Annotated in this window: 82 protein-coding genes and 1 pseudogene; 35 read left to right on the top strand and 48 right to left on the bottom strand. The window is 68.4% G+C overall.

The window, feature by feature from the left end:
* The first annotated feature begins 118 nt into the window (after nucleotides 1-118).
* On the top strand, nucleotides 119-1,156 hold the full coding sequence (locus tag ACNJ7E_RS23370) for a type IV toxin-antitoxin system AbiEi family antitoxin domain-containing protein (protein ID WP_280783000.1): 1,038 nt from the start codon (nucleotides 119-121) through the stop codon (nucleotides 1,154-1,156).
* A gap of 32 nt (nucleotides 1,157-1,188) precedes the next feature.
* On the opposite strand, the gene ACNJ7E_RS23365 is transcribed toward ACNJ7E_RS23370, so the two are convergent.
* Complete coding sequence (locus ACNJ7E_RS23365; RefSeq protein ID WP_418341081.1) at nucleotides 1,189-2,490, bottom strand: class I SAM-dependent methyltransferase; 1,302 nt, start codon at nucleotides 2,488-2,490, stop codon at nucleotides 1,189-1,191.
* Nucleotides 2,487-3,938 (bottom strand): FAD-binding oxidoreductase, encoded by a 1,452-nt coding sequence (locus tag ACNJ7E_RS23360; protein WP_280783004.1) that lies wholly within the window; start codon nucleotides 3,936-3,938, stop codon nucleotides 2,487-2,489. The genes ACNJ7E_RS23365 and ACNJ7E_RS23360 overlap by 4 nt, the downstream gene beginning before the upstream one ends.
* Before the next feature lie 248 nt (nucleotides 3,939-4,186).
* Between ACNJ7E_RS23360 and ACNJ7E_RS23355 the strand changes: the two genes are divergently transcribed.
* From ACNJ7E_RS23355 to ACNJ7E_RS23335, 5 genes are all read left to right on the top strand, one after another.
* Nucleotides 4,187-4,621, top strand: coding sequence for an SRPBCC family protein (locus tag ACNJ7E_RS23355; RefSeq protein ID WP_005248646.1), 435 nt, complete (start codon nucleotides 4,187-4,189; stop codon nucleotides 4,619-4,621).
* Between the two features lie 117 nt (nucleotides 4,622-4,738).
* Nucleotides 4,739-5,080 carry a YbaB/EbfC family nucleoid-associated protein gene (locus ACNJ7E_RS23350; protein ID WP_009477269.1) on the top strand — a complete coding sequence of 114 codons (342 nt, stop codon included), beginning with the start codon at nucleotides 4,739-4,741 and terminating at the stop codon, nucleotides 5,078-5,080.
* 9 nt (nucleotides 5,081-5,089) lie between these two features.
* Nucleotides 5,090-5,698 (top strand): recombination mediator RecR, encoded by a 609-nt coding sequence (gene recR, locus ACNJ7E_RS23345; protein WP_005248644.1) that lies wholly within the window; start codon nucleotides 5,090-5,092, stop codon nucleotides 5,696-5,698.
* Nucleotides 5,695-6,267, top strand: a complete 573-nt coding sequence (locus ACNJ7E_RS23340) for a TetR/AcrR family transcriptional regulator (protein WP_005248642.1) — start codon at nucleotides 5,695-5,697, stop codon at nucleotides 6,265-6,267. Before recR ends, ACNJ7E_RS23340 begins: the two co-directional genes overlap by 4 nt.
* Before the next feature lie 84 nt (nucleotides 6,268-6,351).
* Complete coding sequence (locus ACNJ7E_RS23335) at nucleotides 6,352-7,809, top strand: MFS transporter (RefSeq protein ID WP_317571840.1); 1,458 nt, start codon at nucleotides 6,352-6,354, stop codon at nucleotides 7,807-7,809.
* A 125-nt stretch (nucleotides 7,810-7,934) separates the two neighbouring features.
* Here the strand turns inward: ACNJ7E_RS23335 and ACNJ7E_RS23330 are convergent, their stop codons facing one another.
* Both ACNJ7E_RS23330 and ACNJ7E_RS23325 read right to left on the bottom strand, forming a co-directional pair.
* On the bottom strand, nucleotides 7,935-8,267 hold the full coding sequence (locus ACNJ7E_RS23330; RefSeq protein WP_005248640.1) for an ArsR/SmtB family transcription factor: 333 nt from the start codon (nucleotides 8,265-8,267) through the stop codon (nucleotides 7,935-7,937).
* Nucleotides 8,264-8,710, bottom strand: coding sequence for an SRPBCC family protein (locus tag ACNJ7E_RS23325; protein ID WP_065488743.1), 447 nt, complete (start codon nucleotides 8,708-8,710; stop codon nucleotides 8,264-8,266). Before ACNJ7E_RS23325 ends, ACNJ7E_RS23330 begins: the two co-directional genes overlap by 4 nt.
* A 207-nt stretch (nucleotides 8,711-8,917) precedes the next feature.
* On the opposite strand from ACNJ7E_RS23325, the gene ACNJ7E_RS23320 reads away from it, so the two are divergent.
* Entirely contained in the window at nucleotides 8,918-9,931 is a 1,014-nt protein-coding gene (locus ACNJ7E_RS23320; RefSeq protein WP_280782997.1) for a type IV toxin-antitoxin system AbiEi family antitoxin domain-containing protein, read from the top strand.
* 84 nt (nucleotides 9,932-10,015) lie between these two features.
* On the opposite strand, the gene ACNJ7E_RS23315 is transcribed toward ACNJ7E_RS23320, so the two are convergent.
* From ACNJ7E_RS23315 to ACNJ7E_RS23305, 3 genes are read right to left on the bottom strand one after another with little or no spacing between them, the layout of a single operon-like run.
* Nucleotides 10,016-10,726 carry a type 1 glutamine amidotransferase gene (locus ACNJ7E_RS23315; protein ID WP_418341080.1) on the bottom strand — a complete coding sequence of 237 codons (711 nt, stop codon included), beginning with the start codon at nucleotides 10,724-10,726 and terminating at the stop codon, nucleotides 10,016-10,018.
* A complete protein-coding gene (locus ACNJ7E_RS23310) occupies nucleotides 10,719-11,972 on the bottom strand; it encodes a Mur ligase family protein (RefSeq protein WP_418341079.1) in 1,254 nt (417 codons plus the stop codon). Before ACNJ7E_RS23310 ends, ACNJ7E_RS23315 begins: the two co-directional genes overlap by 8 nt.
* Nucleotides 11,973-11,997: 25 nt before the next feature.
* The gene (locus tag ACNJ7E_RS23305) at nucleotides 11,998-12,915 is read right to left on the bottom strand and encodes an EamA family transporter (RefSeq protein WP_280782994.1); all 918 of its coding nucleotides are present in this window, start codon (nucleotides 12,913-12,915) and stop codon (nucleotides 11,998-12,000) included.
* Nucleotides 12,916-12,987: 72 nt separating this feature from the next.
* Here ACNJ7E_RS23305 and ACNJ7E_RS23300 point away from each other — a divergent pair, with 72 nt between their 5' ends.
* Complete coding sequence (locus tag ACNJ7E_RS23300) at nucleotides 12,988-13,881, top strand: LysR family transcriptional regulator (RefSeq protein ID WP_280782993.1); 894 nt, start codon at nucleotides 12,988-12,990, stop codon at nucleotides 13,879-13,881.
* Between the two features lie 57 nt (nucleotides 13,882-13,938).
* Here ACNJ7E_RS23300 and ACNJ7E_RS23295 read toward each other — a convergent pair whose 3' ends face one another.
* The 4 genes from ACNJ7E_RS23295 to leuA all read right to left on the bottom strand — a co-directional run bounded on the left by ACNJ7E_RS23295 (nucleotide 13,939) and on the right by leuA (nucleotide 24,099).
* Nucleotides 13,939-14,316, bottom strand: coding sequence for an SHOCT domain-containing protein (locus tag ACNJ7E_RS23295; RefSeq protein ID WP_005253383.1), 378 nt, complete (start codon nucleotides 14,314-14,316; stop codon nucleotides 13,939-13,941).
* Between the two features lie 172 nt (nucleotides 14,317-14,488).
* Nucleotides 14,489-19,975 carry an ATP-binding protein gene (locus ACNJ7E_RS23290; RefSeq protein WP_418341078.1) on the bottom strand — a complete coding sequence of 1,829 codons (5,487 nt, stop codon included), beginning with the start codon at nucleotides 19,973-19,975 and terminating at the stop codon, nucleotides 14,489-14,491.
* 416 nt (nucleotides 19,976-20,391) lie between these two features.
* Nucleotides 20,392-22,131: an aa3-type cytochrome oxidase subunit I gene (ctaD, locus tag ACNJ7E_RS23285; protein ID WP_418341077.1), complete on the bottom strand. Its 1,740-nt coding sequence runs from the start codon at nucleotides 22,129-22,131 to the stop codon at nucleotides 20,392-20,394.
* 159 nt (nucleotides 22,132-22,290) lie between these two features.
* Entirely contained in the window at nucleotides 22,291-24,099 is a 1,809-nt protein-coding gene (gene leuA / locus ACNJ7E_RS23280; RefSeq protein ID WP_005569596.1) for a 2-isopropylmalate synthase, read from the bottom strand.
* A 203-nt stretch (nucleotides 24,100-24,302) separates the two neighbouring features.
* Between leuA and ACNJ7E_RS23275 the strand changes: the two genes are divergently transcribed.
* Together ACNJ7E_RS23275 and ACNJ7E_RS23270 are read left to right on the top strand one after the other, a co-directional pair.
* Nucleotides 24,303-25,331, top strand: coding sequence for a hypothetical protein (locus ACNJ7E_RS23275; protein ID WP_418341076.1), 1,029 nt, complete (start codon nucleotides 24,303-24,305; stop codon nucleotides 25,329-25,331).
* Nucleotide 25,332: 1 nt separating this feature from the next.
* Nucleotides 25,333-25,683, top strand: coding sequence for a DUF8021 domain-containing protein (locus ACNJ7E_RS23270; RefSeq protein WP_009477281.1), 351 nt, complete (start codon nucleotides 25,333-25,335; stop codon nucleotides 25,681-25,683).
* An 87-nt stretch (nucleotides 25,684-25,770) separates the two neighbouring features.
* Here the strand turns inward: ACNJ7E_RS23270 and ACNJ7E_RS23265 are convergent, their stop codons facing one another.
* The 3 genes from ACNJ7E_RS23265 to ACNJ7E_RS23255 all read right to left on the bottom strand — a co-directional run bounded on the left by ACNJ7E_RS23265 (nucleotide 25,771) and on the right by ACNJ7E_RS23255 (nucleotide 37,985).
* The gene (locus ACNJ7E_RS23265; protein ID WP_418341075.1) at nucleotides 25,771-26,736 is read right to left on the bottom strand and encodes a pirin family protein; all 966 of its coding nucleotides are present in this window, start codon (nucleotides 26,734-26,736) and stop codon (nucleotides 25,771-25,773) included.
* A gap of 163 nt (nucleotides 26,737-26,899) precedes the next feature.
* Complete coding sequence (locus ACNJ7E_RS23260) at nucleotides 26,900-27,310, bottom strand: DUF732 domain-containing protein (protein ID WP_280782987.1); 411 nt, start codon at nucleotides 27,308-27,310, stop codon at nucleotides 26,900-26,902.
* Between the two features lie 94 nt (nucleotides 27,311-27,404).
* Nucleotides 27,405-37,985 (bottom strand): SDR family NAD(P)-dependent oxidoreductase, encoded by a 10,581-nt coding sequence (locus ACNJ7E_RS23255; RefSeq protein ID WP_418341074.1) that lies wholly within the window; start codon nucleotides 37,983-37,985, stop codon nucleotides 27,405-27,407.
* Nucleotides 37,986-38,334: 349 nt separating this feature from the next.
* On the opposite strand from ACNJ7E_RS23255, the gene ACNJ7E_RS23250 reads away from it, so the two are divergent.
* The gene (locus ACNJ7E_RS23250) at nucleotides 38,335-39,123 is read left to right on the top strand and encodes a putative protein N(5)-glutamine methyltransferase (protein WP_418341073.1); all 789 of its coding nucleotides are present in this window, start codon (nucleotides 38,335-38,337) and stop codon (nucleotides 39,121-39,123) included.
* A 28-nt stretch (nucleotides 39,124-39,151) separates the two neighbouring features.
* On the opposite strand, the gene ACNJ7E_RS23245 is transcribed toward ACNJ7E_RS23250, so the two are convergent.
* Nucleotides 39,152-39,838 carry a helix-turn-helix transcriptional regulator gene (locus ACNJ7E_RS23245; RefSeq protein ID WP_317570853.1) on the bottom strand — a complete coding sequence of 229 codons (687 nt, stop codon included), beginning with the start codon at nucleotides 39,836-39,838 and terminating at the stop codon, nucleotides 39,152-39,154.
* An 85-nt stretch (nucleotides 39,839-39,923) separates the two neighbouring features.
* Between ACNJ7E_RS23245 and ACNJ7E_RS23240 the strand changes: the two genes are divergently transcribed.
* From ACNJ7E_RS23240 to ggt, 3 genes are all read left to right on the top strand, one after another.
* Complete coding sequence (locus ACNJ7E_RS23240) at nucleotides 39,924-40,361, top strand: hypothetical protein (RefSeq protein ID WP_418341072.1); 438 nt, start codon at nucleotides 39,924-39,926, stop codon at nucleotides 40,359-40,361.
* Between the two features lie 124 nt (nucleotides 40,362-40,485).
* Nucleotides 40,486-42,051 carry an FUSC family protein gene (locus ACNJ7E_RS23235; protein WP_418341071.1) on the top strand — a complete coding sequence of 522 codons (1,566 nt, stop codon included), beginning with the start codon at nucleotides 40,486-40,488 and terminating at the stop codon, nucleotides 42,049-42,051.
* A gap of 37 nt (nucleotides 42,052-42,088) precedes the next feature.
* Nucleotides 42,089-44,059, top strand: coding sequence for a gamma-glutamyltransferase (gene ggt, locus ACNJ7E_RS23230; protein ID WP_418341070.1), 1,971 nt, complete (start codon nucleotides 42,089-42,091; stop codon nucleotides 44,057-44,059).
* A 19-nt stretch (nucleotides 44,060-44,078) separates the two neighbouring features.
* On the opposite strand, the gene ACNJ7E_RS23225 is transcribed toward ggt, so the two are convergent.
* Nucleotides 44,079-45,089: an LLM class flavin-dependent oxidoreductase gene (locus ACNJ7E_RS23225; RefSeq protein ID WP_418341069.1), complete on the bottom strand. Its 1,011-nt coding sequence runs from the start codon at nucleotides 45,087-45,089 to the stop codon at nucleotides 44,079-44,081.
* A 111-nt stretch (nucleotides 45,090-45,200) separates the two neighbouring features.
* On the opposite strand from ACNJ7E_RS23225, the gene ACNJ7E_RS23220 reads away from it, so the two are divergent.
* Nucleotides 45,201-45,392, top strand: a complete 192-nt coding sequence (locus ACNJ7E_RS23220; RefSeq protein ID WP_009477291.1) for a hypothetical protein — start codon at nucleotides 45,201-45,203, stop codon at nucleotides 45,390-45,392.
* 15 nt (nucleotides 45,393-45,407) lie between these two features.
* Entirely contained in the window at nucleotides 45,408-47,792 is a 2,385-nt protein-coding gene (locus ACNJ7E_RS23215) for a glutamate--cysteine ligase (RefSeq protein ID WP_418341068.1), read from the top strand.
* Between the two features lie 8 nt (nucleotides 47,793-47,800).
* Here the strand turns inward: ACNJ7E_RS23215 and ACNJ7E_RS23210 are convergent, their stop codons facing one another.
* A complete protein-coding gene (locus tag ACNJ7E_RS23210; protein WP_317570848.1) occupies nucleotides 47,801-48,817 on the bottom strand; it encodes an iron-siderophore ABC transporter substrate-binding protein in 1,017 nt (338 codons plus the stop codon).
* 458 nt (nucleotides 48,818-49,275) lie between these two features.
* On the opposite strand from ACNJ7E_RS23210, the gene ACNJ7E_RS23205 reads away from it, so the two are divergent.
* Entirely contained in the window at nucleotides 49,276-49,575 is a 300-nt protein-coding gene (locus ACNJ7E_RS23205) for a DUF4193 domain-containing protein (RefSeq protein WP_280782976.1), read from the top strand.
* Nucleotides 49,576-49,584: 9 nt separating this feature from the next.
* Nucleotides 49,585-50,019, top strand: a complete 435-nt coding sequence (locus ACNJ7E_RS23200) for an SRPBCC family protein (RefSeq protein WP_283332765.1) — start codon at nucleotides 49,585-49,587, stop codon at nucleotides 50,017-50,019.
* 65 nt (nucleotides 50,020-50,084) lie between these two features.
* Here ACNJ7E_RS23200 and ACNJ7E_RS23195 read toward each other — a convergent pair whose 3' ends face one another.
* Nucleotides 50,085-51,908: an NAD(P)/FAD-dependent oxidoreductase gene (locus ACNJ7E_RS23195; protein ID WP_105419626.1), complete on the bottom strand. Its 1,824-nt coding sequence runs from the start codon at nucleotides 51,906-51,908 to the stop codon at nucleotides 50,085-50,087.
* A 222-nt stretch (nucleotides 51,909-52,130) separates the two neighbouring features.
* Here ACNJ7E_RS23195 and ACNJ7E_RS23190 point away from each other — a divergent pair, with 222 nt between their 5' ends.
* Genes ACNJ7E_RS23190 through ACNJ7E_RS23175 form a run of 4 tightly spaced genes read left to right on the top strand, consistent with a single transcriptional unit; the run spans nucleotide 52,131 to nucleotide 54,912 of the window.
* Entirely contained in the window at nucleotides 52,131-52,571 is a 441-nt protein-coding gene (locus ACNJ7E_RS23190) for a YciI family protein (protein WP_280782971.1), read from the top strand.
* A gap of 5 nt (nucleotides 52,572-52,576) precedes the next feature.
* Nucleotides 52,577-53,836 carry an RNA polymerase sigma factor gene (locus ACNJ7E_RS23185; RefSeq protein WP_418341067.1) on the top strand — a complete coding sequence of 420 codons (1,260 nt, stop codon included), beginning with the start codon at nucleotides 52,577-52,579 and terminating at the stop codon, nucleotides 53,834-53,836.
* Nucleotides 53,837-53,893: 57 nt separating this feature from the next.
* On the top strand, nucleotides 53,894-54,223 hold the full coding sequence (locus ACNJ7E_RS23180; protein WP_005248604.1) for an ArsR/SmtB family transcription factor: 330 nt from the start codon (nucleotides 53,894-53,896) through the stop codon (nucleotides 54,221-54,223).
* Nucleotides 54,223-54,912 carry a cation diffusion facilitator family transporter gene (locus ACNJ7E_RS23175; protein ID WP_280782969.1) on the top strand — a complete coding sequence of 230 codons (690 nt, stop codon included), beginning with the start codon at nucleotides 54,223-54,225 and terminating at the stop codon, nucleotides 54,910-54,912. Before ACNJ7E_RS23180 ends, ACNJ7E_RS23175 begins: the two co-directional genes overlap by 1 nt.
* Here ACNJ7E_RS23175 and ACNJ7E_RS23170 read toward each other — a convergent pair.
* Genes ACNJ7E_RS23170 through ACNJ7E_RS23160 form a run of 3 tightly spaced genes read right to left on the bottom strand, consistent with a single transcriptional unit; the run spans nucleotide 54,879 to nucleotide 58,152 of the window.
* On the bottom strand, nucleotides 54,879-55,910 hold the full coding sequence (locus ACNJ7E_RS23170; protein ID WP_280782968.1) for a crotonase/enoyl-CoA hydratase family protein: 1,032 nt from the start codon (nucleotides 55,908-55,910) through the stop codon (nucleotides 54,879-54,881). The two genes, ACNJ7E_RS23175 and ACNJ7E_RS23170, sit on opposite strands and share 34 nt — an antisense overlap.
* Nucleotides 55,907-57,544 carry an acyl-CoA dehydrogenase family protein gene (locus ACNJ7E_RS23165; protein ID WP_418341066.1) on the bottom strand — a complete coding sequence of 546 codons (1,638 nt, stop codon included), beginning with the start codon at nucleotides 57,542-57,544 and terminating at the stop codon, nucleotides 55,907-55,909. Before ACNJ7E_RS23165 ends, ACNJ7E_RS23170 begins: the two co-directional genes overlap by 4 nt.
* On the bottom strand, nucleotides 57,541-58,152 hold the full coding sequence (locus tag ACNJ7E_RS23160) for a TetR/AcrR family transcriptional regulator (RefSeq protein WP_009477303.1): 612 nt from the start codon (nucleotides 58,150-58,152) through the stop codon (nucleotides 57,541-57,543). Before ACNJ7E_RS23160 ends, ACNJ7E_RS23165 begins: the two co-directional genes overlap by 4 nt.
* A 79-nt stretch (nucleotides 58,153-58,231) precedes the next feature.
* On the opposite strand from ACNJ7E_RS23160, the gene ACNJ7E_RS23155 reads away from it, so the two are divergent.
* Nucleotides 58,232-59,017 (top strand): crotonase/enoyl-CoA hydratase family protein, encoded by a 786-nt coding sequence (locus ACNJ7E_RS23155; protein ID WP_418341065.1) that lies wholly within the window; start codon nucleotides 58,232-58,234, stop codon nucleotides 59,015-59,017.
* Between the two features lie 52 nt (nucleotides 59,018-59,069).
* On the top strand, nucleotides 59,070-59,969 hold the full coding sequence (locus ACNJ7E_RS23150; RefSeq protein WP_280782964.1) for a phosphatase PAP2 family protein: 900 nt from the start codon (nucleotides 59,070-59,072) through the stop codon (nucleotides 59,967-59,969).
* Here the strand turns inward: ACNJ7E_RS23150 and ACNJ7E_RS23145 are convergent.
* From ACNJ7E_RS23145 to ACNJ7E_RS23130, 4 genes are read right to left on the bottom strand one after another with little or no spacing between them, the layout of a single operon-like run.
* Nucleotides 59,938-61,095, bottom strand: a complete 1,158-nt coding sequence (locus ACNJ7E_RS23145; RefSeq protein WP_418341064.1) for an alpha/beta fold hydrolase — start codon at nucleotides 61,093-61,095, stop codon at nucleotides 59,938-59,940. The two genes, ACNJ7E_RS23150 and ACNJ7E_RS23145, sit on opposite strands and share 32 nt — an antisense overlap.
* A 49-nt stretch (nucleotides 61,096-61,144) precedes the next feature.
* Nucleotides 61,145-62,095: an oxidoreductase gene (locus ACNJ7E_RS23140; protein WP_280782962.1), complete on the bottom strand. Its 951-nt coding sequence runs from the start codon at nucleotides 62,093-62,095 to the stop codon at nucleotides 61,145-61,147.
* Between the two features lie 27 nt (nucleotides 62,096-62,122).
* Nucleotides 62,123-63,193 (bottom strand): PDR/VanB family oxidoreductase, encoded by a 1,071-nt coding sequence (locus tag ACNJ7E_RS23135; protein ID WP_280782961.1) that lies wholly within the window; start codon nucleotides 63,191-63,193, stop codon nucleotides 62,123-62,125.
* Nucleotides 63,193-64,095 carry a metal-dependent hydrolase gene (locus ACNJ7E_RS23130; RefSeq protein WP_283332777.1) on the bottom strand — a complete coding sequence of 301 codons (903 nt, stop codon included), beginning with the start codon at nucleotides 64,093-64,095 and terminating at the stop codon, nucleotides 63,193-63,195. The genes ACNJ7E_RS23135 and ACNJ7E_RS23130 overlap by 1 nt, the downstream gene beginning before the upstream one ends.
* Nucleotides 64,096-64,315: 220 nt before the next feature.
* On the opposite strand from ACNJ7E_RS23130, the gene ACNJ7E_RS23125 reads away from it, so the two are divergent.
* Nucleotides 64,316-65,005, top strand: a complete 690-nt coding sequence (locus ACNJ7E_RS23125) for a TetR/AcrR family transcriptional regulator (protein WP_280782959.1) — start codon at nucleotides 64,316-64,318, stop codon at nucleotides 65,003-65,005.
* A 7-nt stretch (nucleotides 65,006-65,012) separates the two neighbouring features.
* Here the strand turns inward: ACNJ7E_RS23125 and ACNJ7E_RS23120 are convergent, their stop codons facing one another.
* Genes ACNJ7E_RS23120 through ACNJ7E_RS23105 form a run of 4 tightly spaced genes read right to left on the bottom strand, consistent with a single transcriptional unit; the run spans nucleotide 65,013 to nucleotide 68,221 of the window.
* Nucleotides 65,013-65,687: a TIGR04282 family arsenosugar biosynthesis glycosyltransferase gene (locus tag ACNJ7E_RS23120; protein ID WP_280782958.1), complete on the bottom strand. Its 675-nt coding sequence runs from the start codon at nucleotides 65,685-65,687 to the stop codon at nucleotides 65,013-65,015.
* Nucleotides 65,684-66,340 (bottom strand): glycosyltransferase family 2 protein, encoded by a 657-nt coding sequence (locus ACNJ7E_RS23115; protein ID WP_418341095.1) that lies wholly within the window; start codon nucleotides 66,338-66,340, stop codon nucleotides 65,684-65,686. Before ACNJ7E_RS23115 ends, ACNJ7E_RS23120 begins: the two co-directional genes overlap by 4 nt.
* A gap of 10 nt (nucleotides 66,341-66,350) precedes the next feature.
* Nucleotides 66,351-67,418 carry an NAD-dependent epimerase/dehydratase family protein gene (locus ACNJ7E_RS23110; RefSeq protein WP_418341063.1) on the bottom strand — a complete coding sequence of 356 codons (1,068 nt, stop codon included), beginning with the start codon at nucleotides 67,416-67,418 and terminating at the stop codon, nucleotides 66,351-66,353.
* Entirely contained in the window at nucleotides 67,415-68,221 is an 807-nt protein-coding gene (locus ACNJ7E_RS23105) for an S-methyl-5'-thioadenosine phosphorylase (protein WP_418341062.1), read from the bottom strand. Before ACNJ7E_RS23105 ends, ACNJ7E_RS23110 begins: the two co-directional genes overlap by 4 nt.
* A gap of 20 nt (nucleotides 68,222-68,241) precedes the next feature.
* Here ACNJ7E_RS23105 and ACNJ7E_RS23100 point away from each other — a divergent pair, with 20 nt between their 5' ends.
* Complete coding sequence (locus ACNJ7E_RS23100; RefSeq protein ID WP_280782955.1) at nucleotides 68,242-69,654, top strand: hypothetical protein; 1,413 nt, start codon at nucleotides 68,242-68,244, stop codon at nucleotides 69,652-69,654.
* A 38-nt stretch (nucleotides 69,655-69,692) separates the two neighbouring features.
* Here the strand turns inward: ACNJ7E_RS23100 and ACNJ7E_RS23095 are convergent, their stop codons facing one another.
* From ACNJ7E_RS23095 to ACNJ7E_RS23070, 6 genes are all read right to left on the bottom strand, one after another.
* Nucleotides 69,693-70,361: a hypothetical protein gene (locus ACNJ7E_RS23095; RefSeq protein ID WP_283332783.1), complete on the bottom strand. Its 669-nt coding sequence runs from the start codon at nucleotides 70,359-70,361 to the stop codon at nucleotides 69,693-69,695.
* A gap of 86 nt (nucleotides 70,362-70,447) precedes the next feature.
* Nucleotides 70,448-71,107 (bottom strand): methyltransferase domain-containing protein, encoded by a 660-nt coding sequence (locus ACNJ7E_RS23090; protein ID WP_418341061.1) that lies wholly within the window; start codon nucleotides 71,105-71,107, stop codon nucleotides 70,448-70,450.
* Nucleotides 71,104-71,616: a hypothetical protein gene (locus ACNJ7E_RS23085; RefSeq protein WP_418341060.1), complete on the bottom strand. Its 513-nt coding sequence runs from the start codon at nucleotides 71,614-71,616 to the stop codon at nucleotides 71,104-71,106. The genes ACNJ7E_RS23090 and ACNJ7E_RS23085 overlap by 4 nt, the downstream gene beginning before the upstream one ends.
* Nucleotide 71,617: 1 nt before the next feature.
* Nucleotides 71,618-72,868, bottom strand: a complete 1,251-nt coding sequence (locus tag ACNJ7E_RS23080; RefSeq protein ID WP_418341059.1) for a molybdopterin-dependent oxidoreductase — start codon at nucleotides 72,866-72,868, stop codon at nucleotides 71,618-71,620.
* Between the two features lie 116 nt (nucleotides 72,869-72,984).
* Nucleotides 72,985-74,193: a low temperature requirement protein A gene (locus ACNJ7E_RS23075; RefSeq protein WP_280782950.1), complete on the bottom strand. Its 1,209-nt coding sequence runs from the start codon at nucleotides 74,191-74,193 to the stop codon at nucleotides 72,985-72,987.
* A 39-nt stretch (nucleotides 74,194-74,232) separates the two neighbouring features.
* On the bottom strand, nucleotides 74,233-75,879 hold the full coding sequence (locus tag ACNJ7E_RS23070) for an MFS transporter (RefSeq protein ID WP_280782949.1): 1,647 nt from the start codon (nucleotides 75,877-75,879) through the stop codon (nucleotides 74,233-74,235).
* A 264-nt stretch (nucleotides 75,880-76,143) separates the two neighbouring features.
* Here ACNJ7E_RS23070 and ACNJ7E_RS23065 point away from each other — a divergent pair, with 264 nt between their 5' ends.
* Both ACNJ7E_RS23065 and ACNJ7E_RS23060 read left to right on the top strand, forming a co-directional pair.
* Nucleotides 76,144-76,593 (top strand): DUF6325 family protein, encoded by a 450-nt coding sequence (locus tag ACNJ7E_RS23065; protein WP_280782948.1) that lies wholly within the window; start codon nucleotides 76,144-76,146, stop codon nucleotides 76,591-76,593.
* A 16-nt stretch (nucleotides 76,594-76,609) separates the two neighbouring features.
* Nucleotides 76,610-76,939, top strand: coding sequence for an SHOCT domain-containing protein (locus ACNJ7E_RS23060; RefSeq protein ID WP_009477323.1), 330 nt, complete (start codon nucleotides 76,610-76,612; stop codon nucleotides 76,937-76,939).
* An 18-nt stretch (nucleotides 76,940-76,957) separates the two neighbouring features.
* Here ACNJ7E_RS23060 and ACNJ7E_RS23055 read toward each other — a convergent pair whose 3' ends face one another.
* From ACNJ7E_RS23055 to ACNJ7E_RS23045, 3 genes are read right to left on the bottom strand one after another with little or no spacing between them, the layout of a single operon-like run.
* Nucleotides 76,958-77,788 (bottom strand): SDR family NAD(P)-dependent oxidoreductase, encoded by an 831-nt coding sequence (locus ACNJ7E_RS23055; protein ID WP_280782946.1) that lies wholly within the window; start codon nucleotides 77,786-77,788, stop codon nucleotides 76,958-76,960.
* On the bottom strand, nucleotides 77,785-78,714 hold the full coding sequence (locus ACNJ7E_RS23050; protein WP_280782945.1) for an alpha/beta hydrolase: 930 nt from the start codon (nucleotides 78,712-78,714) through the stop codon (nucleotides 77,785-77,787). Before ACNJ7E_RS23050 ends, ACNJ7E_RS23055 begins: the two co-directional genes overlap by 4 nt.
* Nucleotides 78,711-80,171: a flavin-containing monooxygenase gene (locus ACNJ7E_RS23045; protein ID WP_418341058.1), complete on the bottom strand. Its 1,461-nt coding sequence runs from the start codon at nucleotides 80,169-80,171 to the stop codon at nucleotides 78,711-78,713. Before ACNJ7E_RS23045 ends, ACNJ7E_RS23050 begins: the two co-directional genes overlap by 4 nt.
* Before the next feature lie 190 nt (nucleotides 80,172-80,361).
* Here ACNJ7E_RS23045 and ACNJ7E_RS23040 point away from each other — a divergent pair, with 190 nt between their 5' ends.
* Entirely contained in the window at nucleotides 80,362-81,318 is a 957-nt protein-coding gene (locus ACNJ7E_RS23040; protein ID WP_418341094.1) for an AraC family transcriptional regulator, read from the top strand.
* 55 nt (nucleotides 81,319-81,373) lie between these two features.
* On the opposite strand, the gene ACNJ7E_RS23035 is transcribed toward ACNJ7E_RS23040, so the two are convergent.
* The 4 genes from ACNJ7E_RS23035 to ACNJ7E_RS23020 are packed head-to-tail and all read right to left on the bottom strand — an operon-like array spanning nucleotide 81,374 to nucleotide 86,262.
* The gene (locus tag ACNJ7E_RS23035; protein WP_418341057.1) at nucleotides 81,374-82,261 is read right to left on the bottom strand and encodes a carbohydrate ABC transporter permease; all 888 of its coding nucleotides are present in this window, start codon (nucleotides 82,259-82,261) and stop codon (nucleotides 81,374-81,376) included.
* A 3-nt stretch (nucleotides 82,262-82,264) separates the two neighbouring features.
* Complete coding sequence (locus ACNJ7E_RS23030; protein WP_280782943.1) at nucleotides 82,265-83,302, bottom strand: carbohydrate ABC transporter permease; 1,038 nt, start codon at nucleotides 83,300-83,302, stop codon at nucleotides 82,265-82,267.
* Nucleotides 83,303-83,314: 12 nt separating this feature from the next.
* A complete protein-coding gene (locus ACNJ7E_RS23025; RefSeq protein WP_418341056.1) occupies nucleotides 83,315-84,580 on the bottom strand; it encodes an ABC transporter substrate-binding protein in 1,266 nt (421 codons plus the stop codon).
* The gene (locus ACNJ7E_RS23020) at nucleotides 84,577-86,262 is read right to left on the bottom strand and encodes a glycoside hydrolase family 13 protein (protein ID WP_283332799.1); all 1,686 of its coding nucleotides are present in this window, start codon (nucleotides 86,260-86,262) and stop codon (nucleotides 84,577-84,579) included. Before ACNJ7E_RS23020 ends, ACNJ7E_RS23025 begins: the two co-directional genes overlap by 4 nt.
* Before the next feature lie 182 nt (nucleotides 86,263-86,444).
* Here ACNJ7E_RS23020 and ACNJ7E_RS23015 point away from each other — a divergent pair, with 182 nt between their 5' ends.
* Nucleotides 86,445-87,461, top strand: coding sequence for a LacI family DNA-binding transcriptional regulator (locus tag ACNJ7E_RS23015; protein ID WP_283332800.1), 1,017 nt, complete (start codon nucleotides 86,445-86,447; stop codon nucleotides 87,459-87,461).
* 2 nt (nucleotides 87,462-87,463) lie between these two features.
* Here the strand turns inward: ACNJ7E_RS23015 and ACNJ7E_RS23010 are convergent, their stop codons facing one another.
* Nucleotides 87,464-88,546 carry an ABC transporter ATP-binding protein gene (locus ACNJ7E_RS23010; RefSeq protein WP_283332801.1) on the bottom strand — a complete coding sequence of 361 codons (1,083 nt, stop codon included), beginning with the start codon at nucleotides 88,544-88,546 and terminating at the stop codon, nucleotides 87,464-87,466.
* 229 nt (nucleotides 88,547-88,775) lie between these two features.
* On the opposite strand from ACNJ7E_RS23010, the gene ACNJ7E_RS23005 reads away from it, so the two are divergent.
* On the top strand, nucleotides 88,776-89,780 hold the full coding sequence (locus ACNJ7E_RS23005) for an ROK family glucokinase (RefSeq protein ID WP_283353937.1): 1,005 nt from the start codon (nucleotides 88,776-88,778) through the stop codon (nucleotides 89,778-89,780).
* Nucleotides 89,765-90,100, top strand: coding sequence for a WhiB family transcriptional regulator (locus ACNJ7E_RS23000; protein ID WP_005562098.1), 336 nt, complete (start codon nucleotides 89,765-89,767; stop codon nucleotides 90,098-90,100). The genes ACNJ7E_RS23005 and ACNJ7E_RS23000 overlap by 16 nt, the downstream gene beginning before the upstream one ends.
* Before the next feature lie 10 nt (nucleotides 90,101-90,110).
* Here ACNJ7E_RS23000 and ACNJ7E_RS22995 read toward each other — a convergent pair whose 3' ends face one another.
* The 3 genes from ACNJ7E_RS22995 to ACNJ7E_RS22985 form a co-directional block, all read right to left on the bottom strand.
* A complete protein-coding gene (locus ACNJ7E_RS22995; RefSeq protein WP_418341055.1) occupies nucleotides 90,111-91,919 on the bottom strand; it encodes a serine/threonine-protein kinase PknD in 1,809 nt (602 codons plus the stop codon).
* A 52-nt stretch (nucleotides 91,920-91,971) separates the two neighbouring features.
* The gene (locus ACNJ7E_RS22990) at nucleotides 91,972-92,220 is read right to left on the bottom strand and encodes a DUF8691 family protein (protein WP_005253439.1); all 249 of its coding nucleotides are present in this window, start codon (nucleotides 92,218-92,220) and stop codon (nucleotides 91,972-91,974) included.
* Between the two features lie 90 nt (nucleotides 92,221-92,310).
* Nucleotides 92,311-94,863 (bottom strand): winged helix-turn-helix domain-containing protein, encoded by a 2,553-nt coding sequence (locus tag ACNJ7E_RS22985; protein ID WP_418341093.1) that lies wholly within the window; start codon nucleotides 94,861-94,863, stop codon nucleotides 92,311-92,313.
* Between the two features lie 388 nt (nucleotides 94,864-95,251).
* Between ACNJ7E_RS22985 and ACNJ7E_RS22980 the strand changes: the two are divergent.
* A pseudogene (locus ACNJ7E_RS22980) lies at nucleotides 95,252-96,279 on the top strand (acyl-CoA dehydrogenase family protein).
* Between the two features lie 182 nt (nucleotides 96,280-96,461).
* Here the strand turns inward: ACNJ7E_RS22980 and ACNJ7E_RS22975 are convergent.
* Nucleotides 96,462-98,270 (bottom strand): alkyl/aryl-sulfatase, encoded by a 1,809-nt coding sequence (locus ACNJ7E_RS22975; RefSeq protein ID WP_418341054.1) that lies wholly within the window; start codon nucleotides 98,268-98,270, stop codon nucleotides 96,462-96,464.
* Nucleotides 98,267-99,391 carry an AI-2E family transporter gene (locus tag ACNJ7E_RS22970; RefSeq protein WP_283332806.1) on the bottom strand — a complete coding sequence of 375 codons (1,125 nt, stop codon included), beginning with the start codon at nucleotides 99,389-99,391 and terminating at the stop codon, nucleotides 98,267-98,269. Before ACNJ7E_RS22970 ends, ACNJ7E_RS22975 begins: the two co-directional genes overlap by 4 nt.
* A 171-nt stretch (nucleotides 99,392-99,562) precedes the next feature.
* Here ACNJ7E_RS22970 and ACNJ7E_RS22965 point away from each other — a divergent pair, with 171 nt between their 5' ends.
* Both ACNJ7E_RS22965 and ACNJ7E_RS22960 read left to right on the top strand, forming a co-directional pair.
* The gene (locus tag ACNJ7E_RS22965; protein ID WP_283353941.1) at nucleotides 99,563-99,985 is read left to right on the top strand and encodes a DUF7144 family membrane protein; all 423 of its coding nucleotides are present in this window, start codon (nucleotides 99,563-99,565) and stop codon (nucleotides 99,983-99,985) included.
* A 12-nt stretch (nucleotides 99,986-99,997) separates the two neighbouring features.
* Entirely contained in the window at nucleotides 99,998-101,692 is a 1,695-nt protein-coding gene (locus ACNJ7E_RS22960; RefSeq protein WP_283332810.1) for a SulP family inorganic anion transporter, read from the top strand.
* The last annotated feature ends 25 nt before the right edge of the window (nucleotides 101,693-101,717 follow it).

Below are 101,717 nucleotides of genomic sequence, written 5' to 3'. Positions count from 1 at the left end.
AACAACCAAAAAGGCGCACGGGGCGGGTTATCCACAACTTCGCGGTTATCCACAGGCAGCGTGGATAACCGCGTTTTTGTCGGCATCGGAGTCGGACGCGCATCGCACGATGCGCCGTATGACCGACATCGACCTCCACGACTTTCAGCGCCTCGTCGACACCCAGTTCGGGATCGTCACGCAATCCCAACTCGAGCCGTTCGGCTTCTCCAGAGGGAGGGTTCGCCATCTCCTCGACTCGGGGCAGTGGCGCCGTGTCCTCCAAGGCGTCTATGCCGTCACCAACGGCCCGTTGACCCGAAACATGATCCTGTCCGCCGCTCTCCTCTACGGCGGCGGCCATTCGATGCTCAGCCACATCACCGCGGCGGAGGAATGGGGGATGGTCCCTCGCCGCGACGGCGAACCGATCCACATCACCGTGCCGTACGGGAAATCGTCGCGGTGCCAGAGCTCGACGGGCATGCGTCCGTCGCGTAAGCCGGGCAATCCGATCGCTCCGTCCTCGCCGTTGCATCCGGGAGTTGTCGTGCACAGGTCGAGGGCCCACGATTACATCGCCGTCGACACGGATCCGCCTCGTACGGCGCGAGCCGACACTGCACTCGACCTCGCGATTGCCGAGCCCACGGCCCGTGACGCATACACCAGGCTCATCGCCCTCGTGACCAATGCCCGGATCCCCCTGCGCGACATCCGGCGACGCATGGAGGAGCGACGACCACGTCGGTATGGCAAGGCGCTCGTGGATGCGGTACGACTGCTCGCCGACGGCGTCCAGTCGGTGCTCGAGTACCGCTACGCCACCGACGTCGAGGATGCGCACGGGCTTCCACGGGCGCGGCGCCAGTCACCCGTTGTCGTGGACGGGCGGACCCTCTTCGAGGACTGCGACTACTCCGACCACGGTGTGCCGCTCATCGTGCGACTCGACGGTCGCCGCGCGCATGCCATGGCGGAGGTCGCGTTCCGGGACCGCCGACGCGACAATGCCGCGGAACTGCAGGGACGGCCGCGACTCGTCTACGGGTTCGACGAGGTGACGAAGAATCCGTGTGCGGTGGCCCGCGAAGTGGAGACCGTCCTGGTGCGGGAGGGGTGGATCAGGCCCGGCGAGAGGCCCTGCCGGGCCTGTGCGCCTTTCTGGTTGCTCTAGCTACCAAAAAGGCGCACGGGCGGCGGAGCCGCCTACTTCCACCACGGACGCAGCGGGACGTGCGCCTCGCCCTTGGGGCCGAGCTTGACGGCGAGGACCTGGTGCAGCTGAACGACGTTGCGTTCGAAGCCCAGCCGCGACCCGGCCATGTAGAGGCCCCAGACGCGTGCGGTGCCTTCGCCGACTTCGGCGACGCAGGCGTCCCAGTTGTCGACGAGGTTCTGGCACCATCCGGCGAGGGTGAGTGCGTAGTGTTCGCGCAGGTTCTCCTCGTGCCGCACCTCGAGTCCGACGTTCTGGATCTCGGTGATGATGCGTCCGGAGCCGGTGAGTTCGCCGTCGGGGAAGACGTACCTGTCGATGAAGCCGCCTGCGCGCGCCTGACTCTGGTTGTCGGGCCGGGTGATGCAGTGGTTCAGCAGCCGGCCGCCCTCGCGGAGTTTGCTCTGCAGCAGCCCGAAGTAGGCGGGGTAGTTGCCGACACCGATGTGCTCGGTCAGGCCGATCGAGGAGATGGCGTCGAATCCGGTCTCGGGGACGTCGCGGTAGTCGGAGAACCGGACCTCGGCGAGTTCGGACAGTCCTTCTTCGGCGATGGCCTTCTGCGCCCATTCGGCCTGTTCGCGGGACAGGGTGGCGCCGATGACCTTGACGCCGCGGCGTGCGGCGTACCGGACCATCGATCCCCAGCCGCAACCGATGTCGAGCAGTCGGTCGCCGGGCTGAAGGCCGAGCTTCTCGAAGACGAGGCGGTACTTGTTGTCCTGTGCTTCTTCGAGGGTCTGCTCGGTGTTCTCGTAGCAGGCGCAGGTGTAGGTCATGGACGGGCCGAGGACGTACTCGTAGAAGGTGTTCGAGACGTCGTAGTGGTGGTGGATGACCTCGGCGTCGCGGGACTTGGAGTGCCGCAACCCTTCCGCGACTCGACGCCACCGCGGGAGATGCTCCTGCGGGGGAGGGGCGATGGGGCGCAGCAGATCCCAGCCGAGCGAGCGCGTGATCGCGGCGAGCGTGAGCGCGGACGGACGACGGAAGTGCAGTTCGTCGCCCATGACGCGGAGGATCTCGTAGGGGTCACCGGGGTGGACGCCGCGGGCCTCGAGGTCGCCGGACACGTAGGCCCGCGCCATGCCGAGGTCGCCGGGGGCGGTCGCCAGATAGGTGGTGCCCCGGGTCGTCTTGAGGTGGAGACCGTAGGGGGCGTCCTCCGGGCCGGCGGCGCTGCCGTCGTAGGCGGAGAACCGCAGCGGGAGCATGCCGTCGGACAGAGTTTCGAGAATCTCTGCGATGGTCAGCTTGTGATCTTGGGAGCGTGAAGCTTTCAGGGTTGTCATCGACGTTGCACCGCCTTGGAGAAAAGGTCCAGTAATCGTGATTTCGGGTCGTAGCGTTTTTTCAGTTCCGTGTATCGATCGCCGCCGTAGTAGAGGCGTTCGAAGTCTTCTCGTGAGTAGTACGAATCGGAGTAGAGGGACTTGTGTCCGTCGAAGTCGCTGACCTTGTCTTCGATCAGCCGATTCGCCGCCCCCTCGGGTCGGCCCGGAACGATGGGTACCGACGACCAGAATCCGATGTTCACGTATGTGCGTTTCGGTTCGAGGGGGTACAGGGGCCAGGGGCGTTGCGAGGACGCGCCGGCGGGGGCGGGTTCCCGCAACCGCAACGGGCACAGCCACAGCGGTTCGATCGGGATCTCGTCGAGGAACCAGCGGACGAAGTCCGCGGTGCGGTCGATGGGTACTTCGACGTCCTGCACGACGCGTTCGCGCGGCGGGTTGCCCTTGCGCTTCTCGAGGCGGTCGCCGATGTCGTACTTGTGGTCGAGGGCGATGAGCTTCCAGTAGAAGCTGCTGCGCAGGAGGCGCTTCGGCCACAGCCGGCGGATGGTGGGGTTCTGGGCGCCGAAGGCGCGTGAGCACCAGAACCAGTCGGTGTCCCAGCGCCACAGGTAGTCTCGGATGGTGAGTTTGTCCGTTTTGGGGTGGTTCACGGAACTGTGCTGGATGGACCGGTAGAAGATGTTCTGCCCGGTGTAGTCGCTGACGGGGCCGCCCTCGTCGGTCTGGTGGCCCAGCGTCAGGTAACTCTCGGACGCGGTGAACACGACGCCGTCCAGGTAGTCGACGGGGATGCCGTCGTGGACGCGCTCGGTGACGATGCGATCCATCGCCGACTGCAGATCGTCCAGGGAGTCGAAACGCAGATGTCGCAGTGCCACATACCGTTTGACGGGCTCGAGCTGAATGCGCAGTCGTGTGGAGTAGCCGAGGGTTCCGTAGGAGTTGGGGAACCCCCAGAACAGGTCGGAGTTCTCGCCTTCCGGTGTCGCGGTGACGATGTCGCCGCTGCCGGTCAGGACGTCGATCTCGAGGACCGATTCGTGGGGGAGCCCGTTGCGGAACGACGTCGACTCGATGCCGAGGCCGGTGACCGCGCCGCCGAGTGTGATGGTCTTCAGTTGTGGAACCACCAGCGGCGCCAGCCCGTACGGCAGGGTGGCGTCCACCAGGTCTTCGTACGTGCACATTCCGGCGACATCCGCGGTGCGGGTCTGCTCGTCGACCGAGATGACTCCGCCGAGGCCGGAGACGTCGAGGCCGGGGGCGCTGGTCTGGGCCCGCGCCCGGAACAGGTTGGACGTCTTCTTCGCGAGTCGCACGGTGGCGTCCGTGGGGATCGCGCGGTAGGACGCGAGAAGCCGTTCGACGCCGGCGCGGTGAGCGTCGATCCCGGTGACGGGCAGAGTGCGATGCGCACGGAAGGGGCGTCCACCCTCCCGCATGCTTTTCAGTAGTTCAACCGAAGAGGCAGCCACACCTTGACGCTATCCCTCTCCGCGGGTTCAGGCCACGCATATCGGCGCGGTCGAGCGAAGATTCACACAAATGTCTCATCAATGTGCGGGTCGCGACCACGTCGAAGTGAGCTACCTCACAATAGATTGCCACGTCATCGCCCGGACTCGCCGACGGAAGGCAGGATGAGAGGAGGAAGCAGTTTCGTACAAATCGTACAAGAGGAGTCAGAACAGTGGGCCAGGTCAGCGCGAGCAGTTCGATCACCGTCGCAGCCACACCGGAGAAGGCGCTCGCGGCTTTGACGGACTACGAGACAGTGCGTCCGCGCATCCTGTCGGAGCAGTACCTGGACTACCGCGTCCTCGAGGGTGGGCAGGGCGGCGGCACCGTCGCGCAGTGGACGTTGAAGGCCACCGAGAAGCGGTCCCGCGACATCAAGGCCACGGTCACCGTGGCGGGCAACACGATCACCGAGACGGACGCGAACTCGTCGCTCGTCACCACCTGGGTCGTCGCCCCGAGCGGCAGCGGTTCCACGGTCACCACGACCACCGAGTGGAAGGGCGCGGGCGGCATCGGGGGCTTCTTCGAGAAGACGTTCGCCCCGCTGGGTCTGAAGAAGATTCAGGGGCAGGTGCTGGCGAACCTCGAGCGCGAACTCGCCTGACGCGACGCCGGTTCGCTCCGGCGCCGTCGGCGTGAGTCCCACGACGGCGTCGGTGCCGGACCGCACCGACGGTCACGGTCTACTCTGGCAGGGGAAACAGCAGAAAGGACCACGTCAGTGCAACCAGGTGGACAACCCGACATGTCGGCGCTCCTCGCGCAGGCACAGCAGATGCAGCAGCAGCTGATGGCCGCCCAGCAGGAGATGGCCGAGGCCGAGGTCACCGGGCAGGCCGGTGGCGGACTCGTGACCGCGACGGTCAAGGGAACAGGTGAAGTGGTCGGTCTGAAGATCGATCCGAAGGTCGTCGATCCCGACGACGTGGAAACTCTGCAGGACCTCGTGATCGGTGCGATCGAGGACGCGTCGAACAAGGCGCAGGAGATCGCGGCGCAGAAGCTCGGTCCGCTCGCGGGCGGATTCGGTGGGGGAGGCCTGCCCGGTCTCCCCGGTTTCTAGAGGCGCGGCGTGTACGAAGGTCCGGTTCAGGATCTGATCGACGAGCTCGGCAAGCTGCCCGGCGTCGGGCCGAAGAGCGCTCAGCGCATCGCGTTCCACCTGCTCAGCGTCGAGCCGCCGGAGATCGACCGGCTCAAGAATGCGCTGCAGCGGGTGCGCGACGGCGTCCAGTTCTGCGTGGTGTGCGGCACGGTCTCCGACAAGGAGCACTGCCGCATCTGCGCCGATCCGCGCCGTGACCGCACGGTGATCTGTGTGGTCGAGGAGCCGAAGGACGTCCAGGCCGTCGAGCGCACCCGCGAGTTCAAGGGCCGCTATCACGTTTTGGGCGGTGCGCTGGATCCGCTGTCCGGGGTGGGCCCTGATCAGCTCCGTATCCGGGAGTTGCTCGCGCGCATCGGTAATCAGGAGGATGGCGTCGACGTCTCCGAGGTGATCATCGCGACCGACCCCAACACCGAGGGGGAGGCCACCGCGACGTATCTGGTGCGGATGCTGCGGGACTTCCCCGGGCTGACGGTCAGCCGGCTCGCGTCGGGTCTGCCGATGGGCGGCGACCTCGAGTTCGCCGACGAGCTCACGCTGGGCAGGGCGTTGTCGGGGAGACGCACGCTGTGACGTCGGATCCGGGCACTGCTGCGCCGGTGAAGCGGACGGCCGAGCAGTCACGGTCGCTGATCGTCGACGCGGCCGGCCGGGCGTTCGCGACGCGTCCGTACCGGGAGATCACGCTCAAGGACATCGCCGAGGACGCCGGGGTCAGCGCACCGCTGATCATCAAGTACTTCGGGTCGAAGGAGCAGCTGTTCGACGCGCTCGTCGATTTCCGTGCCGCCGCGGAGATCGTGTTCAGCGGTCCGCTGGACGGTCTCGGTGAGCGGATGGTGTCGATGTTCGCGCGGCCGCTCGAACCGTACAAGCCGCTGTCGCTGAACATCCTGTTCATGAGCGGGCCGAGCGAGGAGAGCAGTCGCAAGCTTCGCGCCAACTATTCGGCGCAGATGATCGACGCGCTGGCCGAACGACTGCCCGGGCCGGATGCCCGGCTGCGCGCCGAACTGGTGATGTCGATGCTGACGGGTCTCGCCGTCATGCGTCGCAAGATGATGCAGGAGCACGCGACGGGCACTCCGGAAGAGGTGGTGGCGCACTACGCCCCGCTGGTGCAGGAGTTGCTCGACGGTTGAGGGCGGATTGTCCGGCTTGCGGGGTAAATGGTTGTTCACCTACTGTGGTGAACAACCATTTACCAGCTGTGCAAGGGGTGACGCTTGACGATCTCGTTGCCGCGCCCACTGTCGGCGCTTGCGGATCAGCCGGTCGCACCGCCGGACTCTGCCGGCGGATCGCGTTACCTCTTCCCGATTCTCGCGTTCGCGGGCGTGTTCCAGGCCGTCCTGCAGACCGTCATGGTGCCCCTCCTGCCCAGCATGCCGGCGTTCACCGGCGCGAGTCAGACGTCGGTGTCCTGGCTGATCACCACCACCCTCCTGGTCGGCGCGGTCGTCACCCCCATCTTCGGCAGGCTCGCCGACATGTTCGGCAAGAAGCGGATGCTTCTCGTCGCCTTCGTCTTCATGACGCTCGGAGCGTTGATCTGCGCCGTGACGTCCGACATCGCGTTCCTGATCTTCGCGCGGGGGCTGCAGGGGGCAGGCGCCGCCGTCATCCCGGTCGGAATCTCGATCCTCCGCGACGAATTGCCGCGGGAGAAGGTCAACGGCGCCATCGCCATGATGAGCTCGACCCTCGGGATCGGCACCGCGCTCGGACTGCCGTTCGCGGCGTCCGTCGCCGAGTACTCCAACTGGCACGTCCTCTTCTGGGTCATCGCGGGAATCGGGCTCGCGGTCACCACGGCCGCGGTGCTGTTCATCCGCGAGTCCGAGGTGCGGTCCGGTGGGCGGTTCGACGGCGTCGGCGCCGTCGGTCTCACCGCGGCCCTCGTCTGCCTGCTCGTCCCGATCACCCAGGGCAGCTCGTGGGGCTGGGGTAGCCCCGCGGTGCTGGGCATGTTCGCGTCCGCGGTGTTCCTGTTCGCGCTGTGGGGACATCAGCAGCTGCGAAACCGGAACCCGCTGGTGGACCTGCGGGTGTCGGCGCGACGGTCGGTGCTGCTGCCGCATGTCACGGCGCTGCTCGTCGGGTTCGCGTTCTACGGAAACGCCCTCATCACCACCCAGCTGCTGCAGGCGCCCCGCGGAGACGCCGGCTACGGCCTGACGATTCTCCAGGCCGCGGTGTGCCAGCTGCCGACGAGTCTGTCGATGATCGTCTTCGCGCAGGTCGGCGCCCGGGTGTCCGAACGCTACGGGTCGAAGGTGACGATCCTGTCGGGCGCGATCTGTCTCGTCCTCGGCTACGCGCTGCACACGGTGCCGCACAAGGAGTTGTGGATGGTGATCGCCGCGCTCGGGGTCGCGGCCGTCGGCACCGCGCTGGTGTACAGCACGCTGCCGATGCTGATCGTCCGGGCCGTGCCGTCCACGCAGATGGCCGCGGCCAACGGCGTCAACGTCCTGCTGCGGACGATGGGGACCACCATGTGCAGTGCGGTGGTCGCGACGGTCCTGGCGGCGAGCATGGTGGGCGGTGTCGCCTCGGCCGCCGGTTTCTCGATCGCCTACGGGGTGTGCGCCGTGCTGGCGGTCCTGGTGTTCGCGGTGTCCCTGGCCCTGCCCGGGCACGATCGGGTGAAGAAAAGTCCGGTAGAGCCTCTTGTGACGTAGATCACTCGCGTGTATCGTCAGTGATGCGGATCGAGGAAATGTACCTGTGAGCAGAGAAAACTCGAGAAGCAGAGATCCGGCCGAGAATGCAGAAGCATTCCCGGCCGAACCCCTGTCTGGGGTCTTTACTCCTCCATCGATTCCGCGATCTGCTTGATGGCGGCCAGCCGGCGATCCCACTCGGCGCCGATCCGTTCCAACGTCCGCGCCGTCTTGTTGAGCTCCGCGCCCAGCGCGCGGTAGCGGATCTCGCGGCCCACCTTCACCGACTCCACCAGTCCGCAGGCCTGCAGCGCATTCAAATGCTTCGCGATGGCCTGCCGCGACACCGGAAGCCGGGTGGCGAGCGACGACGCCGACTGGTCGGCCCGCCCGAGTTCGGTGAGGATCTCCCAGCGGGTTTCGTCGGACAGTGCCGCGAACACCGAGGCCAGTTCGGCGTACGTGCCCACTGTCATGCCTTCACGCCGTGCAGGTACGCGACCAGTTCGTCGAGTTCGGCGTGCCAGCCCTGGACGTTGCCCTCACGGGCCCTCTTCTGGTCGGCCACGTCGCGGTCGAGGGTGTCGAATCCGGTCTCGACGACTGTCAGTTCGGTGCCGGACGCGTGCTCGGACAGCGTGAACCGCACGAGGGTGGAGTTGCCGATCACCGGGTCGGCGTCGATGTCGGCGGCCCAGCGGAAGCCGAAGGCGTTCGGTTCGTCGACCTCCGTGACGACGGCGCGGGCGGTGCCGTGCTCGTCCCAGGTGAAGGCGGCCTTGCCGCCGACGCTGAGGTCGAGCGACGTGCGCTGCCCGAACCACTGGCTGATCTTGTCGGGATCCGTGATCGCCGCCCACACCGCCGATCTCGGGGCGTTCACGACGACGGTCCGGGTGATGCTGCTCGATGCGTCCATGGTGGGTCACCTTTTTCGACGACGGTTGATGTGCAACTCCATGGTTGCACTCTTTCCGACGTTCTGCAACCCTTCGGTTGCGCTCCGCACGTGAGTGTCGATGTGTGCCCGGGGGCGCATTCTCACTCACATGGGTTATCCACAGGCTGTGGAAAAAATGGTGGTTAGGGGCGGTTCCTGTCGGGGCGGGCCGACACCGTTCCGAGCATGGAACACGACTCATGGCAGACCATTCTCGACGCCCAGGACGGCGTCGTCACCACGGCACAGCTCCGGGCGCACGGCGTCAGTGCCACCGCACTCCGACATCGTGTGGTGTCCGGCCAGTGGCTGCGGGTGCTGCCGCGCGTCATCGCGGTCACCAACGGTCCGCTCACCCGCCCGATGGCCCTCTCCGCCGCACTCCTGTACGGCGGCCGGGCGATCCTGAGTCACCGGACCGCGGCCGAGGAATGGGGACTGCTCCGCGGCGACGCCCCGCCGGCACCGGTCCACATCACCGTCCCCTACAACTGCTCGGCGGTGAATCAGGGGCCGACGGTCCGCTCACCCGGCGGTCCGCGCCCCACCTCGATCGGCTACGCACTCGTTCATGGTGGCGTCGTGGTCCATCGGTCCCGCGCATTCGAGCACATCTCGGTCCCGTTCCGCCGGCCACGGACGTCGTTGGCCGACACGGTGATCGACCTTGCGGTGTCCGAGGCCACCCCGAGGGAGGCGGCCCTCCGGTTCATCGAGGCCGCCACGAGTGGCAAGGTCCACGTCGAGGTGCTCCGGCGGAAACTCGAGGTCCGGCGTCCGCACCGATATGCGACCGACATCGCCGACGCCGTGATGCTGCTCGGCGACGGCGTTCAATCGGCGCTCGAACATCGTTACGCACTCGACGTCGAACGGGCGCACGGGCTGCCGAGCGGGAAACGTCAGATGCCGCACGTCGTGGACGGCCGGATTCTGTACGAGGACGTCGATTACAGCCCGATGGGTGTGCCGCTGATCGTCCGGCTCGACGGGCAGCAGTATCACAGCGCGCAACAGTCCCGCTTCCGTGACCGTCGGCGCGACAACGCGGCGGAGCTGGCCGACCGTCCACGGTTGGTCTACGGGTGGGAGGAGACGACCCGCGACCCCTGCGGGGTATTCGAGGAAGTGCGCCGGGTGTTGGTCCGCGAAGGATGGGCCGATATGTCGCGCCGCTGTCCGGCCTGCCCGCGTGAGTGAGAAAGAGCGCCCGGCCACTCTTTCTCACTCACCTGCGGAGGTGAGTGAGAAAGAGTACGGGACGACGCTTTGCCACTCACGTGCTCAGACGCGCAGGCGCTCCCGGCGCAACTGCGCGACCTCCGGCAGATCGAGCGGCGCGAGTTCGTCGACGCCCAGCGCCCGTTTCAGGAGCAGGTCGGCGAGTTCGGGGTTGCGGGCGAGCGCGGGTCCGTGCATGTACGTGCCGATCACGGAACCCTGGACGACGCCTTCGAGCCCGTCCCCGACGCCGTTGCCGACGCCGTGCGTGACCCGGGCGAGGCCGCGGGCGCCGGAGCCGAGTGTGGTTCCGCCGCGGTGGTTTTCGAACCCCGTGAGCGGCTGCGTCAACCCGTCCATCCGTGGTGTCGTGATCACTTCACCGATGGAACGGGTCGCCTGCGGGGACGTGGTGACGTCGAGCATCGAGACACCCTCGACGCGTTCGCCGCTCGACGTCTCGTACCAGTTGCCGAGCACCTGGATCGCGGCGCAGATCGCCAGGACGGGGGCGCCGCGTTCGGCGGCCTTCTGCAGTCCGGGGTACTTGGCGAGGTGCCGGGTGGCGAGGCGCTGCGCCGAGTCCTCGGCCCCGCCGAGCGTGTACACGTCGAGGGACTCCGGGACCGGGTCGTTCAGCGTGATCTCGACGATCTCCGCGTCGTATCCGCGCATGCGCAGTCGCTGCCGGAGGATCAGGGCGTTGCCGCCGTCGCCGTAGGTGCCCATCACGTCGGGCAGCACCAGGCCGATGCGTACGGTCGAGTCAGGCATTGCGCGCCTCCTTCGCGATGGCGGTGTTCAGGTCGCGGAAGGCGGTGTAGTTGGCGAGCACCTCGACGCGTCCGGGCGGGCAGGACGCGATGGCCCGCAACGGGTTCGGGTCGAGCGTGTGCTCGACGCCGGCGTACGTGAGACGGACGGCGAGGTCGGTGCCGCGTTCGCCGGCCGCCACCACCTTGACGCCCTCGAAGTGCTCGAACCGCACGTCCCACAGCCAGGACAGGTCCTCGCCGTCGGGAACCTGCCCGTTGACGGCGATCACGAGTCCGTCGACGGTGGGGTCGATCATCGACAGCGCTTCCTGCCAGCCGGCGGGGTTCTTGGCGAGCAGCATGTGCACGGAGTGCGACCCGACCTCGACGGTGCTGTAGCGGCCCGCGACCTCCTGGACGGTGGCCGCCGCGGCGACGGCGTCCTCCGCCTTCGCGCCCATCGCAACGGCCGCAGCGACGGCCTGCGCGGCGTTGCCGCGGTTGGCGCGTCCGGGCAGGGCGAGTGTCATCGGGATCTTCAGACCGTCGGGCCCGTACAGGTTTTCGTCGTCCAGCCACCAGTCGGGGGTCGGGCGCGCGAAGTCGGAACCCGTGCTGCGCCAGTGCGAGCCCTCCCACACGATGGGTTCGCCGGTGCGCGGACAGCTGGCGGCGTCGCTGGCCCATCCGCCGCCCGCGGCGACCCAGACGACGTTCTTCGCGTCGTAGGCCACCGAGGTGACGAGGACGTCGTCGCAGTTGGCGATCACGACGGCCTCCGGGTGCGCGGCGACGCAGGCGCGGAGTTTGCGTTCGATCATGTTGATCTCGCCGACCCGGTCGAGTTGGTCGCGGCTGAGGTTGAGCAGCACCAGGGCCTCGGGGTTGACCGCGTCGGAGACGTGCGGGACGTGGAGTTCGTCGACCTCGAGGGCGGCGAGGGGCGCGTGGACGCGGGTGCTGAGCGCCGCGACGATGCCGGCGTCCATGTTGGCGCCGTCCGCCTGCGTCGCGACCTCACCGAGGGTGGAGAGCGCCGCCGCGGTCATCCGGGTGGTGGTGGACTTGCCGTTGGTGCCGGTGATCACCGCGGTGCGCCGGCCTGCGCCGAGCTGCTCCATCAGTGTCGGGTCGATCTTCAGGGCGATCAGTCCGCCGATCATCGAGCCCTTGCCCCGGCCCGCCTTCTGCGACGCCCACGAGGCCGACGCCGCTGCGCGCAGGGCGAGCTTGCCACGCGTCGTGATCCCAGTTCCAGTACTCACTCCGCGAGTTTTGCACAGGGTCCGGTCAGACGCCGACTCGCGCGGGGGCAGGTGAGTGCGAAAGTGTGCTCGGACGCACCCTGCCACTCACCTGGGTGGCGGCGGCACCGGCGATGACGACGGCCCCGCCGATCAGCGACAGGACGCTCGGCTCCTCGTGCAGCACCAGCCAGGACGCCCCGATCCCGACGATCGGAACCAGCAGGGAGAACGGTGCGACCATCCCGGCGGGGTAGCGGCTGAGCAGTGCCGTCCACAGACCCGAGCCCGCGACCGTGCCGAGAATCACGATGTAGGCGAGGCCCGCGAGCGCGAGCGGGCCGGTGCCCTCCAGCGACGACGTCAGGGAGTTCCAGCCCGCGGACGGTCCCTCCACGCCGAGCGACAACGCCAGCATCGGCAGCGGCGGAATGACGCACATCCACAGCATCAGGCGCATCGGCTGGTCCGACGCGGCCTTGCGGTTGCCGATGTTGCCCACCGCCCACGACAGTCCCGCGAGCAGCGTCAGGGCCACCGGCAGCAGCGCGGCGTGCTGGGCGCGGTCCCAGCCGATGAGGGTCATTCCGGCTATCGCCACCAGTAGTCCGCACACCTGTGCCGGCCGCAGTCGCTCCCGCAGCAGGACCGCGCCGAGGACCACGGTGAACGGTGCGGACGACTGCAGGACCAGCGATGCCAGCCCGGTGGGCATGCCGACGTGCATGGCCCAGAACAGGAAGGCGAACTGGCCGACGCCGAACCCGAGGCCGTACACCAGCAGCCACTTCAGCGGGACCTGTGGCCGGGGAACGAACAGGATCACCGGGATCGCGATGACGAAGAATCGCAGCGCGGCGAAGAAGAACGGCGGGAAGTGATCGAGGCCCGCGCGAATGGCGAGGAAGTTGAGCCCCCACAGGACGACGACGGTGAGTCCGAGCAGCCGGTCGCGGGAGGTCATGCATTCCATCGTGAGGGCCTGAAATGATCAGGACAAGCGCATTAAAGTGCACTATCAATGTAGTTTTGCTACATGGATGCGACCCGGTTGCGCGTGCTGCGCGAGCTCGCGGACCGTGGGACGGTGGCGGCGACCGCGCAGGCGTTGTCGATGACGCCGTCGGCGGTGTCGCAGCAGCTCAAGATCCTGTCGCGGGAGGCCGGGGTGACCCTGCTCGAACCCGCCGGCCGCCGGTTGCGGCTCACGGACGCCGGTCAGGCGCTCGTCGTCCGCGCCGACGACGTCGTGGCCGCCCTGGACCGTGCGGCGGCGGAGATGAGCGCCTACCGCGGTTCGCCGCGCGGGCGGGTGCGGGTGGCGCTGTTCCCGTCCGGCGCCGCGCTGCTGCTGCCCGGACTGCTGGACGCGCTCGAAGGCAGTGGGGTGGACGTGCAGGCGCGCGACGAGGACCTGCCCGCCGCCGCGGTGCCCACCCTGCTCGCCGATTACGACGTGGTCCTCACCCATCGCGACGAGCGGGCCCCGGACACGTCCTCGCCGCGGGTGACGGCCGAACCGTTGATGCGCGAACCCATCGACCTCATCCTGCCGCCCGGCCATCCGCTCGCCGGACAGGATGCGGTCCGCCCGGACCAGTTGGCGGACGAGAGGTGGATCAGTGTGCGCGGCGGGTTCCCCGTCGACGACGTGCTGATGTCGGTGGCCGCCGCGACCGGTGTGCAGCCGCATGTGGTGATGCGCATCAACGACTTCCGGGTCATCGAGGAACTCGTCGCCGGCGGTCACGGCGTGGCCCTGCTGGCCCGCCATGCGGTGACGAGCCGCACGGTGGTGCAGCTGCCGCTCGCCGGGGTGCGCGCGGCCCGCATCTACGAGCTGGCCCGGCGGCCGGCAGCCGACGACGTTCCCGCGGTGGCCACGGTGCTGCAGGCGTTCCGGGACGTCGCGGCACGGGTGCGGGACTGACCCCCGACAGCACGAAGGCCCGCACCGGGGCGGGCCTTCGACGGTGACGGTGCGGGGTCAGGCCAGCGCCTTGGCCTTCAGCGTCTCGTACTCCTGCTGTGTGATGGTGCCTGCATCGAGCAGGGCCTTCGCGTCCGCGATCTGCTCGGCCGAGGACTTGCCCGCCACGGAACGGATGTAGCTGTCCTGGGCCTGCTTCACCTCCTGCGCGGCCGCCATCGACCGCTGGGCCATGCCGTCGCTCTTGACGATGAGATACACCAGCGCGGTCAGCAGGGGGATGAAGAACAGGAAGATGATCCAGATGGCCTTCGCCCAGCCCGACGTCTTATGGTCGCGGAACAGGTCGGTGATGATGGAGAACAACAGGATCAGGTAGGCCACGAAGCCGAAGGTGACGATGATCACCCAGAGAAAGTCCCAGAAAGAGTCCATTGCAGCGCTCCATTCACAGTCGAATTCACTCTGCGCTGACTATCGCACCGGGCCGGGGCACCCGCGTCATCCGAAACAGGTGAAATGCGGCCGGTGCGGACTCCCCGCCCGCGGTGGCGGAAACGCCAAACGGCCGCGACACCGGTAGGTGCCGCGGCCGTTCGGGTGGGGACTACTTGCCTGCTTCGACCGCCCGGCGCATGCCGCGCTCGACCGCACCGATGATGTACGGACGCAGTTCGACGGCCGGGATGACGGCGTCGACGGAGCCGACCCGCTGAGCCCGCTGGATGTTGTGCACGGCCTCGAACTCGGCCGCGACCTCACCGAGCTTCTCGTTGCGCACCGCAGCCTGCTGGGCGGCCAACTCCACCCGCAGGTGAGCCTGCTGGGCGTCGTTCTGGGCGCCCGCCAGGTTGGCCTCGAGCTCCCGGATCGACGGGTCGGCGGCCACCCGAGAGTTGACCTCGCGGGTGAACACCACGGCCGCGGCGGGGGCACCACCGAGGACCGACGCGAACGAACCCTCGACCGCCAGCACCTCCATGTTGTCGTTCAGTGCTCCGGAGAACACCACGAACGCGCCACCGTGGTAGCGGGAGACGACGCAGAACACGATCGGGCCGTCGAAGTTGACGATGGCGCGGCCGATCTCGGCGCCGTACTCGAGCTGGATGTGCCGCAGCGAGTCCGGGGAACCGTCGAAGCCGGACAGGTTGGCCAGCACCACGAGCGGACGGCTGCCGCTGGCGGCGTTGATCGCCCGGGCCGTCTTCTTCGACGACTGCGGGAACAGCGTTCCCGCGGTCCACTGGTCGGGACCGTTGGCCGGCGACCATCCCTTACGGGCGATGGCCCGCGACTCGATGCCGATGACGCTCACCGGGTAACCGCCGAGGTGCGCGTCGAACACGACGGACGTGTCGGCGTCCGCCATGTCGGCCCACCGCTCCAGCACCGCGTGGTCCTGGTCGACGAGCGAACGCATCACCGTGCGAATGTCGAACGGCTTCTTGCGTTCCGGGTTCGTCTCCGCGGAGAAGATGTCGCCGACCGTGGTGAAGTCGCTGGACGGGTGGATGTGCGGGAAGGACCGCACGTCGCGCCCGATCGGGTCGCTGGTCTGCGCCCGACGCGGGAAGCGTTCTCCGGCAACGACGTACGCGTGGTCGTAGTGCGCGAACAGGATCTCGCACGCGGCGGGCAGGTTCGGCGCCCAGTACTGCGCCTCACCGTTCGGGCCCATCACGCGGTCGTAACCACCGATGCCGAAGTTGTCCTCGGCCGAGACGCCACCCGAGTAGTCGAGCGAGTTCTTACCGGTGAGCACCATGGCACTGTCCGGCGTCATGACGAGGATGCCCTTGGTGTGCATCAGCATCGTGGCTTCGGCGTTCCAGTACGGCTGCGCACCGACGTTGATGCCGGCCACGATCACGTTGACCTCGCCACCGTTCTGCGTGAACGTGATGAGGCGACGCAGGCCGCGGGACACCCAGTCCATGTTCTCGGTGCCGCTGTCCATGGAGATCGTCGCGCCGGACGACAGCGCGAACCACTCGACCGGGACACCCAGCTTCTCGGCCAGGTCCACACCGGCGACGAGGCGGGCGCACTCGGCTTCTGCGACCGTGCCGAGGGCCTTCGTCGGGTCACCGAAGAGCGCGACGCGGGTCATTCCCTCGGGATGCCGGTCGGTGCGGGCGGTGACCAGACCGACGACGAGGCCGGCCTTGTTCTGACCGTACGGACGCTCGACGGGAACCAGCTGGCCCGTCTCGTCCAGGTCGTGCTCGACGAAGCTGCCGTCGCGGCCGGTGAGCAGCGGGATCAGCTCGTACGGGTAGACGGTGCCGCGGGCACGTGAGCTGCGGACCTTCTGCGTGTACGCGTCGAGCGGCTGCAGCGGCTCGGTCGGCGGCTCGGTGACCTTGACGACCACGCCTGCACCGGTGCGGTAGGAGAAGCGCAGAGCCTTCTCCCGCGACTCCGTGCCGGGCTCGCCCTGGAGCCGGGCGATCACGGTGATCTCCTCGAGTCCGGCGCCCGCGGTGAGCGGTGCCGCGACCCGGGCGAACGCCTCGAGGTCCTCGACCGGGACGTCGATCTTCGGCCACACGTACAGCACGACGCGGTTGGCGTCGAGCTTGCGCTTGCTGCCGCGCGTGGCCTGCGCCCGGCGGATGCCGTCGAGGCACGACTGCAGGACGCGTTCCGCGGCGGGAACACCGATGACCTGGCCGTCCTCGTTGCGGACCGGCGTGATGTCGCGGATCTCGGCGAGCGCGATGAGGCGTTCGTCGGTGGGGTTGTCGCGCGAGACCAGGTTGAACAGGAACGTGTCGGCGACCGCGGGGAGGCGGGTGCCGTCGAAGTTCTTCAGGCGCCACAGGTCGAGTCGCTGGCCGGTGAGCGGGTGCATGTCCCGGATCAGCTTCTCTTCCGCGAGGACACCTGCGTCCGGGCGGTACGTGAACTTGCGGACGTCCACGTCGGTTCCGCCGAAGACGGACACCGTGACCCGGCGGCAGGTCGCGGCCAGCGGCAGCGCCGCCAGCGCCTTCCGCAGGTCCTCGGACATCGTGTTCGGGTCGGCGGGCGGTGCGGTCCACGACAGGTAGAGGTCGAGGACGAGGTTCTCGGGGTTCTCCGAGGCGACGGCACCGATCTCGTCGAGCGCACCGGGCAGTTCGGCGTACTCGGCAACGGCCGACACCAGGTTGAGGCGCTCGCCGAGCAGATCGAAGTTACCGGTGACGAAACGCCGTCCGTTGCGGTCGAAGGACGTGACGTCCTCGAGCGTGCGGATGTCGTAGTAGCGACGGGTGACGACCTCGAGCAGCGGCCCGACGGTCGTGCTCTTGCGTGCGATCCGCTGCCCGAGGAGCTCGGTCAGCGACTGCGGGGTGGCGACCAGGGCCTCGAGGCGTTCCTGGTAGTCGGCGGCGTCGGGACGCTCGGCGAGGTACTCGAGGCTGCCGCGGACACCGTCGTAGACCTGCTCGCGGGCCTTGCGGATCTGCGGCTCGTCGAAGAACCGGAACCGCACGTTGCGGGCGACGTTGCCGATCACCGGGTATCGGACCTGGGTGGCGATGATCAGCCGGTCCAGGACCTCACCGAGTCCGCTGGGTGCGCGGCCGGGAGCGTTCTTTTCGTTCAGCCACCGATCGAGCAGGGCGGCGATGACGGGAACCTGGTTGTCCATGCGCTGCTGCGCGAGGAACAGGCGGTAGACCGCCTCCTCCAGCTCGGCGGTGCGCTCGAGGTCGGTGACGTCGTAGTGACGCAGCGCCCGCGACAGCCGGGTCGTGAACGACTCGGGCAGGCCTTCGAGCTCGACGTCGAGGGTGTGGAGGTAGGTGTGGAAGTGCTCGCGCGGGCTGTGGACGCGCTCGTCACCGTCCTCCTCGGCTGCGGTCGGACGGTTACGTCCGATCTCGCAGATGTCCGCGAACGTGTTCAGCAGGGCGAGCTCCGCCTGCACGAGATCCGGGTCGCCGGCGATCTCGGCGCGCAGCTTCTCGTAATCGGCGAGGAGCACACCGGCCCGCTTCGCGCTGACGTCGTAACCGGTGAGCAGTGCGGCGAGTGCGTCGATCTGCTCGAGGGCATCGGCCCGGGTGTTCCCGTGCGAAGCGGGAGCACCGAGATCGAATTCGACGCGAGGCGACTTCGGAGCGGTGGACTCCTCGGAGCTCTCCTCGACGCGCAGCAGTGCCGTCCCGGCGTCGACCTGGGAGTTGACCATGGCGAGAACTTCCCGCACCCGGCCTGCGACGGGGGCGCGGACCGCGGTCTCCATCTTCATGCTCTCGAGGACGACCAGCGTGGCGCCGACCTCGACCTCGTCGCCGACGGACACGGGCACCGCGACCACGACTGCGGGAGCCGGTGCGCGGACGACGCCGGCCTCGTCCTGGCTGATCTGGTGGCTGATGCCGTCGACCTCGACGAGGTACTGGGCGCGGCCCGCGACCGAGACGACGTGGTGGCGGCGGTCGCCGATCACCAGGCGGCTCTCGAACTCGCTGAGGCGGTCGACCTCGACCTCGGTCTCGGGGGCGTCCCCGTCGACGCGGTAGGTGTGGGCGCCGACCTGCGTGACGGTGAGTCCGTAGGCCTGGCCCTGGTAGCTGAGCTCCACCTTGCGGCCGATGGCGTGGCCGGCGCGGGGGCGTCCACCGCGAGCGGACGACAGGAACGCCTCACGCTCGAGCTTCTCCTCGGCGTCGTAGACGTCGATGGCGGCGGCGATCAGGGCGACGTCCGCGGTCCGGGACGGGACGTTGGAGTTGCCTGCGTCGGTGCGGTCCAGCCAGCCGGTGTCCGCGGACGCCGAGATGACCTCTTCGCGGTCCAGCAGGTCCAGCAGGAACGACTTGGTGGTGGTGCCGCCCTGCAGCACGACCGTGGTCTCGCGGAGCGCGGTGCGCAGACGCGCGAGCGCCTCGGAGCGGTCGCGACCCCAGGCGATGACCTTGGCGACCATCGAGTCGTAGTCGGGCGGGATGACATCGCCCTGGGCGATGCCGGTGTCGACGCGGAGACCGCTGCCGAGCGGGAACTTGAGCAGCTGCACCGCGCCGGGCGCGGGAGCGAAGCCGTTGGCGGCGTCCTCCGCGTTGAGGCGGGCCTCGACGGCGTGACCGAACTCGGGCGGGCAGTCGCCGACCAGCGGCTCACCGCTCGCGACGAGGATCTGCAGCTTCACCAGGTCGATGCCGGTGGTGGCCTCGGTGATGGGGTGCTCGACCTGCAGGCGGGTGTTGACCTCGAGGAACGTGAACGTCTTCTGCTCGGGCTGGTACAGGTACTCGACCGTGCCGGCGCCGCGGTAGCCGGCGGCGCGCACGAGCTCTGCGGAGACGGTGCGCAGGTGGTTCGACTGCTCGGCGGTGAGGAGCGGGGAGCTGGACTCCTCGATGACCTTCTGGTTCTTGCGCTGGATGGAGCAGTCGCGCACACCGGGAGCCCAGACGTTGCCGAAGTTGTCGGCAATTACCTGTACCTCGACGTGGCGTGCGTCGGTAACCAGTCGTTCGATGAACACGACGGGGTCACCGAAGGACCGCTGGGCCTCACCCTGGGTGCGTTCGAGCGCGAGTTCGAGTTCGTCCTCGGACCACACCTTGCGGATACCGCGGCCACCACCACCGGAGCGGGCCTTGATGATGAGCGGGTAGCCGATGGCCTGGGCGTGACGGCGGGCGTCGGCGCGGGTGGCGACGGGGCCGCCGCTCCACGGCGCGACCGGGACCTCCACCTTCTCCGCGAGGAGCTTGGCCTCCACCTTGTCGCCCAGCAGGCGCATCGCTTCGGCGGGCGGGCCGATGAACGTGATGCCGAGCTGCTCGCAAACCTCGACGAACGCGGGATCCTCGGCGACGAAGCCCCAGCCGACCCACACGGCGTCGGCCTTGCTCTCGCGCAGCGCGCGGGCCAGCTCGGCGTGATCGAGGTAGGCGGTGCCGGTCTTGACTGTGCGCAAGCACACACCCTCGTCGGCCTGCCGAACGAACATCGCGCGGCGTTCCGCCTCGGTGTGCAGTGCGATCGTGCGGATGCCGTAGTTGTGCTCGGCGTTCAGTTCGCGCACCGCACGAATCAGGCGGACCGCCGCCTCGCCGCGGTTGACTATCGCTATTCGCTTGAACATCTGTTATCGCTCCGTTTCCGTAAAACTCATTGATCCGCAGAGTGTTTCGATGGCCAAGGCCATGTCCGCCGAGGACTGGGTGCCGCCTTCGCGGACACGTGCACCCCTGCACAACCCACTTGACTAACTCCAGGGGCGCCCCGAACGCGATCGTCGGACCTGCGCCATTGCGGGTCCGCTGCTCGGGGAATGCGAGCATAACGTCGAAAATATGTACCCGCGCGTAACTTCTGCGAGGCCCCGATCGGCTTGTCAAGCGTTCAAGGACTTGCGTGTCGACCCTACGAGAGAGTAATAACGCCGGAATTCCGTCGAACTGGGCGTCCTCCGTCGAGGTATCTGCAACGCTTTGTCACAGAGTCGTTTTCGTCCGGTTCCTCGAGAAGCTCTCGGGGAAGGGAACTTTCACGCGGATGTTACTGACGGTTTACCTTCGGGTCGGCGGACGCCGGTTCGGTCGCGTGCGCCACTGCGCCCCGCACACCCACGTGTGCCTCGCGGTGCATTCGGTCGACCATGTGCGGATAGTGCAGTTCGAACGCCGGCCGCTCGGAGCGGATGCGCGGCAGCTCGGTGAAGTTGTGCCGCGGCGGCGGGCAGGTCGTCGCCCATTCGAGCGAGTTGCCGAAACCCCACGGGTCGTCCACCGTGACCACCTCGCCGTAGCGGTAGCTCTTGAAGACGTTCCAGACGAACGGCACGGTCGACGCGCCCAAGACGAACGCGAACACCGTGGAGACCGAGTTGAGGACGGTGAAGCCGTCCGAGGGCAGGTAGTCGGCGTAGCGGCGCGGCATCCCCTCGGCGCCGAGCCAGTGCTGGACGAGGAACGTGCCGTGGAAACCGGTGAACGTGGTCCAGAAATGCCATTTGCCGAGACGCTCGTCGAGCATGCGGCCTGTCATCTTCGGGAACCAGAAGTAGATGCCCGCGTATGTGGCGAAAACGATCGTCCCGAACAGCACGTAGTGGAAGTGGGCGATCACGAAGTAGCTGTCGGTGACGTGGAAGTCCAGCGGCGGGCTCGCGAGGATGACGCCGGTGAGGCCGCCGAAGATGAACGTGATGAGGAAGCCGAGCGAGAACAGCATGGGGGTCTCGAACGTCAGCTGCCCTTTCCACATGGTGCCGATCCAGTTGAAGATCTTCACCCCGGTGGGCACCGCGATGAGGAACGTCATGAACGAGAAGAACGGCAACAGCACCGCGCCCGTCGCGTACATGTGGTGCGCCCACACGGCGATCGACAGGGCCGCGATGGCGATCGTCGCGTAGACGAGACCGCTGTACCCGAAGAGCGGTTTGCGGCTGAAGACCGGGAAGATCTCCGACACGATGCCGAAGAACGGCAGCGCGACGATGTACACCTCCGGATGGCCGAAGAACCAGAACAGGTGCTGCCACAGCAGCACGCCGCCGGTGGCCGGGTCGTACAGATTCCCGCCCAGGTGGCGGTCGACGAACAGCCCCATCAGCGCCGCGGTGAGGATCGGGAACGCCACCAGGATCAGGATGCTGGTGATGAAGATGTTCCACGTGAAGATCGGCATCCGGAACATGATCATGCCCGGGGCTCGCAGGCAGATGACGGTGGTGATCATGTTGACCCCGCCGAGGATGGTGCCGAGACCGGACAGCGCCAGCCCCATGATCCACAGATCGGCGCCGACACCCGGCGCATGCAGCGCGCTCGTCAGCGGCGAGTATGCCGTCCAGCCGAAATCCGCGGCACCGCCGGGGGTGATGAAACCCGCGATCGCGATGGTGCCGCCGAACAGGAACGCCCAGTAACTGAACGCGTTGAGACGGGGGAACGCGACGTCGGGGGCGCCGATCTGCAGCGGCAGGATGTAATTGGCGAACCCGAACACGATCGGCGTCGCGTACAGCAGCAGCATGATCGTGCCGTGCATCGTGAACAGCTGGTTGTACTGCTCGTTCGACAGGAACTGCAGACCCGGGACGGCGAGTTCGCCGCGGATCAGCAGGGCCATCAGACCGCCGGCCATGAAGAAGACGAACGACGTGATCAGGTACAGGATCCCCAGGTCCTTGGGATCCGTCGTCGTGATCATCTTGTAGAAGAAGCTGCCCTTGGGACGGCGCCGGGCCGGATACGGACGGACCGGAAGATGCTGTTGAAATGCCAGATTCACGACGCCCCCCGAAGGGTCCGAGGCGGTTCGGGTCCGGTGTGGACTCCGTTACCAGGGTAGTCACCTGGCGCCTCGGAGGTGGGCGTTTATTGCGGCCGGAAACGGCGCTGCCGCAGGTGCGCGTGGTGCGCGCCTGCGGCAGCGAGGGTCGGGAAGCGGTCAGTGCGCGCGGTTGACCGCCGACACGACGGCCCGCAGTGACGCGGTGGTGATCGACGTCGCGATGCCGACACCCCAGACCACGGTGTTCCGTCCGTCGGGAGCGGTCACCGCGCACTCGACATACGCGGCCGCCTGGGCGTCGTCACCGGCCGACATGGCGTGCTCGGAGTAGTCGAGAACCCGCACGTCGAAGTCGATCGTGGCGAGCGCGTCGACGAACGCGGCGAGCGGGCCGTTGCCCGAACCCGAGATCTCGTGCTCCTTGCCGTCGACCTTCACGGTCGCGGTGATGGAGTCGGTGCCGCCGTCCTCCTCGGACGCCGTGACCTTCTGCTTCATCCGCTCGAGCGGCGTGATCGGAGCCAGGTACTCCTCGTGGAAGACGTCCCACATCTCCTTGGGCGACACCTCGCCACCCTCGCCGTCGGTGATCCGCTGGACGGCCTGCGAGAACTCGATCTGCAGGCGACGCGGCAGCACCAGCCCGTGATCGGCCTTCATGATGTACGCGACGCCGCCCTTGCCGGACTGCGAGTTGACGCGGATCACGGCCTCGTACGTGCGGCCCACGTCCTTGGGGTCGATCGGCAGGTAGGGCACCGCCCACAGGATGTCGTCGACGTCCGCGTCCTGCGAGTCGGCGTCGAACTTCATGGCGTCCAGACCCTTGTTGATCGCGTCCTGGTGGCTGCCGGAGAACGCGGTGTACACGAGGTCGCCGCCGTACGGGTGGCGTTCGTGGACGGGCAGCTGATTGCAGTACTCGACGGTGCGGCGGATCTCGTCGATGTTCGAGAAGTCGATCTGCGGGTCGACGCCCCGGGTGAACATGTTGAGTCCGAGCGTGACCAGGCAGACGTTGCCGGTGCGTTCACCGTTGCCGAACAGGCAGCCCTCGATGCGGTCGGCGCCGGCCTGGTAGCCCAGCTCGGCGGCGGCCACGCCGGTGCCGCGGTCGTTGTGGGGGTGCAGCGACAGGATGACCGAGTCGCGGCGGGCCAGGTTGCGGTGCATCCACTCGATGGAGTCGGCGTACACGTTGGGCGTCGCCATCTCGACGGTGGCGGGCAGGTTCAGGATCACCGGGTTCTCCGGCGTCGGCTGCAGCACCTCGGTGACGGCGTCGCACACCTCCTTGGCGTACTCGAGTTCCGTGCCGGTGTACGACTCGGGGGAGTACTCCCAGCGCCACTGCGTGTCGGGGTATTTCTTCGCCTCTTCGAGGGCCAGGGTCGCAGCGTCGGTCGCGATCTTCTTGATCACGTCGCGCTCGGCCTTGAACACCACCCGGCGCTGCAGGATGGACGTCGAGTTGTAGAAGTGGACGATCACCTTGTTCGCGCCCTCACAGGCCTCGAACGTGCGCTTGATCAGTTCCGGCCGGGACTGCGTGAGTACCTGGATGGTGACGTCGTCCGGAATCGCGCCGTCTTCGATGATCTCGCGGACGAAGTCGAAGTCCGTCTGGCTGGCCGACGGGAAGCCGACCTCGATCTCCTTGTAGCCCATCCGCACCAGCAGTTCGAACATGCGGCGCTTGCGGGCGGGGCTCATCGGGTCGATCAGCGCCTGGTTGCCGTCACGGAGGTCGACCGCACACCACTGCGGCGCGCGGTCGATGATCTTGTCGGGCCACGAGCGGTCCGGCAGCGACACCGGCTCCACTTCCTCGGAGAAGGAGCGGTAACGGAACGTCGGCATCGACGAATTCTTCTGCGTGTTCCACTCAGGCTGATCGGAGGGAGCAGGCTTGGAAGGCGGCGTGATGGTGCGCGTTCCGGATGTAAAGGCGTCAGCGGGGGACATGGGATTGATCTCCAGGTTCGATGTGGACTTTCTGAGTCCAACGGCTGTGTCGACCGGCGCACGAGAAACCCCGCGACGGGAAGCCAGTCTGGATCAGACCCCGTCGCGGCAACCAAGGAGGAGTGCGCGCTGCATACTCAGCACTGTACTCCGGGCACCATCGTTCGCGTGCCGGGGTTCGAAGTCCGAGTGAGGAGACAGCGGTGGGCCGCAGCGCGACGGTGACATCACCGCTGGTGGCCGCACTTTTTGCGGTACTGCTCACCTCCTGTGCCGGGGTGGTCGAGGGGGCGCCGAGCGTGGCGGGGGTCGGTGAGCCGATCTACGGACTGCCGGTCAGCGATCACAGCCGCGTCGAGTTGGCCGTCGCCGCCGCGGCCCGCGACATCGCCCCGTGCTCCCTGCTCGACGAAAATCTGGTCGCCTCGCTCGGGCAGGTCACCGCGTTCGGTCCCGTCGGCGATCTGTCGACGTGCCACGCCGAGTTGGTGCCACCCCGCGGCACGCCCGCCAACCCCGTCTGGGTCGAGGTGGCGGTGGGCGAACGCGAACCCACGGAAGAAACCGGTGCGGGCGAGGCGACGTCGGGAATCGAGGTGCGTCCCGCGGTCGGCGCACTCCCGGGCACGTGCACCCTCTACTTCGCGCTGCCCCCGGTTCCGGGAGTGCCGGACGACGCCACCGCCCCGGGGCGCTGGGGGCACGTGTCGTATCTCGACGGGGCGGGCGGAATGGGTGACTCCGCCGCCGGCGACGACTGCGCGGAGGCCCGCACGGTCCTCGGATCGGTCACCGGCAGGCTGCGCACCCCGGTGCCGGTGCGTTCGGATATCCCTCTCGCGCAGCAGGATCCGTGCCGGGTGGTCGAGAAGATGTCCGGGCGGGGCGTCGAGACGTTCACCCCTGGCAGCCGTCCCTACGAGTGTCTCCTCACTCTCCGCGGCGGCGACGCGGCGTCCGTGCAACTGGCCCTGTCGCCCGAACCGTCGCCGACCGGCGGCCCCGAAGCGGTCGAACTCGGCGGCAAGACGTTCACGTACTTCCGGGACGCACGCGAATGCCACTACTACTTCTACCCGGGTGCGGTGTTCGACACGAACCTGCCGTCGAGTCCGGTGAGCGAACGGGACAAACGCACCAATCGGCCGACGGCGTCCGTGGCGGCGTCCGCGCCTAGCTGCGACGACGCGGAAACGCTGGTGCTCGCCGCGGCCGAAATGTTCGACTACTGACATGAACACACAGGTCGATGTCGCCCGGGCCTACCTGGACGCGTTGCTCAGCCACGACGGCAACTCGGTGCCCATCGAGCCGCGCGCCGTGCGCTACGAGGTGGGGCTGAAGACGGCGTTCTCCGGAAATCACCTGCGCCGAAGCCTGTCCGGCGGCCCCCAGTACCGGGTGATCCGGGCGATCCGCGACTGTGTGTGGACGGTCGACGGCGACGACGTCACCGTCGACTACCTCCTCGACGCCGGACTCTTCGGCCGCACCCTCGTGACGGTCCGGGTGGTCGAGACGTTCCGGATCCCGCAGGACGACCTGCGTATCCACCGCATCGACGCGAAGATCCGGCGCCCCTGATCAGGGGCGCCGGACCGTCTGTCGCGCAGTGTCTTCCGCACGTGAGTGGCATTGTGTGCCCGGGCACACAATGCCACTCACGTGGGGTCAGTCGAGCGTTTCGTGCGCCGCGGGAACGGAACCCAGGCGGCCGGCCTGGAAGTCCTCGAACGCCTGCAGCACCTCGGCCTTGGTGTTCATGACGAACGGTCCGGCCATCGCGACCGGCTCGCGGATCGGCTTGCCGCCGAGGAGGAACACCTCGAACGACTTCGTCCGCGAATCCTGCGTGTCGGCCGCGGCGATCGTCAGCGTGTCACCGCGTCCGTAGACAGCCGTCTGCCCCATTCGGATCGGACGGCGCTCCGAACCGACGAGCCCCTCACCCGCGAGGACGTAGGCGAGCGCGTTGAACTCGGGGTTCCACGGCAGCGTCAGGCTCGCGCCCGGTGCGATCGTCGCATGCACGAGGCTGATCGGCGTGTACGTGGACCCGGGACCCTGGTGTCCGTCCACGTAACCGGCGATCACGCGAACGAGCGCGCCGCCGTCCGGCGAGGACAGCAGGGCGACCTTCTGGCCGGTGATGTCCTGGTAGCGGGGCGCGGCCATCTTGTTGTCGCGCGGCAGGTTCACCCACAACTGGACGCCGTGGAACAGTCCACCGCTCATCACCAGGTGCTCGGGCGGGGTCTCGATGTGCAGGATGCCGCCACCCGCGGTCATCCACTGGGTGTCGCCGCCGCCGATGGTGCCGCCGCCGCCGTTGGAATCCTGGTGCTCCATGATGCCGTCGATCATGTAGGTGACGGTCTCGAAGCCGCGGTGCGGATGCCACGGGGTGCCCTTGGGTTCACCGGGTGCGTAGTCGACCTCACCCATCTGGTCCATGTGGATGAACGGGTCGAGGGCCGTCAGGTCGATGCCGGCGAACGCCCGGCGAACCGGGAAGCCTTCGCCCTCGTAGCCGACGGGTGCGGTGGTGAGCGAACGGACCGGGCGGTCGACGGCGCCGGGAGCCGGTGCGTCGATACGCGGCAGGGCAAGGATGTTGTCGACCGTCACGGCAGGCATGGGGTGTCTCCTCGTACTCAGGTAATTGATTGTTCAACTACTTCATTGTGTGTAACACCCGCTGCGTCCAGGTATTCCCACAGGGTCGGCTCCGCCGCCCGTGCGCCTTTTTGGTAGCTGCAACAACCAGAAAGGCGCACGGGCGCGAAGCGCCTACTGCCTACTAGTTGAGGACGTTCTCGTGATCGGGGCAGTACCGCGTGATCGCGCCGATGATGTACGGGTAGACGCCGTCGCTGGTGAGCATGGGCGTCCACTCCTCACGCACCTGATCGAGGGGCTTGCCTGCGTCGAGGGCGGTGCAGATCTCGCCGGCCTGATGGACCGCCAGGTCGTCGTCGGTGACGGTCTGGTTGTTCGCACGCAGGTAGGCCAGGTAGTCGGCGGCCGTCTGCGGGTCGTCGGCGACCGAGAACACGCGGCTGCCGGGGGCGGTGGCGGCGGTCGTCCTCGCCGCAACGGACGCCGAGGCGGAAGTGGTCTCGGATGCGGCGGTGTCGCTGTCGCCACCGCAGGCGGTGAGGATTGCCGCGGAGCAGACGGTGAGGGCGGTCAGAGCAAGGGTGCGGCGCATGGGGCGTGTGATTCCTTTCGAGGCCTGTGACGGCGACGATCGTATCGCCTGCGCGGCCGGTGTTCCCGGCGGCGATCACCCGCACTGTTTCGGGTCAGAGACCGCGATCGATGAGGTCGAGGATCTCCTCACTCGTCGCGGCGTGAATCTTGTCGACGGCGGCCGCATGCGCATCGTCGGACGTGCCGACCTCGGCCAACAGGCTTCCCAGGCGCTGTGCGATGGCGGACCGCGCCTCGCTGTCCTCGCCGAGTTCGGCGATGGTCGCGCGCAGCCGGTCGACGTCGGCCAGGGCGACGGACATCGGGTCCGGGACGAGTTCGGAGCGCAGGAACTCGGCGACGGCACGCGGACTCGGGTGGTCGAACACCATGGTCGGCGGCAACCGCAGACCCGTGGCGGCACCGAGATGATTGCGGAGCGCCACGGCCGCCAGCGAATCGAAGCCGAGTTCCTTGAACGCCTGGTCGGGGTCCACCGAGTCCGACGCGTCGTAGCCGAGCACCGTCGCTGCCCCGCCCCGCACCAGATCGAGCATCAGGTGCCGCTGCTCGGGGATCGACCGGTCGGCGAGGCGCTGCGCCCAATCCGACGGCCCGGCCCCGCTCGCGGTCACGACCGCGTCCGACCCCGCGGCGTGCGGGCGCGATTCCCGGATCAGGCCACGCAGCGGGGCGGGAACGTACGGTGCGGCCGAACCCGAGTGGTCGAACCGTGCGGCCGCGACCGTGGGCGCACCGGCAGCCAAGGCGCTGTCGAAGAGGGCCAGGCCGTCGGCCGCGGGCATGGGAATCATTCCGCTGAGGCGGGCGCGGGCGAGGTCGATCGCGCCGAGGTTGTCGGTCATGGCGCTCGGTGTCGCCCACATGCCCCACGCGATCGAGAGCCCGGGCAGCCCGAGGGCGTGGCGGTGATGGGCGAGTGCGTCGAGGAACATGTTCGCGGCCGCGTAGTTCGCCTGCCCGGGAGCTCCGAGGACGCCGGCGAGCGACGAGAACAGGACGAACGCCCGCACGTCGCTGTTCGCGGTCAGCCGGTGCAGGTTCCAGGCCGCGTCGACCTTCGGTCGCAGGACCGCATCGAGCCGCTCGGGGGTGAGCGACGCCAGTGTGCCGTCGTCGATCACGCCGGCCGCGTGAATCACCGCCGTGAGTGGGTGTTCGGGCGGTATCCCGGCCAGCAACGCGGCGACCGCCGACTCGTCCGAGGTGTCGCAGGCAACGATGTTCACCTCGGCACCCAGACCGCTCAATTCGCTGGACAGTTGGTCGCTGCCCTCGGCGTCGGGTCCGCGCCGGCTGGTCAGCAGCACGTGCCGTGCCCCGTGCTCGGTCACCAGGTGCCGGGCTACGAGAGATCCCACCGTGCCGGTGCCGCCGGTGACGAGGACGGTGCCGCCCGGATCGAACGGTGTCGGTTCGTCGACGGCGGGCATGCGCCGCAACCGCGGTGCGCGCAAGGTGCCGTTCCGGGCCGCCAATTGCGGTTCTCCGCTCGCCAGCGCCGACGTGATCGCGGCCTCGGCGTCGGATTCGTCGTCGAGGTCGATCAGCACGAACCGGTCCGGGTTCTCGTTCTGTGCGGAGCCGACGAGACCCCACACGGCTGCGGCCGCGAGGTCAGGACGGGCGTCGTGGTCCTGCCCGTCGTCGGTGACCATGGCGTTGCGGGTCACGATCACGAGCGGACTGTCGGCGACGGCCTCGTCGTCGAGCCACTCCTGAAGCAGCCGCAGTACCCGAGCGCACAGGTCGTGCGCCGCGTCCGGACCGTGGTCGCCCTCGGTCGCACACCCGACCAGCACCGTCCACGGACGCAGATCGTCGTCGTCCGGCCGGGACTGCATCGCGGTCCGCAATGTCTCGAGGTCGGGGTAACCCGGGAACGTCGAACCGACACCCGGGTCGCCGAACCCCTCGGCGTCGAGCACGACCGCCGGTCCGAGGGGCCGTTCGGACGAGGCCACCTCCACCGGGATCCAGGCCGCCCGGTGCAGTCGAAGGGACGGCGACCGGCCTGCGCCATCTCCGTCGACCGCCCTCTGCGCCACCTGCAGGGCATCGACGGTCAGCACCGGCTCACCGGCGGGGTCGACGGCGGCAACGCGATACCGCCCGTCCTCGCCGGGGGTGAATCGGGCGGTCATCGCCTCCGCGCCGACGGTGTGCAGACGGATCCCCGACCAGGTCAGCGGCCAGCCGTCCCACCCGAGGAGGGGTTCGATCGCCGCCTGCAGCAGCTCCGGATGGATGCCGAATCCAGTCGTGTCGGTGCCGTCGTCGAGGCGCACCTCGGTCTCGGTGTCGCCCGGGTCCTGCTGCGGCACAACGGCGGCGGGGCCGACGACGTCGTCGATCGTCGCCGAAGCGTTCCGAACCCAGCTGTCCGGGCCGTCGGTGTCACCCGACTTCGACGAGATCGTGACGGTGCGAGCGCCGTCGGTGCCGGGCGGCGACACCAGTACGCGAATCGAGGCCAGTCCCGACGGCGGGAGGACGAGCGGGTGGTCCAGCGTGAGTTCGTCGATGTGGTCGAGACCGACGTGGTGGGCCGCGTGCAGGGCGAGTTCGATCGGCACCGCCGGCAGCAGTGTTTTCGCTGCGCCGGTCGCCGGCTGGTCGCCGTCGTCGATCGTCGGTGGCACGAGCCATGGATCCCGGTGCAGGGACAGCTGTCCGGTGAACAGGGTCGCGTCGTCGTCGAGGGTCACCGCGGCACCGAGCAGCGGATGATCGGCCGGGGTCAGACCCAGCTCGGTAGGGTCGCCGGTATGTCGGGTGGACGCCGTCGGCCAGTAGGAACGGCGCTGGAATGCATAGGTGGGCAAGGCTACTCGGCGGCGACCGGGCAGTACCCGATCCCAGTCGATCGTTGCGCCCTGCACGTAGGCGGCAGCGACCGCCTCGATGATCCCGTGTGTTTCGTCCCCGCGCCCGGGCAGCGTGGCGATCGTGTTCGGGACGACCTCGGCGGCCAGTGCCGCCAGCGCCGCGCCCGGGCCGACTTCGACGAGGCGGGTGACGCCGAGTTCGTCGAGGGCGCCGACGCCGTCGTGGAAACGCACCGCGTGCCGGATGTGCCGGGTCCAGTACTCCGGGGACATGAGTTCGTCGGCGGTGGCGACGCGGCCGGTGACGTTGGAGACGACCGGAATCTTCGGCGGCTGCGCCGTCAGCCTCGCCACCACGGCGGCGAACTGGTCGAGGATGGGGTCCATCAGGGTCGAATGGAAGGCCCGCTCGACCCGCAGACTCGTGGTCTTCAGTCCGGCGGCGGACAGTTCGGACGTGACGGCGTGCACGTCGCGTTCGCTGCCGGCGAGGACGACGGATTCGGCGCCGTTGACGGCCGCGAGATCGACGCGGCCGTCGATCCGCGGCAGGATGTCTTCCTCTCGTGCCCTTACGGCGATCATCAGCCCCGGTTTGGTCGACTGCATCAACCGGCCACGGTCACCCACCAGAGCGGCGGCATCGGGCAGGCTGAACACCCCCGCGACGTGCGCCGCGGTGATCTCGCCGATCGAATGGCCGATCAGGTAATCGGGGGTGATGCCCCAGTCCCGCAGCAGCCGATAGAGCGCGACCTCGACGGCGAACAGTGCCGGCTGGGTGTATTCGGTGCTGTCGAGCTTCGCGCCGCCGCCGTCGGAATCGTCCCAGATCACTTGCCGTACCGGGGTTTCCACGTGCTCGTCGAGTGCGGAGCAGACCTCGTCCAGTGCCCGCGCGAACACCGGGTACGCCTCGTAGAGGCCGCGGCCCATCCCGATGCGCTGCGCACCCTGGCCGGTGAACATGAAGGCAGTCTTGCCGCGGGCGCTCGTCCCGGTGACGACGTTGCCGCCGGGGCGCCCCGTGACGATGCGGGCGAGGCCGTCGCGCAGGTCGGCGAATGTTTCTCCGATCACCGCGGCGCGGTGGGTGAAACCGGATCGGGTGGTGGCCAGTGAGTAGGCGAGGTCGGCCGGATCCGGGAGTTCGGACTCGTCCGTGTCGAGGAACTCCGCCAGCCGGGTGGCCTGCGCCCGCAGCGCGTCCCCGGTCTTTCCGGAGATCACCCAGACCAGCGGCGACGTCGACGGAGAGACCTCCGGCGCCGTGTCCTCGGGCGGTTGTTCGAGGATCATGTGCGAGTTGGTGCCGCTGATACCGAATGACGAGACGGCCGCCCGCCGGGGCCGTCCGGTCTCCGGCCAGGCAACCGATTCGGCGAGCAGCGAGACCTCGCCCGCGGTCCAGTCGACATGCCGGGTGGGGACGTCGCCGTGCAGGCTCGGGGGCAGGATCCCGTGCCGCATCGCCATCACCATCTTGATCACGCCTGCGACGCCCGCCGCCGCCTGGGAGTGGCCGATGTTCGACTTGACGGAACCGAGCCACAGCGGCCGGCCCTCCCGGCCCTGCCCGTACGCGGCGAGCAGCGCCTGGGCCTCGATCGGGTCGCCGAGCGTGGTGCCGGTGCCGTGCGCCTCCACGGCGTCGATGTCTGTGGGGCCGAGCGAGGCGTCGGCCAGCGCCTGGCGGATGACCCGTTCCTGGGACGGCCCGTTCGGGGCGGTCAATCCGTTGGAGGCCCCGTCTTGGTTGACCGCCGATCCGCGGATGATCGCCAGCACCCGGTGGCCGTTGCGCCGGGCGTCGCTGAGCCGCTCCAGCACCACCATTCCCGCGCCCTCGCTGAGCCCGGTGCCGTCAGCCCGGTCGGAGAACGGCTTGCAGCGTCCGTCCGAGGCGAGCCCGCGCTGGCGGCTGAACTCGATCAGCACACCGGGTGTGGCCATCACCGTCGCCCCGCCGGCCAGCGCCAGCGCGCATTCCCCGTCGCGGAGTGCCCGCGCCGCCAGATGCATGGCCACCAGCGACGACGAGCAGGCCGTGTCCACGGTGACCGCGGGACCGGTGAAGCCGAGGGAGTAGGAGATCCGGCCGGACGCGACGCTGTTGCTCGTCCCGGTCATCAGATAGCCCTCGGCGTCGACGTTGCGCTGAGTCATCAGATGGAAGCCGTAGTCGCCGCCCATCAGCCCGACGTACACGCCGGTGTCGGTGAGGCCGGGCGCGGTCGGCCGGATCCCGGCCTGCTCCAAGGCTTCCCAGGCGCTCTCGAGGAGCAGCCGGTGCTGCGGGTCCATCGCGATCGCCTCGCGCGGGCTGATCCCGAAGAACGCGGCGTCGAATTCGTCTGCGTCGTAGAGGAACCCGCCCTCCTTCATGTACGTGGTGCCGGCCCGGTTCGGGTCGGGGTCGTACACCTCGTCGAGCTTCCAGCCCCGGTTGTGGGGGTACGCGCCCACGGCGTTGCGGCCGTCGTGGACGAGCCGCCACAGGTCCTCCGGGCAGTACACCTTGCCCGGGTATCTGCACGCCATTCCCACGATCACGATCGGGTCGTCGTCCCTGCGGGCACGTGTCGGCCCGGCCGGCTGCGGAGCCGCATCGTCTCCGAGCAGGCGCGCCACCAGTTCCTGGGTCAGCGCGTCCGCGGTGGGATGGTCGAACACCACCGTCGCGGCCAGTCGCACACCGGTGGCGGTCGCCAGTTGATTGCGCAGTTGCACGGCGGTCAGCGAGTCGAAACCGAGTTGTTTGAAGGCACGTTCCGGGTCGATCGCCTCCTTGCCTTCGTGACCCAGCACAGCCGCCACGTGGGTGGTGACGATGTCGAGCACCCGGCTGTGCCGCTCCCCGGGGTCCAGCGCCCGCAACTCCTCGGCCAGGCCGGTCGGAGAATCGGCCGCCGCGGCACGGCGACGACGGACGCCGAGCACCCGGCGCAGGATCGGTGGCAGCGACTCGCCCTCGGATCGAGAGGCCCTCGTCGAGAGCCGTATCGGCACGATCAACGGACGGTTCACGGCGAGGGCAGCGTCGAACAGGGCCAGACCCGATTCCGGGCTGATGGTGTCGATGCCGCTGCGCTGCAACCGGTCGAGGTCGGCCGCATTCAGATGGGACGTCATGCCGCTGGGCCGGTCCCACAGTCCCCAAGCCATCGACGTCGCGGGCAGCCCGCGGGCACGGCGGTGCTGCGCGAGTGCGTCGAGGAAGACATTCGCCGCCGCATAGTTCGCCTGGCCTGCGCCGCCGAGCACCCCCGCCGCGGAGGAGAACAGCACGAACGCCGACACGTCACGGTCCCGGGTGAGTTCGTGCAGATGCCAGGCACCGTCCACCTTGGGACGAAGGACGGCGTGCAACTGGTCCTCGGTCAGGGTGGCGGCGGTGGCATCCTCGAGCACCCCGGCGGCGTGGATCACGCCGGACAGGTCGGGAATGCCGGCAAGGAGAGCGGCCACCGCGGCGCGGTCGGCCACGTCGCAGGCGACAGCGCTGACCTCCGCCTCCGACTCGGCGAACTCGGCACGCAGTTCGGCCGCACTCTCGGCATCGAGTGCGTGCCGGCCGGTCAGCACCAGACGGCGCACCCCGTGCCGCGCGACGAGGTGGCGGGCGATCAGTCTGCCGATGGTTCCCGTGCCGCCGGTGATCAGGACCGTGCCGTCCGGGCCGAAGCGTGCGGGTCCCGGTTCGGGTGCCGACGCGGCGGGCGTCACCGCGGCGAGCATGGGCGCCAGCAGTACACCGTCCCGGATGGCCAGCTGAGGCTCGTTGCAGGCCAGGGCCATGGCGATCAGCGAAGGGTCACCGGCGTGTACGTCCAGGTCCACCAGCGTGATGCGGTCCGGGTGCTCGTTCTGCACCGCGCCGATCAGTCCCCACGCGGGGGCGGCTGACACGTCGTCGACCGGATCGTCGTCGCGGACCGCCACCGCGAGCCTCGTCGTGACCAGCAACCGGGTCTCGGCCAGGCGATCCTCGCGGAGCCAGGACTGGACCGCCCGCAACGTCGCCTGCGCGGCGGTGTGCGCTCGAGTCGGCGTGTCCGGTTCGTCGCCCGGTTCGCGGTCGAGCCACAGCACGCGACCTTCCGGATCGCCGCCGGCAAGCGCCTCCTCGAGCGGCATCAGGTCTGCCGGAGCCGTGCTGGACGCACCCACCGGCATCCATTCCACGCGGTAGAGGCTGTCTCGGACCCCGGCGGCGGGCACACCCGACTCCCCGAGCGGCCGCAGTGCCAGCGATTCGGCGGTCAGCACCGGTCCGCCTGCCGCGTCGTACGCGGAGACCCGGTAGCGCTCGGGTCCGGTCGTGGTGACGTGCACGCGCAGGGCGGTGGCGCCCACGGCGTGCAGCTGCACCTTGTCCCAGGCGAACGGCAGCCGGACACCGGTGTCCGCGGCCCCGAGCGCAATCACGTGCAGCGCCGCGTCGAGCACCGCCGGGTGGATTCCGTATCCCGCGACCGCAGCAGCAGGGTCCTCTCCGCTCAGCCGCACCTCGCCGAACAGGTCGTCGCCTCGCCGCCACGCCGCGCGGAGGCCGCGGAAGGCCGGGCCGTATTCGTAGCCGGCCTCGTCGAGCACGTCGTACAGACCCCGGACGTCGATCGGCGTGGCATCGGCGGGCGGCCATTGCTGTTCGGGGGAATCGGCGGTGTCGACGGCGGCCGTGAGCGTTCCGGTGGCGTGCCGGGTCCACGGGGTGTCCTGCGCGGCATCGGCAGGCCGGGAGTGCACCGACACCGTGGATCGGCCCGATTCACCGTCGGCGAGCACGCTCACCTGCAATGCCGCCTCACCCTCGGCGGGAATCACCAGGGGTGCTTCGATGGCGAGTTCTTCGAGCCTGCCGCACCCCGCGCGGTTCCCCGCGTGCAGGGCGAGCTCCACGAAAGCCGTGCCCGGCAGAATGACGGTGCCGCTGACACCGTGGTCGCTCAGCCACGGAAGGCGTTGTGGCGACAGCAGACCCGTGAACACCGCGCCCCGGCCGTCACCGAGCTCGACCGACGCGGCGAGCATCGGATGCCCCCCGGTTTCCATACCGGTCGACGCGAAATCGCCCTGCGGAACCGGACTTTCCAGCCAGTAGCGGCGGTGCTGGAAAGCGTACGTGGGTAGGTCCACCCACTGCTGCCGATCGTCGTGCCGCGCCCAGCTCACCCGATCCCACTCGACGTGCAGTCCGTACACCTGTGCCTCGGCGAGTGCGGCGGTGAACTGGCGCAGGCCCGCGCGGTCGCGCCGGATGGTCCCGATGGCGCGGCCGGCGACGCCCGCCGCGTCGAGGGTTTCCTGCAAGGGCACGGTGAGGACGGGGTGGCTGCACGACTCGACGAACAGTCGATACCCGTCCGCGGCCAGCGATCTCGTCGCCTGCTCGAAGCGGACCGTCCGTCGCAGGTTCCGGTACCAGTAGTCCGCGTCCAGTGCGGTGCCGTCCAGCACACCACCGGTCACCGACGAGTAGAACGGAATTCGCGACCGGCGGGGAGTGATGGACGCGAGGACGTCGAGAATGGGTTCCCGCAGGACGGAGACGTCCGCACAGTGCGACGCGTATTCCACGGCGATCCGCCTGGCCTGGACGCCGTCGCCCTGCAACTGGCCGACCAGGAGGTCGAGGGCGTCGACGGGTCCGGAGATCACCGTCGCGGACGGCCCGTTCATCGCCGCGACCTCGACGGCGCCGGCCCAGGGCTGAATCTTCTCCCGCACGATGTCCGCCGGCAGTGCCACCGAGGCCATCCCGCCGCCCCGCCGGGCCGACGCGCCGATCACCCTGCTGCGCGCGGCCACGACGAGCGCCGCATCCGAAAGACTCAGCGCGCCCGCGACATACGCGGCCGCGATCTCGCCCTGCGAATGTCCGACGACGGCCGCCGGTTCGACGCCGTGGGAACGCCACAATGCCGCGAGACCGACCATCATCGCGAACAGCGCCGGTTGCACCACGTCGACCCGGTCCAGAGCCGCGGGATCACGGTCGCGCAGCACGTCCAGCAACGAGAAGTTGGTGTACGGGGCCAGCGCGTCGGCGCACTCCCGCACGGCGTCGGCGAACACCGGCGACGTGTCCAGGAGTTCGGTGGCCATGCCCACCCACTGCGAACCCTGGCCGGGGAAGACGAACACCGGCCGGTCGCCGGCTTCCAACGCCACGCCGGTGACGACGTCGGCGCTGGGCGCGCCTCGGCTGAGCGCGTCGAGGCCGTTCAGCAGGCCCTGCGGCCGCGCGCCGATCACGGCGGCGCGGTGGTCGAACGTGGCACGCGAACCCAGCAGTGCGCCTGCCACGGCGGCGGGCGTCAGGCCCGGGTGCTCGGTGACGTAGTCGCGCAACCGCTCGGCCTGGGCGCGCAGCGCGAGCTCGGTGTGGCCCGAGACGAACCAGGCCACGACTTCGTCCGGGGGAGAGACTGATTCAGACGCCGTGGGCTCGACCGGTGGGGATTCCTCCAGGACGACATGGGCGTTGGTGCCGCTGATGCCGAACGACGAGACCGCCGCCCGCCGGGGCCGATCGGACGCCGGCCACTCCCGGTTCTCGGTGAGCAACGACACCGAACCGGCGGACCAGTCGACGTGCGGGGTCGGCCGGTCGACGTGCAGAGTCTGCGGCAGGACGCCGTGCCGCATCGCCATGATCATCTTGATCACCCCGGCGACGCCGGCGGCCGCCTGGGTGTGCCCGAGGTTCGACTTCACCGAGCCGAGCCACAGCGGCCGGTCGGCGGGGCGGTCGCGTCCGTAACCGGCCAGCAGGGCGGACGCCTCGATCGGATCGCCCAGCTTCGTGCCGGTGCCGTGCGCCTCGACCACGTCGACGTCGCCCGGGCCGAGTCCCGCATTGGCCAGCGCCTGCGCGATCACCCGCTCCTGAGCCTGCCGGTTGGGGGCGGTCAGGCCGTTGCTGGCGCCGTCCTGGTTCACGGCGCTGCCGCGGATGACGGCCAGTATCCGGCGACCCTTGCGCTCTGCGTCGGACAGGCGTTCCAACGCGACCATCCCCGCGCCCTCGCCCCACGCCGTGCCGTCCGCGGCGGCAGAGAATGCCTTGCACCGGCCGTCCCGGGCCAGCCCACGCTGGCGGCTGAACTCCACGAACACCGCGGGGGTCGCCATCACGGTCGCCCCACCCGCCAGCGCCAACTCACACTCGCCGCTGCGCAGCGCCTGCATGGCGAGGTGAATGGACACCAGCGACGACGAACACGCGGTGTCCACCGTGATCGCGGGCCCGTTCAGGCCGAAGCTGTAGGCCACGCGGCCGGACGCAACGCTCATGGCGTTGCCGGTGATGAAGTACCCCTCGAGGTCTTCGGGCGGCATGCCCCCCGCCCGCGCCGCGTAGTCGATGCCGGACAGCCCCGTGAAGACGCCGACCTGGCGGCCGTGCACCGACCGCGGATCGATGCCGGCATGCTCGAACGTCTCCCAGCTCGTCTCCAGCAGAAGCCGCTGCTGCGGGTCCATCGCCAGCGCCTCGCGCGGCGAGATGCCGAAGACCTCGGGGTCGAACCCCGCCGGATCGTCGAGGAAGCTGCCCTGCACCGTGTATGTCTTGCCGGCCTGCTCGGCCGTCGGATCGTAGAGGTCCGCCAGGCCCCAGCCCCGGTCCTCAGGGAACCCGGCGACGGTGTCGGTGCCGGACTCCACCAACCGCCACAGGTCCTGCGGCGATCGCACCCCGCCGGGGAACCGGCAGCCCATCCCGATGACGGCGATCGGTTCGCGGCTCACACCCTCGACCTCGCGCAGCTTTTCCCGCGCTTGGTAGAGCTCCGCGGTCACTCGCTTCAGATAGTCGAGGAGCTTCGCCTGATCGGCCATATCGGGGTCCTATCCGAGATCCGCCATACATAGCGCGGAAACCTCGATTGTATCCGCCACCACCATGCGGAGGCAGCGGTCCGAGCATCACCATCGATCGATCTACCTGGTCAATTCGGGCAGGTCACATGGGATACCCGCCGCTGCTCCGGTCCACACCACTTCCGGTTATTCGGATGCCCGGCGACCGCGGATGAAGGTAGTGTGGCGACTCCGAGCAGGATCCGTATCGAGGAGGTGAGACCTGTGTCCGTTCGTTCAGGTCGGGTGCTCTCACTCCGCGACCGCGCGGTCGTACCGACATAAGGTGACCGGGAGAGCGCCCATCGGCATTCCGGAAGGCTCTCCCATGTCAGTGTCTCTCTCACCGTCCCTCGAATTCGTTCTCGTCACGAGGCTTCGCGCCGCCGGCTGTGTGTTCGCCGAGGACGAGGCCCGTTTGATCGTCTCCGCGGCCCGGACGTCCGACGAACTCGCGTCGATGCTGGACCGCCGCGTCGCAGGCGTCCCTCTCGAACACGTCCTCGGCTGGGCCGAGTTCTGCGGGCTCCGGATCGCGGTCGACCCGCGGGTGTTCGTGCCGCGTCGTCGTACCGCGTTCCTCGTCGAGCAGGCCGCCGCCCTCGCGGGCGCGCACGCTGTCGTGGTCGACCTGTGCTGCGGTTCGGGCGCGGTGGGTGCGGCGCTCGCCGAGACGGGCGACGGCATCGAGTTGTATGCGGTGGACATCGACGCCGCCGCCGTCCGGTGCGCGCGACGCAACGTCCCGGACCCAGGCCGGGTGTTCGAGGGCGACCTGTACGAGCCGTTGCCCACCACGCTGCGGGGAGGCATCGACGTCCTGGTGGCCAACGCCCCGTACGTGCCCACCGACGCGATCCGGTTGATGCCGCCGGAGGCCCGGTTCCACGAGCCGCGGGTCTCGCTCGACGGCGGCGCGGACGGACTCGACATCCAGCGGCGGGTGACCCTCGGGGCACGCGACTGGCTCGCGCCGGGCGGTCAGCTATTGATCGAGACCAGTGCGGGTCAGGCCCCGCTCACCGCGGAGGCGTTCGCGGACGCCGGGTTGATCACCCGGATCGAGACCTCGGAGGAGATGGACGCCACCGTCGTCGTCGGCGCCAACCCCAGGTGAGTGCCGAAGCGTCCCGGGGCACGCTTTGTCACTCACGTGCGGGGGGCTGCTCACTTTCGATCCGCACGCAGCAGTACCCCTCGGCGGGTGCCAGCGTGGCGCGGCGATCCTCGCATCCGGCGCCGTCGAGCAGTCCGGACAGCAGCGCGAGGTTCATTCCGCACACCATGTCCGTGTGCTGCCGGGCGAGCGCGTGGAACGGGCAGTTGACCAGGACGAGGGTGCCGTCGCTGCGGCGCGGCTCGTAACCGCACGTCGCGAGCGCCGCGAGCAGATCGTCGTCTGTGCAGCCCGTGTCGGCGCCGAGGCCGCGCCCGAAGTCGTGGGCACGCGCGGAGAGGGCCGCCCGCGGTGATGCGCCGGTGGAATCCGCGTCCTCGATCGCCCGGGCGAACAACTCGCCGGCGAGCGCGTACGCCCGTTCGGGCAGGTGTACCGAGAACTCACGGTCGGATCGTCGGTAGAGCTTGGCGGGCCGTCCCGCGCCCGGACCCGACCGCCCCCCGCGCCGCGCGAACTCGACCGCCAGCAGCCCCTCGTCGGCCAGCTTCTCGAGATGGAACGCGGACGTCGAGCGGGCGAGTCCCAGCGCCTCGGCGACGTCGTCCCGGCTGACCGGCGTCGCCTGCGCGCGCACGTGGTCGTACACCCGCCTGCGCACCGGCTCGTCGAGCGAGGAGACGGCCGAGACGTCCGAGCGTGGAGTGTCGTCCATGGACCCATTGTAAAACCGAGAATCGTTGACTTAATCGCGCCGAGAATTCTATAGTCAAGATACATAGTTTTTAGAAGGAGTCGTCATGGCTACCAACACACCCCACGAGGTCAGCCGCGGTTCGCACACCCTGGCCGACCCCGGCTATCAGGCCTTCCTCGTGCTGCGCACGGTCTTCACCGTGGCGCCTATCCTGTTCGGGCTGGACAAGTTCACGAACTGGCTCACCGACTGGCCGGCCTACCTCGCGCCGTGGATCGACGGCATCCTGCCGGGGACCGCGCAGCAGGGCATGTACGCCGTCGGCGTGATCGAAGTGGTCGCAGGAATCCTCGTCGCCGTCGCGCCGCGGATCGGCGCTTGGGTCGTCGCGGCCTGGCTGGCCGGAATCATCGTCAACCTGGTCACGCTGTCCGGGTACTACGACGTCGCACTGCGCGACTTCGGGTTGCTCGCCGGTGCCGTCGCTCTCGGCCTGCTCGCCGCGGAGTACGGGCGCCCGCTCCACCGCCCCCACGCCTGATCGGCACCGCGCACCCACGTGAGATGCACCTCATCGACTGTTTCGAGTGACTCGACCGCTCGTAGTCTGTGTGGTCGTGTCGGTAGGGGCGCAGGATCAGGGAACCGGGTCTCGGGATCACGGTGTGCCGATCCCTGCGCCGGCCCCGGCACGGTCGTTGCTTCTGGGGGTGCCCAAGCAGGGTCGGCGCTGGCCGGGAGTGGTCCGCGCCGGGGTGGCGGCGTGTCTGCCCGCGCTGGCGGGGGTCGCGCTCGGACACTCTGCGGTCGCCGCGACGGCGACTTTGGGAGCTTTCGCCGTCGTCTACGGCGAGGGCAGGGCGTACCGGGTGCGGTGGCGGGTGGTCTCGATCGCCGCCGCCGTGATGGTGCTCCTGGGCGGTGTCGGCGCCGCGGTCGGCGCGTTCGTTCACGACGCGACCGCGGCGGGCGGTTCCGCGCTGTGGGGGATGGCGCTCGTCCTCGCGATGACCGTCGTGGTGGCCGTCTGCGCCTTCGTCGTCGACGGGCTGCGGCTCGGAGCGCCCGGTGCCTTTCTTCCGCTGCTCACGGTGGAGATCTCGTCCGCGCTGCCCGCCCTCGGTGTCACCGTGGCGGAGGTGACGTCCTGGGCGGCGGCCGGTGCGGTGTCGGCGTTGCTCGTGTCGATGTCGGGGCTGCTCGCGCGTCCACGCACCCCCGAGCGGGCCGCGGTCGCGACCGCGGTCGCCGCGGTCGACGCCGCACTCTCCGGCACGCCCGCACCGAATGCCCGCCGGGACGCGGTGCGGTCGCTGCACGCCGCCTGGCAGTGCCTCCACGACGCCGCCCTCGTCGGCCGCGATCACCCACTCACCCGCACGTTGCGTGCGGCTCACCTGCGATGCGCCGCCGTGGTCGACGGCGGCGACGCGGACCACGCCTCCGACGAAGACGACCTGCGGCCGCAGGTACCGCTGCCCAGGCCGTCGATCCGCTACCGACTCGCGCGCGCGGCCCATCTCCGGGGCCGGTCCTGGACGATCGTCGCGCGACTGCTGGTCGCGTGCCCCGCCGCCGGTCTCCTGGCGCTGGGTCTCGGCGTCGCCCGGCCCGACTGGGCCGTGATCACCGCGGCGATGATCCTGCACCAGGGCCCGGACCGGGTGCTGGGGACGTACCGCGGGCTGCACCGGTTCTTCGGAACGGTGCTCGGTCTCGCTCTGCTCGCCGCGCTCGCGACCCTCGACCTGTCGGCGGCCGCGCTGGTCCTCGTCGTCGCGCTCCTGATGGCGGGGACGGAAGCCTTCCTCGTCCGCAACTACGGCCTGGCGATGGTGTTCATCACCCCGCTCGCGTTGGTTCTCGGCGGCCTCGGAACGCACGTGGACCTCGTCGCGGTCACCCGGGACCGGCTTCTCGAGACCGTTCTCGGCGTGGCGGTGGCGCTCCTTGTGCTGTGGACCGTGCTTCCGGGCTCGTACCGGCGGATCCTGCGCGACGCGGACGACCAGGTGGCCGGGACGATCGGGCGGCTCGGCGATGCGCGGGAACCGGATGCCGTCGCGGAACTCTGCCGGGATCTCGAGTTCGATCTGCATGCGTCCACCACCGCCGCGATCACCGCCGCCCACACCGACCCGGCGTGGACCCGCGACCGGTGGCCCGAGCACCACCACCTCCATGAGCTCGGCTACCGAATTCTCACCCGGCACTTCGGACCTCGTCTTTAGCCGGTCGGCACCGGATCCCCGCTGTTAGGGTTCGGTGATGGGTCCTGTGACGGGAATCGGAACGGCAATTCGGGCCTCGTTGGCCGCGGCTCTCTGCGTCGGCATGCTGGCCGCGTGCGCGTCGGACGAGGAACCGCAGAGCGATCCGGCGGCCACGTGTGCGGACGTTCCCAACGGCACCCCGATCGCCAAGGCGCCGCCGCCCCCGGGCCCGGCGCCGACCACCCAGAACCTCGCGACCAACCCCGAGATCGCCACGGTGTACCGCTCCGGGATGGTGCCGGTGAACACCGCGTCGTACGCGGTCTCCACCGCCAATCCCGTGTCGACGCAGGCCGCGTGCGAGGTGTTGCGGGACGGGGGCACGGCCGCCGACGCGCTGATCGTGGCCCAGACCGTTCTCGGGCTCGTCGAACCGCAGTCCTCCGGAATCGGGGGCGGGGCGTTCCTGCTCTATTACGACGCCGGGCAGAAGAGCGTCGAGGCGTACGACGGGCGTGAGGTCGCGCCGATGGCGGCGACGGAGAATTACCTCCGCTGGATCAGCGACACCGACCGCACCGAACCCAAACCCGACGCCCGGGCGAGCGGGCGGTCCATCGGGGTTCCCGGGGTGGTGCGGATGCTCGAGCTGGCGCACCGCGAACACGGCCGGGACGAGTGGCGGGAACTGTTCGACCCGGCCATCTCGCTCGCGGACCAGGGACTCGAGATCAGCCCCCGGATGGCCGGGCAGATCGCCGAGTCCGCACCCGATCTGGCGCTCGACGAGCCGTCGAAGGCATACTTCCTCAACCCGGACGGCAGCCCCAAACCGGCGGGCACGAAGCTGACGAACCCGGCCATGGCCAAGACGCTCGGTGCGATCGCGGCGGGCGGTGCCGACGCCTTCTACACCGGGGCCATCGCCCAGGGCATCGTCGATGCGACGGCGACGGCGTCGGGCGGGCGCACCCCCGGACAGATGACTCTCGACGACCTCGCGAACTACCAGGCGAAGAAACGGACGGCGCTGTGCACGCCGTATCGGGACCACGAGATCTGCGGCATGCCCAACCCGTCGTCCGGCGGCACCGCGGTCGCGGCGACGCTCGGCATCCTGGAGAACTTCGACCTGTCGGAGTACGGGCCCACGAACCTCGACGACAACGGCGGAAAGCCGACGGCGGAGGCCGTGCATCTCATCTCCGAGGCGGAGCGACTGGCGTACGCCGACCGGGACAAGTACGTCGCGGACTCCGATTTCGTTCCGCTGCCGGGCAATTCCCTCGACACACTGCTGAACGAGGACTACCTGAAGCAGCGGGCCGGCCTCATCGACCCCGGCAAGAGCATGGGCACCGCGCAACCCGGAGACTTCGGTCCGGTCCCGCTCGGTGTGCAGCCGCAGGACAAGGAACACGGCACCAGCCACATCTCGATCGCCGACCGGTACGGCAACGTCGCGTCGATGACGACGACGGTGGAATCGGCATTCGGCTCGTTCCACATGACGGACGGCTTCGTGCTCAACAATCAGCTCACCGACTTCTCGGCCCAGCCCGTCGGACCGGACGGGACGCCGCTCGCCAACCGTGTCGAACCGGGTAAACGGCCCCGCAGTTCGATGGCCCCGACGCTCGTCTTCGACCGCGGCAGCGACGGTTCGCGGGGGGACGTCCAGTACGTGACGGGGTCGCCGGGCGGTTCGGTGATCATCCAGTTCGTCGTGAAAACGCTCGTGGGAATGCTGGATTGGGGTCTGAACCCGCAGCAGGCGGTGTCGGCGGTCGACTTCGGGGCCGCCAACACCCCGGTCACCGGCGTCGGCGGAGAGCATCCGAACATCAATGCGGCCAACGACGGCGCCGACGACCCGTTGATCGTGCAGTTGCGGGCGATGGGTCACCAGGTGTCGGTCGCGCCGCAGTCCAGTGGGCTCAGTGCGCTGCAGCACCAGGACTCGGGGTGGGTCGGCGGCGCGGACCCACGACGGGAGGGCGCGGTGATGGGTGACGGTACGGGTTAACGCACCGCCACCGCAGGAATCACGCCTGCTCGACGAGCGGGGCCACCTTGGTGCCGAGCAGTTCGATCGCGCGCATCACCTTGTCGTGGGGCAGCGGCCCGACGCTGGGGTGCAGCATGAACCGTTCGATGCTCAGGGTGTCGCGCATGCCGACGATCTTCTCGGCCACCTGCTCGGGGTTGCCGAGCACGAGCGAACCGCCGGGTCCGCGCAGACCGTCGAATGCCTGCGGGTTCATCGGTGCCCACCCGCGTTCGCGTCCGAGGCCGGTCATGGCCGCGGCGTACGACGGGTAGAACTCCGACACCGCCCGGTCCTCGGTGTCCGCGACGTAACCGTGCGCGTGGACGGCGATGGGCTGCGGTTCGTGCCCACCCTCCGACACCGCACGGCGGTGCAGGTCGGCCAGCGGTGCGAATCGGGCGGGTTGTCCGCCGATGATCGCGAGCGCCATCGGCAGGCCGAGCAGTCCGGCGCGGGCCACCGACTCGGGATTGCCACCCACCCCGACCCAGATGGGAAGGGGACGTTCGGGCCGTGGGTAGACGGACTGGTCCGTCAGCGCCGCCCGGTGCCGTCCCGACCAGTTCACGGTCTCCGAGTCGCGAAGGGCGAGTAGCAGGCCGAGTTTCTCGACGAACAGGTCATCGTAGTCGGCCAGGTCGTAACCGAAGAGCGGGAACGATTCGGTGAACGAGCCGCGACCGGCCATCACCTCGGCACGCCCGTCGGAGATCAGGTCGAGGGTGGCGAATTCCTCGAACACCCGCACCGGGTCGTCGGAGCTCAGGACGGTGACCGCGCTGGTCAATGCGATGCGGGACGTCCGGGCGGCGGCGGCCGACAGCACGACCGCGGGTGCCGACGCGGCGAAGTCCGCGCGGTGGTGCTCACCGACGCCGTACACGTCGAGGCCCACCTGCTCGGCGAGGACGACCTCTTCGAGCAGATCCTTCAGGCGCTGCCTCGGGGACACCGCCCCGGTTCCGCCGGAACCGACCTCGGCGAACGTCGTCAACCCGAGTTCCATGCCACCACTCCTCGTGATAGTTGAACCATCAATTAGATGATGTAACTGCGCGGGCGGACGGGATATTCCGTCCGATGGTTCAGACCGGGGCGGGCGGGGAACCCGTCGACCATGGCGAAATACCGAGTGATCGATCCCCAGGGCAGTGTCGTCGAGACGAAGGAGATCCCGAGCGCCGGTGACGCGCACGCATGGTTCGTCGACGTTCGCGCAGACAATTCCGAACTCGGATGGCGGATGGAAGTCGACGAGGACGGCACCTGGGCGTTCTTCGACGACACCGAGGGTGCCACAGAGAAATAGAAATCGAGGCACATCGTGCTCGCCAGCGACCCACGGAAAGTGGGCGTCGAGGAGGAATTCCACCTCATCGATCGCAAGACCCGGCGCCTGACCACCCGCGCGCCGGAGTTGCTGGCACGACTTCCCGACGGGGTGTTCGTCGACGAACTCCAGCAGTGCGTCGTCGAGGTCAACAGTGGCGTGTACGCCGACCTCGCCGGCCTGCGGAACGACCTGGAGCGGCACCGGAGAGTGCTGATCGACGCGGCCGAGGGGCTCGGCATCGGCGTGGCGGCCGCGGGCTCGATGCCGCTGGCGCTGCCCGCCGAGATGCACGTGACGGGGACGCAGCGTTACCGGCGCATGCTCGCGGACTACCAGGTGCTCGCCCGCGAGCAGCTGATCTGCGGCACGCAGGTTCACGTCGACCTGCCCGACCGCGACGAGGCCGTGCAGGTCGCGCACCGCGTCGCTCCGCACATGCCAGTCCTCCTGGCGCTCAGCGCGAGTTCCCCGTTCCGGTCCGACGGTGCGGACACCGGCTATGCCAGCGCGCGGACGCTGCTGTGGTTGCGCTGGCCGAGCACCGGTCCGGCCGCGCCGGTCTCCTCGGCTGCCGAATACGGCACCCTGATCGACGACCTGGTCGCCAGTGGGGTGATCAGTGACCCCGGTATGGCGTATTTCGACGTCCGGCCGTCGGTGAAACTTCCGACCCTGGAGTTGCGGGTGTGCGACAGCTGCCCGCGACTGGACACGGTCGTGCTCGTCACCGCACTGTTCCGTGCGCTCGTGGAACGCGAGGTGGAGGGTTTGCGCGCCGGGACGAAGGGCGTGGAGGTCGTCCCGACCCTGACCAGGGCGGCACTGTGGCGGGCGGCGCGGTCGGGGTTGGAGGAGGACCTCGTCGACGTGACGGTTCCGCAGGCCCGTCCTGCGGCGGAACTCGTCGGCGACTTCGTGAATTCGCTGCGGCCGCAGCTCGAGGAGACCGGCGACTGGGACACCGTGGTGGAGCTGTCCGCCGAGGCCACCGCCCACGGCAGCTCCGCCGCCCGGCAACGTCAGGCGCTCGGTCGCCGTGGCCGGCTCACCGACGTGGTCGATCTGCTGCTCGCGGAGACGGCGGGCCGCTCCGAGCACCTTCCCGAAGTGGAGGCGCCACCCGCGCCGCGCGAGCTCGGCCCGAGGTCGACCGGTGCCGGCCGAACTCGGCGATATTGGAGCGCGCGGTTCTGGGACCGGGGCGACACCGCCGACATGAACTGGACGGAGTCGACGGAGCTCGACGAGAAGAAGCTGATCGAGTGGCGCCGGGATCTGCACGCGCACCCGGAACTGTCGTTCGAGGAACGCAGGACCACCGGCGTCGTGCGCGCCCACCTCGTCGGTCTGGGGCTCGCACCCGTCCTGTTGCCCGGCGGAACGGGCCTGTGGTGCGATGTCGGTCCGGACACGGGCGAGTGCATTGCGCTGCGCGCCGACCTCGACGCGCTGCCGATCGCCGAGACGACCGGTCTCCCGTTCGAGTCGCGGGTGCCCGGGGTGTCACACGCGTGCGGTCACGACGCCCACACCACCATGTTGATGGGGGCGGCATCCGTCCTGGCGAAATACCCGCCGCCGTCCCGGGTCCGCCTCGTCTTCCAGCCCGGGGAGGAGACGACCCCCGGCGGCTCGGTCGACACGATCGCCGCGGGCGCACTCGACGGGGTGTCGAAAATCTTTGCACTGCACTGCGATCCGAATCTCGGAGTCGGCAAACTGGCCACCCGGACCGGGCCGATCACGTCGTCCAACGACTCTGTCACGGTGCGGTTGTGGTCGGCGGGGGGACATACCGCGCGACCCCATCTGACCGGCGATCTGATCCACGCCGCGGCCGTCCTGGTGACCGGTCTGTCGTCCGTGCTCGACCGCCGGATCGATGCCCGGACCGCGACCGTCCTCACCTGGGGGAAGGTGGCCGCCGGGCAGGTCGCGAACTCCGTTCCCGAGTCGGGTGAACTGGTCGGCACCCTGCGCAGCGCGTCCCGCGAGACGTGGGCCTCGCTCGAACCGCTGGTCACGGACACGATCGGTCACCTGCTCGCGCCGTACAACGTGCGGTACGAACTCTCCTATCTGCAGGGCGTCCCGCCCGTCGTCAACGATCCCGACTGCACCGCCGACCTACGGGAGGCGATCGAATCGGTCGTCGGCTTCGACCACCTGGCCGAGGCCCATCAGTCCAGCGGCGGCGAGGATTTCGCGTGGTACCTGGAGAAGGTTCCGGGCGCGATGGCCAGACTCGGCGTGTGGGACGGGACCGGCACCCGGCAGGAACTGCACCAGCCGGGTTTCAACCTCGACGAGCGCGCCATGATTCACGGGGTCCGAACGCTGGTGGCGCTCACCCGGCTCGAAGACCAGTCCGGGTGAGCGCGGCGTCAGGCCGGTTTGGCGGCGGCCTCCGCCAGTTTCGGCACGAGTGCCTCGACGGCGTACGGGAGGCTGAGGACGGTGCCCCAGGTGAGCGCGCCGGAGACGGTGGGGTCGTCGACGAACACGGCCCGCCCCGCCTTTGCCACCGGTAGCGACTGATAGACGGGGTCGGCGGTGATCTTCGCTTCGGCGCCGGGACTGCTGCCCACGTTCCAGACGAGGACGTCGACGTCGACGATGTCGAACTGCTCCTTGCTGATGGTGAACGCATCCTGATCGCCTGCGAGTTGCGCGATCCGCTCCGGGACGACGAACCCGAGCGACGTCATCAGGCGTGAACGAGGGTCGTTCGGGGAGCGGACGTAGAACGTGCCGGCGTCGCCCAGCTCGGCGACCGCAACCGTCTTGCCCTCGAACTCGGGGTGGGCGGCGCGTTGCTGCGCCACCAGGTCGTCCACGCCGGCGACGAGGTGGTTCGCCTTCTCGTCCTCGCCGAGGGCGGTGCCGACGATCCGGACGGCGTACTGCCACGGCATGCCGAAATCGGGGTAGTCCGGCGACGTCGTCACGGTGGGCGCGATGGCCGAGAGTCGTTGATACGCGTCGTCGTCGACGTCGATGTACAGCGCGAGGATCAGGTCGGGATCGAGTTTCGCGATGGCCTCGTACGCGAAATTGGCCTCACCGGTGAACTGTCCGCGGTTGAAGACCTCGGGGTGCGTCCCGCTCAGCGCGTCCTGGGCCCAGGGCCAGGTGGCGTCCGGGTAGTCGCCGTACCAGTCGGTCACGCCGACCGGCTGACGTCCGAACGCGAGGAGCGTGTCCTGGTCGGAGTAGCCGACCGTGACGATGCGCTGAGGGTTGTCCGGGACTTCGGTCGTTCCCTTCTTGTGCGTCACCGTCCGGGTGCCGCCTTCGGTGTCTGCTGCGGTTCCCGAGGAACACGCTGCGGCGACGACGGCAAGGCCGACCCCGGCGCTCACGCTCAGGAACTTGCGACGGTCGAGCGTTCGCATCCACATACCTCCCTGTAGGTGAGGCTAACCTACAGGGAGTGGTCCCGGCCGTGCATCTGCGGCGGAAACGGGGGAGTCGGCTCGGGAATCGGGGGCTGCGGAGGTCCCGGAGGTTCCGGCGGCCCCGGTTGCGGCCCGGGCTCGGGAGGTGCAGGTTCCGGCCCCGGCTCGGGCGGAAACGGGTGAGGCGGCGACGGCGTCGGCGGGACGGGCGGAGGGCTCGGATCCGGCGGCACCGGCTCCGGGTCCGGCACGGGATTGCCGAGCTCGTCGTGGGCACTCGTCATCAACTGACCACCTTCCGATCGGCTGATTGAGTGGTACCCGGAACGGGCATCCCGCAATCACGCGGTGAGCTGTGGCCGCCCGGGAACAAAACGCGGGATCGGTGCGTTGTCTAGCAACCGTGCCCCGCAAGTGTGGAATTTCACGACACGGGGAACATGAGCCAAAGGGAGGAAGTCATGGCAACCGACTACGACGCACCACGGGTTACCGTCGACGACGAACTCGCCGCGGACTCGCTCGAAGAACTGAAGACACGGAGGAACGACTCGCAGTCGTCCGTCGTCGACGTCGAGGAGACCGACACGGCGGAGTCCTTCGAACTGCCCGGCGCCGACCTGTCCGGTGAGGAACTCACTGTCCGCGTCGTTCCGAAGAGGGCCGACGAATTCACTTGCAGTAGTTGCTTCCTGGTCCATCATCGGTCGCGTCTCGCGTCCGAAGAGGGTGGACAGCTGATCTGCCGCGACTGCGTATAGGAGGCCCGAGTGGCCGAGGTCAGTAGAACGTTCACCGTCGCCGCACCGCTCGAGAAAGTCGTCGCGTACCTGCGCGACTTCGCGAACACCGAGGCCTGGGATCCCGGGACCGACACGTGCGAGCAGACCACCCCCGGTCCGGTGGCGGTGGGCACGGAATGGCACAACGTGTCGTCGTTCTTCGGCCGCACCACCGAACTCACCTACCGCATGACCCGCGACGACCCCGATCACGTCGTCTTCGAGGGTCGCAACGGCACCGCAGCCACGTCGGACGATCTGGCGTTCGAGAAGGTGGACGACGCCTCCACGTCGATCACCTACCGCGCCCACCTCGAATTCACCGGCCTGGCGCGATTCGCCGACCCCGTCGCCCGCCTCGCATTCGAGGTGCTCGCGGCCAAAACCGTCAAGCAGATGACCGGGGTCCTCGAAGCGAGGTAAGCGTATTCACGATTCAACAGCGCCCTCACTCGACGAGTGAGGGCGCCGCTGCATATCAGGGCCGATCAGCTGAGGTGATGCACCTCCTGCAGCCCGTACACCGGTGTCGGGATCTCCTCGTGCCGGGCCTTGAGCTGCAGAGCGAGGTACAGCGAGTAATGTCGCGACTGGTGCAGGTTGCCACCGTGGAACCACAGCGCTTCCTGCTGCGTCGGCTTCCACATGTTGCGCTGCTCGCCCTCCCACGGTCCGGGGTCCTTGGTGGTGTCCGAGCCGAGGCCCCAGCACTTTCCGACCTTGTCGGCCACTTCCTGACCCATGAGGTCGGCGGCCCACCCGTTCATGGACCCGTAGCCGGTGGCGTAGACGACGAGGTCGGCAGGCAATTCCGTCCCGTCGGTGAGAACCACGGCGTCCTCGGTGAGGTGGTCGACCTGCCCGGACACGAGGTGGATGCTGCCGTCTGCGACGAGTTCGGACGCGCCGACGTCGATGTAGTAGCCGGATCCGCGGCGCAGGTATTTCATGAACAGACCGGAGCCGTCGTCACCGAAATCGAGCTTGAATCCGGCCTTTTCCAGTCGGTCGTAGAAGTCCCTGTCCCGTTCGGCGATCTTCTGATAGATCGGGATCTGGAACTCGTGCATGATCTTGTACGGCAGCGACGCGAACGTGAGGTCGGCCTTCTCCGTCGTCATGCCCGCCGCAACCGCGCGCTCCGAGTAGAGGTCGCCGAGGCCGAGGTCCATCAGCGAGTCCGACTTCACGATGTGGGTGGACGACCGCTGCAGCATCGTCACGTCGGCGCCGTTCTCGAACAGCGCCTTGCAGATGTCGTGAGCCGAGTTGTTGGCACCCACGACGACGACGCGCTTGCCCACGTAGGCATCCGGACCGGGGTGCCGGCTCGAATGGTGCTGCTCGCCCCGGAAGACGTCCTGGCCCGGGAACGACGGAACATTCGGCTTGCCCGACATGCCGGTCGCGAGCACCAGCTGCTTCGGGTGGAGCACCACGTCCTCGCCGTCGCGGTCGAGGACGACGGTCCACTCCTTGGTCTCCTCGTCGAACGTCGCGGACGTGCAGGTGGTGGACGACCAGTACGGAATCTCCATCACCTTGGTGTACATCTCCAGCCAGTCGCCGATCTTGTCCTTCGGCGCGAAGACCGGCCAGTTGTCCGGGAACGGCATGTAGGGCAGGTGGTCGTACCAGACCGGGTCGTGCAGGCACAGCGACTTGTACCGGTTGCGCCACTGGTCGCCGGGGCGTTCGTTCTTGTCCACGACGATGGCCGGGACACCGAGTTGGCGCAGCCGCGCGCCGAGCGCGATGCCGCCCTGGCCGCCGCCGATCACCAGAACGTACGGCTGGCGGGTGTAGCCGAGTTCCCGCTCCTCGATTTCCCGCTTCTCCGCCCAGCTCAGGGTGTCGCCGCCGGAGCCGTGGACGGCACCCTTGACGCGGTTCCGTCCGCGGCGTTCCTCGTGGCCCTTCAACTCCTGCATGGTGGTGAGGAAGGTCCACGCCTCGTCGCCCTTCAGGCGCAGGTGTCCCTTGCCCCGGCCCGTTGCGGTCTCGAACTCGATCCATGCCGAGGTGACGCCGTCGGCCTCGTCCGGTGTCTCGGTGGTGCGGAAGTTGACGGGGTCGGTGTCGTCCAGGCGTGCGTGGAGCATCGCGGCGACGGCGTCGCGTCCCTCGACCGTCTTGAGGTTCCAGGTGAACGCCACCAGGTCGCGCCAGAAGCTGTCGACTGCGAACATGCCTGCGGCGCGGTCGACGTCACGCGCGGCGAGAGCGGATTCGAAGCTCGCCAACCACAGGTCGACTCGTTCCTGAGGTGTCAGGGACGTCTGCACCGCAGTCGGCTGGACCGTCTGTGTCATGTACCTCTCCTTCACTTGGTATGTGACATACAGCACACTCCGGAGTGGGGCGGGCGGCAAGCGTTGCATCGTGTTGCAGTCCCCGCCCGTGAGTACTTATTAACCGCGGGCGGTTGATAAGTACTCACGGGTGCGAATGTCGAAATTGGGGGTAGCCCGTTCGACGTACTGTGTGAGTCCACGGCACGAAGGCCGGGACCGACCACAATCGAGGAGGAAATCATGCGAGTCATGGTGATGATCGAGGGTGCAGGTGCCGACGAAGACAAGATCGCCCCGACCGAGGAAATGCTGGCGGCGATGGGTGCGTACAACGAGGAATTGGTGAACGCGGGCATCATGCTCGACGGTCAGGGTCTGAAGCCGACCAGCGCCGGCGCGCGGGTGGTGTTCGAGGGCGGCACGACGTCTGTGGTCGACGGCCCGTTCACCGAGTCGAAGGAGATCATCGCGGGCTACTGGATCTGGGAGGTGCGATCCCTCGAGGAGGCGATCGAGTGGGTCAAGAAGTGCCCCGCCGACCCCGGCACCGGACTGCGCCAGCTGATCGAGGTGCGGCCGATCTTCGAGTCGGAGGATTTCGGGGACGAGTTCACGCCGGAACTGCGGGAGAAGGAAGCCGCACTGGCGGAGCGGATCCGTGAGCAGCACCCGAACGGCTGAGTTCGGTGGACGTCCAGCGCACGGTCGAGGCGGTGTGGCGCATGGAGTCGCCACGCCTCATCGCGTCGCTCACCCGCCTCGTCCGTGACGTCGGGATCGCCGAGGAGATCGCTCAGGATGCGTTCGTGCTCGCGCTCGAACAGTGGCCGGAGCAGGGCGTTCCCGACAAACCGGGTGCGTGGCTGACGGCCACGGCCAAGCACAAGGCGATCGACCGCATTCGCCGTGACCGGTCGCGGCAGTCGAAGTACACGGAGATCGCCGTCGACCCGGCCGCGCAACCGCCGAGCGCCATGCCGGCGCCGGACGCCGTCGACGGCGTGGAGGACGACCTGCTCGCTCTGGTCTTCGTCGCGTGTCATCCCGTGCTTCCCCGGGAATCGCGGGTGGCGTTGACCCTTCGCCTGGTCGGGGGTCTGCGCACCGACGAGATCGCGCGGGCGTTCCTCGTCCCCTCGGCGACGATGGGGCAGCGGATCAGCAGGGCCAAGCGGACGCTGTCGGAGGCGAAGGTGCCGTTCGAAGTGCCTGCACGCGAGGAACTTCCGGCGCGGTTGGCGGCGGTGCTCGAGGTGGTCTATCTGGTGTTCAACGAGGGGTACTCCGCCACGTCGGGCGAGGACTGGATTCGGCGTGACCTCGCGTCGGAGGCGATGCGGCTCGCCCGTGTCCTCGCCGGCCTGCTGCCCCGGGAACCGGAGGTGCACGGACTGGTGGCGCTCACCGAGTTGCAGGCTTCACGGTTCGCCGCCCGGGTGGGCGTCGACGGTGAGCCGGTCCTGCTGCAGGATCAGGACCGGTCGCGGTGGGACCGAACCCTTCTGACGCACGGCAATGCCGCGCTGGAGCGGGCTGTCGGGATCGGCCGCCCGCTGGGCCCCTATTCGTTGCAGGCCGCGATCGCCGGGTGTCATGCCAGGGCGTCACGTTTCGAGGACACCGATTGGGAGGCGATCGTCGCCCTGTACGACGCGCTGGCGCAGGTGGCGCCGTCGCCTGTGGTGGAACTCAATCGTGCGGTGGCGTTGCTGCATTCGGACGGGCCCGGGGCCGCGCTCGCTGCGCTCGATGCCGTGCGGGACGACCCTCGGCTGGCGCGCCTGCACCTCTACGGCGCCGTGCGGGGCGAAGTCCTCGAACGCCTCGGCCGCTACGGCGAGGCGGCCCGGATCCTCGAGGACGCCGCGGCGACCGCACCGACGCGCCGTGAACGGAACCTCCTCATGGCCCGCGCCGCCGCCGCGTCGGAGCAGGCCGAACCGTGAGTCTCCACAATTGATTCACGATTTCCTGAATACAGAAATCGCTGTATAGTAAGAATCATGGAGACGCTGGTCCACCGGGACGCCCTCGCGCGTTTCGGATACGCGCTGTCGGACACCACCCGCACGCAGATTCTGCTGAGCCTGCGGTCCGGGCCCGGGTATCCATCGGAGTTGGCCGAGAAGATCGGGGTATCCCGGCAGATCCTGTCGAATCATCTGTCGTGCCTGCGTGGGTGCGGTCTGGTCGTCGCGGTGCCGGAGGGTCGGCGGAGCCGGTACGAACTCGCCGACCCGCGGATCGCACGTGCCCTCGACGACCTGCTCGGCCTGGTGCTCGCGGTCGATCCGTCCTGCTGCCCGGACGCGGAGACCGAAGGCTGCTGCTGATGGCGTCCGAACTCGGCATGCCCACCAGACCGTCCGGCGAACGCAGGCAGGTCCTGTCCCGCCGGATCCGGTTCTTCGTGGCCGCGACGATCTCCTACAACGTGATCGAAGCGATCGTGGCACTCACCGAGGGCGCACGGGTGTCGTCGACGGCGTTGATCGGGTTCGGCCTGGATTCGGTGATCGAGGTGTCGTCGGCGGCCGCGGTCGCCTGGCAGTTCGCGGGACGCGATCCCGAGTCGCGGGAGAAGGTCGCGCTCCGAGTCATCGCGTTCTCGTTCTTCGGGCTCGCCGCGTACGTGAGCGTCGACGCGGTGCGGTCACTGCTGGGAGTCGGCGAAGCGCAGCACTCGACGGTCGGAATCGCACTGGCCGCAGCAAGTCTGGCCGTGATGCCGGTCCTGTCCTGGGCGCAGCGCCGGGCCGGTCGTGAACTCGGTTCCCTGTCGGCGGTCGCCGATTCCAAACAGACGCTGCTGTGCACGTACCTGTCCGCGGTGCTGCTCGTCGGGTTGCTGCTCAACAGCACCCTCGGCTGGTCGTGGGCCGATCCGATCGCCGCCCTGGTGATTGCGGTCATCGCCGTCAAGGAAGGCGTCGACGCGTGGAAGGGCGACACCTGCTGCCCTGCGCCGGTCGGTGGTCGCGCGGTCGATCAGGATCCAGGTTGCGACTGCTGCGACTTGTGATCGCCGAACGGCTCGTCGCGTTCGCGGACGGCCTCACGGAATCCGGCGGTGGCCGAGCGTAATTGGAACGCGTACCCCTCGCGGGTGTGCCGGGACATGCCGTCGAAGACGGTGCTCACCATCGTCGAGTTGGCGACGCCCTGCGCCAGTAGCGCGCTGTTCAGTGCGAGTTTCACCATCATCAGCTGATTGACGGGCATCCTCGCGATCCGCTCGACGAGGTCCTCGGTGCGGCGGTCGAGTTCCTCCGCGGGCGCCGACTCCACCGCCAGACCCCACTCCGCCGCCTGCCGCCCCGTGATGCAGTCGCCGGTGAGGAGGAGTCGCTTCGCCCGCTGGTCGCCGAGGCGGTGCGCCCACATTCCCGCAGCAGGCACACCCCATACCCGGGTCGGCGGATAGCCGATCTTCGTGTCGTCCGCGGCGACGATCTGGTCGCAATACAGCGCGATGTCGGTGCCGCCGGCCACGCAGAATCCGTGGATCTTCGCGACCGTCGGCTTGTTCGCGTGGAGCAGGCTCGCGAAACCGCGGTTGAACCGGCTCATCATCGCGTAGTCGGCCATCGGATCCCAGTTGCCGAACGGATTGTGGTTGCGCGCCTGAACGATCGGATCGAGCACGGTGCCCGTCGTGCGGTCCGGTTCCTCGTCGGTGTGGCCGCCGTTCTCGGCGAAGATGCCCAGGTCGTATCCGCCGCAGAATCCCTTCCCGCGCCCCGACAGCAGGATCACGTGGACGCGGGGATCGAGGTCGGCGCGTTCCACGGTGGCGGCGAGTTCGACAGGAGTGTCGGCGGTGATCGCGTTGCCGTGGTCGGGACGGTTGAACGTGATCCGGGCAATCCGCCCGGTCACCTCGTAGGTGAGGGTTCGATACTCCGCCGCGTCGTCCGCCCGGTCCGGTTCACGACCCGCGAACAGGGAGTCGCCGCCCTCGTCCCAGCCGTCGCGCCAGGCCGCCGGACGGGTGCCGGCGTGGTCGTCGCGGCCGGTCACGACCCCACCTTGGGAGTGGCGCGGTCGATGATGGCGGCGGTGTCGACGCCGGCCGGCAGCGTCCCGAACACGGTGCCCCAGTCGCCGGACAGCCGGCTGACGCAGAACGCGTCGGCCACCGCCGGGTGTCCGTGGCGGATCAGCAGCGACCCCTGGAGGGCGAGCGCCATGTCGCCGACGATGCGCCTGGCCCGGTGCTCGAGCGTGTCGAGATCGCCGAAACTCGCCTTCAGATCCGCGACGGCGGTGTCGAGTCGCGTGTCGGCTCCCGCGGTGGAATCGAGTTCGTCGAAGAAGACCTGAAGCGTCTCCGGCTGTTTCGCCATCGCACGCAGAGTGTCGAGGGCGGCGACGTTGCCGGATCCCTCCCACACCGACAGCAGGGGAGCCTCCCGGTACAACCGCGGCATGCGCGATTCCTCCACATACCCGTTGCCGCCCAGGCATTCCAGGGCCTCGGCGGCGTGGATCGGGCCGCGCTTGCAGACGAAGTACTTGCTGACCGCCAGCGAGATGCGACGCAGGGTGTTCGCGTGCTCGTCGCCGGCGGTCGCCCGGTCGGTGAGCGCGGCCAGCCACAGGGCGACGGTCGTGGCCGCCTCCGACTCGACGGCGAGGTCGGCGAGCACGTTCCGCATCAGCGGCTGATCCACCAGGTGGGCGCCGAATGCGCTGCGGTGCACGGCGTGGTGCGCGGCCTGCGCGGTGCCGACACGCATGCCGGTGGCGGTGCCGATGGTGCAGTCGAGCCGGGTCATGTTGACCATCTCGATGATCGTCGGAACGCCGCGGCCTTCCTCGCCGACCAGCCAGGCCACCGCCTCGTCGTACTCGACCTCGCTGCTGGCGTTGGAATGGTTGCCGAGCTTGTCCTTGAGGCGCTGCAGGTGCATCCGGTTGCGGGTGCCGTCCGGCAGCACCCGGGGGAGGAAGAAACACGACAGTCCGCCGGGGGCCTGCGCCAGCACGAGGAACACGTCGGACATCGGCGCCGACGTGAACCACTTGTGGCCGGTCAGGAGGTAGCTGCCGTCGGATTGCGGCACCGCGCGGGTGGTGCCCGCGCGGACGTCGGAGCCGCCCTGCTTCTCCGTCATCGACATCCCGGCGATCAGTCCGGCCTTCGTCAGCGGAGGGTGCAGCGCCGGATCGTAGACCCGGGCGGTGAGCAGCGGTTCGTACTGTTCCGCCAGCTCACGGTGGTGGCGCAGGGCGGGGACCACGGCGTACGTCATGGAGATCGGGCAACCGTGTCCGGCGTCGACCTGGCCCCAGACGGCCATCTTCGCGGCCCGGACCAGGTGGGCGCGCGGGTGCGGGTCGGCCCACGGCGCGCCGTGCAGGCCCATCTCGACTGCGGTGGTCATCAGCTGGTGGTACGCGGGGTCGTACTCCACCTCGTCGATGCGATTGCCGTAGCGGTCGTGGGTGCGCAGGACGGGAGGGTGCGCCTCGGCGAGATCACCCCAGCGCTGGGCGTCCTCGCTTCCGGCGAGGCGTCCGACGTCGTGCAGTTCCTCGAGCGCGTCGTGGGCGCCCTCGCGTTGCAGCGCTTCGAGGATCGGTGGGTAATCGGCCGCGTCGAAATCGACCAGTGGCGGCGCTTGGTTGACGACCTCGTGTGTGGCACTCATGTCGGGCTCCCGAGGGATCGAAGGGTGAAGGTGAGCAGGGCGGGGATGATCGCGCCGTCGGCGGCGCCGCGGGCCAGGGGCAGGATCAGCGCTTCGCCGATGGCGCCGACGATGCAGGCTGCGGTCACCGACGCGTCCTGTTCCGGGATCTCCCCGGCCTCGACGGCGGCGGCGATCGCGACCGCGAGGGCGTCGCGGAAGGACTCGCGGAACAGGAGGCGTTCGGTGTCGACCTGCGGGTCGACAGGTTCGACGAGTAGCGCGTACGCCAGGGTGGGTGCGCGCAGCGCGCGTTCGGCGAACGTGCCGACGGAGGCGGATACCGCGGCGACGCACCGACCTTCGGCGCCGCGGGCGGCGTTGCCGGATTCGACGGCGGCGCTCACCTCGCGGCTGCAGACGATGCGGAAGACTTCCGCGAACAGTTCGCCCTTGTTCGCGAAGTGCCGGTAGACGGTGCCGGTGCCGACGCCCGCCTCGGCCGCGACCGCGGAGATCGAGCACCCGGCGTATCCGTGGCGGGCGATCAGCCCGATCGCGGAATCGATGAGGGTGGTGCGGAGAGCGTCCAGACGTTCCTGGACGGCGGGTGTGCGCCGGTAGGCCATATTCAAGGAGTGAACACCCGTTCCGTTCTTCCGTCAAGGGTGCTAGCGTCGGCTACACCAGCGAGGAAAGGCGCACTCGATGACTTCCGACGTGGTACTCGTCCGCAAGGACGGCCCGGTCGCGACGATCAGCCTGAACCGGCCCGAAGTCCGCAATGCCGTCGACCGGCCCACCGCAGAGGCGCTCGCCGACGCCTTCCGCGCATTCGACGCGGACGAGGACGCGTCGGTCGCGGTACTCCACGGCGAAGGCGGAACATTCTGCGCCGGAGCAGATCTCAAGGCGATCAGTTCCGGGACCGGGAACCGGGTGGCGCCCGACGGTGACGCACCGATGGGCATCTCCCGGATGCGGTTGTCCAAACCGGTGATCGCCGCGATCGACGGGCACGCGGTGGCAGGCGGGCTCGAACTGGCGCTGTGGGCCGATCTGCGGGTCGCCGGTGCGGACGCCGTCCTCGGCGTGTTCTGCCGACGTTGGGGCGTGCCGCTCATCGACGGCGGATCCGTCCGCCTGCCGCGGCTCATCGGGGAAAGTCGCGCGATGGATCTCGTCCTCACCGGGCGGCCCGTCGACGCCGACGAAGCCCTGAGTATCGGGCTGATCAACCGGAAGGTCGCGGCGGGGGAGGCCCTCACCGCGGCCCGCCGGCTGGCCGCCGAGATCGCCGGCCTGCCCCAGGTGTGCCTGCGGCAGGACCGGTTGTCGCTGCTCGAGCAGTCGGGACTCACCGAGGATCAGGCCCTGCTGAACGAATTCCGGCACGGCGCAATCTCTCTGGCCAACGGGACGGTGGAGGGTGCCGCACGCTTCGCCGCCGGGGCAGGCAGGCATGGGGATGCTGCGCCCGTGAGTACTTATTAACGGCGGGCGGTTAATAAGTACTCACGGGCGGCGGCAGCACCTCCGGTGGGCGGTGTGGTGTGCGTACCTGCTCGCGCTGGCCGCCACGATCTACACGCTGGGGCTCCCCACCGACCGCATCTACCAGGCGACGTGGATCGTCGCCGGCCTCGTCGCCTTCACGATCGATCGGCCGTGGCAGGACCATCTGCGCGTCGTGCGGGACTGGTTGCCGCTCATCGCCGCTCTCGTCGTGTACGACCTCAGCCGGGGCGTCGCCCACGAACTCGGGATGCCGGTGCGGGCGGAGGAACTGGTGACCGTGGAGAGCTGGCTCTTCGGCGGCGCGATCCCCACGGTCTGGTTGCAGGACACCCTCCTACCCCCGACGGGCGAGCTGCCGTGGTGGACTCTGCTCACGGGAATCGTCTACACCAGCCACTTCATCGTTCCGTGGGTGGTCGCGGCCGTCTTCTACGTGTACTCGCGCGACCTGTGGTCGGGGTACATGCGGCGGGTGCTCTTGCTGTCGTATCTCGGCCTGGTCACCTACATCCTGCTGCCGTCCGTCCCGCCGTGGCTGGCCGCCGAGGGGGACGTGATCTCCGGCAGCGTGGGCCGCGTCGCCGGTTTCGGATTCGGTGTGGTCCCCACGGATGTCAGCACACGGTGGCTGGAGGCGCAGAGCAACCCCGTCGCCGCACTGCCGTCCCTGCATGCGGCGTTCGCCCTGCTCGTGGCCGTCGCCCTCTGGCCGTTCGCGAAGAACATGTGGTCGCGGGCGCTGCTGGTCGCGTACCCGCTCGCCATGGCGTTCGTGTTGGTCTACGGCGGTGAGCACTACGTCGTGGACGTGCTGGCGGGATGGGCGTATGTGGGACTGGCGGTCCTGCTGGCACGGGGGTGGGAGTCGCGCACGACGGCGTGGCCGGGCCGGGCCGTCACCGCCGGCCGCCCGCGACGTCGCTGGTGACCGACAGCTCGTCGAGAATGGGCTGGAGGAAGGGCAGGATGCGGCCGACGATCGCCTCGTTGTACGCGACCGGTTGCTGGTTCGGATTCGCGTGACCGGTCCCGTCGAGCTTCGCCACCAGCAGCCTGCCGTCGGTCCCGCCGGACTGTTCGACGAGGATCTTCTGCGTGTAGTCGACGTCGACCACCGCGTCCTTCCACCCCGCGCGGGGACGCACGAAGACGATCCCGGGCCGCGGCTTGTCGTCCGTCTCCACCGCCAGCGACTTCAGGTTGTCGATCGCACCGGACGCGACGATGGTCTTGAACTGCGATTCGATCAGCCCGTTGCTCGCCACGTCCTCCGACAGGACCTTCTCGGTGAGGACCTCGTCGACGACGTCGCGGAACTCGTCGACGTCGACGTGCGGATACCAGTCCGACTTCGTGTCGAGGAACCTGCTCTGCCGGGCCGCGGTCTCCACGAGCAGGCGCATCGTCCGGCTCTCTCGCGCGCCGGGGAGCCAGCCGATCCACCTCAGCATGTCCTCGCCGCTGTCGCGGCTCCCGGCCCGGACGGCGTGCAGGTCCACGGGGGTGCAGTCGAGCACCACTCCGATGAGGTTGGCGTCCGTGTCCTCGTAGATGTGCTGCGCGACCTCCAGTGCGACGACGCCGCCCATGCTGTGCCCGGACAGGACGATGTTGTCGATGCCCTCGTCGGCCGCGCGGGTGGCGATCAGTTCGCTGATCACCTTGGTGTCGATACCGCCGTTGTCGTACTGGACCGCCCATACCCGCCCGATCCGGTCGTACGAGGACAGGGTGCGGGCGGTGTCGGTGGCATCCTTGTTTCCCAGTCCGACCAGGTCGACGACGGCGGTGTCGTGGTCGGCGGCCGACTGCGCGTCGTATACCTCGTGGATCTGTGGCTGGGTCAGCGCGAGTCGCTCGCGTTCGGGTTGCACGTCGTGCACCCAGTACTGTCCGCCGGCCAGGAGCAGGGGGACGGTCCCGAGCGCGACCGCGGCGAGGAAGCGCCGGGTGCGACCGAATTTCTGCCATCGGTGACCGAGCCGTGTCGCGTGCAGACGCGCCTTGCGGCGATCGTTGCTCCAGTCGGCCACGGTGGACGGATGGCGTGTCATTCTCTCCGACATCCACTCCGATGGTACGCGCGGAGGCAGAGGGGCCCTGCTACGCGCGAACGAGCTGGGAGTACTCCACCCCGGTCAGCTCGACGGACTTCTCCCACAGGGCCGCCGCGAGTTTCGTGTTTCGTGCCCCACCGGTGCGCGGCGAGCGCGCCACCGATCCCCGAACCCCGAACAATTGGTTCGGACCCAGGTAGTCGTCCGTGCGGACGTCGGGCATCGTCGCCGCGTAAAGCTGTCCGAGCGCGCCGTCCTTCTCGTCGTTGCCGACCACCCGCAATCCGAGGTGGGTCACGGCGAGAGCCCCCGGGATCGGCGGGACCATCGAGTCGAAGAGATTGGTGGCGGCGATGCCGGGGTGCGTCGCCACCGAGAGGAGCGGAAGACCGGCGGCCGCACTGCGCCTGGCCAATTCGCCGCTGAACAGAAGGTTGGCGAGTTTCGACTGGTTGTACGCGCCCATCCGGGTGTATTTGCGGCGGTTGAAGTTCAGGTCGTCGAGCACGATCCGGCCGCGGCGGTGTGCGATGCTCGCGAGGGTGACCACGCGCGGGGCCGGGGCGGCGAGGAGCGCCGGGAGGAGTTGTCCGGTGAGCGCGAAGTGCCCGAAATGATTTGTGCCGAGCTGCAGTTCGAAACCGTCCACCGTGCGGCCGAAGGGAACGGCCATCAGTCCCGCGTTGTTGATCAGCACGTCGATCCGCGGTGCGACCCCGCAGGCGTGCTGCGCCGCGTCGCGGACCGAGGCCAGGTCGGTGAGGTCCAGGGGAATCAGGTGGTGCTCGGCGTCGCTGCCCGCCTTGCGGATCCGGGTGAGCGCGGCGGCACCGGTCTGCGGATTGCGGCACGCGAGCAGGACCGTCGCGCCCGCACCGGCGAGCGCCGTCGCGGCGTGGAGCCCGAGTCCGTTGTTCGCGCCGGTGACGAGGATCGTCCTGCCCCACTGGTCGGGGATGTCGCCGAACCCGAAGTGTCTGTTGTCGAGTGGTGTCATGAAGGAACCGTCTCCTCGGGAGGGTTGTCAGATATCCAGGACGACGCGCTCGCCCTGGGTGCGTTCGACGCAGAGCAGCATCTGGCCGGAGGTCCGGCCCTCCTGCTCCACGCGGATGGCACAGGTGCCGCAGAACCCCTGCCGACAGGAGAAGGCGAGCCCGGGACGCACGTCGGAGATCGCGTCGAGCGCCGTCCGGTCGGCGGGAACGACGACCACCTCGCCGGTGCGGGCGAGTTCGGCCTCGAACAGCCGCCCGTCGACGATCGGTGGGGGCGAGAACCGCTCGTAGTGGAATTCGGCACCAGGCGGCAGGGCGTCGTCGATCGCCGCGATCATCGGGATCGGTCCGCAGCAGTACACCGCGGACGTATCGGTCACCGCGCCGAGTAACTCTGCTGCGCTGGGTATTCCGCCGCCGTCGTCGTCGGTGCGCACCGTCACCCGGTCGCCGAACTCCGCGAGCTGGTCCAGAAAGGGCAGCGACTCCCGGTTACGGCCGGTGTAGACCATCGACCAGTCGAGGCCGAGGCGATGGGCAAGGCGCACCATCGGGAGGATGGGGGTGATCCCGATTCCGCCGGCGACGAAGTGGAGGCCGTCGGCGGTCGATCCGTGTCCGGGCAGTGCGAAGGGGAACGCGTTGTACGGGCCGCGGACCTTCACCGAGGCTCCGGGGTGCAGGAGTTCGTGGACCTCGAGTGAGCCTCCGCCGCCGTCGGGAATGCGCCGCACCGCAATGGTGTACGCGCGACTGTCTGCCGGGTCGCCGCACAGGGAATACTGACGCCGCCGCCCGGACGGCAGCTCGAGGTCGAGATGCGCGCCCGGCCGCCACCGGTCGAGTTCGCCGCCGTCGGGGGCGGCCAGCGTGAGGCTCACGACGTTCTCGTCGTGCGCCACCACTCTGCGCTCACGCACCAGCATTCTCCGGCCGCCGTCGCTGACCGGTGGGGTGAGGTCGGTGCGGTAGAGGAAGCGCAGCGACCGCATGTACGCGGTGGTGACACCGGCGACGGCACGTAGCAGCGGGTCGCGCTGCCGCTTCCCCCACAGATCACCCGGTACGGAGGTCGGTGCCGGATACGTCGGAGTCACTACGCCGCCCTCGCGGCCGGCGACTTGGCCAGGTAGGCGATCGCCTGCGCCGTGTCACCCTCGGCCTGCGGCGAGTACCGGGGGTTGAGGTATCGGAGCGCGCCCCGGAACAGGCTCGACAGTCCGGGCAGGGAACCGCGGCGCATCGCCGCGAACAGCCCCATCCACAGCGAGAAGTAGCCGCGGTCGCGCATGGTCGGGTCGGCGTGCACGATGAACTTCAGCCCGCGCGTCATCACCACCAGAAACGCGAGATACGACACCAGCATCGCGAGGTTGCGGCGGAAGTACCCCACCCCGAAGTACATGGCGACGTCGTGAGCGACGTTGCGATGCTCGACCTCTTCCGCGCCGTGCCAGCGGTAGAGGTCGGTCATGCTCGGGTCGGCGTCGAAGTCCTCGAGGCGCGCGTTGAGGATCCAGTCGCCCAGGAACGCCGTCATGTGCTCGATCGCACCGATGAACGCGAGCCGTTCGACGAGTTGCTGACGCTGCGCGCGGGCGCTGCCCATCTCCCTGCGGCCCAGCACCTTCCGCATGAGGAATTCCGACTGCAGCACGAACGGCCGCGGATCCACGTCGTGTGCGTCCAGGAACTCGTACAGCACCACGTTGTGGGTCTCGGCGTGCATCGCTTCCTGCCCGATGAACCCGCGGACGTCGGCGCGGAGCCGGTCGTCGTTGATCAGGGGGAGCGCCTCGGTGAATGTCGCGCAGAACCACCGCTCCCCCTCGGGGAGGATCAGGTTGATCGCGCTGAGCGTGTGGGAGGCGATCGGTTCGCCGGGAATCCAGTGTAGCGGGGTCCGGGACCAGTCGAACTTCACGTTGCGTGCCTGCAGGGTCACGTCACCGGGGTCGACGTCGATCGCGTCGACCTTCTTTCCGTTCCGCAGTGCCATCAGTGATCTCCTCGAAGTCGGCTTCGGGCGAGGGGCGCCGTTCGGCCGCGTGGCCGCCGGTACCGCGAGACACGATGAGCGTTACCCGCGGTTACGTTTTGTGCGAGTCGAGTGTCACACCGGCGAACTTCGGTGTCAACCACTACTGCCGTTGTCGGAACACGGTCCCGTACCCTGGGTATCGGCACGCGGTCCAACGAGTATTCGGAGTCCAGGCGAAGTGGCAGAAACAGACACCCCGCGGTCGTGGGACCGGCGGGCACGCGCCCGTGAAGAGTTCATCGACGCCGCCTACCGGGTGATCGACACGCACGGCCCACGCCCGAGCATGAACGACATCGCCAAGGAGGCGGGGGCCACGAAGCCCCGGCTGTACCGGCACTTCGCCGACAAGGCCGACCTCTACAAGGCCATCGCCGACCGCACCACCCACGACGTCTACAAGCTGGTGGCGCCCAAGTTCAACTTCCTGCTCACCACACCGCACGAGGCGCTGAACCATGCCATCACCGGCTACGCCGAGGTGGTCGCCGAGCACCCGAACGTCTTCCGCTTCCTGGCGGACGGCGAGCTGAAACAGGACGGCGCGGGATCCGCCCTGTCCCTCGACGTCGAGCGCGACCTCACCGAGCGGCTGGCCGGCGTCGCGTCGACGATCTTCGAGTCCGTGTCCGCCGAAGTCTCCGACGTCCGGTTCACCGCCCGCGCCGCGGTCGGGATTATGGTCTCGACCACCGACCTGTGGCTCGAGTCGTCGAAGGGTTCCGCGAAACCGGACACCGAGTACTTCGTCGGCCAGGTGGCGCCCCTCGTGTGGGGCGTGCTCGACGCGTTCCTCCGTCGCAACGGGATCGAACTCGACCCCACCGAGCCGCTCTATCTCGCGCTCGCCCGCATCAACGCCCCGTGAGTACTTGTCAACCTCCTGTGGTTAATAAGTACTCACGGCGGAAGTGGCTGGACTCCGGGCAGAGGGCGGCGACCGGTGCGACGTCGGTCGCGTAGTCGACGTCGCGGAGCGTCGGCAGCGACAGCACCTCGGCGCCCGCCGCGAGGAGGGCCTCCCGGGTGAGGCGTCCGGTGTCCGGACTCGACGTGGGAACCGATCCGATCGCCTCCGTCGCCACGGCGTCGGGCACTCCGAGGATCCACCACCCGCCGTCCTCCGCGAGTCCGAGGACGCACCGGCCTCTCCGTTCGGTGAGCAGGTCCGCCGATTCGGCGAGCAGTACCGCCGTCACCTGCGGTGTGTCCATGCCGATCTGGAGTATCGGCAGGCCGAACGCGTCGAACGTGTCGGCGTGGGCGTTCACCAATCGCGCCGCGAAATTCTCACCCCGCTGCGGCAGCACCGTGAAACAGTCCAGCGCCGAGGCGATGTCGGTGCCCCGGACCGCCCGGCCGAGGTCGCCGGTCATCGCCACCACCCGCTGCGCGACACCCGCACCGGTGACGGCGTCCAGGGTGTCCAGCAGCGAGGCGGCGGCGAGGTCGGCGGCCCGGGCGTCGCCGACGTCCCGCGCGAGCCGGGTCTTCGCGAACCCGGGCACCGGCGCCTTCGCGACCACGAGTACTGCGACGTCGAGGCTCACCCGATCACCTTCCAGAAGTCGTGGACGGCGACGACGGTGCCCTTCAGCGAACCCGACACCTTCGACGCGCCGGCGGTGCGCGGCCGGTACGTGATGTCGTGTTCCACGACCCGCCAGTGGGCGCGGCCGGCGAGCACGAGAAGCTGCAGCGGATAGCCCGACCTGCGGTCGTCGACACCCAAGTCGAGGAGGTCCTGTCTGCGCACGGCTCTCATCGCCCCGAGGTCGTGGATCGGCAGCCCGTACCGGCGCCGGAGTCGTGCGGCGAGGACGGCGTTGCCGATCCTGCTGTGCAACGGCCACGTGCCGCGTCGATCGGCCCGACGCCGTCCCACAGCGAGGTCGGCTCCCGAGCCCAGCGCGGCGACCAGTCGCCGGAGTTCACCCGCGTCCATCGAGCCGTCGCCGTCCAGCACGCAGACCACCGGTGTCTGCGCCGCCAGCACCCCGGCGTGCACGGCCGAACCGTAGCCCGGGACGTGCTCCCGCACCACCGACGCACCGTGCGCCCAAGCGACCGCGGCGGTGTCGTCGGTGGAGTTGTTGTCCACCACCACCGTCCGGTAGTCGCGGGGCACCGCCGCCAGCACTCCGGGCAGGGATCCGGCCTCGTTCATGCACGGGATCACGACGGTGACGTCCCGCGCAGAGATCGGCTCGCGCTCAGACACGGGGAGGTCCCGCCGGCGCCGCGTCCCTCAGGGGAGCGTGCGCGAACGCCGCGATTCCCTCGGCGGGCATGATCTGCGCCCGGAACCCCAGCCGCTCCCGGGCCAGCCGGGGGTCGGCGACGATGTGCCGCACGTCGCCGGGACGGTACTCGCCGGTGACGACGGGTTCGGGGCCACCGTACGAACGCGCGAGCGTCGCGGCCACCTCGACGATCGTGATCGGTTGCCCCGAGCACACATTGAACGCCGAGAATCCCGGCAGCGCCGCCTCGACCGCGGCCACGTTCGCCGCCGCGACGTCGTGGACGTGCACGAAATCCCGCGTCTGCCTGCCGTCCTCGAACACGTGCGGAGGGTCGCCGTTCTCGAGGGCGGAACGGAACATCGCGGCCACGCCGGAGTACGGGGTGTTCCGCGGCATGCGATCGCCGTACACGTTGTGATAGCGCAGAGCGGTCACGGAACCGCCGGTGGCCAGGGCCCAGGCCAGCGCATAGTTCTCCTGCGCGACCTTGCCTGCGGCGTAGAGACTCCGCGGCCGCAGTGGCGAGTTCTCCTCCACGAGGGCCCACTGCAGGGGCTTCCCCGTATCGGGATCCGTCTCGTCGAAGATTCCCGCCGCCAGGTCCTCGGTCCGGCGGGCGGCCGGTTCCACGAACTCGCCCCGCCCGTTGCGGTACCGGCCTTCTCCGTAGACGACCATCGACGACGCGAGTATCAGCTTCTCGCAACCCGATTCGTGCATCGCGGCGAGCAGTGTCGCCGTACCGAGATCGTTGTGGCTGGCGTAGGCCGGGGCATCGCTCACGTCCACACCGGCACCGACGACGGCGGCCTGATGACACACGACGTCCACACCCCTCAGTAGTTCGATCAGAGCGGGAAGGTCGCGGACGTCGGCGCGTCGCACACCGTCCGGCGGTTCGACGTCGGCACCGTGCGCTGACGGGAGCAGAGCGTCCACGGCCACGACGTCGTGACCGGCTTCGATCAGCGCGACGCGGACGTGACCGCCGATGAATCCGGCTGCACCCGTGAGCAGTACACGTGTTCCCGTCATGGTAACTCGATCGGCAGTGTCACACCCTCGTGGACGCGACAGGCTTCGCAGGGGCCGTCGGGGGCGGCGGCGATCGCGGACCGCACCAGCGTCTTCAAGGACCCGAGATTGCGCTGGAACTCGGCGAACACGTCCACTGCGCGTACCCCGGCGCCGGCCTCGATTCCCGCATCGAGGTCGGTGACCAAAGCGATGGTGGCGTAGCAGATCTCGAGTTCCCGGGCGAGGACCGCCTCGGGGTGGCCCGTCATGTTGACGAGGGTCCAGCCCTGCCGGGCGAACCACACGCTTTCCGCCCTGGTCGAGAAGCGCGGGCCCTCGACCACCACCAGCACACCGCCCTCCACGGTGCCCGGCCGGGCGGCGGCCTTGCGCAGGTCCGAGCAGTACGGGTCGGCGAACTGGACGTGCACGCCGCCTCCGTCGAAGTACGTCTGGGTGCGTCCGCTGGTGCGATCGACCAACTGGTCGGGCACGACCATCGAGCCCGGTCCGAGGTCGGGGGTGAGGCTTCCGGCGGCGCAGGGGGCGAACACCTGCCGCACGCCCAGCGTGCGCAGCGCCCACAGGTTGGCGCGGTACGGGATGGTGTGCGGCGCGAATTCGTGCCGGGCGCCGTGGCGGGGGAGGAACGCCACCCGCCTGCCCTCCACGTCGCCGACCGTGATCGGGGCGCTGGGGCGGCCGTACGGAGTGTCGATCGCGACTTCCGCGGCGTCCTCGTCGAAGAACGAGTAGAAGCCGCTCCCGCCGATCACGGCGACGTCCGCGCGGGCCGGTTCGCGTGCACTCATTGCGGTCATGCAGTCAATCCTCCGTCGTTATGCTGGGCGCGAGTGCGACTTTCGCCGAAGGAGATGACGTCATCGGATCCCCGCAGCGCGCCGAGGAGCGGAATTTCCGGTACCGCGACGTCGTGGGCGCCGCACTCGCCCTGATCCTGGTGGTGGTCGCGTTCGTCGTCCCGCGGCTGGGAAACGAGACGATCACCCCCATCGTCCACCGCACCGCGGCGAGTGTGCGGGACTTCGCGGACGCCGCGCCGCTGTTCGGGTTCCGCGACGTGCACGTCGGGTGGGGGACGCCGGTCGCCGTCGCCGTCGCGGCGGCGGTCGTGTTGTGGGGGCCGGGCCTGGCGCAGACGTTGGCGTGGCGTCGTCTCACGGTGGGAGTGTGGCTCGTGTCCGCCCTGTGGGCGATGGCGCTCGCGCTGGTCGACGGCTGGCAGCGTGGGTTCGCCGGGCGCCTGACCTCGACCGACGAGTATCTCCACGAGGTTCCTGGTGTCACGGACATCCCGGCGACGCTGCGTGGTTTCGCAGACAGAATCCTGGACCTGCAGCCCGATTCGTGGACCACCCACGTGTCCGGGCATCCGCCCGGTGCGCTCCTGACGTTCGTCTGGCTCGACCGGATCGGACTCGACGGCGGCGCCTGGGCGTCCGCGCTGTGCGTCGCGGTCGGATCCAGCGCCGGCGCCGCGGTGATCGTCGCCGTCCGTGCGCTCGGTGACGAGGCCATGGCTCGTCGCGCGGCCCCGTTCCTCGTCCTCGCACCCGCCGCGATCTGGGTGGCGGTGTCGGCGGACGCGCTGTTCGCCGGCGTGGTCGCGTGGGGCATCGCCCTGCTGGCCCTCTCGGCGACTCGTACCGTCCCGGTGCCCGCGCTCGTCGCGGTGGCGGCGGGTGTGTTGCTCGGCTTCGGTGTCTACCTCAGCTACGGGCTCACGCTGATGGCGATCCCGGCGGTCGCCGTTCTGATGATCGCGCGCACGGCCCGCCCGCTGGTCGGCGCCCTGGCCGGTGCGCTCGCGGTGGCGGCCGTGTTCACGCTGTACGGATTCTGGTGGTTCGACGGCTACCAGCTGGTGCAGGACCGGTACTACCAGGGCATCGCGTCGGATCGTCCCTTCGCCTATTGGGGCTGGGCCAACTTCGCGTCGCTCGTCTGCGCGGTGGGGTTGGCGGTGCCCGCCGCACTGCCCCGGGCGTTCGCCTGGTCGCGGGTGCGGGCGCTGTCGCCGGTTCCCGTCCTCGTGCTCTCCGCGCTGGCGGCGGTGGTGATCGCCGATCTGAGCGCGTTGAGCAAGGCGGAGACCGAGCGGATCTGGTTGCCGTTCGAAGTGTGGCTTCTCGCCGCCCCCGCACTCCTGCCGCGCGGAAGCCATCGGTTCTGGCTCGCGGTGCAGGCCGCCGGTGCGCTGGCCGTCAACCATCTGCTGTTCACGAACTGGTGACGGCCGGCGCATCCGAGGTGCCGTTCGGGGGCAGACGGTCACTTGGTCGCGATCGTGATGGTGGCGATTCCGACCAGCAACCCCGGCTTCACGGCGTCGGTCTTGAACGTCTCGTTCAGCAGTCCGGCCGCGTCCTCCGAGATCTTGACCTCGGTACCCTGCAGGATCGCGGTGTCGTTCGGGCCTGTCTGCAGCGGCTTCAACGTGCGGCCGTTGAGATCGAACAACACCGCATCGGTGGCCGCGGACGCACCGTTGACGCTCACGTCGCCGGTGAGAAGCGACGTGCCCGGGTCGATCGCGAAATCGGTGAGTTCGACGACGGTGCCGGGCGCCGCCAGCGACAATCCGCTCCCGTCGTGCATGATCTCGCCCTGTACGTAGGGGTCAACCGTGCCCGGCTCCCAGTACTTCACGTTGCCGCCGGTGATCGGGAAGCTGACCGATCCGTCGGCGAGGGCCGCCGTACCCACCACTCCGGGTGTGAGGCCGAGCGTCGTCAGGGCACCGGTGAAGCCGGAATCCAGTGCGACGGCGGTACTCACCCCGGTCAGGTTGTCGACCTGGGCGACGGGTGCGGGTTGCGTGGATGCTGCTGTGCTCACATTCGACGACGCATTCGAGTCGTTGCTCGAACACGCCGCGAGCGGGGTCAGGGCCAGGGTGCCGATGGCCGCCGCTACGAGTGCTTTTCGATAGTTCGACATGATGATCAAACAGCCTTTCCGGAGGAAGGGGGTGGGTGGATGTTCACTAGGTATTCGGTGCGACCTCGCCGGCGGATGGGAGCTCTTTACGCCCATTCCATCCGCACGAAGTACCGATTCGCGTGCTGCAGAACATCGGTCACGCTCAGTCCGGCGGCGCGGGCGACCCCGGACACCGCCGCGACACCCACACTCGCCCAGGCGAACCATTCTCCGGCGAGATGCTCCGTCTCCCAGCGCAGTAGTTCGTGACGAACTCCTGTCGTGGTCGGCGGATCCACCTCGGCGATGACAATTCCGTGCGGTTGCAACAGTTCTCGCGCGCGGCTCAGTATCCGCACCGGCTCTCCGCCGATGCCGATGTTGCCGTCGGCGAGCAGCACCCGGTCCCAGTGTCCGGACCGCGGAAGTGGCGCGAAGAGGTCGCGGTGCAGAGCGAGGCCGCCGCGGCGGATCGTGAGTTGGACTGCTGTGAAAGAGGAGTCGACCCCCAGCGCCGTGACACCGGCCGAGACGAGTGCCGCGGTGAGGCGGCCCGGTCCGCATCCGAGGTCCACGGTGGCGCCGTGACACCCGGTGAGCATCACGCGGTCCGCGATCCGATCGGAGAGGGTGGATGCGTCCCCGCCCATCCACCGGCCCACCGGCAGGGGTCGACGCGTCCCCCGGGCGTCGCGCACCCAGCACGGGAGACCCGCGGACGCGCGCCGCATCAGGAGGTCCGTGGAGACGTCGGTTCTCCTCATGGGTCGCTCCCCGTGTCACCAGTCCTGCGGGACAAGGCGAGTCGCATGGCGTAGGCGACGGCGGACACCGCGAAGAACGCGGCGGTGAGCAGCAGCCAGCGTTCGAGGAAGGGTTCCTGCGTCAGCCCCGTCGCAGCGAGATACGCGTCGGCGCCCTGCTCGATGATCCCCGGCAGGAACAGCAGCAGCGTCAGACCGGACGCGAGCGCCGGCACGCGAATGTAGTTGAGTGCCGAAACCGACCGCGGTCGTGGAGTTCTCCTGCCCCGCATCGCGTTCAGCCCGGACGTCAGGGACCGGTCCGCGAGTGCGTACAGCGGAAACAGCACGAGGTCGTGCGCGATCACCGCGCCGAGGAACCACACGGCGATCGACTTCCACCACACGTCCTGATCCCACAGATTCTGCGGACCGACCACCGCCACCGCATATCCGGCGAGGGCGAACGTGAACAGTACGGCCAGCAGATGTAGCGGGTTGGCGCCGTAGAAGCGGGCGAATCGGCGCATCTCACGCCTCCCGGAATTCGATGGCCTGCACCCATTTGGTGTTGTGGACGCCGGGCAGGGCGGGAACGATGATCCGGGCGGGGTAGCCGTGGTCGAGGGACAGGTCCGCGCCGTTGACCTCGAGGGCGAGCAGGGCGGCGGCGTCGAGCACCTGATCGGATGTGAGCACCGCCTGGTTGAACGCCCCGGATCGTTCCAGCGACGTCACCTTCGCCGACGCGAACGCGGTCACCCCGGCGGCGTCCGCGAGGTCACGCAGTCGCACACCCGTCCACGTCTCGGTGGTGGACCATCCCTCGACGCACGCGATCGGAAGAGTCGCGGTGTGCGACGGCATGGCGCGCAGCTGACTTCGGCTCAGCTGCACGGTTTCCGCGCCACCCGTCACCGAGAGCCGCCAGGTGTCGCCGGTCTGCTCCGGGGTGATCTGCGCGGCTGCGGCGGTGCGGTTGATCTGAAAGTCGTTGGGACCGTCGCCGTACGAGCGGCCGCGGGGGAGAAGCAGCGCGGCATTGCGCAGGAACCCGCCGGTGGTCTGCCCGACCGACAGGACGGCGACCAGTGCGGCGCCGCCACCGACCAGGGCGAGGGCGCCGCGGCGGCTGATCGTGGGCGAGGTGGGGTCTTCGGCCACGAGGCCGTTCTCGTCCGGCGGTTCGGGGCGCGTGTCCGCGCGGGAGGTGCGCAGCACTTCACGCAACGACCGGGAACGCAGCGACCTCACCATCAACGGCACCTTCAGGATCGTGTGCGTCACGAACCCGGCGATGAAGACCCACGCGCCCCAGTAGTGCGCCGTGTAGAAGTCGAAGCCGAAGATGTAGTCGTACTGGATGTTCAGCACCCCGGTGATGATTTCGAACAGCGCACCGCCGACCAGGGCGATCAGCGACAGACGTTCGAGCGCCTGCGCCGGCGACCGCACCGGCGGAAACACGAACAGTTTCGGGATCACCGACCACAGCTTGGCGAGCACGATCGGCACCAGGATCAGTCCGAGCCCGACATGCAGCCCCTGCGTGAGCCGGTACAACCACGACGGCCGGGTGGGCCACGCGAAGTACGGAAGGTGCAGCCACCCGACGTCGCCGGGACGGGCCTGCCCGAACTGCGGACCGTACGCGATGTACGAGAGCAACCCCGTGACGATGACGACCGGAAGTCCGATCAGCAGGACGAGGCCGAACACGGAGGTCAGCCACGGTCCGCGCAGTGGACTGCGTGATCGTGGGCCGCGAGAGTGGTCGGTCATGGTGTATCAATCCCTCCGGCTCGATCATCTCGAGCCTCAGAGGTAATTCGGTGCCGCCGCCGTGCAGGACTGCTTCGCCCGTGAGTACTTATTAACCGCGGGAGGTTAATAAGTACTCACGGGTGCGCGCCGTGCCGGATTTCGTCGCGGGGCTGGTCGTACCGGATCATCTCGTATCCGATAATCGCGAGCAGGACCGCGGTGAGCACGCCGAGGGTGGCGAGGGCCGGGATGTGCCAGACGGCGGGGAGGAGCGCGATCAGGACGACCGCCGTCACGACGCGCGGCACGGTGACCGACCTCGTCGCGTAGGCCTTGAACGCGACCAGCGCGAGGAGGTACAGCGCCGCCCCACCGAACAGTGCGATCAGCGGCCAGCCGTACAGCGGGTCGGTGAGCCGGTGATGGTTGCCGTCGCCGACGTACGACAGGATCTTCTTCAGACCGAGCGACAGCATCACGATCCCGATCACCATCGGCAGGTGCAGGAAGCTGTAGCAGTTGCGGGCGATCTTGATCTGACGCGCACCGGTTGCCTCCTCGAAGGCGTGCTCGACGGCCAGTGACGTGACGTCGAAGTACGACCACCACAGCAGCCCCGACACCGCGAGTCCCAGCAGCGAGGCGACGATGATCGCCCAGGAGATCGGCAGGCTCGCGACGCCGATGCCGATCGACACGATCGACTCACCGAGCGCGACGATAATGATGAGGCCGTGTCGTTCGGCGAAGTGGCTGATCGACCGCAACCGCCAGTCGGTGCCGCCGATCAGTGTGCCGATGTAGTCGCCGGCGAGGGCGAGGATCCACATCACGGTCTGCGCCGTGCCGGTGAGCTGCGATGCGATGAGCAGGAACACGGTGCCGGTGACCATGCTCGGCGCGAACCGCAGCACCTGACCGCGCAGTTGGGGGTCGGTGCGGCTGATCACCCAGAACATCACCAGGTGCAGCAGGCGGACGACGAAGTAACCGAGGGCGAAGATGACGGGGCCGTCGAGTCCGCCGGTCAGATCGTCGAACGCCTCGGGGATCGTCAGGGCGGTGATGAACATGGCGCCCATCGCGCCGAACATCACCACCCGCACGATGCCCTCGTCGGCGCGTACGAGGTTGCAGAGCCAGGCGTACCCCACCCAGCTCCACCACAGGACGGCCATCACCAGTGCGCCGCGCAGCAGGTTCACCCCGGTGGGGTCCTCGGCCATCAGATCGGTGACGCGGGTGAGGGCGAACACGAAGACGAGGTCGAAGAACAGCTCGAGCGGCGACACCGACGCTCGTTCTTCGACGAGACGGGGACGCAAACGATGGGCGAAAGTCACGGGGAGAATGCTGCCACCGGACGGCGACGGGGCAAAGTCCTACGAGCTGCGGCGGTCAGTGGGGTCGGGCGCAGTCTTTCGTTCGGGGGAGCCGACGGGGGTGCGGGGGATCCGCCCGGTGAAGAACAACGCCGTGATGGCGAGGAGTGCGGTGACGGCGTACGCCACCTGGAGTGCCTCGAGTCGCGCGTCGGAATTGATGTCGAGGATGTCCTGGGCGGTGGCGTCGGGTACCGACGCCTCCTCCAGGGCCGCCGCCAGTTGAGTGTCGGAGAGGAACGGGACACCGCTCGCCAGTTCGGTGGTCGCCCGCTCTTGGACCGACTGCGGAACGTCGGGATCGGCTTGGATCCCCGCGACGATCGAGGTGCTCAGGGTCGCGATGAGCACCGATCCGATGAGCGCCGTCCCCAGGGACGCGCCGAGGTTGGTGGCGGTGTTCTGCAGCCCGCCGACCTCGGCGCTCTGCGAGTCGGGGACGGCCGAGACCGTGACGGCGCCGAGTTGGGAGGCCAGTGCACCGAGTCCGAGCCCCATCAGCAGCATCGGAACGGCCACGACGCCGGCGTTGGCCCCGGGGTCCATCCCGGCCACGAGGAACAGGATGCCGACGATCATGGACGCCAGACCGAACCGGACCACCCTGCGCGGGTTGGCCTCGGGCCGGAGTTTGGGGATCCCGGCAGCGGCCAGCAGCAGTGCCACGGACAGCGGGATGAGCCGGATCCCGGTTTGGAGCGCGTCGAGTTCGAGCACCACGGACAGGAAAAGGGGGACGGTGAAGAACACGCCCGCTTGGACGGTGAACTGGGCGAAGAACATACTGAGCCCGCCGGCGAGTTGACGGTTCCGCAGCAGTCGGGGGTCGATCAGCGGCTCGCCGCCGGTGTCGGCGAGATGGGCTTCCCACCGCAGGAACCCGTAGAGCACCAGGAGACCACCCAGCACCAGCCACACGACCGGCGACAGTCCCGCGATCGCGGTGCCGCCGGGCTTGGCCTGCACCCAGCCCCACTCGCTCGAGCGGAGGACGCCGAACACGATCATCCCGAGGCTCACCACCGACAGCGCCGATCCGACCAGGTCGAGGCGCACCTTCGCCGGTGGAACGTCGTTGATGCGTCGGAGCACCAGCAGGATGAGGAGGACGATCACCACCTCGCCGGCGAAGACGTACCGCCACGACGCGAACGTGGTCACCGCACCGCCGATGAGGGGTCCGGCGGCAACTGCCATCGCACCCGCCGCGGCCACCAGACCGTAGGCGGCGGGACGCCTTTCGGCCGCGAAGTTCGCCGCGACGAGGGCGACGATCGCGGGCATGATCAGCGCGGCGCCGATCCCTTCCAGCAGGGACCATCCGATCAGCAGCACCGCCAGGTTGGGGGACAGCGCCGTGGTGAGCGAGCCCGCGCCGTAGACGATCAGGCCGAGTGCGAACGCCTTGCGCCGACCGATGATGGTGCCGATCTTGCCGCCGGTGATCATCAGCGTCGCCATGACGAGCGTGTACAACGTGATGGCCGTCTGGATGCCGGTGATCGTGGTCCCGAGATCCGACGCGACCGTCGCCATGGACACGTTCATCACGGAGCTGTCCAATGTCATCAGAAACTGGCTGGACGCCAGCACCGTGAGCACCAGACCGGACCCGGCGACCGCGACCGACTCTTTGCCTGAACTCACGACGGCCTTTCCTGGGGCATCTCGAGGCTCGCTTCGGTGAACACTTCCGTGAGCTGCCGCTGGGGAAGGTCGGTCTCAGCGTCGCATGGAGGCACGCCCCGAAAATCATCCGAACAGGGTGAAAGCTCGTGAGACGGTCTCGAACCGGATTATGCTCGGAGAATGGCCGGAATTCTCGTGGGGGATCCCGGATTATTGTGACCGAGCCCTGATCCGGGGTGACATCCGCGGATCCCCTCGGCATGTACGAAGAGAGGTTTTCCGGTGAACGATATCGACCCGGAGGATAGCGGGCCCATCGATTATCTCGTGGTGGAGTTCCCTGCCGACCGAAGACCGGACGGATCAGCGCTGGCGATCCTCCGCGAACTCGTCGAGCAGGGCACCGTGCGAGTGCTCGACCTGGTCTTCCTTCGCAAGGAAACGGACGGTTCCGTCGTGGCGATCGACGTCGTCGACGTCGGACTCGTGGGCGATATAGATGTGTCGCTCTTCGCCGAGGCCTCGACCGGCCTGCTCGACCTGACGGACATCGCCGACGCCGGATCCGTGCTCGAGCCGGGTGCCTCGGCCGCGGTACTGGTCTACGAGAACAGTTGGGCCGCACCGCTCGCAACCGCCCTGCGTCGCAGCGGAGCGCAGCTCGTGGCATCGGGCCGTATCCCTGTGCAGGGCATCCTGGCGTCACTCGACGCGCTCGAAGCCAGAAACTGAAACCGAGGACAACATCATGCCCGGACTCCTCCGCGGGATCGCCCGCACCGCCGTCATCGCCGGAACCGCGACGTCCGTGTCGAATCGAGTGTCTCGACGCCAGGGTCAACGGTGGGCGGCGAAAGAGCAACCGCAACAGCAACCACAGCAGCAACCGCAAGCCCCGCAGAACGAGGCCCCGGCCTACGCCCAGGCACCCCCGCCGCAGGCCGCCCCCACCCCCTCCGCGGGAGGAGGGAGCGTCGACCGGATCGCCGCTCTGAAGGATCTCGGAGAACTCAGAGCGCAAGGTGTGCTCACCGAAGCCGAATTCAACGCCGAGAAGGCAAAGATCCTGGCGTCCTAGGACGACCCCGGCAGTCGCCTACTTCATCCACGGCATGAAGGTCGCGAAGCCGGTGGCGACCACCCGCTGATACGACGACCCGATGACGCGGGCCAGTACGTCGAGGGCCTTCGCCTCCCAGCCGATGATCACCCGGGCTTTCCCCTTGCGGACTCCGTCGAGGATCGTCTTCGCGGCCATCTCCGGCGAGTGCAGGGCCAGCCGCTTGTCGAAAAAGTCCGCGAAGGTCTGTGCGTCCTCGTCCTCGGCGACAGTGGCGTTGCGGGCCACGGCGGTCTTGATGCCTCCGGGATGCACGCACGTCACCTCGACGGGGTGCTTGGCGATCAGCATCTCCTGCCGCAGCGACTCGGTGAAGCCGCGCACGGCGAATTTCGCGGCGTTGTAGGCGCTCTGGCCCGGCACGGCGATCAGCCCGAACAGGCTCGAGATGTTGACGACGTGCCCGTCGCCGGACGCGATCAGATGTGGCAAAAAGGCTTTGGTCCCGTTGACGACGCCCCAGAAGTCGACGTCCATGATCCGCTCGATGTCCTTGAACTCGGACTTCTCGACGTTGCCGTTGTAGCCGATGCCGGCGTTGTTGTAGACCTGGTGGACCGTGCCGAACGTTGTGACGACGGAGTCTGCGTATTCCAGCATCTCTTCCCGTTCGGCGACGTCGATTCGGTCGGACCTGACCTCCGCGCCCAGCGCCTTGGCCTGGCGGACGGTGTCGGCGAGTCCGACGGTATCGACGTCGGAGAGGGCGAGCCTTGCGCCCCTCTTCGCGAGATCGAGGGCGAGGGCCCGGCCGATGCCGGATCCTGCTCCGGTGACGACGGCGACTTTTCCTTCGAACGTGCTCATGTGGATGCAACCTTTGCTGTGTCGGGGTGAATTTCCTGGATGTGACGGCGCAGTGCCGCGCCGAGGTCGGTGACCGCCTCGCGTGCCTCGGCGAGGAGGCTGACCTGGAGGTGGAAGTCGTGCCACAGGTCGTCGAACCGGCGATGGTGGAGGACGCCCGCCGCAGCGGCGACGGCTGCTTCGATCTTCTCCGCGTCGACGGAGATCGGATCGTCGCCGGCCGTGTGCATGACGATCGGCGGCAGACCCGTCATGTCGCCGTACACCGGGGAGATGCCGGGCGATCTCGGATCGTGCTGTCCGGCATAGCGCGGGGCCCATTCGGCCGTCATGGACGGCAGGATGAGGGGATCGCGCAGCACCGGTCGCGACCTGTCGACGTCGATCGCGAGGTCGGCCCACGGGCAGATCAGGCCGAGCGCGGACGGGGCGGGGAGGCCACGATCACGCAGTGCCGTCGCCAGCGCCAGCGTCAGTCCGCCGCCGGCGGAATCCCCCGCGACGACGGTGGTGTCCGCGTCGAGGCCGTCGTCGAGTAGCCGGGAGTAGACCGCGACCATTTCCTCGAGGGCAATCGGGTAGCGGGATTCCGGCGAGCGTGAGTAGTCGGGGATCACCGCCGTCGTCCCGGCGGCTGCGGCGAGGTGCGCGACCAGGCCGCGGTACCCCTTCGCGCTTCCGAGGGCGTATCCGCCGCCGTGGAGGTAGATCAGCGTCCCCCCGGTGGTGTGCGCCGGCCGCACCCGCACAACGGGGACGCCGGCGACCGTGTCGCGCTCGAACCGGGTGCCACGCGGTGGGCGGGCGGCGGCCGTCACCATCTCGACCATGAGGCGCTTCGCCCCGACGGGCACGCGGTGGGACGCGAACAGTGGGCGTGCGCTGCGCAGGCAGGCCCGGATGGCACCCCGGCTGACGTTACTCATGCCGGCGCGCCGAACTGCAGAATTCCGTCGTGAACGGGGTCGTCGAGGAGCATCGTGGAGTCCTTCTCGTAGTGCATGAGAACCTTCCACGGCTCCGTGGACCCCTGGCGGGGCATGACGTCCTTGCCGCGCTGCACGTACCCGGACTGCAACTGGTCGAGCATGCCGATGTCCATCGCGGAGTTCTCGACGTCGCGGGGCGTCGCGACGGTGTGACCGCCCTCGTCCATGTACCGGAGCAGCCGGCACAGGTAGGCGCCCGCGATATCGGACTTCAGGGTCCACGGCGCGTTGGTGTAGCCGAAAACCCAGGCCAGGTTGGGGATTCCCTCGACGAGCACGCCCTTGTAGGTCATCTGACCGTGCAGCGGACGGGGCTGCCCGTCCACGGACAGTTCCATTCCGCCGAGCATCTGGATCTTCAGGCCGGTGGCGGTGACGACGACGTCCGCCTCCAATTCCCGTCCCGACTTCAGCAGGATGCCCTTATCGGTGAACGTGTCGATGTGATCGGTGACGATCGACGCGTCTCCCGACGAGAGCGCGGTGAAGAGGTCCGCGTCCGGCACCGCACAGAGGCGTTCGTCCCACGGCATGTAGTTCGGCGTGAAGTGGCTCATGTCGAATCCGGGGCCGAGGCGTCGTCGTACCTGCCAGAGCAGGAATCGACGCATCTGCCGCGGCCACCGTCGGCACGCCAGGTAGAGCCCGCGCTGGAGGGCGATGTTGCGCTTGCGGCCGAACGAATACACCCACTCGGCGGGCAGGAATCGGCCCAGCACCTCGGAGATCTTGTCGAGGGCGGGGATCGAGAAGATGTACGACGGCGAGCGTTGCAGCATGGTCACGTGCTCTGCATCGCCGGCCATCGACGGGACCAGGGTGACGGCGGTGGCGCCGCTCCCGATCACGACGACCTTCTTACCCGTGTAGTCGAGGTCCTCCGGCCACTGCTGTGGGTGGACGCACCGGCCCCGGAATCGGTCCGTGCCCGGGAAGTCCGGCAGGTGGCCGGCGTCGTAGTCGTAGTAGCCGGTGCAGCTGACCAGGTACCCGCAGGTGTAGGTGCGGATGTCGCCGGTCGCCTCGTGCAGGGCGGTCACCGTCCAGCGTTCCTCGGCCGTCGACCAGTCCGCCCCGACGATCTTCAGCCCGTAACGGATCTTGTCCTCGATGCCGAACTCCCGCGCGGTGTCCGCGATGTACCGGCGGATCGACGCACCGTCCGCGAGCACCTTCGAGTCACGCCACGGCCGGAACTTGTAGCCGAACGTGAACATATCGGAGTCGGAACGAATACCGGGGTAGCGGAACAGGTCCCACGTACCGCCCAGCCGCTCGCGGCGCTCCAGCACCGCGATGGTCTTGTGGGGGAACTCGGCCGTCACCTGGCAGGCCGTTCCGATGCCGGACAGTCCGGCACCGATGATCAGAACGTCGAAATGTGTCGTGCTCATGGCTTCCTCGCGCTTCTGCCTGCTGGGTTCGCAGGATGGGGTACAAACAGAATGACTGTGTGCCACGTCACAGGTCTTGACACTTTCGGACATGCTTTTAGCATTTCCCGACATCGTTTCCGGCGAGAGGAGAGTTGACCCCGTGGGAAGTCTGATCCGGGCCACGAACCTCTGGGGGTACGGCGACCTGATGCGGGAGCTGGGCGCCGACCCGGAGTCGTCCCTCGCGCGCTTCCACATCCCGCCGGGAGTCGAGCACGAGGAGGACGCGTTCGTGTCGTTCGAGGCGGTCGTGCACGTGCTGGAGGCCGGCGCCGCCGACCTGGGCTGCCCGGACTTCGGGCTCCGGCTCTCGCACTGGCAGGGCCTGGACATCCTCGGGCCCGTCGCCGTGATCGCGCGGAACGCCCAGACCGTGCACGGCGCATTCGAGGCGATCGCTCGCTACTTCTACGTGCACTCGCCCGCCCTGAAGCTGACCGTCGAGCCGCGCACCGCAGGCGACGTCCGGTTCGTCTACGAGATGACGGAACCGTCGCTGCCCTATCTGCCTCAGGGATACGAGCTGGCGATGGCCAACGGCGTCCGCATCCTTCGGCTACTCGGCGGCCCGGACGCGCGTCCCTCGCTGATCTCGTTCGTGCACGACCAACTCGGGTCGGACGCCGCCTACCGCGGCGCGCTGGACTGCCCCGTCCTGTTCGGTCAGACGTGGTGCGGGTTCGAACTGCCCCGAGCCCTGGCGGACCGGCGGATCGACAGCGCAGATCCGGAGACCCGGCGCATCGCCACGAAATACCTGGAAACGCATTACCTGCCGAGCACCGCGGCGCTGTCCGAACGCGTGGCCGAGTTGGCCCGGCGTCTGCTGCCCACCGGCCACTGCAGCGCCGAGGCCATCGCCGACCAACTGTCGATGCATCCGCGCACGCTGCAACGGCGGCTGGCCGAGGAGGGTGTGCGATGCCAGGACCTCATCGAACGGGAACGTCGCGCCCAGGCGGCGAGATACCTCGCCGAACCGGGATTTCATCTCGGCCAGATCGCGGGACTCCTCGGCTATACCGAACAGAGCACCCTCAACCGTTCCTGCAGGCGGTGGTTCGGGAAGACGCCGAGGCAGTACCGGGCCGACCTGCACCCGTGAGTACTTATTAACCGCGGGCGGTTAATAAGTACTCACGGGCGGCGGAGCCGCAGGGCTACTTGACGCCGCCGGCGGTGAGGCCGGACACGATGCGCCGCTGCAACAGCAGCACGATGATGACGAGCGGGATGGTCACGACCGTTCCCGCTGCCATCACGGACGTGAACGGCTCCTCGTGCGGCTTGCTGCCCGCGAATTGTGCGATGGCGACGGTGGCCGGCTGGGTCACGTCGTTGGACAGCTGGCTGGAGATCAGGTACTCGTTCCACGACGCGATGAACGCGAGGATCGCGGTGGTGAACAGTCCCGGCGCGGCCAAGGGTAGCAACACCATTCGGAAGGCCTGCCGCCTGCTGGCCCCGTCGATTCGGGCGGCCTCCTCGAGTTCCCACGGCAGTTCCTTGAAGAACGCGGTGAGGGTGTAGATGGTGAGGGGCAGCACGAACGAGATGTTCGGGATGATCAGCGCCTGGTACGTGCCGAACCAGCCCATCGACGTGAACAGCTGGAACAGCGGTGTCAGGACGGCGACACCCGGGAACATCGACGCCGCCAGGATGATTCCGAGAACGACGTGCTTTCCCCGGAACTGCAGTCGCGCCAGCGCGTACGCGGTGCCGACTCCGACGACCAGACCGATCGCGGTGGTGACGGCGCCGATGATCGTGCTGTTGACGAGTGCCCTGGCGAAGTGGTTGCCCGCCTCCGTCGAGAACACGCTCGCGAAATTCTCCAGCGTGACGTGGGTGGGCCACGGGGTGGTGTCGAACGTGTAGTCGGAGTGGCGGAAGGCGGTGACCACCATCCAGTAGACCGGGGCCAGACCCCAGACGACGATCACCGCCAGGCCCAGGTAGGCGCGGATGGAGGCGAGCGACGGTGCCCGGTGCCGGCGTGCCACCGCGGCACGGGGGATCCCCGGTGTGACGACTGCTGTGGACATGGATCAGGCCTTTCGCTGCTGCTCTTGGGTGTCGATCACGTTGACGCCCATCACCTTCACCAGTACGTAGGCGACGGCGAAGATGAACAGGAACGTGATCGTGGAGAGGGCGGACGCGCTGTTGAATCCCTGGCGCATCTGGTCGATCACCAGGATCGACAGCGTGGTGGTGGCGGTGCCGTCGCCGCCACCGCCGCCGGTGAGGATCGCCGGGAGGTCGTAGATCCGCAGGACGTCGAGCACCCGGAAGAGGACCGCCACCAGGATGGCCGGCTTGATGAGGGGCAATGTGATCGACCGGAATCGTTGCCACGCATTGGCGCCGTCCATCCGCGCCGCCTCGTACACCTCGGCGGGCACCATCTGCAGTCCGGCGAGGATCAGCAACGCCACGAACGGTGTGGTCTTCCAGGCGTCGGCGATCACGACGGCGAACCGGGCGGGCCACGTGTCACCGGTCCACAGGATTTCCGTGCCGAGCAGTTTGTTGGCGATGCCGTCGTAGGCGAAGACGAAGTACCACAGCTTCGCGGTGACGGCGGTCGGGATGGCCCACGCCACGAGAATGCTGGTGCGTAGCAGTGCCCGACCGCGGAACGCCCGGTTCATGATGGTGGCGAACCACAGTCCCAGCGCGACCTCGATGGCGACGGTGACGACGGTGAAGAACACGGTGACCCACATCGACTGCCAGAACAGCGACCCCAGCGTGCCGCCGGGGCAGGACACCGACGCTCCGGTCGTGTCGGTGCACCGCTGGAACAGCCAGTGCGTGTAGTTCGACAGACCCGCGAAACCCTGGTCGACGAACTTGCCGGTGGCGGGATCGATCGTCGGGTCCTTGAACAGCGACATCACCATGGCACTGACCACCGGGTACAGAACGACGATGCCCAGCAGGATCATGGTCGGCAGGATCAGGAACATCGCCGCCTTGCTGCGGCCCTTCCGCGGTCGCGCGCCCTGCGGTTCGCCGGATCTCGCGCCGTCCCGACGTGGGGGAGCGGGCGTCTTCTCGAGTGAGAGTTCGTGAACGGTCATCGGCTGTCTCCTCTAGGACCCGGCCGCGGCGATCGCGGACTGGATGTCGGCGGCGGCCTGGTCCACCGTCTTCTCGCCTTTGATCGCGGCGTAGGCGTTGTTCTGCACGGCCCGGGTGACCGCGGGATAGAACGGGGTGACCGGCCGGGTCACGGCGTTCTCGATCGACGTCTTCAACGTGGGGAGGTACGGGTACTGCTCGATCAGTTCCGGGTCGTCGTAGACGTCGGCGCGGACGGGGGCGAGCGATCCCTGCGACAGGAAGAATGCCTGTGACTTCTTCTCCAGGAAGAACTTCAGGAAGTCCGAGGCGGTCGCCTTGTGCTCGGAGTACACGTTGATCGCGGCGCTGTGCCCGCCGAGTGTCGAGTGACCGGGTCCGCTCTTCCCCGGCAGCGGCGCCACCGCGAACTTGCCCGACACTGCGGAACTGCCCTGACCGTCCATCAGGCTGTACGCGTACGGCCAGTTGCGCATGAACAGCAGGTCGCCGCTCTGGAACGCCTGCCGTGCCTGCTCCTCCTGGAACGTGACCGACTCGCGGGGGATGGCACCCGAACGGTAGGCGTCGACGAGCGATTGGAGGCCCGCCTTGGCTTCCGGGGTGTTCATCGTCGGGGTCACGCCGTCCGGTCCGAGGATCGACCCGCCCGCGGTGTTGATGGCCTCGGACGCGTTGACGGTCAGCCCCTCGTACTTGGCGTACTGCCCGGCGTAGCAGCCGATTCCGGCGTGCTGTGCCGTCCCGCACGCGCCGAGGAGTTCGTCCCAGGTGGCGGGCGGATGATCCACCAGGTCGGTGCGGTAGTAGAGCAGGGCGCCGTCACTGGTCTGCGGGGCCGCGTACAGGACGTCCCCGTACGTGGCCCCCGCGACCGTCGCGGGAAGCAGGCCGGACGTGTCGATCGCCATCGGGCCCTCGAGCGGTTGCAGCCATCCGCGGGCCGCGAATTCGGCGGTCCACACGACGTCGACGACGGCGACGTCGTACCCGGAGTCGCGGGACTGGAAGTGCTGCACCAGGTCCTCGTGCTGCTGGTCTGCCTGGTCGGACTGTTCCTTGAACGTCACCTCCTCCCCGGGATGGGTGGCGTTCCACTCGTCGATCAGCGGCCGGATGACGTTCGAGTTGTCCTTGCCCTGCACGTAGGTGATGGGTCCGCGGCCGTCGAGGTTCTCCTTCTCCGCCTGCGCGGCGGCGTCGAGGCCCTGATCGGCGCAGGACGTCGCCGCGAATAGGACGCCGACGGCCACCGCGCAGGCGGCGACGCGCTTCATCGTGATTCACCCGCGCCCGGTTCCGACAGCCACACCGCGGCGTCGGACGGGAGAACTCCGCCGGTGATGTCGGCGACCGAACCGAGTACGACGGTCAGTCCTTCGGGCAGTGTGATCGGTTCGGCGCCGGTGTTCACCCAGCACTGCACTGTGCCGCGGGTGAACGCGAGCACGTCGCGGGGAGTGTCGAGCCACTCGACGGCATGCGGGGTGTCGAAGAATTCTCGTCGCAGTTCGAGCGCCTCGCGGTACAGCGTGAGGAACGACTCGGGGTGGCCGGCCTGCGCTTCCGCGGTGTGCGGGGCCCAGTGCCCCGGCTGCGGAAGCCACGTGTCCTCCTCCGCGTCGAACGGGGAGAAGCCGTACGGCACTGCGTCGTTCGACCACGGGATCGGAACCCGGCAGCCGTCCCGGCCGCGGTCGGTGAAACCGGTCTGGAACCACGTCGGATCCTGCCGGACCTCGTCGGGAAGGTCCTCGACCTCTTCCAGTCCGAGTTCCTCGCCCTGGTAGATGTATGCGGTGCCCGGCAACGCCAGCTGCAGCAGCGCGGCCGCGCGGGCACGACGCCGACCCAGTTCGTGGTTCGGTTCCTCGAGCGCCCAGCGGGCCCGCTCCCAGTCGGTTTCGACCAGGTGGTCGGGCTGTGAGCGCGAGTAGCGGGTGACGGTGCGGGGAACGTCGTGGTTGGAGAGCACCCACGTGGCGGGTGCGCCGACTGTGGCCGCCTGCTCGAGCGCGTCGTCGATCACGGCGCGGATGCTCACAGAACGCCAAGGGGCTCGCAGGAAGTCGAACTGGAACGCGGTGTGCAGCTCGTCGGGGCGCAGGTACCGGGCCAGGCGGTCGTTGCCGGGCACCCAGGCCTCGGCGACGAAGACGCGGTCGGCGTAGGTGTTGGCGACGGCCCGCCAGCCCCGGTACACCTCGTGGACGGCATCCTGATCCCACGCGGGGTGGGGGTCGGTGTGCTGCGAACCGGGAAGGCGCTCACCGGCATCGGGGAGTGCGGGATCCTTGGCCAGGCCGTGGGCGACGTCGATCCGGAAACCGTCGACGCCCTTGTCGAACCAGAAGCGCAGGATGTCCTCGAACTCCGCCCGGACCTCGGGGTGCTCCCAGTTGAGGTCGGGCTGGGCGGGAGCGAACAGGTGCAGGTACCACTCGCCGGTGTCCAGGCGGCTCCATGCGGGACCGCCGAACGCGCTCTGCCAGTCGTTGGGCGGCTCGTCGCCTGCCGGACCGCGGCCCGGGCGAAAGATGTACCGGTCGCGTGCCCCGGGCTCGTCGCGGAGGGCGGCCTCGAACCAGCGGTGCTCGCTGGAGGTGTGGTTGGGCACGATGTCGAGGATCACGCGGATCCCCAGCTCGTGGGCCTCGGCGATGAACGCCTCCCCCTCCGCGAGCGTGCCGTACGACGGCTCGATGTCACGGAAGTCGGCCACGTCGTAGCCGGCGTCCGCCATCGGCGACGGGTACCAGGGATTGATCCACACGGCGTCGACGCCGAGGTCGGCGAGGTAGGGCAGCTTGGAACGCAAGCCGGTGAGGTCGCCGATGCCGTCGCCGTTCCCGTCGGCGAAGCTGCGGATGTAGACCTGGTAGACGACGGCCGTCTTCCACCAGGCTTCTGGGTGCCGGCTCGCGACGGTGGTTGCGGTCGACTCCACGGACTGGGTCATCGAATCTCCTCGGTGGGGGATGGGATGGGGGAATGTGATGCGTAAACGTTTGCGTAAAGAGCGTGAGGCACGTCACAGGGGCCTGTCAACTCGAGTAGTGAGATTTCTTTTGCGCACTTCAGCGCCACGGATTCTGTGAGGATTCAACGCAAATATTTGCGTTGCTCGCTTACTGTGGGAACGTGATCCCCAAGCAGTCCGTCAACATGGCCGACGTCGCGCGCCGCACCGGCGTCTCGATCGCCACCGTCTCGCGCGCGTTGCGCGGCGAACGCGGCGTCTCCGAGGCGACCCGATTGCGAATTCAGAGGGCCGCCGACGAGTTGGCGTACGTCATCTCACCCGAGGCGTCGAAGCTGTCGGGTGGCGCGACGGGCCGGGTGGCCGTCGTGGTGCCGTGGATCGACGCCTGGTTCTACTCGCGGATTCTCGCCGGCATCGAACACGAACTCCGCGCCGCGGACCTGGACGTGTTGCTGTACTGCCTCGAGGAGTCGTCCCAGCGCGAATCGTTCTTCGAACGGCTTCCCTTGCGCCGCAAGGTCGATGCCGTCATCGCCGTGGCGTTTCCTCTCACCGGGCCGGAGCGGGCGCGGCTCGAGGAGATGGATGTGACCGTGGTCGTCATCGGCGCGCACGCCGGCGAGTTCCCGTCCGTCCGGATCGACGACGAGCTGGCCGCGCGTCAGGCCGTCGGGCACCTGATCAGGATCGGCCACACCCGGATCGGAATGATCCGCACCGTGGACCCGGAGGGTCAGTACTGGGAGGGCGACATCGCCCGGGTGGCGGGGTTCCATGCCGCTCTCGCCGACGCCGGACTCGACGACGACTGCACGGCGACAGTTCCCTGGGGAATCGAGGGCGGTGAGCGCGGCATGGAACTGCTGCTCAGCCGTGCCGAGGTGCCCACCGCAGTGTTCTGCCATTCCGACGAGGTCGCCGTCGGAGCGTTGCGCACGCTGCGACGTGCGGGGGTTCCCGTTCCGGCCGGGATGTCGGTGATCGGGATCGACGATCACCCGACGGCCGAGCTGGCAGACCTGACCACGGTGCGGCAGCCGGTCGGGGAACAGGGCGCGGCGGCCGGCCGGGTGGTCGTGGAACTACTCAGCGGACGGGAACCTGCGGAACGGGCGGTCGTGCTCCCGACCCACCTGGTGGTTCGGGGCTCGACCGCCCGCCCTCCGGAACTCTGACGTCAGCGCACGAGACGCTCGCCCGCCGCGTCGGTGGCGAAGAGGTGCGCGTGTGCCTCGTCGACGCGGACGTGCACGACCTGGCCCTTTTCGGGTGGGTTCCGCCAGTCGACCCGTGCGACCAGGCTCTCGACCCGGCCGTTGACCGTGGTGCGGCCGAACACGAATGCCTCGGAGCCGAGTTCCTCGACGACGTCGATCTCGAGTTTCAGTCCGCCGGAGTCGGCGATCTCGACATGCTCGGGCCGGATCCCGAAGATCACCTCACGCCCGCCCGCCGCGGTCAGGGCGTCGCGGGGAACGGGAACCAGCTGGTCACCGATCTGCACCCCGCCGTCGGTGACGGGCACGGTGAACAGGTTCATCGACGGTGAACCCATGAATCCCGCGACGAAGACGTTTGCGGGCCGGCGGTAGAGCTCGCGAGGGGACGCGCACTGCTGCAGCACGCCGCCCTTGAGGACGGCGACCCGGTCGCCCATCGTCATGGCCTCGACCTGGTCGTGGGTGACGTAGACGGTGGTGGTGCCGAGTCGGCGCTGGAGCTGGGCGATCTGGGTGCGGGTCTGCACCCGGAGTTTCGCGTCGAGGTTCGACAGCGGCTCGTCCATCAGGAATACCTGGGGTTGCCGGACGATGGCGCGGCCCATCGCCACCCGCTGTCGCTGGCCGCCGGAGAGGGCCTTGGGTTTGCGGTCCAGGTAGGCGCCGAGGTCGAGCATGTCGGCGGCTTCCCCCACGCGCCTGCGGATTTCGGACTTGTCGGTACCCGCGAGTTTGAGGGCGAAGCCCATGTTCTCCGCGACGGTCATGTGGGGATACAGCGCGTAGTTCTGGAAGACCATCGCGATGTCGCGGTCCTTGGGTTCGGAATGCGTGACGTCGCGGCCGCCGATCAGGATCTGCCCGCCGTCGACGTCCTCGAGTCCGGCGAGCATTCGCAGCGAGGTGGATTTGCCGCAGCCGGACGGGCCGACGAGGACGAGGAACTCGCCGTCCTCGATGTGCAGGTCGAGTTGATCGACCGCGGGGACGTCCGAGCCGGGAAAGAGCCTGGTCGCGCGGTCGTACGTGATTGTTGCCATGAGAAATGAATCCCTCCACCGGCAGGAACGTGCCGGACGATCCGAGTGTTAGGGGTGTGTCGGCAGGTACCGACGAGGAAGAACTATGGCCTAGATCACAGTGCTTGTCCACTTGGAGGCGAGCAGGCTTTGTTCTCGAAAAGACGGAAGTGTGTATTGATGAAAATCCAAAGGTCCTCTACTGTCAGCGTGACACCCCTCACTCGCAGATTTGAAGAGGACACGAGACATGGCTCTGACAATTGGCATCGACGTGGGTGGCACGAAGATCGCAGCCGGCGTGGTCGACACCGAAGGAGTCATCCACCGGATGGTGCGTCGTGACACCCCGTCCCACGATGCGCGCCGTGTCGAGAACGTCATCGCCGAACTCGTCCGCGAACTGGCGGACACCCACCCGGTGCAGGCGGTCGGCATCGGCGCGGCCGGCTTCGTCGCCGCGGACCTGAGCACCGTGCTCTTCGCCCCGAATCTGGCCTGGCGCAACGAGCCTCTCGGTGAGGTGGTCGAAGCGGCGTGCGGACTGCCGACGGTGGTCGAGAACGACGCCAACGCCGCGGCATGGGGCGAGGCGCGTTTCGGGGCCGGGCGGACGGGGCAGACCGTCGTCGTGCTCACGGTCGGAACCGGGATCGGCGGCGGCATCGTCGTCGACGGCGTGCTCCATCGCGGCAAGTTCGGTGTGGCCGCCGAATTCGGGCATCTCAACGTCGAACCGCACGGTCGCCGATGCGGTTGCGGCAACCACGGCTGCTGGGAGCGTTACGCCAGTGGGCGGGCGCTCGTCCGCGAAGCGCAGGATCTGGCGAACGTCTCGCCCGGTTTCGCCGCCGACCTCCTGACCCGCGCCGGCGGACGGGCGGACGCCATCACGGGCCTGCACATCACCGCGGCCGCGCAGGAGGGCGACCCCGCCGCGCTCGAGTGTTTCCGGGTGATCGGCTCCTGGCTGGGGCACGGCATGGCGGACATCGCGGCGTTCTTCGACCCCGACCTGTTCATCATCGGCGGGGGAGTGTGCGAGGCGGGCGAACTGCTGCGCGGTCCCGCCGCCGCCGCGTTCGAGAACCGTCTCACCGGACGCGCACACCGACCGGTCGCCGAGGTGCGACTGGCTGAACTCGGCGCGAACGTCGGCATCGTCGGCGCCGCCGATCTGGCCCGGGAACGAGTTCTCGGGCTCGCACACAACGGCTCACGAGTATCTGGAGGAGTGCAATGTCCAATCGGTTGAGTCTTCCCATTCCGGTCGCCGAGGTGTGGGACTGGCAGAGGGACGCCGCATGCCGCGGCTACGAGTCGTCCACGTTCTTCCACCCCGACCGCGAACGTGGCCGGGCACGCGAGATGCGGGACTTCCGCGCCAAGATGATCTGCCGCGGATGCCCCGTGCTGGTGCAGTGCCGGGAGCATGCGCTCAGTGTCGGTGAACCGTACGGTATCTGGGGTGGACTCTCCGCGAACGAGCGTGAAGAGCTCCTCGCCAATCACCAGGGCCGGGTGGACGAGGCCGTCGCGGAATCCTTCGGCTTCGATCTGGCGCGCCAGGCCTGAGCGCGAGCGGTCAGCTTCCGGCGGGCAGCATGACCACTCTGCTGTTGTCGGTGTCCGCGACGTACACGTCGCCTCGGCTCGACACGGCGATCCCCTCCGGCTGGTCCAGCCCGGAGAACGGGAGAACCTCCTGCTCGTCCGAACCGGCGGCCAGCCGCAGGATGCGATTGTGGTTCTGATCGATGGCGTACACGGTTCCCTCCTCGTCGACCGCGACACCACCGACGCTCTGGAGGTCGGTGAACGGCAGATAGCTCTGGGCATGGGTGGCGGCGTTCCACGCGAGAACCTTGTTGGGCGTGCCGACGTAGAGATCCCCGTGTTCACTGACGGCGACGGCGAACGGGCCGATCACCGTCAGCGGCACCGCGACGGGAGCCGCGGTGACGTCGTGCAGCGACATCACCCGATTGTTCAGGGTATCGGCGACATACAGCGTGGCGTCCGGCCCGAGTGCAATTCCGAACGGCTGGTCGAGACCGGCGAACGGCATTGGCACCTGGGTGCTGCCGTGCAGCATCGTCACGGTGTTGGTCACCAGATCGGAGACGTACACGTCGCCGGACGCACTAACCGCGACTCCCTGCGGAACCTCGAGTCCCGTGAAGGGAAGAACTGTCTGCTCGTACGTCCCGGCGCTCACTTTCAGGACCTGTTTGGCCGCGCTGTCGGCGATGTACAGGTCTCCGGTGCCCGAGACCGTGAGCCCGGCCGGACCCTGTAGACCGGTCAGCGGGAGCTCGACCTGTGCGCTCGTCGACTCCTCTCCCGGCCAGGCGACATAGGCGACGGCCGCGACGACGAGGACGAGGACGCCGGCCAGCAGCGCGGCGAGCACCCGGCGCGTCCGCCGCCCCCCGACCGTTGCCGGTTTCGTGGGCGCCGCACCCGGCTCGGTGTCGGGGCGGGTCACGTCCGGGCCGCTCGCGCGGGTGGTCGCGGCGGGGTCGGCCAGGGCAGCAGGCCGGGTCACGTGGCCGGGCCCGGTCCACTCGATCGCGCGGATGGCGTCGCTGAACTCACGACAGGTCGAGTAGCGCTCTTCGCGGTTCTTGGCCATGGCGCGCGCGACGACCGCATCGACACCGGTGGGCAGCCCGGGGCGCACCACGCTCGGCTGGGGAATCGGTCCGTTCAGATGGCCGTGCATCACCGAGGACGCGGTGTTGCCGGGGTACGGCGGTTCGTTGGTGAGCAGGTGGAAGAAGGTGCAGCCCAACGCGTAGATGTCGACGCGATGGTCGAGTTTCTCGCCCTCGATCTGCTCGGGCGCGGCGTAGTGCAGGGTCGCCACCAACATCCCGGTGCGGGTCAGCTGATGTGTTTCGTCCAGGGCCTTGGCGGTGCCGAAATCGGTGAGCAGGACCCGTTCGGGGTCGCCCGGCGCGAGCAGGATGTTCGCCGGCTTCACGTCGCGGTGCAGAATCCCGGCCTCGTGGGCGTGGTCGAGTGCCTTCCCTGTCTCGCTGACGATGTGCACGGCGCGTTCGACGTCCAGGGCGCCGGAGCCGAGCGCTTTCCTGGCGTCGCTGCCGGGAACGTACTGCATCGCGATCCACAACCTGCCGGCTTCGCGGCCGCGGTCGTGGACGGTGACGATGTTGGGATGATCGAGATGCGCGGCGTGGTCTGCTTCCGATTCGAAGCGTGACCGGACGTAGTCGTCGTTCGTCCACGACGTGTCGAGCAGTTTGAGGGCGATCTTGCGCGGCAGGTTGGGATGCTGGGCGAGGTAGACGGTACCCATGCCGCCTCGTCCCAGAACCCGTTCGATCACGTAGCCGGCAAACACCGTGCCCGGTTCGAACTCGCCGCTCACATCGGCTTCACCGCCTCCCTGGGCCCTCCATCCATTGAACCCCGACGCCGGGTCAGTCCGGTAGCCGCCGCATCTCGATGACGGTCAGTCCCAGCGCGTCGAAGCGTGCCAGCATGCCCCGGAGATCTGTCGGGCTGTCGACCGGGCCGTAGAGCGTGGTGTCACCGGTCGTGACGTCCGAGACGTCCAACTCGGGGAACGCGGCCAGCACCCGATCGGACAGGGCGCCGCTGATCAGGAAGGCGTACCTGACCTTGCCGGGCCAGTTCGATTCAGGACGCACCACGGCGGGCTCCTTCATTCGCATCGTCGTTCCAGAACTCGGTCAGCCGTAGATTTCAGGGTGACCGACGAAACGGCAACGCGCCTCACCCGCAAGTGGTGAACCGGCTCAGAGCAAGCCGTTGTGTTGCGCGGCGGCGATGGCGTCGCGGCGGGAGGTGACGCCGAGCTTGCGGTAGATCCCGCGCAGGTGGGTCTTCACGGTGTTCACCGACACGCACAGATCTGCGGCGATCTGCTCGGCGGTCCGCCACGACGGAAGTTCCACGAGGAGTTCCAGTTCGCGGGGAGTCAACATGTCGGACGCAGCACTCTCCGACCGCGGGAACGACGCTCGGAGCCTCTCCGCGAAGGGTTCGAGGACACCGAACCGGCCAGTGCTCCGCACGAGTAGTTCCCGGATCTGCGGTCCGCAGTCGTGGAACGGGCGCAACGCCGACTGCGGTTCGGCGAGACGCAACGCCTCGGTGAGCGCGCTGTGGGCTCGTGAATCATGTTTGCGGGCAAGCGCGATCGACGCGTCGACGAGCCATGCCGCGATCAGGTTGGTTCCCGCCGCGCACTCCAGTTCACCGTCCAGGACGGGTTGGAGTGTCTTACGTGCCAGGTCGAGGCGATGGAGGTGCAGATGGACGATCGCCTCGACGACGGCTGTGTCGCCGGTGGGTCCGAGAAGGGCATGCGTCTCGGACGCCAGCTCGTGCGCCCACCCCGTCTCGCCGGCGAACAGATAGGCGTACTGGATGGCAGGCAGCAACACCGCCCGGATGCCGGGCGGAACCGGCAACGAGGACGACACGGGGCTCTCCGCGTGCAGCGTCGTCACCGAACTGTGCCGGTTTCCGGTCTCGTCGAGACCGAACAGGGTGGCGGCGCCGTCGGCGAAACCCGCCGTCTCGGTATTTGCGCGACGCAGCGCCTCGGCGGACTCGGCGGCGAGACGTGCGGCATCGGGGTCCATCCGAATGTAGCGGCACCAGGAGTCGATGAGCTTCGCCAGCTGGAATGTCGGATCGCCCGTTGCAGAATGGGTCCGGCCGATCGCCAGTGCCTCGTCGGCCAGCGCGGACGCCCGCACCACGTCTCCCCGCGACATCGCGACGCCACCGAGAGTTCCCAGGCAGTACATGACGCCCAGCGGCGCATCGCCGAGTCGAGCGTGGGCCAGCGACTTCCCGAGCACGACCTCCGACTCGTCGTTCCGCCCGAGGAACAGCAGCGCGCGCCCTTCCTGGAGCAGGACGAACGCGTCGAGGTCGGGATCGCCGCTCGATCCGACACCCACGCTGCGCAGCCGGTTCAGGGCGGTCTCGATGTCGCCGGTGCCGATCGCTGTCTGCACTCGGAGCGATTCGCGGAGCAGCAGGTGTAACCGGGACTCGGCGGCACCGTCCACCAGCAACCCCGACCGCCTGCGGTCGAGAAGCTCGAGGGTGGACGTGGCCACCGGGATGTTGCCGGATGCGAGCGCCGCGGCGGCGCGGATGAGCCGCGCCGACGGGTGGTCCTGCGAAGATCGGGGTGCCCGGGTGAGGAGCCGGTCGACGGCCTCTCCATGACCTCCGACGATCAGGGCCAGCGAAGTCCGGGCGAGCAGCGCCACGATCTCGTCGTGATCACCGGAGTTCACCGCGTGCTCGAGTGCGAGCAGCGCGTCCCCGAATTCGTCGTGCCAGTGGGCGGCCGTCAATTCGAGATGCTCGACTTCGACGTGTCCGATCCGGCTGATCTCCGCCCGCAGATAACTCCGCAGCAGCGGATGGTAACGATAGTGGGTGGGGCTGTCGGTGATTCGGCTGATCAGAAAATTGTGGTGTTCGAGCCAGTCGATGTTGCCGTGCGCATCCGTGCAGCCGGTGAGCTTCTCCGCGAGTTCGACTGTGAACGAGGCCGGTACGGACGTGCGCAGGAGGAACTCGCGCATCTCGTCGGTCTGGCCGGCGAGGACCTCCTCGATGAGATAATCGGCAACGGCCCGGCGGTCGCCCGTGAACTCGGCGATCAACCGGCTCGGATCCGGATGTCCTTCCAAAGACATTCCCGCCAAACGAATTCCGGCAGCCCAGCCCTCCGTGCGATCCATCAGCGCGTCGAGATCGTCCGCGCTCAGCACGACGTCGTGCTCGTCGAGCATCTCGGCCGCCTCGTCGGACGTGAAGGCGAGATTCTTGGCTGAGAGCGTGAACAGCTTGCCGTCCAGGCGAAGTCGCTGCAATGCCAGCGGCGGCTCGAACCGCCCGATGATGACCGTTCGCAGCATCGGAGGTTGCCAGCGCATGAACGACTCGAGGTCGGTGAGTACGTCGGTGTCGCGAAGGAGGTGGGCGTCGTCGATGATCATCCAGATGTTCTCGCCGAGTTCGTGCAACGCGGCCGACAACTGCGCGCCGAGGTCCGGTGCCTCGGAATCGAGCCCGGCGCAGGCCTTCTGCACGCGAGGATTCCCGGTGTCGGTGAGTGAGCGAAGGATCGCCCGGTGGACGACGTCGAGGTCGTTGTGCCGCTCCTCGATCGTGAGCCACGCAATGGTCGGAGCGTCGCCAGCGGCGAGCAGTTCCCGCGCCCAGTCGGCCACGGCCCGCGTCTTTCCCGACCCGGCCGGTGCGCAGACGAGCGCCACCGGGCAGGGATGGGCGTCGTCGGTGAGCGCTTCGGTGAGCATGGTGTGCAAGCGGGTCCGGGTAACCGTCCGACCCCCTGCACTCGTAGGTATTCGAGTGCTCAGATGAAATTCGCCGAGAGGTGCTGCCGTCACGCCGACCCCCAATTCTCGCTGCACCGAGAAACGATCTTCGACAAACGCCAATCCCCGACGCAGTGGGCCGGTGGGACGATTTTAGCGAGAATGCGTTGTTTTGTGTGGGTGAACGTGTTTTACCGAGCGGGAACGCCACGCTGTCGTGATGGTGTTCAGACTACCTCGTCATCGCGATCGTGCACCCGATTCGGAGTCCGTCACTCCGCGGGGACCTGAGAAAATTGGCCGAAGCCGCGTTGCAGGCGTGAGCCTGCGGAAGCATTCGACACACTCGTCAACGGAAGTAGACAGGATGCACACACAAGTGGTGCCGGCCGCGGGCCACCCGATCACGAACTCGACGCGTTGCGGGCCGAGGTGCGAACGTTCCTGCGCGAGCAGATCGACGCCGGCGTGTTCACACCCGGTGTGGACACTGGCTCACCCGGTGGAATCCGGACTTCACGAAGGCCCTCGCAGCCCGCGGCTGGCTGGGCATGACGATCCCGGCGGAGTACGGCGGGCAGGGTCGCACGTTCATGGAGCGGTTCGTCGTCACCGAAGAACTGCCGGCCGTCGGCGCGCCCGTCGCCGCACAGTGGGTCGCGGACCGGCAGGCCGCACCGTCGCTGCTCACCTACGGCACCGAGGAACAAAAGCAGCGGTTCCTCCCGGGAATCGCGGGCGGCGAGATCAGCTGGGCGATCGGAATGAGCGAACCGGAATCGGGCTCCGACCTCGCGAGCGTCCGCACGAAAGCGGTCCGGGTCGACGGCGGCTGGCGGATCACCGGGACCAAATTGTGGACGTCCGGCGCCCACCTCCTGTCGATGTCGGGCGACCACCATTTCAACGAGGTGATCCTCGACGACGTGTTCGTGCCGGACGAGTTGGTGCTCGGCCGCATCGGCGAAGGCTGGAAGCAGGTCACGTCCGAACTCGGGTTCGAACGCAGTGGCCGGAACGGTTCATGTCCACGTTCCCGATCCTCGCCGCGATGGCCGAGGAAATCCGGGAGGGACGGCTACCGGCCGATGCCCGCATCGGAGCGCTCGTCGCCCGGACCTTCGGCCTGCATCACATGTCCCGCGCGGTGTCGGAGGCATTGGGGCGTGGTGACGACGCCGAGCTGGGCGCCTCGGTGGTGAAGGTCCTCGGCCCGAAGGCCGAGGGTGATATCGCCACCTCGTCGAGGAACTGGCCGGCGAACCGGAGGCAGGCAGCGAACGGTTCGCCGAACTGGTCCGTGCCGGCGTGATGCAGCGCCCCGGGTTCACCCTGCGAGGCGGTACGAGTGAGATTCTGCGCGGTGTCATCGCGCGGGGATTGGGGATGCGCTGATGACCGGACCGGCAACCGACACCGAGATGCGGGAGTTCGCACGCATGCTCGACCAGGTCTTCGCCACAGATCGGCGGGGAACGGGGCCTGTGGGCGCTCATCACAGACGGGTAGGCGGCTTCGCCGCCCGTGCGCCTTTCTGGTTGTCCCAGCTACCAAAAAGGCGCACGGGCGCGAAGCGCCTACGGCGTGACGATCGGGAACGCGCTGTCGGGTGCGTCGAGGAGTTCCGTGAGGACAAGGAGCTTCGACGGGTCACCCGTCACCTCGATGCCCTCCAGTCCCTTGCCGGCGAACAGTCCGAGCAACTGCATCTTCGTCAGGGTCAGTGAGACGTCCGGTTGCGTCGTGGTCCTCGGCGCGACCGTCTGGATGAGCGCACCGTTGGACAGCGTCGTCCGGTAGTGCGCTTCGGGTTCGGTGAAGTGCCACTCCGCGACGAGGGACTTGTCCCAGGCGCGTGGGCCGTTGATGCGGAGGGCGACGGAGTCGAAGATCTGCTCGATCGTGAGTGCGCTCAGCATGTCTGCGCCGAGGTCGCTGAGCGGCGGGGCGACGATGCCGCCGCGCAGTTCGAGTGCACCCGTGAGGTAGAAGTTGCGCCACGTCGCGTTCTCCGCACCGAACCCGAGTTGCTCGTAGGTGCGGGCGAGCAGTTCTTTCGCGTCGCTGTCCGACGGGTCTGCGAACACCGCATGCTTCGAGAGTTCGGCGGCGAACCGGAAGTCGCCGTCGTCGAAATACCGTTGAGCCTTGGCCCGGACCTCGTCCTGACCGCCCATGCATTCGACGTACCGCGTGGCCGCGTTCTCCGGTGGGTGCTGCCACAGCGACGTCGGGTTGCCGTCGAACCAGCCCATGTACCGCTGGTAGATCGCCTTCACGTTGTGGCTCACCGAGCCGTAGTAACCACGTGCGTGCCAAGCGGATTCGAGAGCAGGCGGTAGCGGGAAGTCCTCGGCGATCTCGATTCCCGTCATCCCGGTGTTGAGCATCCGCAGGGTCTGGTCGTGCAGGTACTGGTACAGGTCGCGCTGCTGCGACAGGAATGTCACCACCCGGTCGCGACCCCACGTCGGCCAGTGGTGGGAGGCGAAAGCGACGTCGTAGCCGCCGTCGAACATCTCGATCGCCTGGTCGAGGTACCGCGACCAGGCGCGGGGGTCCCGGACCAGCGCGCCCCGCAGCGTGAGGAGATTGTGCAGATTGTGGGTGGCGTTCTCCGCCATGCACAGTGCCCGGTGGTCGGGGAACAGGAAGTTCATCTCGGCGGGCGCCTCCGTCCCCGGCGTCACCTGGAAGACGATCCGGATGCCGTCGACGGTTTCCTCCTGGCCGGTGTGGGTGATGTCGACGGTCGGTGGGATCAGTCCGGGTCGACCCGTCGAGGTGTTCGTTCCGAGCCCCGCCCCGAGGTGCCCGCGCGGGCCCTTGGGGAGCAGCGGTCCGTACATGTAGGTGGCGCGCCGGCCCATTGCCGTTCCGGCATAGACGTTCTCGGAGACCGCGTGTTCGAGGAAACCTTCGGGGGCGAGGATCGGGACGTCGCCGCGACCGTCCGGGAGAACGCCGACGACACCACCGAAGTGATCGATGTGGGAGTGCGTATAGATGACTCCGGTGACGGGCCGGTCGCCACGGTTCTTCCGGTACAGCGCGAGCGCTGCTGCCGCCGTTTCCTGCGAGATCAGCGGGTCGATCACCAGGACACCCGTCTCGCCCTCGACGATCGTCATGTTGGACAGGTCGATTCCGCGTAGCTGGTAGATGCCCTCGGTGACTTCGTACAGACCGTTCTTCGCGCACAGTTGCGACTGACGCCACAGGCTCGGGTGGGCGGTGTCCGGGCAGTCACCGTTCAGGAACGAATACTCCTGCATGTCCCACACCACGCGACCGTCCCCACTCGTGACGGTGCAGGGGTCGAGACGGTCGACGAAACCGCGGTCGGAGTCCTCGAAATCGGTGGTGTCCGAGAAATCGGGTGTCATGATTCTTCCTTCTCGTGTCGCGGTGGGGAGGGGGCAGGAACCGGTGCAGGGGGAGTGGGAGCGCTGCTGAGAATCGTGTTCACCCACCGCGTGGACGGGTCGATGTCGATCAGCAGCGCCTTCGCCATCAACGACAACGGGATTGCCAGGATCGCGCCGAGCGGCCCGAGGATCCACGCCCAGAACACCAACGACAGGAACGTGAACGTCACGGACAGGCCCACCGCGTCACCGACGAACTTCGGCTGGATCACCGACTGGATGATGACGTTGATGACGCTGTACACGACGATGACTGTCAGCATCAGTCCTGGACCGCCCTGGAGCAGTGCGAGCAGGGCCGGCGGAACCAGCCCCAGGATGAACCCGACGTTCGGGATGTAGTTGGTGATGAACGACAGCAGTCCCCACAGGATCGGCAGCGGAATTCCCAGCGCCCACAGTGCCCCGGTGTCGATGACGGCGACGATCAGCCCGAAGACCGTGGACACGATCAGGTACGTGCGGGTCCCGGCCGAGAACGACGTGAGAGCGGTGGCGATGTCGGGACGCATCTGCGTGACGATCCGCATCCGCGCACCGTAGGAACTTCCGTCGACGGCCATGAACAGCAGAAGGGCGAGGACGAACAGCAGATTCGAGAAGACACCCAGCATTGACTGCAGGATCGCCTCCACGAAGCCGAAGACCTTGCCGTAATCCACCTGGGAGAGCAGGGTCTGGGAATCGGTCGAGTTCACGCCGTTGCTGTTCAGGAAGCTCTGGGCGTCATCGATGAGGGCGGTGAAGTCGTCCGCGTACTCCGGTAGGAGCGTGGCGAGCTGGGCGACCGACAGGGCCAGCGACAGCACGAGGACGAGAATGATGCTGTTGACGACCAGGATCGCTGCGATCGTGGCGAGCCAGGTCGGGAGACCTTTTCGGTGAAGCCATTCGGGCAGCGGGTGAACCGCGACGGTCAGCATGAGCGCGAGGAAGATCGGGCCGACTATCGACGCGGCCACCTGGATCCCCGCCACGGTGACGACGAGCGCGGCCAGGCCGAGGATCACGATCAGGCCCCGCGGCATCGACCACTGAGAATCCGGCGCCGCGCCGGATACGTCCTGCGGATCGGTCATCGCGTGTCCCTTCGCAACAATCGGCCAACGGGGTGCCCCGAATCGACTGTTGCACCCGGCCGACGACGACACATCATCCGTTGCAGATGAGGATCACCCGGCGCGGATGATGCCGATGCCATCGCGAAGCCGCAGGATTCCACTGTTCGAGCACATCCTTTCGAGAAGGGCATGGACATGACGACACATCCGGAGTCCAGGACCACCAGCCCTGTCAAACAGGGCTTTGCCGCGGGAACGTCGCTGGCAGCGGCGATATTGCTGCTGACCGTCGGCGTGATCTCGTTCTTCCAGGGCATCGCCGCGGTTGCGTCCGACGACCTGCTGGTCATCGGCGTCCAATACACCTATCAGTTCGACACCACCGCGTGGGGATGGATCCACATCGTTCTCGGTGTCGTCCTCGTGATCAGCGCGATCGGCCTCATGACGGGCGCCACCTGGGCCCGTGTCGTGGCCGTCTGCATCGCCGCGCTGTCGATCCTCGCGAACTTCCTCTGGCTGCCGTACTACCCGCTGTGGTCGATTCTGATCATCGCGCTCGACGTCGTCGTGATCTGGGCGGTCACCACCTGGGACACCGCCAGGGACTAGGACGATGACGACGTGGTGAGTTCCGCGACCGGCACCTGGCCGGTGTTCGGCTCGCTGCAGGAGTATCAAAAAGGATGGGTCAGGCCCGACGTGATCGCGGGCCTGACCGTGTGGGCCGTGCTGGTACCGGAGGCCCTGGCCTACGCGACCATCGCGGGAGTTCCTCCTGTCGTCGGTCTGTACGCGGCGATACCCGCCCTGATCCTTTACGCGGCGGCCGGCAGTTCCCGGCATCTGGTGGTGGGGCCGATGTCGGCGACGGCCGCCCTGTCGGCTGCCATCGTCGCGCCGCTCGCCGGGGCGGACGGCGGCAAGTACGCGGCCCTGACAGCAGTGCTGGCGATTGCCACCGGCATCGCCGGGCTGCTCGCGGGGCTCCTCCGTCTGGGCTTCATCGCGTCGTTCATTTCGGAGCCGGTGCTGAAGGGCTTCATCGTCGGGCTGGCTCTGACCATCATCATCGGGCAGGTTCCTGCCCTCCTCGGCGTGGAGAAGGAGCACGGCAACTTCTTCGAACAGGCCTGGGGAGTCGTCAGCCACCTGGGCGACATCGACTGGGGCACACTCGTCGTCGGTGTGCTCAGTCTCGTCGTGGTTCTCGGATTCACACGGTGGCTGCCGCTCGTCCCCGGTTCGCTGCTGGCCGTCCTCCTCGGTATCGCCGCGGTCGCCGTGTTCGGTTTGGACGGTCGAGGTGTCGACATCGTCGGTCACATCGACTCCGGTCTGCCGTCGGTGGGACTGCCGGACGGTGTCGGCTTCGACGACTACATCGACCTTCTCGGCCCCGCAGTGGGCGTGCTGCTCATCGGGTTCGCCGAAGGGCTCGGTGCCGCGAAGACGTACGCCGCGAAAGAGGGCTACGAGGTGGACGCCAACCGGGAACTCCTCGGTCTCGGGACAGCCAATCTCGGCTCCGGGCTGTGCTCGGGGATGGTGGTGAACGGCAGCCTCTCCAAGACGGCGGTCAACGGCGGGGCCGGCGCCAAATCGCAGGTCAGCGGTCTCGTCGTCGCGGTCCTGACCGTGGTGACCCTGCTGTTCCTCACCGGACTGTTCGAGAAACTCCCCGAGGCGACGCTCGCCGCGGTGGTCATCGCCGCCGTCATCGAACTCGTCGACATCTCCGCGCTGCGCCGGCTCTACGGGGTGTGGACCGAAAGGCTCGGCAGCATCTACGGATACGCCGCGCGAGCCGATTTCGCGGCCGCCCTCGCCGCGATGGTGGGCGTGCTCCTGTTCGACACCCTGCCCGGACTCGTCATCGGCATCGGCGTGTCGATGCTGCTGCTGCTCTACCGGGCGTCGCGTCCCCACGTCGCGGCGCTCGCGAAGGAAGGGTCGCTGTGGGTGGACGCCGAGCGTCACCCCGACCTCCCGACCACACCGCACGTGGTCGTGGTGCGCGTCGAGGCGGGACTGTTCTTCGCGAACGCCGATCACGTCAAGGACCGCATCGAGGACATGTGCACCGACGACACGCGCGTGGTGGTCCTCGACGCCGAGACGTCGCCGTTCGTCGACGTCAGTGCCGCGCAAATGCTCGTGCAGTTGCGGGATGTGCTCGCGCGCCGGGGAATCGAGCTACGTGTGGCGCGGGACATCGGGCAGTTCCGGGACACGATACGAACCTCGGGTTCGGGCGCGACCCCCGTCGGCCTCTATCCGACCGTGCGAGAGGCTCTCGCAGAACCGCACCGACAGTAGGCGCTCCGCACCCGTGCGCCTTTGT

The sequence above is a fragment of the Rhodococcus mengyinensis genome (assembly GCF_048381435.1).
GTDB lineage: Bacteria > Actinomycetota > Actinomycetes > Mycobacteriales > Mycobacteriaceae > Rhodococcus_F > Rhodococcus_F opacus_D.
Note: the sequence above shows the minus strand (reverse complement) of the source record. Positions and strands in the feature narration are given on the sequence as shown.

What these genes read in the sequence shown, in the direction of transcription:
- ACNJ7E_RS23370 (WP_280783000.1), top strand. Translation starts at nt 119, where the DNA reads ATGACCGACATCGACCTCCACGACTTTCAGCGCCTCGTCGACACCCAG.
- ACNJ7E_RS23365 (WP_418341081.1), bottom strand. Translation starts at nt 2,490, where the DNA reads ATGACAACCCTGAAAGCTTCACGCTCCCAAGATCACAAGCTGACCATC.
- ACNJ7E_RS23360 (WP_280783004.1), bottom strand. Translation starts at nt 3,938, where the DNA reads ATGCGGGAGGGTGGACGCCCCTTCCGTGCGCATCGCACTCTGCCCGTC.
- ACNJ7E_RS23330 (WP_005248640.1), bottom strand. Translation starts at nt 8,267, where the DNA reads ATGACAGTGGGCACGTACGCCGAACTGGCCTCGGTGTTCGCGGCACTG.
- ACNJ7E_RS23325 (WP_065488743.1), bottom strand. Translation starts at nt 8,710, where the DNA reads ATGGACGCATCGAGCAGCATCACCCGGACCGTCGTCGTGAACGCCCCG.
- ACNJ7E_RS23320 (WP_280782997.1), top strand. Translation starts at nt 8,918, where the DNA reads ATGGAACACGACTCATGGCAGACCATTCTCGACGCCCAGGACGGCGTC.
- ACNJ7E_RS23315 (WP_418341080.1), bottom strand. Translation starts at nt 10,726, where the DNA reads ATGCCTGACTCGACCGTACGCATCGGCCTGGTGCTGCCCGACGTGATG.
- ACNJ7E_RS23305 (WP_280782994.1), bottom strand. Translation starts at nt 12,915, where the DNA reads ATGACCTCCCGCGACCGGCTGCTCGGACTCACCGTCGTCGTCCTGTGG.
- ACNJ7E_RS23300 (WP_280782993.1), top strand. Translation starts at nt 12,988, where the DNA reads ATGGATGCGACCCGGTTGCGCGTGCTGCGCGAGCTCGCGGACCGTGGG.
- ACNJ7E_RS23295 (WP_005253383.1), bottom strand. Translation starts at nt 14,316, where the DNA reads ATGGACTCTTTCTGGGACTTTCTCTGGGTGATCATCGTCACCTTCGGC.
- ACNJ7E_RS23290 (WP_418341078.1), bottom strand. Translation starts at nt 19,975, where the DNA reads ATGTTCAAGCGAATAGCGATAGTCAACCGCGGCGAGGCGGCGGTCCGC.
- leuA (WP_005569596.1), bottom strand. Translation starts at nt 24,099, where the DNA reads ATGTCCCCCGCTGACGCCTTTACATCCGGAACGCGCACCATCACGCCG.
- ACNJ7E_RS23270 (WP_009477281.1), top strand. Translation starts at nt 25,333, where the DNA reads ATGAACACACAGGTCGATGTCGCCCGGGCCTACCTGGACGCGTTGCTC.
- ACNJ7E_RS23265 (WP_418341075.1), bottom strand. Translation starts at nt 26,736, where the DNA reads ATGCCTGCCGTGACGGTCGACAACATCCTTGCCCTGCCGCGTATCGAC.
- ACNJ7E_RS23260 (WP_280782987.1), bottom strand. Translation starts at nt 27,310, where the DNA reads ATGCGCCGCACCCTTGCTCTGACCGCCCTCACCGTCTGCTCCGCGGCA.
- ACNJ7E_RS23255 (WP_418341074.1), bottom strand. Translation starts at nt 37,985, where the DNA reads ATGGCCGATCAGGCGAAGCTCCTCGACTATCTGAAGCGAGTGACCGCG.
- ACNJ7E_RS23250 (WP_418341073.1), top strand. Translation starts at nt 38,335, where the DNA reads ATGTCAGTGTCTCTCTCACCGTCCCTCGAATTCGTTCTCGTCACGAGG.
- ACNJ7E_RS23245 (WP_317570853.1), bottom strand. Translation starts at nt 39,838, where the DNA reads ATGGACGACACTCCACGCTCGGACGTCTCGGCCGTCTCCTCGCTCGAC.
- ACNJ7E_RS23240 (WP_418341072.1), top strand. Translation starts at nt 39,924, where the DNA reads ATGGCTACCAACACACCCCACGAGGTCAGCCGCGGTTCGCACACCCTG.
- ggt (WP_418341070.1), top strand. Translation starts at nt 42,089, where the DNA reads ATGGGTCCTGTGACGGGAATCGGAACGGCAATTCGGGCCTCGTTGGCC.
- ACNJ7E_RS23225 (WP_418341069.1), bottom strand. Translation starts at nt 45,089, where the DNA reads ATGGAACTCGGGTTGACGACGTTCGCCGAGGTCGGTTCCGGCGGAACC.
- ACNJ7E_RS23220 (WP_009477291.1), top strand. Translation starts at nt 45,201, where the DNA reads ATGGCGAAATACCGAGTGATCGATCCCCAGGGCAGTGTCGTCGAGACG.
- ACNJ7E_RS23210 (WP_317570848.1), bottom strand. Translation starts at nt 48,817, where the DNA reads ATGTGGATGCGAACGCTCGACCGTCGCAAGTTCCTGAGCGTGAGCGCC.
- ACNJ7E_RS23205 (WP_280782976.1), top strand. Translation starts at nt 49,276, where the DNA reads ATGGCAACCGACTACGACGCACCACGGGTTACCGTCGACGACGAACTC.
- ACNJ7E_RS23195 (WP_105419626.1), bottom strand. Translation starts at nt 51,908, where the DNA reads ATGACACAGACGGTCCAGCCGACTGCGGTGCAGACGTCCCTGACACCT.
- ACNJ7E_RS23190 (WP_280782971.1), top strand. Translation starts at nt 52,131, where the DNA reads ATGCGAGTCATGGTGATGATCGAGGGTGCAGGTGCCGACGAAGACAAG.
- ACNJ7E_RS23180 (WP_005248604.1), top strand. Translation starts at nt 53,894, where the DNA reads ATGGAGACGCTGGTCCACCGGGACGCCCTCGCGCGTTTCGGATACGCG.
- ACNJ7E_RS23175 (WP_280782969.1), top strand. Translation starts at nt 54,223, where the DNA reads ATGGCGTCCGAACTCGGCATGCCCACCAGACCGTCCGGCGAACGCAGG.
- ACNJ7E_RS23165 (WP_418341066.1), bottom strand. Translation starts at nt 57,544, where the DNA reads ATGAGTGCCACACACGAGGTCGTCAACCAAGCGCCGCCACTGGTCGAT.
- ACNJ7E_RS23160 (WP_009477303.1), bottom strand. Translation starts at nt 58,152, where the DNA reads ATGGCCTACCGGCGCACACCCGCCGTCCAGGAACGTCTGGACGCTCTC.
- ACNJ7E_RS23155 (WP_418341065.1), top strand. Translation starts at nt 58,232, where the DNA reads ATGACTTCCGACGTGGTACTCGTCCGCAAGGACGGCCCGGTCGCGACG.
- ACNJ7E_RS23145 (WP_418341064.1), bottom strand. Translation starts at nt 61,095, where the DNA reads ATGACACGCCATCCGTCCACCGTGGCCGACTGGAGCAACGATCGCCGC.
- ACNJ7E_RS23140 (WP_280782962.1), bottom strand. Translation starts at nt 62,095, where the DNA reads ATGACACCACTCGACAACAGACACTTCGGGTTCGGCGACATCCCCGAC.
- ACNJ7E_RS23130 (WP_283332777.1), bottom strand. Translation starts at nt 64,095, where the DNA reads ATGGCACTGCGGAACGGAAAGAAGGTCGACGCGATCGACGTCGACCCC.
- ACNJ7E_RS23110 (WP_418341063.1), bottom strand. Translation starts at nt 67,418, where the DNA reads ATGACGGGAACACGTGTACTGCTCACGGGTGCAGCCGGATTCATCGGC.
- ACNJ7E_RS23105 (WP_418341062.1), bottom strand. Translation starts at nt 68,221, where the DNA reads ATGACCGCAATGAGTGCACGCGAACCGGCCCGCGCGGACGTCGCCGTG.
- ACNJ7E_RS23100 (WP_280782955.1), top strand. Translation starts at nt 68,242, where the DNA reads ATGCTGGGCGCGAGTGCGACTTTCGCCGAAGGAGATGACGTCATCGGA.
- ACNJ7E_RS23095 (WP_283332783.1), bottom strand. Translation starts at nt 70,361, where the DNA reads ATGTCGAACTATCGAAAAGCACTCGTAGCGGCGGCCATCGGCACCCTG.
- ACNJ7E_RS23090 (WP_418341061.1), bottom strand. Translation starts at nt 71,107, where the DNA reads ATGAGGAGAACCGACGTCTCCACGGACCTCCTGATGCGGCGCGCGTCC.
- ACNJ7E_RS23085 (WP_418341060.1), bottom strand. Translation starts at nt 71,616, where the DNA reads ATGCGCCGATTCGCCCGCTTCTACGGCGCCAACCCGCTACATCTGCTG.
- ACNJ7E_RS23080 (WP_418341059.1), bottom strand. Translation starts at nt 72,868, where the DNA reads ATGACCGACCACTCTCGCGGCCCACGATCACGCAGTCCACTGCGCGGA.
- ACNJ7E_RS23060 (WP_009477323.1), top strand. Translation starts at nt 76,610, where the DNA reads ATGCCCGGACTCCTCCGCGGGATCGCCCGCACCGCCGTCATCGCCGGA.
- ACNJ7E_RS23055 (WP_280782946.1), bottom strand. Translation starts at nt 77,788, where the DNA reads ATGAGCACGTTCGAAGGAAAAGTCGCCGTCGTCACCGGAGCAGGATCC.
- ACNJ7E_RS23050 (WP_280782945.1), bottom strand. Translation starts at nt 78,714, where the DNA reads ATGAGTAACGTCAGCCGGGGTGCCATCCGGGCCTGCCTGCGCAGCGCA.
- ACNJ7E_RS23045 (WP_418341058.1), bottom strand. Translation starts at nt 80,171, where the DNA reads ATGAGCACGACACATTTCGACGTTCTGATCATCGGTGCCGGACTGTCC.
- ACNJ7E_RS23040 (WP_418341094.1), top strand. Translation starts at nt 80,362, where the DNA reads ATGCGGGAGCTGGGCGCCGACCCGGAGTCGTCCCTCGCGCGCTTCCAC.
- ACNJ7E_RS23035 (WP_418341057.1), bottom strand. Translation starts at nt 82,261, where the DNA reads ATGTCCACAGCAGTCGTCACACCGGGGATCCCCCGTGCCGCGGTGGCA.
- ACNJ7E_RS23030 (WP_280782943.1), bottom strand. Translation starts at nt 83,302, where the DNA reads ATGACCGTTCACGAACTCTCACTCGAGAAGACGCCCGCTCCCCCACGT.
- ACNJ7E_RS23025 (WP_418341056.1), bottom strand. Translation starts at nt 84,580, where the DNA reads ATGAAGCGCGTCGCCGCCTGCGCGGTGGCCGTCGGCGTCCTATTCGCG.
- ACNJ7E_RS23020 (WP_283332799.1), bottom strand. Translation starts at nt 86,262, where the DNA reads ATGACCCAGTCCGTGGAGTCGACCGCAACCACCGTCGCGAGCCGGCAC.
- ACNJ7E_RS23010 (WP_283332801.1), bottom strand. Translation starts at nt 88,546, where the DNA reads ATGGCAACAATCACGTACGACCGCGCGACCAGGCTCTTTCCCGGCTCG.
- ACNJ7E_RS23005 (WP_283353937.1), top strand. Translation starts at nt 88,776, where the DNA reads ATGGCTCTGACAATTGGCATCGACGTGGGTGGCACGAAGATCGCAGCC.
- ACNJ7E_RS23000 (WP_005562098.1), top strand. Translation starts at nt 89,765, where the DNA reads ATGTCCAATCGGTTGAGTCTTCCCATTCCGGTCGCCGAGGTGTGGGAC.
- ACNJ7E_RS22990 (WP_005253439.1), bottom strand. Translation starts at nt 92,220, where the DNA reads ATGAAGGAGCCCGCCGTGGTGCGTCCTGAATCGAACTGGCCCGGCAAG.
- ACNJ7E_RS22985 (WP_418341093.1), bottom strand. Translation starts at nt 94,863, where the DNA reads ATGCTCACCGAAGCGCTCACCGACGACGCCCATCCCTGCCCGGTGGCG.
- ACNJ7E_RS22975 (WP_418341054.1), bottom strand. Translation starts at nt 98,270, where the DNA reads ATGACACCCGATTTCTCGGACACCACCGATTTCGAGGACTCCGACCGC.
- ACNJ7E_RS22970 (WP_283332806.1), bottom strand. Translation starts at nt 99,391, where the DNA reads ATGACCGATCCGCAGGACGTATCCGGCGCGGCGCCGGATTCTCAGTGG.
- ACNJ7E_RS22965 (WP_283353941.1), top strand. Translation starts at nt 99,563, where the DNA reads ATGGACATGACGACACATCCGGAGTCCAGGACCACCAGCCCTGTCAAA.